This window comes from Streptomyces sp. NPDC002566 (assembly GCF_042889585.1).
GTDB lineage: Bacteria > Actinomycetota > Actinomycetes > Streptomycetales > Streptomycetaceae > Streptomyces.
On the sequence record NZ_JBIARD010000002.1, the window covers coordinates 453,535 to 568,877 of the forward strand.

The following is a 115,343-nucleotide window of genomic DNA, read 5'->3' on the forward strand; positions in this document are numbered from 1 at the left end:
GACCACACTCCAGGACCACATGCTGCGGCCGGAGCTCGTTCACCCGGCCTTCTTCACCACCCACGGCCCTGCGGCCATCATGCGGGCCCACGGACTGGCGAGCCCGGCCGAACGGCCGGCCCGCCGCCGACGCGGCGAACCGGCGCGGGCGCACGCCGTCGGGGACAGCGACGACCGGCTCCTGGCGGCGGGCATGCTGCTCGGGCTCATCGCGGCCCTGGTGTTCCTCTTCGTGGTGCTGTTCAACACCTGAGGCGGCAGCCGCCCGTCACACCTGCCCGAGGCCGAACATCTCCTCCTCGGGCAGGTGCGAGAACAGCCGGACGGGCGGCGCGGCCGGGTCCCTGGCGGCCAACTCCCGGACTGCCGCGTCGAGTTCCTCCGACGCCTCGGCCGCCGTGCGGCCGAAACGCAGCACGGCCCGGCGCCATGTCTGCTCCCATGTGCCGTCGTCGACGTACTCGGCCGCCACGAGCCCGGCCGCCAGCACGACGGCCGCTCCGCCGATCGGATCGGTGTCGTCGCCCCGCCCCAGCAGGAACACCTCGTGGGCGAACAGGTCCCGCAGCTCGGTCTGCCGCCGCCGGGTCAGGCCCTGAGCGACCGCGTCGAGCAGCACCAGCGGGGGCGGCTGGTCGCCGCGCAGGCAGATCCGGCGGATCTCCTGGTGCACGTCGGCGGGCCGGACCGGGCGGGCGGTGCCGAGGAGGCGCAGGGCGGCGCCCCGGCCGAACGGGCGCATGACGCCCCGCAGGACGAGGACGTCGACGGGTGCGTCCTGGTCCTGCACGGTGGGTGCGCCGCCGGGATCGAGGAGTTCGCAGCGCAGGGGACGCTCGGGGACCCGGGCGGTGAGCGCCGCCCGCAGCCCGGCGGCGGAGTCGGCCCGGCTCTCGGCGGGGGCTCCGCCGTGCCGTCGCAGGGCGCGTCGGGCGAGGTCGAGGTTGCGGGTGCGCGGGAGGCCGTCGCCCGGGTGCTGCAGCCGCCGGCGCAGCCGGGCGGTGGCGGGGTCGGACGGGATCGTCAGCTCGGCCGCCGTGAGATGCCACAGGGTGGGCGCCGACCGGTCGTCGCCCAGCAGGTCGGCCGCGTCCACGGCCATCTGCCGCCGGGGGCGGCGGCGCCGGCTCTCACGGGCCAGCAGGTCCGCCCCGCGCAGGGCGGGCAGTTGCTCCTCGTGGGCCTCGCGCTCCGGCAGCGGCGCGGGGTCGACGCCCGAGGGCAGGACGCGGTGCAGCAGCAGCCAGGTGCGGTGCACGCCGTGGTTGGGCGCTCCGAAGCGCTGCCGGGCGGCCTTGAGGTCCGCGGCGGCGCGTCGCCGGTCGCCGAGGAGGTGCCCGTGGAACACGGCCGCGGCCAGGGACAGGGGTGCGGTGGTCCGTTCCCCGGGGAGGCGGCCGATGAGGCGGGCCACCGGTTCGCGCAGCGGTTCGGGCAGCAGCGGCGCCCCGGCGACGGGACCGTACAGGGCGGCCTCCCCGGCGACGAGCACGAGCCGGCGTCCGGGGTCGGGGATCCGGGTGAGTGCCGCACTCAGGGCGTCCAGGTGGGGTCGCGCCTCCCCCGGCTCGCAGTGGATCAGGGAGTGCAGCGCCTGGGCGAACCACTCGTCGGGCGCCGCCGGCGGCGGGCCGCCGCACGGCCGTTCGCCGGTGCGGGCCCGCAGCGCGTCCCTCCAGTCGGCCAGCGCCCGCCGTGCGGCCTCGGTCCTGCCGAGCCGGTGCAGCAGGGCGCACTCGGCGCGAGCGATCTCACTGCCGGCACGGCCGCGCCGGGCCGACCTGAGGGGGGCGGCCAGGCCGATCCAGCGATCGGCCCGCACGAGGTCGCCCGCGGCGGACAGGGCGAGTTCGGCGCGCAGCGCCAGCACGCGCAGCCGCTCCTCGTCGTCCCGGGCGAGGAGCATGGCCTGCCGGGCGTGGTCCTCGGCGCGGGCCGGCTCCAGGACGCCCGCCCAGGCCCGTGCGCGGATCAGGTGGGCGTCGTAGCCGAGGGCGCGGCGGCGTTCGTCGTCGGGGTCGACGAAGCGCTGCACGGTGGCGTCCAGGAGGTGGACGGCGCGCAGCGGTTCGCCGCGCAGCATCCGGACGCGGGCCTCCAGCACGTCGAAGCCCATGGCGTCGGCGCCGGGGTCGGTGCGCAGGATGCCCTCGACGGGCACGCCCGACCGCACGGCGGCCTCGGCGTCGGCCAGCGCCGCCCTGGTCCGCTCGGCGGCCGCCTCCTCGGGCCGGCGCAGGGCGGCCCGGTCGAACCGGGTCTTCCACGCGCGCACCAGGTCGGGGCGTGCGGCCAGGCGCCATTCACGCATCGCGTAGCGGGCGATGAGCAGGGCCCTGGAGTCGGCTCCGCCCGTCATCCAGTCGAAGGTGGTGGTGAACACGCCGTCCGCGGCGCGCTCCCCGTCCGCCGAGCCGTCGGGGCCGGGTCCGGTGCGGGCCAGGCACGTCGCGTACAGCAGGCCCGCGTCGGCGAGCCAGAGGTCGTCGAGGCGCTCCCTGGACCAGGGGCGCTCCCGGCCCGGGGGTCCGCTCTCTCGTTCGCGGAAGATCGCCGCGAGGGTCTCCCGAACCTCGTCGAGGGTGCCGGCGCCGGCGCGAGCGGGGTCGCCGAGCAGCAGGGCGCAGCGCAGGAGTTCCATGCGGCGTTCGTCGGGGCGGGGCGGCGGCTCGCCGTCCTGGCTCATCGTGGCCCGGCGGCACGCCAGTTCGTAGTAGCGGGCGACGTCCGGCCAGCCGGGGCGGCCGTCGTAGAGGACGGCGTGCAGTTCGCCGTAGGCGCGTTCGAGGGCGATGTCGTACCAGAGCTGGAGGGTCATGGTCCGCGGGTCGGGGAGCTGCGCCTCGCCCAGTTGGGTCTCCTGCCTGCCGAAGTCGGCACTGAGCAGGCGTTCGGCGAGGTTGAGGACCGTGCGCACGGCGCCGCGCCGCCAGGCGTCCTCGACCGCATCGCGCCAGACCCGGGCGGCCTCGTCGATGGATCCGGCGCGGCCGCGGTCGGGGTCGGCGGCGCTGTGCAGCTCGTGGTAGATCTGCTCGATCGTCCACTCGGCGGCCGTCTCGGAGCGGTCCTCGCGCGCTTGGGCGGCGAGTCCCGCGCAGCGGATCCTGCCGTCGTGGTGCAGCCGCCACCAGGCTTCCGCGTCCTGCCGGCGCATGCTGTGGCGCACCGCGCGCCGGACGTTGACGTGGACGACCAGTTGGTCCTTCTCCTCGATCCTCATCCAGGCGGAGCTGTGGGCCGCGTCGAGCAGTTCCTGCCAGAGGCCGTCCGCCGCGTCGTCGGTGCGCAGGTCCGGTTCCCCGGGCAGTGTCTGGCTCAGCAGGGGGACGAGGACCTGCCGGAAGTAGTCGTAGGTGGGGTGACGGGCCACGGCGCAGTAGCGCAGGGCGAGTTCGACGCGTGGGTTCCTGCGGCTGAGTTCCCGGTCGAGGACGAACAGTTCCAGGGACTCCATGCGGGCCCGGGGCAGTTCGTCGGGCTTGTCCAGGGCGAGGTCGGCGAGGAGGGCGAGCACGAACGGCGTGAACCCGGGGGCGCCCTCGAAGTCCTCGCGGCAGGCGGTCACGATCTGGTTCGCCAGGGGCTCGTCTATGCCGCGGGTCCGCAGGTATTCACCGGCGTTCTCCAGGGTGAAGGGGGGCACTTCGAGGGACCGCCACCGCCCCGATACATGACCGAAGGCCTGGGGGAACTGCGGGTGTTCGGCGATGTCGGCGCGCCCCGAGAGCACCAGCCGGACCCCTTCGACGCGGGTGAGGACGCCGAGCACGTCGAAGAGGGGGCCCATGTCGAATCCGGCGGTGCCGAGCAGTTCGTCCAGGGTGTCGAGGCAGAGCACGACCATGCGCGCTCCCTCGCCCGCGACCGCGTCCTCTCCCCCGCCCGCGACCACGTCCTCCAGCGCCGCGACGAACTCGTCCATGAGGCGTTCGGGCGGCGCGACGGCTTCCGGGTGCAGCGCGGTGCCGTCCACGTGCTCGCGGGCGAGCGCGTCCAGCAGTTGCTCGTGCTGGTCGACGAGGGCCTGGAGGCGGGCCGTCGTGGACCGCGTCGCCACGGGTTTCAGCTGGCTGAGCAGCTGGCGGGCGAAGTCGACCAGGAGCAGGAGGGGATGGCGCAGCAGGCGGGCCGAGTCGAGGGTGTCGACATCGCGCAGGGCGCAGGGCACGGGCGGGTCCTGCTCGGCGCAGTGACGGGCGATCAGCCAGGAGAGCTGGGTGCTCTTGCCGTTGCCGCCCGGACCGTGCAGGTGGACGACCTTGGGGGCGTTCGCCTCGTCGGCGTGGAGCGCTGTCTCGAGCGCGCCCTCCACCTGGGGGCGGGCGACGTAGTGCCGGGTCCGGTCGAAGCAGGTGCGCCAGACGCCCAGCATGGCCAGCTGCGCCTCAGCCCTTCTCTGACGCCTGATCAACTTTGCGTCGATCAGGTCCTCTTGGACGAAGTCCCGGAGTTCGGCGGGCGCGATGGCTTCCTTGAAGCGCCGGCCCGCGACCACATGACCGAGGCGCAGCGCGCCGGAGTACCAGTGGTCGAAGAGTTCGATCGCCTCGTCGGTGCGCCCGGCCACCACCAGAAGCCTGACCCTCTCGACCGCGGCGGCGCCACCGCCCTCCTCCTCGAGATGCCGCGCCAACTCCAGTGCGTGTTCGACGAGTTCCGTGGGACGGCCGGCGTACTTCGGTCCCCTGGTGCGTTCGGCGTGATTCCCGGCGTCATGCCACCAGGCGGTCCAGGCGCCAAGCCTGATGTCCTGCGGGACGTGGTAGCGGCGTTTGTCGTCCTCGCAGAGCTTGACGTAGTCGCGGTCCACCAGGTCGTCCAGGGAGTGGCCGAGTCCTCCCGCCAGCGCGTCGAAGGCGCCCCGGGTGAAGCGGGTGCACACGCTGCACCGTTTCAGCACCTCATAGAGCGTCCTGTCGGTGTCGAAGGTGCACCGGAAGGCGCGGAAGTGCGTCCGGTAGGGTTCCGCGACCTCCGTCGCCGAGCGTACGATCACGACCTGCCTCCGCTCTGCGTCCTCCGGGCGACGCGTCCGGCCGTCGCCAGCAGGTCCACTCCGACCTCACGGCCGTCCCCGTCGGCCAACTCCTTGACCGTGCTGCGCCATTCGGGCGTCCCGTGCCAGTCGATCCCGTTCCTGGCCCCGATCTCCCGGAACAGCGGGCCCGCGAAGTCCGCGGGCCAGTTCTCGCAGTGGATGTCGAACGGCTTGGTGCAGAACATTGTGAGCCAGCGCACATCAGCCCCGTTCCTGGTCGCCGCGACGATGCTCAGGGACGCGCTCGCGAGGATCTTGTCGAAGAGGTTCCTGACCAGCTGACCTGCGACGGCGTCGTCCGCCTCCTCGAAGTGGTCGATCGCCAGAACGACGTGTGATCCGGGCGGCGCGATCTTGACCATGAGCTCGCGGCCGGCGGAGAAGACGTCCTCCGCGTGCCCCCTCAGCACGGTGCGGCCGTCGCCTCGCTCGTGCCGCCGGCGCCATTCGTCGATCCGTTCGCGCAGACCGGCGAGTTGGCTCTCGACCTCCTCGTCATGGGCCCAGTGGTCGCGGGCCACGCTCTCGGCCAGTTGCGCGACCGTCTCGACGTAGGGGTCGGGTGGCGGGCGCAGCTCTCCGTCGGACAGGCCGTCCTCGTGCCGGTGGAGGTCGACATAGAGCGCGATGCCGCCGCGCGCCTCCCAGGCGCGCAGCACCGACTTCAGCACATGGGTGGTGCCCGAGTGGGCGCCCCTTCGGGGCCCGCCGTGGGTTCTGGGGCCGTGCACGGCCACCAGCCGCTTGACGGAGGCCCCGTCCTGGAGGGCGTCGAGGGCCCGCCTGCGCTGTGCGACGCGGTCGGCCCCGTGGTGCAGGTCGTCGTACAGGGACCGGCGGACCCTGGCCTCCGCCTCGGACGAGGGCGTCGGGCGGGGCAGGACGAGACCGGGGTGGCAGTTCACGGTGGTGACGGCGCGCAGTTCGGGCGCGGTCCGCACGGCGCTCCCGGTGGCCTCGTCGAGCGCGCCGCCCTCGGCGAGGGTTCGGTAGAACGCGCTGACCGGCGCGCACAGCCGGCAGTCGTCGGGGGCCTTCGCACCCCGCAGCGCGAGGCTGACGGTGCCGAGGACGGGGTCCTGCGCGTCGCTCCGCAGGAAGGCGTCGAGCCTGCTGCGGGCCTCCGGTGTCCGCACGGGGCCCGTGGAGACGACGAGGCGGGTGTGCGACAGGTTCAGTTCGCCGAGGTCCAGCGTTTCGTCGGCGAGGAGTTCCTCCGCGGCGGTTCCGGCGAGATGGAGGATGTGCGGTTGAACGTGACGCAGGCGGGGAAGGAGCGTTTCACGGTTCAGACGACCTGGCAGTACGTCCACCTCCCACCAGGGCACCTTGTCGCGCAGCGCGTAGTGCGCGGCGATGTCCTCGTGCCCGGACACGCCTCCGCCGGGGCGCACGGAGGGATCCACCCCCAGCACCATTACCCGGACGGGGAGATCGGGGAACACCGCCGGCGCGTCCGGCTGGAAGTTCCCGGGGCCCAGGCGGCTGCGCACCAGCCGCCAGACCCGTCCGTGGACGCGCCCCGCCTGCTGGAACAGCTCCTCCCACGGGACCTCTTCGAGTTCGGGCGAGTTGATCTGCAGCACCACGAGACCGGACGGCGTGACGCCGGACGGCTTCGGGGGCGCGGCCTCGCCCTCCTGCGCGGCGGTCGGGCCGTCCTGCTCCAGGGCGAGCGCCCTCTCGCCCTGTGCGACGGCCGCGAGCAGCTCCGCACACATCCCCTCCCCTCCCCCGTCGTCCCGGATCTCCGCCTCGCGGAACCCCGTCCGCTCTCCGCGCGGCCACGTCAGCACCGCGTGGTGGACTCCCGGCGTCGCGGAGACCTTCAGTCGTATGTGCACTACCGGTGGACCGACGGCTGACATCTCCACCACCCCCCTGTGACTCACTTGCTCCCCAAGTCCCTTTCTTCTCAACGGCCTTCCATATCGGACCGGAACGCTTCGAGGACGCGCTCCCAGGTGGACCGCAGTCGTTCCCCGCCGGTCCTTCCAGGCCCGGCCAGCCCGGACAGCAGGGTCACGGGGGCGATCAGCGAACGCGCTCCGCCTTCCTTCCCGCCGGTCGGGTCGTCGCGCAGGTCCACGCAGAGCGCCTCCGGCGATTCGGGACAGGCCGAGGTGAACTCCCGCATGCCGGCCCGCTGTTCGTCATTCAGCGCCGCGCCCTCTCTGAGGGCGTGGGCGTGGGTGAGTTCGCCGACCAGCAGCACGAACAGGTGGTGGAACAGCGCGAGCGCGCGGATCTCCGGACGGGGGCAGCCCGACTGGTCGTCCCGGATGCGCAGATGGCAGGCGCCCACGTCCATCGGGGTGCCCGACTTGTAGAGCCCGCGCAGGGCTTCGTGTTCGAGACTGAGGGCTTGTTTGCGGATCCTGCACCAGCCGTCGTCGGCTTCGGGAAGGGCTCCGGCGCGCAGGCGGAGCACGCGCGCCAGGGCGCTCTTCGTCATGGCCCGCAGCGCCTCGTCGCCGTGCCCCCCGGCGGTCCCCAGCCAGGTGCCCAACTGCGCTTCCAGCAGCTTCAGTTCAGGACGGTCGGCGTGGTCGTCGAGGCCCAGCAGAACGCCTTCCACCCGGTGACGGTGTGCGGCCAGGCCGGCCGGGTCCTCGCGCCGTGCGTAGCGTTCGAGGGTGAGGTGGTCGGCGCGGGCCCGCGCCCGGCGGGGCCCGGGCCGGTCGTCCTCCAGTTTGTCCTCGGCGGCGTGCTCGGCCTGCTCGGCGAGGAGCAACTCGCAGTCGCGGCGCAGGGCGAAGAGGTCCTTGCGCAGGGTCTCACCGTCGCCGTGGCGGCTGTACTGGTCGACGCCGGCGGTCCAGCGGGCCGGGACGAGCGTGTCGAAGACCAGGCCGACCCGTTCGAGGACCTCCCGCCATGCCCCGAGGTCACGCAGCACGCGCAGCAACTCCACGTTCAGCAGGGCGGTCTGCTCACTGTCCTGCGCGCCGGCACCGAGATCCCGCAGGAACTCCTCGCCCGCTTTCCGGGCCTCGCTCAGGCGTCCGCACTCCCGCAGGCCGCGCACGTACAGCGCCTGGGTGACGGCGGCGAGCCTCAGGTCGGCCCGCGGGGTTCCGGGCGCGTCGGCGGCGAGGGAGGCGACGGCCGGGACGGGCGGGCCGGTGCCGTCGGCGGTCTTCTCCGCGGTCTCCAGCAGCCTCGCGGCCAGGGCGAGTCGGGCGGGCTCCAGTCCCGCCCGGCCGCTGATTCTTCGCAGCAGGCGCTTGACCTCGTCCTGAACGTGTCCAGTCGGCGCCCGGCTGAGCAGGCCGCCGACGAACTCCAGGCACAGGTCCCAGCGTTCGACGCTCTCCAGGTAGGGCAGGGCTTCGGGGATCAGGAACTGGAGGTCCGCCGAGCGGCCGTAGGAGCGGTTGCGGAACGCCTCCCGGACGAGCCCCTCGGTGTGGTCGGCGGCGACCCGGGCGACGTCGCGCAGGCGGGCCGCGCCGTCCTGGCCGGCCGTGCCGGCGTGCTGTGCGGTCCCGGCGGCCCGCACCACCGCCGGATGGATCCGCACCGCCAGTCTGTGCCCGTCGGGCGACTCGGTGAGGTGGATGAGGTTCTCCTCCCGGAGGCCGGTCAGCAGCCGGCGGATGTCGGCGACGACGTCGTCGCGCTCCAGCGGGCGGCTGCGCACGCCGGCCCAGACGACGGCCAGCAGGGACGTGGCGCACGGGTCGTCCGCGCGGGTGACGAGGACGCGGTGCACGGCGCTGAGCCGGCACAGCACGAAAAGGAGGTCGCGGGAGCCGTCGTCCGGGGCGAGCCGGTCGATGGCGTCGCGGGCCCAGGCGCCGAGCCGGTCCTGGATGCGCTGGTCGTCGGCCGTCGCCGTGCTGCCGTCCTCGACGAGTCGGCGCAGCGCATCGGCGCCTCGGCCGGCGGCGGAGTCGGCGAGGCCGAGCAGGGCGGGGTGGCCTTCGGTCGCGTGCAGTATCCGCTCGACGAGCCCGCGCTCGTCCGGGTCCCGCGCGGCGCGGTCGATGAACTCGCCCAGGTGCGGCAGGCTTCTGGCGTACCGGAAGGCCTCGCGCGGGGACAGCAACCGCACGGGTACGGACTCCATGTTCTTCAGCGGGATGGGGCGCGGGCTGGTCATGATGAGCCGGAAGCCGACGGCCTCGCGGTCGGTCAGGGCGCTGATCACCTTGTGCCAGCCGGGATGCCGCCAGGGGTCGGGCGCGGGCCGTCCGGGCTGCGCGGGGGTGTCGTCGACGAGGTCGTTGAGCAGGGGGCCGACACCCTGCAGGTACACGAGGTGGTTGTGACTTCGGTTGCCTGTCAGAAACGCGGTGAGCAGGTCGCAGAACCGGGTGAGCTCGCGTGGGTCGGTGACCAGGTCCGCCGCGGAGGGGACGCGCCCCCTCTCGCTGCGATAGTGGTCCTCGATCTCGCTGAAGCACCTGATCAGCGCGTCGAGGAAGCCCTCCAGCGCCTCGCCCGGGTCCTCGGGCCAGGGCTCGGCGGGGTGGTGGAGGATCCGCCGGTAGAGATCGGCGTGCTGGTTGATCAGTTCAGCGGCGCAGGCGCTCTTCCCGACGCCCTCCATGCCGTGGAGGACGATGCCGTTCTTCTTGCACCGGGGTCCGGGCCCGATGATCGCGTCCCCCAGTTCCATGGCGTCGTGGTGTCCCAGCAGCCGGTCGGGCGGGGAGGGGAGCAGTTTGGGTGACGTCCTGCGGTATGCCGTCAGGGGGCGCCTGTGCACGGTCAGGTCCGTGGCTGCCGCGCCGTAGAGGACCGGCGAGATCGCGTCGAGGCCGGTGATCGCTTCGCGGTGGTCCGCGATCGCCAGGGCGAGGGCGCGGGGCAGCGGGAGTTCCCGATGCAGGAGCTTGCGGTAGAGGGACGTGAGGATCCGCACGGCCGCCGAGTCGTCGATGGGGTGCCGGAAGGCGAGGACGGCACAGCCGTGCAGACGGGCGAGGTCGGCGGCCAGCCGGTCGGCTGCCGGTCCACCGTCGGCCTGGGCGGCCCCGGCCTGCGTGGCGCGGGCGGCCGGGGTGAGCGGGGCGGCGGCTTGGGGGGACGCGGCTTCGACGCCGAAGGCCGCCATGAGGTCGGCCTGGGAGGGGTCGGCCGGGCGGCCGCTGATCACGGCCAGCCGCAGTATTCGGTAGGGGTCGGCCGACCGCAGCATGTCGATGAGGGTTTCGGCGGTGAGCGCCGGCTGCCGGCCTTTGCCGTCGTCGGCCACCCACCCCCCGAGTGGTCCCGGCGCGGCGAGGTGCAGGATGAGCTGCCAGAGACCGGTCGTGGGGTGCGGACGACTGGCGTGTTCCAGCTGGCCGCGCAGCTCGGTGTGGGTCAGCCGGTGGGAGAGGGTCTGCGTGGTGATGTCGGCCTGTTCGTCGCGGCCGATGTCCCGGACGGTGGTGAGGACACCACGCTGTTCGGCCCGCAGGTCGACGGTGTCCTCGCCGCCGGGGTGGTGGAACGCCCCTATCAGGTGGACCGGGAGGGCCGCCTCGTCCCGGATCTGCGCCGGGGAGAGCCGCGCGGCCGCGTCGGCGTCGGCCGTCGTCGGCTCGATGACGAAGGTCAGCCCCCGGTCGACGAGGGGCCCGTCGCGGTCCGCCGCCAGTCCCAGCGGGTAGCGGGCGATCTCCCACTCGGGCCGGTCCGCGCGCAGCACCAGCCGGACCACTCCGGTGCCGTGCGAAGCCGAGTTCGCGAGGACCGTCCACAGCCTCTCGCCGAGGACCTTGTCGCGCAGCCACTCACCCTGCCGGCTGACGATCTTGTCGGCGGTCGGGGGGTCGGCGTGCTCGTCGCGGACGAAGCCGTGCGGGTCGTACAGGAAGCGGTGGTCCTTCACGCTTCCCCCGAGGGCGACCGTGTGCGTGAACGCCCGTTCGTGGCCGGGAGGGCTGCACCGCCAGGTCCAGCGAGGCACTCCGCGTTCGTCCACGGCGAAGTCGCTCACGGACATCAGGACGCAATCGTCCCCCGTCACGGCTCGGTTCCCCCCTGCCGCCTGCCATCGGAATCGGGCGTGAGCCCGTGGCAGCAGAGTAGGGCCGTCGGAAGAACCCACCACCGTTTTGAACAGAACGCGCGGGACCGTCCGGCAAACGGTCAATTACCGCCGTGAATTCGCACCCAATTTCTCAAGTCCTGTCGCCGGATTGCCGCTCGGTCCGCCTCGACGAGCAACCCCGGATTGCCGGCCGCGATGTCGTAGGCGCACCAGGCGAGTTCGTCGTTGTCGTCGAGCAACGCCAGGAGCCGGGGGGCGGCGGCGGTCAGCAGCGGCAGCAGCCGCGCCGACGGCAGCGGTCCGAGCGGCACGCGAAGCAAGGACGGCGCGGTGCCGGGCAGTCCGGTACGGGAGGTGAGGAGGATCCGCGGCGTGTCCGCCGTCCCGGCGAGGGCGTCGAGGAGCGGGCGCCAGCGGGGATCCTGGCACAGCAGACGGTCGGCTCCGTCCAGCACGAGGAGCAGGTCCGGCCGTCCGGCGAGACAGCCGACGGCCGCCTCGACCGGTGCGGGCCAGTCCTCCTCCCGCGCGGCGTCCAGAGTGTCCTCGCAGGCCGGCAGCCGATGGGCCAGGTGTGCCAGGAAGCCGTCGACGGAGTGGGGGTGGGCGGGCGGACGGCCCGAAGCCGCGCCGCCGTCGTGGACCGGCGGCGCCCATTCGGGTCGCGGGTGCCACAGGACCGGGGAGATCTCCTGCTGGTGCCGGTGTGCCAGGACGGCGGCGCAGGAGGTCGAACCAAGTCCCGCGGCCCCGTGCAGTACGGCGCCGCGGCTCGCCCCGGACGGGGAGGTCGCCGCTCGTGCGGCGCTCATCTCCTGCTCGCGGGCGACGAACGGCTCGGGCGGATCCGGCAGCGGTCCGGCCATGCTCAGGCCGACAGCATCGAACGGGCCGATCACCGAGTTGTCCTGAGTGAGCGTCAGGTAAGGCGCGTCGGTCCCGAACAGCACCGGGGTGCACGCCGACAGCAGCGGCAGGGCACGTTCGGGCAGGTCGGGATCGTCGGCCGCCGTGCGCAGCGCGTATCGCAGCGCCGCGGGCAGCGGCCATCCCTTCCCCAGCAGCCCCTGGTACAGAGCGGCGTCGAAACGGACGGCGAAGTCGTTGCCCACCGGGAAGCGCATCGCCACCACCGCACAGTCGAGTTCGTCGGCCAGCGTCGCGGCGAGGGACGTCAGCGGGCGGCCGGCACTCCGCGCGGGGTCCTCCCCGCCCGACCAACAGGCCGTCAGGCAGAGCAGCTTGAGCCTCCCCCGCGCGGCGGCCAGCAGCCGCCCGATCTCCCCCGCGCCGAGTGACGACGCGCTGCCCCCGTCGAACCGCGTGCCCTCGCCCTCCCCTAGGGCGTGTTTCGAAAGCCCCGTCTGGTCTCGTTCGAGCAGTAGCCCGCCCGGCAGGCCGTGGCACACGATGTGGACCACGTCCCAGTCTCCGTCCTCACCGACCGTCTCGCCGAGCGCCGTCGGCCCGACGCCGAACTGGAGGGTCCTGACGTGGGCCGCGACCTCCCAGCCGGCGGTGCCGGCCAGGACGGCCGCGCGCAGGGCGTCACGGTGGGCGGTCAGGTCCAGGGGAAGCGTCCCCTCGGCGAGACTGAACAGCGCCAGGACGCGCAGCTTCCCGCCGACGACCGCCCTGGTACGGCCGCGCGGAGACGCCCGGACGCCCCTCACCAGGGTCGTGCCGTGCAGGGCGAGCGGCACGCCGGAAGATTCCGGGGTCCCCGACTCCCGCCGCACCGGGGCGAGTTCCCAAGGTAGTGCCTCGAACTCGGCCAGCTCGGGCGGCAGTCGCATCGCGACCTCTCCCACGTCGGCCAGCTCTTTCGTGAGCCCGCCCAGGCCCTCGCAGGCCAGCCACTCCCCCGCCCGTCGCAGCTCGTCCTCGATGCCGTCCAGGTCACCGGGGTTCCGGGCCCGCAGCTCCCTGATCCGCTGCGGCAGCCGGCGGAGGTCAGCGAGGGCCTGCCGGCCGCCGGGGATCCGGTCCAGCCGTACTGGGTGCGTCAGTACCGGCGCCCCGCCGGGCCGCTCCAGCGTCCAGGTCCACGCCACAGGCAGGCCGCGCTCACCGTCGTACAAGAACTGTCCCTGGCGTATCGACAAAACCGTCAACCGGTCCATGATGAGCGTCCTTTGATATAGCGTCGGCGCGTCGGCACGTTCCACTCCATTCGACTCCACACTCACCGGGATTCCAAAGGGTCCCGTGCGATCGGGGGATGTGATGCACAAACACAAGGGATATGTGCGCGAATTGCGCAGGGCTTTCGGTTTTCAGGCCGCCTGGTTTCCCGACAGCGAGGTGCGGCTCGGTGACATCGGCGTGTTCCGCGGTGGGCAGTTCGAGCGGAAGGCGTCCCTGGAGGAGTGGGGCATCGGGTGGCAGCCGCGTGTGCGTCCCGGCGCCAGCCCGCTCTACGAGCACCGGTCCGAGGGAGCCGTCGACGTGTCGTCGGCCGGCACGGCGGCGGGCGGCGCTCCGGGCGTCACCGCGGGCGGCGGCATCGACGTGCGGTTCACCAGGGCCGGCGCGGTGCTCTTCAGGGCCGTCGACTGCTGGTCCGAGGAGGTCGAGAACATCGGCGAGATCGAGGAGGCGATGAAGGCGCGGCGCCGGGAGAAGAAGTGGCCGGCTCGCCACGCCGTGGTCACCGAGGTGGTGCACGCGGGGTGGGCCACGGTGCTGATCTCCGACTCCCGCACCGACAGCGCCCGGCTGCGGACCACCGCGGACGCGACGGCGCTCGGCTGGGACGCCCTGACGGCCAGGGCCCGCCTCGAGTGGGCCGGCGGGTCCGGCGTCAGCACCCGCATCCTCTCGCAGGGCGACCTGACGCCCCTGTACCGGGCGAGGGGCGTGCTGCGGCGCCCGTTCGGCGGGCCCTCCGTGCGGTTCATGGACGAGCCGGGCCCCGGGACGGAAGAGGCCGTACAGCCGGGCGACGCGTACGTGGGCGACGTGTACAGCGACATGTTCGACCTCGACGACGAACACGACGAACGCGATGAGCTGTAAGGGCCTGACGGGCGGGCCTGACGAGCCCGGCGGGCTTGACGGGTCCGGTGCGAGCCACGCCTGAACAGCGTCCCGGACCGGGCGGGTTCAGCGTTCCGCCCGGTCCAGCTCCTCGTCGAGGGCGAGGGCGGCCCCGATCAGCGCCAGGTGGGTGAACGCCTGCGGGAAGTTGCCGAGTTGCTCACCCGTCACGCCGATCTCCTCGGCGAACAGCCCGACATGGTTGGCGTAGGTGAGCATCTTGTCGAAGGCGTACCGTGCCGTGTCCACGCGTCCGGAGCGGGCGAGCGCGTCCACGTAGAGGAAGCTGCACAGTGAGAAGGTGCCCTCGCCGCCGCGCAGGCCGTCGGGCGAGGCGGCCGGGTCGTAGCGGTAGACGAGGCTGTCGGAGACCAGGTCGGCCTCCATGGCGTCCAGGGTGGACAGCCAGCGCGGGTCACGCGGGGCGACGAAACCGACCGCCGGCATGAGCAGCAGCGAGGCGTCCAGTACCTCGGTGCCGTAGTGCTGGACGAACGCCCCGCGGCTTGCGCTCCACCCGCGGTCCATGACCTGGTGGAGGACGGCGTCGCGGGCGGCGGTCCAGCCGGCGAGGTCGGCGGGGCGGGCGAAGTCCCGGGCGAGGCGGATGCCGCGGTTGAACGCCGTCCAGCACATCAGACGGCTGTAGGTGAAGTCCTGCCGGCCGCCCCGCGTCTCCCAGATGCCCTCGTCGGGCCGGTCCCAGTTCCGCGTCAGCCAGTCCAGCAGGCCGGACAGGGCCAGCCAGCCGTCGTAGCCCGCGATGTGCGCGATGTCGTCGGCGCCGGACAGGGCGTGGACGGCCTCGCCGTAGATGTCCAGTTGGAGCTGCCCGGCTGCGTTGTTGCCGATGCGGACGGGGGACGAGCCGCGGTAGCCCTCCAGATGATCGAGGGTCTCCTCGGCGAGACGGGGGTCGCCGTCGACCCGGTACATGATCTGGAGAGGTTCGCCGGTGACCGTGCGGCCCTCCTGGAGCCGTGCGCCGAGCCAGCGGCGGAAGGCCTGCGCCTCGTCGGTGAAGCCCAGGCCGAGCAGGGCCCGCATCGACAGGGAGGCGTCCCGCACCCAGGTGTAGCGGTAGTCCCAGTTGCGTTCGCCGCCCGGCTGTTCGGGCAGGCCCGCCGTCGCCGCCGCGACGGGTGCGCCGGTGGGGGCGTACGTGAGGAGCTTGAGGGTGATGGCGGAGCGGTGGACCATGTCCTGCCAGCGGCCCCGGTAGCGGCTGCGGCGGACCCAGCGGTACCAGTATCCGCGGGTCGCGTCGAACTCCTCCCGCAGGCTGTCGGCGGTGGGCGCGGCGGGCGGCGGCGTCCCGGCCGCGCCGACGGTGAGGACGACGGCGGCCCGCTCGCCGTGTCCGAGCTCGACGGCGGCCCGTACGTCGTCGCCGTCCGCTTCGAGGGTGATCGGCCCGGCGGTCCGGAGGTACGCGTCGGCGCCGGGGCCGGAGAAGAGTGCGGTGTCCGGGCGCAGGTCGAGGCGGTGGCCTGCGCGGGCGTAGTCGAAGCGGGGGCGGCAGCTCAGCGTGCAGCGGATCCGGCCGCGGGTGACCCGCATGATCCGGACGAGCGTGCGCCGGTCGGTGGCGGTCTCCGGCCGGTCGACCGGCATGAAGTCGATGACCTCGCCCACCCCGCCCGGGGTGAGGAAACGGGTGACGAGTACGGCGGTGTCGGCCAGGTAGAGCTGGCGGGTGGTGACGTCGTCGCCGTCGACGGTGACGGCGAAGTGGCCGCCGCGGTCGTGGTCCAGCAGTGCGGCGAAGAGGCTCGGCGAGTCGAAGCGCGGGGCGCAGAACCAGTCGACCACGCCCTCGGAGGAGACCAGGGCCGCCGTCTGGAGATCGCCGACCAGCCCGTGGTCCCCGATGGGTGGATAGCGTCGTCGCATCGTGCTCCCTCCGGCCCTCAGGGTTGTGCACCTGCCGCTCCCGGGACTCCGGCGGGGTCCTTTGCACCGGCCTGCTCCCGACCCTCCGGCCGCCGCGGACCGGCCACCACAGGGGTTACGCCGACCGCGTGACGACGACACCGGCGCCGCCGTCTAGGCTCGGCGCATGAAGATCGACGTGGACCCCTCGGGCCGCCGCATCACACGCTGATCACAATGGGACCGGGATCTTCTTGAGAGAGCTGTGCCGGGAAAGGGAACTTGCATGAGCAACTTCGGGTCGATCTACGAACACGGCTTCGCGCGTGTCGCCGCGTGCACCGGCCACGCGGCCATCGCCGAGCCGAACGCCAACGCCGAGGCGGTCCTGCGGCAGGCACGCCGGTGCTCGGAGGAGGGGGTCGCGGTCGCCCTCTTCCCGGAGCTGGGCCTGTGCGGCTACTCGATCGAGGACCTGCTCCTCCAGGACGCCCTGCTCGACGAGGTCGAGGAAGCGCTCCTGGCGGTGGTGGCCGGCTCGGCGGACCTGCTGCCGGTGCTCGTGGTCGGCGCGCCGCTGCGCCACCGCCACCGGATCTACAACTGCGCGGTGATCGTGCACCGGGGCCGGATCCTCGGCGTCGCGCCCAAGTCGTACCTGCCGAACTACCGGGAGTTCTACGAGAAGCGCCAGATCGCCGCCGGCGACGACGAGCGCGGCGGGACGATCGTTCTCGGCGGCGCGAGCGTGCCGTTCGGCCCGGACCTGCTGTTCGCGGCCGAGGACGTACCCGGTCTGGTGCTGCACGCCGAGATCTGCGAGGACATGTGGGTGCCGGTGCCGCCGAGCGCGGAGGCGGCGCTGGCCGGGGCGACCGTCCTGCTCAACCTGTCCGGCAGCCCGATCACCGTCGGGCGGGCCGAGGACCGCAAGCTGCTGTGCCGCTCGGCGTCCTCCCGCTGCCTCGCCGCGTACGTCTACGCGGCGGCCGGTCTCGGCGAGTCGACCACGGACCTGTCCTGGGACGGCCAGACCATGATCTACGAGAACGGCGTGCTGCTCGCCGAGACGGACCGTTTCCCGCAGGACGACCAGTACGCGGTGGCCGACGTGGACCTCGACCTGCTGCGGCAGGAACGCCACCGGATGGGCACGTTCGACGACAACCGCCGGGTGCACGCCGCGCGCACCGGCGGCTTCCGGCAGGTGCCGTTCCGCCTCGACGCCCCCAGGACCGACCTCGGGCTGCGCCGGCGGGTGGAGCGGTTCCCGTTCGTGCCGGCCGACCCCGAGCGGCTCGCGCAGGACTGCTACGAGGCGTACAACATCCAGGTCGCGGGGTTGCAGCAGCGGCTTGCGGCGATCGGCGGGCCGAAGGTCGTCATCGGTGTGTCGGGCGGTCTCGACTCCACGCACGCGCTGATCGTCGCCGCCCGGGCCATGGACCGCGCCGGACGCCCCCGCAGCGACATCCTGGCCTTCACGCTGCCCGGTTTCGCCACCGGCGAGCACACCAAGGGCAACGCCCACAAGCTGATGCGCGCGCTGGGCGTGACCGCGGCGGAGCTGGACATCACGCCGACGGCCCGGCTCATGCTCCAGGAGATGGGCCACCCCTTCTCCTCGGGCGAGCCGGTGTATGACGTGACGTTCGAGAACGTGCAGGCGGGACTGCGCACCGACTACCTCTTCCGGCTGGCCAACCAGCGCGGCGGGATCGTGCTCGGCACCGGCGACCTGTCCGAGCTGGCGCTCGGCTGGTGCACGTACGGCGTCGGCGACCAGATGAGCCACTACAACGTCAACTCCGGTGTGCCGAAGACGCTGATCCAGCATCTGATCCGCTGGGTCGTGAGCAGCGGGCAGTTCGACGAGGAGACCAACGACACGCTGACCGCGATCCTCGACACCGAGATCAGCCCGGAGCTGGTGCCGGGCGAGGAGCTGCAGTCCACCGAGTCGAAGATCGGCCCGTACGCGCTGCACGACTTCACCCTCTTCCACGTGCTGCGCTACGGCTTCCGCCCGTCGAAGATCGGCTTCCTGGCCTGGCACGCGTGGCGTGAGAAGGACGCGGGCGCGTGGCCGCCCGGGTTCCCGGAGAACGAGCGGACGGCGTACGAGCTGCCGGAGATCTGGCGCTGGCTGGAGTACTTCTGCCACCGCTTCTTCGGCTTCGCCCAGTTCAAGCGCTCCGCCATGCCGAACGGCCCGAAGGTGGCGGCCGGCGGCTCCCTCTCCCCCCGCGGCGACTGGCGAGCCCCGTCCGACACGACGGCCCGAACCTGGCTGAGGGACCTGGCGCGCTGGGATGTACCGAAGACGAGCGGCGAGTAGCCGACGGGGGTCCGGAGGCCGGGCCGGGGATCGGGGCCCGAGGTTCGGACCTGGGGATCGGGGCCGAGGATCGGACCCGGGGCCGGGGCCGGGGTGGCGCCCGAGGCCGGGAGCGGGAGGCCGGGGGCACACCCCCTGGGCTCCACTCCCCGGCCCACCCGGTCACCCGCGCTGTGACCGGGTGGGCCGGGAATCGGGGCCCGGAATCGGAGCCGGGGTCGCGCCCTGGGCCGGGATCGGGGCCGAGGGTTGGGGCCGAGGGTCGGACCTGGCGACCGGGGGCCGGGGTGATGCCCGAGGCCGGGAGCGGGAGGCCGGGGGCACTCCCCCTGGGCTTCGCTCCCCCGCTCACCGTCACCCCCGCTGTGCGCTCGGCTCCCCCTGGCGGCTTACCGAGACCCGGCCGCCCGACCGTGTCTCGGGTTTCAGGTCGACCTGGACCTGATGGGTCGTCTGACGGTCAATCGTTCCGCCGAGTTCGGCCGTCACGACGCCGATGTGGACGCCGCCGCGACCGGTGCCTGACTGGTGGACCTGGACGGTGAACGTCAGGCTCACGTTCTCCACGGTGAAGCCGAGATCGCGGCCCTGCGCCTCGTCGCGGGCCCGCTCCAGTTCGCCCCTGATCTGGCTGATCACCTCGGTCAGCCCCACGAAGCCCGGCCCGTTCGTCAACATGCCTCCCCAGTAGACCTGTTGATCTCGTGTCGCCCCAGTATGCGCCAGGACCACCCGCTCGTATAGTCGTGCTATGACGGTCGACGGGGGAGTCGATGATGGTTCGTCAATCCGCACGCCCCTCTGGGCGGTTCGCATTCGGCGTGCGGACGGGGAGATCACCGGCACCGGAATCCTGCTGAGCCCCGACCGGGTGCTGACCTGCGCCCATGTGGCGAAGGACAGACACGCGCGATACACCGCGGAGTTCGTCGGCGCGGCGTCCGGTGGCGAGGTGCCCTCGGTGGCCGCCGGAGTCGACGAGGACGCCTATGTGCCCGGCCGGTGGGACGCCGACGGCGACCCCAGCGGCGATGTGGCGCTGCTGAGGCTCGACCAGCCCAGGCCGGACCACGAGACGACGCGCCTTCACCGGGTCGCCGCGTCCCACCGCGAGGTGCAGACGTACGGCTTCCCGGTCGGGCACAACGGTGGCATCTGGTTCGGGGCGACCGTCCTCGGCGCCTGCGGGCGCGACGGACAGGTCCAGTTGCGCCCGCTCACGGGCGGCGAGGTCGCCAGCCCGGGGTGCAGCGGCTCCGGCGTGATGGACGTCCGGACCGGCAAGGTCATCGGGATGCTCCTCAGCAGCGTGCGGGACGAGCACGGAAACGGGTTCTCCTTCATGAGCCCGGCCGAGACCATCGTCCGCCACCTTCCTCAGCTCGCCGACCGGGTCGAGGGCAGGGAAGCGGTCGACGACCGTCTCAGGTCGACGCTCGAGGACGCGGCGCAGAGCTTCGACCGGAAGTTCGCCCAGCGCCTCGCCCGGTGGCTCCGGGACGACGGCAGCCGCGTGAAGATCAGCGTCGTCCACGAGGACGACAAGGTGCGCGACGCCACCCTGCGCCGTGCCATCACCCTGGCCGACCGGGAGCTGCGCACCGCGGCCTCGGTCGACAGGGTCTCCGGCGACCCGCCCGACACGATCCCCTCGGCCGGCGACCACGATCTGGCCGTGGACGCGACAGGGCGCACCTCCGCCGAGGTCGGGGAGCGGATCCTCAAGCGCATGGGCGTGTGGCAGCACCCGGCCGAGTCGGTGGTCGAGCGGATCAGGGAGGCGGGCGACGTCCTCACCCTGGTCGTCGTCGGCGTCGACGAAGCCGAGGACCCGCCCGACCTGCTGGAACTGCTGAAGACGCTGTACGCCGCCGGCAACCGGCTGCTGCTGGTGTTCCGCCACAACGGCGTCCTCTGCCGGCGGGCCCGGCGGGAACTGGTCGACGAACCGGAACCGCGGCCGGACGGCGACGCCGTGGCGCAGCTGAGGCATGCGACCGAATCGCTGGCCCAGGCCCTGAGCCGCCGCAGGGCGAGAGTGCTGGCGGAGGAGTCCGACGCCGTCAGCGGGTACCTGGTGCGGGCCTATCTGACACTGGCCGCCATCAGGGCGGGGAACGCGGCCGCCCCGTGGGACCGCCCTCGGCTGGAACGCGCCCGGTACGAGCACCGCGCCACGGAGCTGGCCGGGCGGCTGACCGGCATCCTCGGCACGCTCGACCGTCTCAGCGACCTGCTGGACGAGCTGAACGGACGGATGCGCGCCTATCAGGTCCTGCACGCGACCGCCGCACGAGGCACGGAGGACGATGCGGACCTGGACGCCGTCCGGCTCCACGCGCAGACGCTGCTCCGGTCCAGGCCCTGTGACGTCCGGGCCGCAGAGGCCGCCGTGGCGGAGTACATCGGCGCTGTCGAGCGCGCGATCGCACGCGGACGGCAGGGGGGTGCGCCGGCGTCATGACGGTCCCGACGACCTCCCGCACGCCGTGCCCGAGACCCGGGTGCGCCGGCGGCCGCATCATGGTGACCGGCTTCTGCGACAGCTGCCACCGGCGGCCCCCCGTCCCCGACCCGCCCGCGCGGCCCGTCGTGGAACCCGCCGCTCCCGCGCACCGGGCCGCGGGAGCGGCCGCCGTCGAACTCGACAACGACGGTCTCCTCGTCCTGCCGGACATCCCCATACCCGACGCCACGGATGCCGTCACCACCACCGCGACCCCGCCCTCCGACGGCCGGCGCTGCGGCGTCGACAACTGCTCCGGCACCATCGGGCTCGCGTATCCGGGAGGTCCCGCCCTCGCCCACGGTTACTGCCCCCGGTGCGGCCGGGAGTACTCCTTCGAGCCGAGGCTGAAACCCGGCGACCACGTCGGCGGCCACTACCGGGTGCTCGGCTACCTCGCGGCGGGCGGCCTCGGCTGGGTCTACCTGGCGGAGGACACCCGGGTGCCCGGCCTCCACGTCGTCCTCAAGGGACTGATCAACACCGGTGACGCGATCGCCCGCCGGTCGGCCGTGGAGGAGCGCCGCTCGCTCACCACGCTCCACCACCGGGACATCGTGCGCATCGTCACGTATGTGCAGCACCGGTCGCCCGGCGAGCCGGAGCCCACCGGCTACATCGTGATGGAGTACGTCGGCGGACGGTCGCTCGACTGGATCCGTCGCGCCGGCGAGGGGGAGCTGACGCGTCTGTTCGGCGGGGCCTTCGGCATCGGCCATGTGATCACCTACGGCTGCAAGATCCTCGGCGCGCTCCAGTACCTGCACCAACAGGGGCTGCTGTACTGCGACATGAAGCCCGACAACGTCATCCACTACGGGCGCGACATCAAGGTCATCGACCTCGGTGCCATCCGCCGTGCAGACGACCGCTCCTCGGCCCTGGTCTGCACGGCCAACTACGCGCCGCCGAAGCGGGAACGCGACCGGCGAGGCTTCCACGTCGACAGCGACCTGTTCACCGTCGGCCGCACCCTGGCCACCCTCGCCACCCGCGTCGAGCCGGCCACCGGGCAGGCGGCCCGCTCCTTCGCGGCGCTGATCGCACGGGCCACCCACACAGACCCGGAGGCCCGGTTCACCTCCGCGGCGGAGATGTCCCGCCAGCTGTGGGAGGTGCTGCGCGAGCACCTGGCGCTCAGCGGACACGAGCCGTACCCGGAGCGCTCCACCCGGTTCGAGCCGACGGCGGCGGTGTTCGGCGCGGCGCTCGGCACGGTGGCCTCGCTCGACCACTGGACCGGGCGCGCCGACGGCGCGCCGCCGGAGCTGCCCATCGACGCGCCCGCTCCCGCGGACACCGCGAAGGCCCTGCCCCGGCCGGTCCCCGACCCGCACGACGCCGCCGCCCTGCTGCTCGGCCTGGTGTCCGGCGATCCGCAGCGGATCGCGGAACGGGCCGTCCGGGACTCGTCGTTGGCCACGGTGGAGACCTCGTTGTGGCTGTGCCGCGCCTACCTCGACGCCGGGGACGCCGAACAGGCCGCACAGTGGCTCGACCGGGCCCGCGAGCGCAGCGGCGCGTACGACTGGCGGATCTCCTGGCACCGGGGCCTGACCTTGCTGACGGCACATCATGTCGAGCGGGCTGAGAGGGAGTTCGAAGCCGCTTACGCCGCACTACCCGGGGAGTCCGCGCCGAAACTGGCCCTGGGCTACTGCGCCGAGTCCCGGGGTGCGGCGGAGGATCAGACCGAGGCCTACTACGAGGCGGTCTGGCGGCGGGACCGGACGCAGGGCAGCGCGGCGTTCGGGCTGGCCCGGCTGCATCTGCGCCGGGGCCAGCGGGCGCGTGCCGTCGCGGTGCTCGACGAGGTGCCGACGACGTCACGGCACTACGACACCGCGCGCATCGCGGCGATCAGGGTGCTCACCGGCCGGCTGGGGGGCGCAGGCCCCACCGTGGAGCAACTGGCCGATGCTGACAGCAGGTTGGCGCTGCTCGGGAGGTCCGGGCATCATCTCGTCGGCAGCGGGGCGTGGGACCGGCTGGTCACCGAGGTGCGCGAGCACGCGTGGGCCGGCCGCCCGCCCGAGGGCTGGGGGCCCGGTTTCCCGGCCGGCGAACGGTTCGGACGGACGGACACTCCGAGCGCGCTGAGCACTCTGCTGTCCCGCTCGCTGAAACGGCTCGCGGACCAGGCCGGCAGCGCCTCCGAGCGCGGCGACCTGCTCGACCGGGCGTACGCGGTCCTCCCCCCGGCGGCGGGCTGGCGGGAGCTGCTGCGGGGGTGGCGACACGCGTTGCGCGAACGCGCCTGACCCGCCCGGCCGCCGCCGGGCGGAGGGAACGCTCGAGGCCGGCGGACGAGAACGCGCACGAGGACGAGCACCGCCGACGAGCACCGAGGACGAGCACCGAGGACACAGGGACGCACACGGGACACGGGGGTCGCAGCCGTGAACGAAGACGCACAGGTGAACCAGGACACCGACGCCGGCACGCCGTCGGATGCCTACGAGGACGCGGACGGCGTACGTGCGAAGGGCGGCGGTCCGGCCGGGAACGCGACGGTCGTCCTCGACGTCAGTCAGTGGAAGTACCTGTCCGCCGAGTCTCCCGACCCGCAGATGCACGCCATCCTGAGCGTCGAGGCGCACGGCACGCGGAGCGGCGGCGGTGCACGCCCCGCGCTCGCGCAGGTCCTGGTCCTGGACTGCTCCGGTTCGATGGGCTACCCGCAGGAGAAGCTGCGGGCGGCCCACCAGGCGGCCGTGGCGGCGCTGCGGATGCTGCCGGACGGCACCCCTTTCGCGGTGGTCCAGGGCACCCGGTCCGCGGACATGATCTATCCGGCAGCCCCGGCGATGGTCCGGGCGGACCCACGGCAGCGCGCGGCGGCGGAGGCGGCCGTGCACCGGCTCGTCGCGGGAGGCGGCACCTGTTTCGGCAGCTGGCTCGACCTGGCCCGGCGGCTGCTGGCGCGGGCCGACGCCCCGATCGGACATGTCCTGCTGGTCACGGACGGCAAGAACCAGCACGACGGGGCGATGCCCCTGACGGACGTGCTGGACGCCTGCGCCGGACGGTTCGTGTGCGATGCCTGGGGGATCGGCGACGGCTGGGACGCCCGTGAACTCCTGCGGATCACCGGCCGGTTGCACGGGCAGGCATCGGCGGTGCGGGAGGCGGCGGAACTGCCCCACGAGTACGAGCGGCTGATGCGCCGTCTGCTCGTGAAGAGCATCCCCGAGGTGGTCGTCTCGGTGCGGCCCGTGCCGGGTGCGAAGGTGCGCTATCTCAAGCAGGTCTTCCCGACCCGGAGGGATCTCGCCCCCGTCGGGTCCGGCCCGGACGGGACGCTGCGGTTCGTGACCCGGGCGTGGGGCGACGAGGCCCGCCGCTACCACCTGTGTCTGGCCGCCGACCCGGCGGGGCGGCCCCGCGGGGAGGATCTGCAGCTCGCGGTGGTGTCCGTCGACGTGCCCGGGGGCGACGGCGTGGACGTGACGCCGCCTCTGCCGTGCGTGGTGCACTGGACCGACGACGCGGCGCTGTCCGGGCACAGCGACGTCCACGTCGAGCACTTCGAACTGCACCGCATGGTCGCCGATGCCGTCCGGGCCGCCACCGACGCCCACCGCGGCGGCCTGCGCGAGGCGGCGGAACGGCACTTGGGCACGGCCGTGCGTCTCGCCCGCGGCATCGGCCCCGGCGAGCCGCTGGACTGGCTGGAACCTCTCGTGGACCTCGACGGCGTCGAGGAGGGGCGGGTCAGGCTCCGTCCCGGAGTGGCGGCCGTCGACTTCGAGCACGCGCTCATCGGAAGCGCGCGCAGTACGTACACCCCCGGGCCGGCCGACGGGTCGGCGCCCGCCGGCAGCGCGATCTCCACCGACGACGTGCGGGACGCCGTGCCCGCCACGGCCCCGGCGAACTGCCCGAACTGCCGTAACCCCACGGACGCCACGGGGAACTTCTGCACATCGTGCAGCGCGGCTCTGCGGGGGCGGCCGTGAGCACCACACGGCGGGATCTGGTGCGGCGGCTGTGGCTGCTGCTGTCCCTCGGGGCCGTGACCACCCTCGTCCTGTTCGGCTCCTACCGGGGCGTCCACGACGACACGGTGCCGCTGGCGTCGTCCAGCACGCCGGGGATCCTGGCCGTGGACACCGCGAAGAACGCGCTGCGACGAGCGCACGCGGCCGTCGACGGAAGCGGGCCTGCGGGTGACACGACGGGTGAGTTCCACACCCAGATCTCGGTCGCCCACCAGAGCATCGCCGTCGCGGCGTCGGAGGACGTCACCGGGCTGGCGGACCGTCACACGCTGCAGACCGTCACCGGGCTGATCACCGTGTACTCGTCCTGGGTGGAGCGGGCCGGCCGCGAGGCGGACCCGTCGCTGCGCGGAGCCTATCTGGACTACGCGCGGCAGGGCCGGGACGACATCGTCGAGCGCCTCGACGAGCTGCGGGCCCAGCAGTTGGCGGTCGCCGGGAAGCAGGCGTCGTTCCCCTGGCCGCTGTGGCTGGGCTGGGGCGCCGTGGCGGTGCTGAGCCTGGCGTGGTGCGCGGCGCTGGTGGAGGCGCAGTGGTACGCGCGGCGGCGGTTCCGCGACGCCGTGCACCCTCCGCTGCTGGCGGCGACCGTGCTGTGCGCGGGCGGGGTGGCGACGCTCGGCTGGTTCACCGTGCGGGCGCACTCGGCGATGGCCGATTCCGTGGCCGAGCTGCGCACGCCCCGGCCGGCGCCGGAGATCCCGCAGGCCGGTGCGGACGTGCGGCGCAATCTCGCCGACGCGGGCCTGTGGGCGTCGCTGTCCGAATGGGTGCTGGTCGCAGGGGTGGCGCTGATGGCGTTGACGGTGGCCGGGCTGTGGCCGCGTATCGCCGAGTACCGGTTCAGGGGGCCGCGATGAGCCACCCGCGACGCCGGCCGCTCGTCGTCCTCGTCCTCTGCCTGACGCTGCTCGCGGCGGGCGTGGTGGCGGGGGTGCGCTGGGCCCGGGAGTGGACGGGGTCGGTCACCGTGCTGGCCAACTGGAGCGGCGACGAGCGGGCGCAGTTCGAGTCGGCCGTGAAGCGGTTCGAGGAGCAGTACCACATTGACGTCGTCTACCAGGGCAGCTCCGCTCTGAGCCAGGTGCTGGCCGCCGATCTCGCGGCCGGCACGCAGCCCGACGTGGCGGTGCTGCCCGGACCGGGCGAGCTGGTGGCGTACGCGGCCGAGGGCCGGCTCGTCCCGCTGGACGGCCTGTTCGAGGCCGGGGCCTACGACCGGGTCTGGATGCCGAAGGTGGCCGGCGCGGACGGCCGGGAGCGCACGTACTGGCTGCCCGTGAAGACCGGGCTGAAGAGCATGGTGTGGCACGCGGGGGACGTGCAGCGGGGCGGACTCACCGCTCTGGCCGGCGACCCGGACGGCTGGTGCCTGGCCATGGCGTCCGGCGCGACCTCCGGCTGGCCGGGCACCGACTGGGTGGAGGACATCCTCCTCCAGCAGGCCGGCCCGCAGGTCTACGCGCAGTGGGCGAGCGGTGGCCTGGCGTGGACGGACCCCCGGGTGCGGAGGGCGTGGCGGACTTGGGGCGACATGGTGGGCGCGGGCTCCAGGGGCCGCGTCGAGCGAGTGCTGGAGGGCGAGTACGGCGGGGACTGCCCCCGGCAGAACCTGGAGCACCAGGGCTCGTTCCGCGACGCCCACTGGAAGCGCGTCGCCGGCGACTTCGTCCACTCCGCCGAGGTGATCCCCGGCGCCCGCCCGGACTCCGCCCAATGGGAGGTCTCGGGTGACCTGGCGACGATGCTGAACGCGACCGACGAGGCGCGCAAGCTGATCCGGTTCCTGGCCGACCCCGGCACCGAACTGCCCGACTACACGGCCAACCGGAAGGCCGCCGCGCCGGACGGCCACGGGGACCCGGTGAAGCGGAAGATCGGCGCGATCCTGCGCGGCTCGCAGCGACGGCTGTGCTGGGACGCCTCGGACACCATGCCCCCGGTGCTGCGCAACGCCTTCCACCAGGCGGTGCTGCGCTTCCTCGTCGCCCCGGAGGGGCTTGAGGCCCAACTGCGGTCTCTGCAGGCGCTGAACGACGGCCGCCGCCCGACGCTTCCGGTGTGCGGGGGCTGAGCGGCGTCGAACAGGGCCCCGCGCTCAGCCACGACGACGTCCGAGGCGTGAGGCCCGGTCCGGGCTTTCGCGCGGGCAGGCACCGAAAACTTGCGGCGTTCACATCGAATGCTGCGAGAGATATTGACGCCGCGTCAGGCTTTCCTATCATCCAAGACGTTCAGAGGAACAATCGGCGTTCGAAATACTGAACGTCGGAACTGTGCACGAGGCTCCGACCAGGCCCCGCAGCATCCGCAGTCCCTCCCTCACAACACGTCGCCCTCGCCTGGCCGCGGCCCGCCCGCCCCCTCGGCAGTCCAGTTTCCGGAAGGTCGGCGATCGTTATGACATGGACAGATCACGCAATCGGTCGCCGTGCGGCCCTCGCCGGCACCGCCGGCCTGGCCGTCGGCGCCCTGTTGCCTCCCGGCATCGCGAGCGGCGCCCCCGGCGGCGCCCTGCCCGCGGCCCCGCCGGGACCCACGGCGGGCGCGGCAGCGGCGTCCTTCGCCAACCCGGTGATCTGGCAGGACTTCGCGGACGTCGACGTCATCCGCGTCGGCGACACCTACTACCTCTCCGCCTCCACGATGCACTACTCCCCCGGCGCGCCGGTCCTGCGCTCGTACGACCTGGTGAACTGGGAGATCGCCGGCCACTCGGTGCCCGTCCTCGACTTCGGCTCCAAGTACGACCTGAACGGCGGGCGCGGCTACGTCCGGGGCATCTGGGCGTCGTCGCTGGCGTACCGCCCGAGCAACAGGACGTTCTACTGGCTGGGCCAGATCGACTTCGCCCGGACCTACATCTACACCGCGACCGCCGCCGAGGGCCCGTGGACCCGGCACGCGATGCTCGGCACCGCCTACTACGACGCGGGTCTGCTGGTGGACGACGACGACACGATGTACGTCTCCTACGGCAACAGCACCATCAGCGTGGCCCAGCTCTCCGCCGACGGCCGCAGCCAGGTGCGGTCGCAGCAGGTGTTCACCACGCCGTCCAGCGTCGGCACCCTGGAGGGCTCCCGCTTCTACAAGATCAATGGCAGCTACTACATCTTCCTGACCCGCCCCGCCAACGGCCAGTACATCCTGAGGTCGACCAGCGGCCCCTTCGGCCCGTACACGATGCGGCAGGTCCTGCTGAACCTGCCCGGGCCGATCCCCGGCGGGGGCGTCCCGCACCAGGGCGGGCTGGTGCGGACGCAGGGCGGGGCCTGGTACTACATGGCCTTCGTCGACGCCTATCCGGGCGGCCGGATGCCCGCGCTGGCCCCGGTCACCTGGACCTCGGACGGCTGGCCCGCCCTCCAGCTCGTGAACGGCGCCTGGGGCGCGTCCTACCCCGCCCCGGCCGTGCCGGCGCCGCCCCGCCAAGTCACCCCCCTGACCGGCGTCGACACCTTCGACGGGACGGCCCTCAAGCCGAGGTGGGAGTGGAACCACAACCCGGACAACGGCAAGTGGTCCGTGAACAACGGCCTGACCCTGCGCACCGCCACCGTCACCGACGACCTGTACTGGGCCCGCAACACCCTCACCCACCGCATCCAGGGACCCACGTCCACCGCGACGGTCCAGCTCGACCACTCGGCGATGCGGGACGGCGACCGGGCCGGCCTCGCCCTGCTCCGGGACTCCTCGGCGTGGATCGGGCTCAAGCGCGCCGGGGGCACGACCCGGCTGGTCATGGTGGACGGGCTGACCATGGACGGCAGTTGGAACACCACCGGCAAGGGAACCGAGCGGGCGGGCGTCAACGCGCCGGGCGGCGGCCGCATATGGCTGCGGGCGACCGCCGACATCCGCCCCGGCTCCTCCCGGCCCGGGACCTTCTCCTACAGCACCGACGGCGTCAACTTCACCCGGCTGGGCCCCGCTTTCACGATGGGCAACGACTGGCGCTTCTTCATGGGCTACCGGTTCGCCCTCTTCAACCACGCGACGCAGGCGCTCGGCGGCTCGGTCCGCGTGACGCGGTTCGAGCTGTCCACGCCCTGAGCGCCGCGCTCGGCACCGTCTTCCACCCGCACGCGCACATCCACCCGCACTCGACCGTACGAGGAGAGACATGGATCCCTTCGAGCCCGCACGGCGACCGGCCCGGCGCCGCACACCCGCGTCAGTCGTACTCGTCGCCTCGGCACTGCTGGCCACCGGGACGGCGGCCCTCGCGCCGGCGGCGGCGCAGGCGGCCCCGGCGCGGTCCGCCGCGCCCGCCGCGCCCGCCGCGCCCGCCGTAAAGGCGAGCACCCTGGGGGCCCAGGCGGCCCAGACGGGGCGCTACTTCGGGACGGCGGTGGCCGCCGGGAAGCTCGGCAACGGGCAGTACACCGGCATCCTCGACCGCGAGTTCAACTCCGTCACCCCGGAGAACGAGCTGAAGTGGGACGCCACGGAACGCTCCCGCGGCTCGTTCAGCTTCGGCCCCGCCGACCAGATCGTCAACCGGGCCCTCGGGCGCGGTCAGCGCGTACGCGGCCACACGCTCGTCTGGCACTCCCAACTGCCCGGCTGGGTCGGCGGCATCAACGACGCGGGCACGCTGCGGAGCGTGATGAACAACCACATCAACACGGTGATGTCCCGCTACCGGGGCAAGCTGTACGCCTGGGACGTGGTCAACGAGGCGTTCGCCGACGGCGGCAGCGGCCAGCTGCGCGACTCGGTCTTCCGCAGGGTGCTGGGCACCGGGTTCGTCGAGGAGGCGTTCCGCGCCGCCCGCTCGGCCGACCCGTCGGTCAAGCTCTGCTACAACGACTACAACATCGAGAACTGGAGCGACGCCAAGACCCAGGGCGTCTACCGCATGGTGCGCGACTTCAAGGCGCGCGGCGTCCCCATCGACTGCGTCGGCTTCCAGGCCCACTTCGGCACGGGCGGGCCGCCGGCGAGCTTCCAGACGACGCTGTCCAGCTTCGCCGCGCTCGGCGTCGACGTGCAGATCACCGAACTCGACATCGCCCAGGCGCCGGCGGGCGCCTACGCGAACAGCGTGCGGGCGTGTCTGAACGTGTCCCGCTGCACCGGCGTCACCGTGTGGGGCATCCGGGACAGCGACTCCTGGCGGACGGGCCAGAACCCGCTGCTGTTCGACAACAACGGCAACAAGAAGGCCGCCTACCAGGCCGTCCTGACGGCGATGGGCGGCTCCGCCGTCCGCCGCTAGAGCCCGTCCTCGCGGGTCGATGGGCGGGGCCCGCGAGGAGTTCTCCCGCCGCCTCCGCCGTCCTGGGCGCACTGCAGTTCCTCTGCGGTGCGCTCGCCTCACCGCTGGTCGGCCTGTACGGGGAGGGCAGCTCCCTGCCCATGGCCGTCATCATGCTGATCGCCATGGTCGCGGCCGTCGTCGCCCTGACCGCGCCGGCGCGGCCCCGGCGGCGCGAGGGCGAGCCCTCGGACGGCTGAAGCGCGCCCCCGCCGCGCCCCGGGGGCCGGGCCGGTTGAGCGGTGTGCGGTGCGGCGGGATGCTGGAAGCAATGGCCCGTGCGGTGCCGTGCGGCGGGACGCCGACCGTGGTGCCCGTGACGCGCGGTGCGGGGCGCGCGGGTCACTGCGGCGACGGGTGGATCGTATGGACCCTGTGGATCCCGAGATCCCTGCGGACGACCCCGTGGAAGCTCCGGGGCCGGTGGACGGCGCGTCCGGTGTGACCGCGACCGCCGGGGACCCGGTCGTGCCCGGGGACTTCGCGGTCGTCGTCGACGCGGCGGCACGGGTCATGGTGTGGAGCGCCGGGGCCGAGTCCCTGCTGGGCTTCGCGGCCCGCGAGGCCGTGGGCAGGCCCGTCGCCGAACTGCTCGCCGCCGACCTGCCCCTCTCCACCCGCAGCCACATCGCGGGCGGTGAGCCGTGGACGAGCGAGGTCTCGTTGCGCTGCCGGGACGGCGACCGCATCACCGTGCAGCTGAGCGGCACACCGCTGACGGACGCCGGCCCGAGGCCCCTGTGGCTCGTCACCGATGCGCCCGTGACCTACCCGGCCGGGCCGGCCGACGAGGGCGCGGCACTGCTGTGGGAGCGGGCGCTCGCGCAGCTGCCGCTGCCCGTGGCCGTCTACGACGACGAGGCGCGGTTCGTCGCCTGCAACCAGACGATGAGCCGGGCCATGGGCCTGACGCAGGAGGAGATGCGGGACCGCACCCTGCGCGAGATCCAGCCGTCCCACAGCGAGACCGACCGTCTCCAGCGGCAGGTCCTGCGCACCGGTGAGGCCGTCTACCGTGAGGAGCAGCCCGGCCGGGCCCTCGGCGAGGTCCACGACCACGCCTGGTCGCTGTTCCTCACCCCCGTGAAGGACGAGAGCGGCACGGTACGGGGTCTGTCGGCGCTGGTCGTCGACACCACCGAGCACTACTGGTCCCGGCGTCGCCTGGAGGTGCTGAACGACGCCAGTCTGAGCATCGGCAGGACCCTCGACGTCACCCGGACCGCCGAGGAACTGGCCGAGGTGGCCGTCACCGGGTTCGCCGACTTCGTCACCGTCGACCTGCTGGAGTCCGTCGTCCGCGGGGACGAGCCGGAGCCGCTGTCGCCCGGCGCGCCCGTCACCTTCCGCCGCTCCGCGCAGAAGTCGGTGCTTCCCGGCTGCCCGGAGGCCGTGCTCCCGGTGGCGGGAACGGGCATCTATCCACCGGACTCCCCGCCGGCCCGGGCGCTGCTCAGCGGACAGGGCACCCGGCACCGGGTCGGCGACCCGGCACTGCGCTCGTGGCTGGCGAGCTCCCCGGACCGTGCCGCCACGGCGCGGCGGCACGCGATGCACTCGATCCTGCTGGTGCCGCTGCGCGCCCGCGGGGTCACCCTGGGCCTGGTCCACCTGGTGCGGCACCGCACACCGGAGGCCTTCGGCGACGACGATCTGCTGCTGGCCGAGGAGATCGCGGCGCGGGCGGCCGTGAGCGTCGACAACGCCCGCCGCTACACCCACCAGCGCCGGACCGCGCTGGCGCTCCAGCGCAGCCTGCTGCCCGAGCGGCTGCCGTCCCTGGCGGCGGTGGACGTCGCCTACCGCTATCTGCCGGCCGGTTCCGCGAGCGGCGTCGGCGGCGACTGGTTCGACGCGATCTCCCTGTCCGGGGGGCGGGTCGCGCTGGTGGTGGGCGACGTGGTGGGCCACGGCATCCACGCCTCGGCCACGATGGGCCGGCTGCGCACCGCCGTCCACACGCTCGCCGACGTCGACCTCGCCCCGGACGAGCTGCTCACCCACCTCGACGACCTCGTCATCCGCCTGGACAGGGAGGAGGGGCCGGACGCGCGGGAGCGGACCGAGGAGGGCTCCGGCGAGGTCGGCGCCACCTGTCTGTACGCCGTCTACGACCCGGTGTTCCGCCGGTGCCAGCTGGCCCGGGCCGGACATCCGCCGCCCGCGCTGGTGACCCCCGAGGGAGCCGTACGGTTCCTGGACGTGCCCGCGGGGCCGCCGCTGGGCCTCGGCGGCCTGCCGTTCGAGGCCGCCGAGGTCGACCTGGAGGAGGGCAGCCTGCTCGCCCTGTACACCGACGGTCTGATCGAGGCCGCCGAGCGGGACATCGACGTCGGACTCGGGCTGCTGCGGGACGCGTTGAGCTGCACGGGACCCGACCTGGAGGAGACCTGCGACCGGGTGGTGCGCAAGGTGATGCCCGCCGCTCCCGCCGACGACGTCGTGCTGATCCTGGCCCGCACGCGGGCGCTCGGCGCCGACCAGGTGCACACATGGCGGCTGCCCTCGGAGCCGGCGGCCGTCGCCGGGGCCCGCCGGATGGCGAACGACCAGCTGGCCGCCTGGGGGCTGGACGAGCCGGCCTTCGCCACCGAACTGATCGTCAGCGAGCTGGTCACCAACGCCATCCGCTACGGCCACGACCCCATCCAGTTGCGCCTCATCCGGGGCGACGCGCTGATCTGCGAGGTCTCGGACGGCAGCAGCACCGCCCCGCACCTGCGCCGCGCCCGCACCTTCGACGAGGGCGGACGCGGACTGCTCCTCGTGGCCCAACTGGCCGAACGCTGGGGCAGCCGCCAGACCCCGACGGGCAAGACGATCTGGGCGGAACTTCCCTTGCCGGGATGAGACTTCGAGCGTCACCTGCGGTCCCGCAGGAAGGCGGCGATCCCCTCGCGCGTGGGGTAGTCAGGCAGGGGCGCCCGCTCGTCCCGGAGGAACGCGGTGACGACGGCGGCGGCACGGTCGTCGTTGCCGGCCAGGCCGTTCCACATGTGGTGCCCCACTCCGGGCATGTACTGCGTGCGCCGGACGGCCGGATCGCCGGCCAGGACGGCGGTCGCCCACTGGCGGAGCTGAGAGGAACACTCGGCGATCATCAGCATGGCGGGCGTCTTCGAACGCCTCAACTGCGGTGCGAGGGACGGCGAGTCCCTCACCGTCTGCTGGACGCGGAGGCTGGCGGCGGCACTGAAGGTGAAGTTGCGCGCCGAGTCCTCGGAGGGGATGCGGTGCGCGTCGCGCGCGCAGTAGGCGGACGCCGTGTCGCTGCCGAGGTCGGCGGCCTTGAACGCGTTGACGCCCTCGGCCTGTCCGATCAGCCCGGTGCCCGGGGTGAGGAGGCCGAGCCGCATGAGCCCGAACGCGACCGCGTACCGGGGGGTGTGCGTCGATCGTGGTCCGGCCGCGGCCGGCGTGAGGCCGCGTGCCGAGGGGCGCCCCCGGTGTCCGCTGATCCTGGCCGTCGGGCCGTCCATCGGGCCGGGCTCGGCGATGACCGCCCGGTGCAGTCGTGGGGCGACGGCGGGGTCGGCCAGGGCCCGGGTGAGCACCACCCCGCCGGCCGAGAAGCCGAGCACGTCGGCCTGGCCCTCGCCCCGGCCCAGCCGTTGGAGGAAGGCACCGAGATCGCGTACCGACCTGGAGATCGTGTACTGCTCCATCGGGAGCAGGTCGCTGCGCCCGCCGCCGGCCTGTTCGTAGGCGTAGACGTCGTGGCCCCGACGCGCCAGCAGTCGCAGGAAGCCGTGGTCGAGCACCGATATGCCGCGGACCGGCCCCCCGTGGAGGTACACGAGCGGGATCGGGTGCCGGACGGCGGACGGTGCGGGCGGGTAGTGGTACACCGCGACCGTGCTGCCCGTGCTCAGGCTCCAGTGCTGGGTGGCCACGAAGGGCAGGGCGGGCGGGTACTGCCGGGTCGTGGGAACGGTCGGGACGCAGACCGTGGCCGTCAGCGCCGCCGCGAGGGCCACCGGCACGAACGGCACCATTCGGGCCGCGCGGGTGCGGCGCCTGCTCCGCCAGAGGGCGGCGGCGCAACCGGTTCCCAGGGTCGTCAGCCAGGCGGCCAGCCCCCGCGCCTCCCCGTCCGTGAGGACGAGCACCAAGAGGAAGACGACGGTCAGCGCCGCTGTGGCGGTGAGCGTCAGCAGTAAGCGGCCGGTGAAGCGGGCAAGGCGGACGGCGAAAGCGGCCATGAAGGAACCCCCGGTTTCAGAACAGTGTTCTGAAACGACGTTATCAGAAGCGGTAGGCTCCTCGACATGGCCAGACCGAGAACGAACGACGAGGCGGTCGGAGAGCGGCTCGTGGCGTGTGCGACCCGATTGCTGGCCACGGGTCCACGTGAATCGGTCACGGTCCGCGCCGTGGCGGCGGCCGCCGAGGCGTCGACGACGGCGGTGTACTCCTTGTTCGGCGGCAAGGACGGACTGTTCCGAGCGGTCCGCGACCGGGCTGTCGACGGTCTGCACCAGGAGGTGTCGGCGGTGCCGGCCTCCGACGATCCCCTCGCCGACCTCCGCGCCCTGGCCGTCGCGTACCGGCGATGGGGCCGCGGGAACCGACACCTGTACACGGTGCTGTTCGGAGGGGCGCAGACCTTCGACCCGTCGGGCGAGGTCGGCGCCCGGGACCCCGTCGGGCCGCTCGTCGCGGCGATCGAGCGTGCCGTGACGAGTGGCGCCCTCGCGGGGGAAGCGACGTCGATCGCGCTGTCCCTGTGGGTCACCCTGCACGGCGCGGTGACGCTGGAACTGGCCGGAGCGTTCGACGGCCCCACGGCGGAGGGCGCCTTCCGGGCGGCTGTTCACGCCACCCTGCGCGGGTGGGCGAGCCCCGAGGCGTTCCCTCGCCTGCGCCGGGCCGAACTCGCTCCCTGAGCAAGAACGTTCGTCGAAGCGCTTCGACGCCGTCATTCACGCCGTGAGCCATCGGCAACGCCACGCCAGGAAAGTTTCGTTGCCGCTCTGCTCTCCCCTCCCTCTTGTTCTGCGCGGCACTTGTCATTAGCGTTCGCGGCCGAGTGATGTGAAGCGCTTCGACTCGTTGCCGTGTGAGGGAAAGGAACTGACCGAGTGTCAAGTGACCAGCGGCGGGACGACGTCGTGGTGAACCCCGTGATCCCCGGCTTCCACCCGGACCCCAGCGTCTGCCGTGTGGGGGACGACTACTACGTCGTCTGCTCCAGCTTCGAGTACTTCCCCGGCGTCCCCGTCTTCCACAGCCGGGACCTGGTGCACTGGACGCAGATCGGCAACGCCCTCGACCGGCCGGGCCAGCTCCGGCTGACCGCCGGCACACCGTCCTCCGGCGGCGTCTACGCGCCCACGCTGCGCCATCACGACGGACGCTTCTGGCTGATCGTCACCAACGTCGCCGAGGGCGGCGGCAACATGCTGTTCACCGCGACGGACCCCGCCGGGCCGTGGTCCGATCCCGTCCGGCTGCCGGGCGTGCCCGGCATCGACCCGGACCTCGCCTGGGACGAGGACGGCACCTGCTGGTGCACGGTCGCCGGGGTGTCGCAGGTCCGCATCGACCCGTACACCGGTGAGACGTTCGGGCCGCCGCGCGCCCTGTGGTCCGCGAACCCCGGCGCCAAGGCCCCGGAGGCGCCGCACCTGTACCGGGTCGGCGACTACTGGTACCTGCTCATCGCCGAGGGCGGCACCGAGCGCTGCCACGGCGTGTCCGTCGCCCGCGGGCGCACCCCGAACGGGCCGTTCGAGCCGTGCCCGGACAACCCGGTGCTCACCCACCGCGGCACCGACCACCCCGTCCAGAACACCGGCCACGCCGACCTGGTCCAGGGTCCCGACGGCTCGTGGTGGATGCTGCTGCTCGGTGTGCGGGCGGGCGGCGGCACCCCGGGCTGGCATGTGCTGGGCCGTGAGACGTTCCTCGCGCCGGTGCGCTGGGTGGACGACTGGCCCGTCGTCGACGAGGTGCCGCTCGGCCTGCCCGCTCCCGCCTGGCCCCTCGTCCCCGGCCCCGTCGAGGCGGTGCGGGACGACTTCGACCTCGGTGAGCTGCGGCCGCAGTGGATCTCGGTGCGCGACCGCCCGCCGGCGCACTGCACGCTCAAGGAGCGCTCCGGCTGGCTGACGATGAGCGCCCGCGGTGAGGGTCTGGACGAGCCGGACGTCGTGTTCGCCGGCCGACGCCAGCAGCACCCCGCGTGCGCCGCGCGCACCCTGATCGACCCGGCGGAGGGGCGCGGCGGGCTCGCCGTACGGCTGGACGAGGAGCACCACTACGAGATCGAGGCGGGCGAAGGGGAGGTGCGGGTGCTCAGCCGCATCGGCCCGCTGAGCGTCGTCGTCGCGTCCCGGACCGTCCCCGCGGGCCCGGTGGTCCTCGGCGTCCGCGTCGAGGAGAGCGCCCCGCGCGGCCCCCGCACCGGACCGGACACCGTCATGTTCGGCGTCGAGGAACCGGACGGCTCGTTCACCGCGCTCGCCTCCCTCGACGGCCGCTATCTGTCGACGGAGGTGGCCGGCGGGTTCACCGGCCGGGTCATCGGCCTGTACGCGGCGGCCGGCACGGTCCACTTCGACTGGTTCGACTACGAGCCGCTCGCCCCCTGAACCGACATCGCGCGCCCCTCCGCAAGACCGCTGGAAGACCCCGGGCGCCGTGTGACGCCCGGGGCACCGCCCGGCCCGACCGGTCCGGCAGCCGGCCGGCCCGGCGTGTTCACTCCCGGGCGGCAGCCCGTGCGACCGCTTCCGCGAGAAAGCCGGCGACGTCGTCGGCGTGGGAGAGGTGCGGGGAGTGCCCGGAGGGGACGCGCAGTACGTGGGCGGCGCGGGCGGCCCACCCTTCCTGGACGGCGGGCGGCAGCGCCCGGTCCTCGGTGGCGACGACGTACGACACGGGAACGCCGGTCGGCGCGGCGCCCAGCTTCTCGGTGAAGGCGCGCACGCCCTGCCAGTTGAGGCGTTCGACGGCCTGCGCGGTCAGGGCCGGGTCCACGCCGCTGAAGATGGACTCCTCGGCGTCTCCCGCCTTGACGGCGAGCCCGTCGGGCGAGCGGATCCAGGTCGGCGGGAAGTCGCCGCCCATCCACTCCGTCATCGAGGTGCCCGCCTCCAGCGCGAAGGCGGCCAGGTAGACCAGTTCGGCCACCTGGGCCTCGGCCTCGGCCGCGGCCCAGGTGGCGGGGACGCCGCCGTAGGAGTGGGCGGCGAGCACGACGGGTCCGCCGACGGCCGCGATCTCCGTGCGGACCACGTCGACGTCTTCGGTGAGACCCTGCGCGGCGGCGCTGTCGGGGTCGCTGCTGGGCAGCCGGACGGCACGGGAGGGGATGCCGCGGGCGGTGAGCCGCTCACGCAGCGGGTCGAAGATCCAGGGGGTGTGCATGGCACCGTGCACGAGCACGACGGTGGGATTCATCAGGGGTGTCCTCGGGGGTGGTGCGGTCGGTTCAGCCGGTCGTCGCGTCGCGGACGAGCGCGGTGTCGACGAACTGCTCGAAGCGGACGATGAGTCCGCCGCGGACGACGAAGTGATGGGCGACGCGGACGTCGACAGGCTTGCCCGTGGCCTTGTTGACGGCGGTGTAGCGGGCGAGGACGACGACGTTCTCGCCGTCGACGACGTAGGTGTCGTCGTGGGCGGTCCAGCCGTCCCAGTCCTGGCCGAGCTTCTCCATCATGTTGGACGTGACGCCTTCGGGCGTGCGGTAGGTGCCGGCGAGCGGGAAGCCGGCCATCTCCGTCCACTCGACGTCGGGGGCGAGCGTGGCCCGCAGGGCCGCCAGGTCACCGGCCGCCGAGGCCAGGTACTGGCGGCGGACGACGTCGGCGGGGGCGGTGGAGGCGGCGAAGTCGGTGCTGTCGTGCGTCATGCCGGTCAGCCCCACTTCATCTCGCCCTTGGCGACCTTCGCGCCGAGCTGGGCGGCGATCAGCATGCCGTTGTCCGGGTAGCGGGCGACGAGGGCCTCGGTGAGCGCGGCGCCGTCGGCGGCCTTGTCCAGTTCCTCCTCGAAGGCGACCAGGTAGTCGCGGGTCGCGGTGATGGCGGAGGCGTCGGCGGGGGCGCCGGGGAGGCGGTGGCCGGGGACGACCAGTTCGGGCCGGAGGGCGGCCATCTCGTCGAGCAGGCCGATCCAGACGGCGCGGTCCTCGGAGGTGGGGGTGTCGGCGACCCACACGTGCTCCCTCTGGAACAGCAGGACGCCGCCGAGGAGGGCGCGGTGCTCGGCCTGCCACAGGTAGTGGCGGTCGGACAGTCCGGCGGGGCCGCCCTTGAGCTCGAAGCGGTGGCCTTCGAGGGTGAGGTCGCCGGTGAGGGGCTCCAGGTCGACCAGGCGGGTGGGCAGGTTGGGGCCGAGTGCCTCCCAGGCCTTGAGCTTGCCCTCGTAGGAGTGCTTGATGTGCTCGATGACGATCGGGGTGGCGACGAACCGCGCCTCGGGGAAGGCGTCGGCGATGACCTCGGCGCCGAAGTAGAAGTCGGGATCGCCGTGGCTGACGAACACCGTGGTGAGCTTCTTGCCGGAGTCGAGGATCTCGGCGGCCAGGCGGTGGCCATCGGCGCGGGTGAAGGCGGCGTCGACCAGCAGCGCCTCGTGTTCACCGGTGACCAGGGTGGCGGTCTTGTTCTTGCTGCCGGCGGGGAAGTCGAGGTCGAGGACCTTGAAGGAGAGAGTGCTCATGACGTTCCTTTCGGGTCGGCCCGGCGGGGACCGGACCGGGGGGACGGGCAGGGCGGTCAGGGGGCTGAGCGAAGGTCGGGGACGGGAAAGGGGACGACGGTCAGGGGACGGGGGCGGTGGTCACGGGATGGCGGCGGTGGTCAGGAGGTGCGGGAGGCCGCGGTGAAGGCCGCGAGCCGCCGCTCCACCTCGTCGGGGGTGGCGCTGCCTCGGGCCAGGGCGGCCGCACGGTCGCCGTCGACGGCGAGGAGGGTGGGGTATCCCTCGACGCCCAGCCCGGCGGCCCGCGCGAAGTCGGCCTCGGCCGCGGTCCGGGCCTCGGGGGACTCGAAGGCGGCGGTGACGGCGTCCGCGTCCAGCCCGGCGCTCTCGGCGACCTTCCGGTAGGTGGCGGTGTCGGACAGGCTCAGTCCGTCGACGTAGAAGGCCCGCTGCACGGCGACGGCCAGTTCCGCCGCCCGCTCGGGGGCGGCCCCGCGCAGGGCGGCGACGCCGCGGGCGGCCGCCTCGGAGTCCATGACGAACGAGCCGTCGGCGATCAGCCGCTCGTACGCCTCGCCGAACTCGGCGCCGGTCAGCTCGGCGATCTTGGCGTTGGCGCCCTGGACATAGCCGAACCGGCTGATCGGAACCCGGCGTTCGCCGGTGAACAGGCCGCCGGAGACGACGTCCACGGGGAGTTCGGGGTGGCGGGACGCCAGGTCGCTCAGCGTCGCGGAGAACCCGTGCGACCAGCCGCAGTAGGCGTCGAAGACGTAGACGAGCTTCATGGGGACCTCGGCAGATTCGGTGTCGTGGCCCGCGCTGCCGCGGGCGGTTCACCTGACACAACAGTACCTGACACGTCAGATATTTCCATGATCGGGTGTCGGTCGTCACACCGGTGCACGCCGCCAGCGCCGGGGCGCCGCACACCCGGGGGCCGCGGTGCACACCTGGTACGGACCGGCCGGTCAAGATTCGGTCTCGCTCGCCGGAAGCGCGGGCACCGTCCCGTTACCCGCGGTAAGTTCCGCCCGCCCACTCCCCGTTCTCAGGAGTTCCGCTTCATGCGCCGACTTCTCACCAGCGTCGTGGCGGCCTCAGCCGTACTCGGCGGCTTCGTCGCCGACGCCTCCCCCGCGGCCGCCGCGGACCCGGCCTCCGGTTCGTTCAGCGTCCTCGTCTACAACGTGGCGGGGCTGCCGGAGGCCATCTCCAGCGCGCCCACGCCCCGCGAGCCCGCCACCACGGCCATCGGCCAGCGGATCGCGCCGTACGACATCGTCCATGTCCAGGAGGACTTCAACTACCACGCGCGGCTGTACGCCGGCGACACCGCGCACGCGTACCGCACCCCCACCAGCGGCGGCGCGGGCATCGGCAGCGGGCTCAACACCCTGTCGAAACTGCCGTACGACGCCGACGACTTCGAGCGTGCGCGCTGGAACTCCTGCCAGTTCGACTCCGGCGACTGCCTCACGCCGAAGGGGTTCACGTTCATCCGCCACCGCCTCGCCGAGGGCGTGTACGTGGACTTCTACAACCTGCACACCAACGCCGGCACCAACCCCGGCGACCTGGCCTCCCGCGCCGACAACCTCAACCAGCTCACCGCCTTCATCAAGTCCCACTCCGCGGGCAACGCCGTCGTCGTCATGGGCGACACCAACACCCGCTACACCCGCTCCGGCGACACCATCGCCGAGTTCGCGGCGGCGAACGGCCTGACCGACCCCTGGGTGCAGCTCGTCCGCGGCGGCACACCGCCCGCCAAGGGCAGCGACGCCCTGGTCTGCGACCAGAGCGGTCCCACGGTGCCCAACACCTGCGAGATCGTGGACAAGGTCCTGTACCGGGGCAGCAAGCTCGTCTCGCTCAACGCGACCTCCTACAACAACGAGCACGCCAAGTTCCTCAACGAGGCGGGCCTGATGCTGTCCGACCACGACCCGGTCAAGGTCGACCTCGCCTGGTCCCGCAACGCGGCCTTCCAGTTCAGCGACCAGTTCGGCGGCCCGCACGGCGACTACTACAACGACGTCGACGCCGTTCCGGCGGGCGCGCGCCCGGCCGGGATCACGCTGCGCAGCGGCGCGCGCGTCGACGGCGTATCCCTGACCCTCGGCGACGGGAAGGTCCTCACCCACGGCGGGACCGGCGGCACGGCGTCGTCCCTCGCCCTGGGCAGCGGGGAGTACCTCACCTCCGCCCAGCTGTGCCAGGGGCAGAAGGACGGGCGCACCCGGATCTTCTCCGCCAAGTTCACCACCAACCTCGGCAGGAACCTGTCCGGCGGGACCACCACCTCCGACTGCGTGACCCGCACCGCGCCGTCGGGCTGGCAGATCGCCGGGTTCCACGGGCGCGGCGGCGACGAGGTCGACAAGCTGGGCTTCATCTACACCAAGCGCTGAGGCGCCGGTGCGCCGTCGCCGCCACGCGAGTCCGCGTCGGCGGTGACGGCGCACCGAAGGGCCCTCAGGGCAGCCGGGGCAGCATGTCCCGGGCCGCGTGGCTGAGCACGCGCAGGTTGTCGGCGAACCTGTCCCGGTCCTCGGCGGGCAGCGGCGCGAGGAAGTAGCGCCGGATGTTCTCCATGTGCACCCTTGAGGCGACGACCGTGGTCTCCTGCCCCAGCGGCGTCAGGCGCACCAGCCGCCCGCGCCGGTCGCCGGGGTCCTCGACCCGCTCGACCAGCCCCGCCGCCTCCATCCGGTCCACCAGCCGGGTCGCCCCTCCCGTGGTGAGGACCTGCTCCTGGGCGATCGCCCGCATCGACAGTCCGGGCTCGCCCGCCCGGCCGAGGATGAGCAGCACCTCGTACACCAGGTGACTGATCCCGCACTCCGTCTCCAGAGCCCGGCCGAGGATGTACTCCAGCCGGTTGGCGGCCCCCTGCAACCGGCCGAAGGCCAGGATCAGCGCGTTGTTGGCCGCCTCCTCGGGCGTCGCGATCTCCGCGTGCTCGTCCACGACGGCGACACTTCCTTCCTCTCGGCTCCCACCCCGTCCACCGATCATCCCGTACGGCGGACGTCTGCCTGCCGTTCACCGGCGATCGGCGGGCAGCGGGGGGGGCGGGAGCCAGGCCTCACAGGAGCGTGAAGGTCCACATGAGGTTGGTGCTGCCGTCGTACGTCCACTGCTTGGTGACGGAGCCGGAGGGCACCTTGCCCCCTCCGTCGAGGACGAGGCCGCTCGTGCGGTTGGCGATCGAGTAGCGGCCGTCGCCCCGGTGGGTGATGGTCCACTGCTGGTCGGGCCCGCCGTTCCAGACGGCCTGGCGGGCGGTGGCGCCGTCGGACACGGCTCCCCAGCCGTCGGCGACCATGCCGTTGGCGCGGTTGACGAGCTTGTAGTAGCCGCCGCCGACGGCGCCCGCCTGCCACTGGAGGTTGGGGCTGCCGTCCCAGGTCCACTGCTTGAGGTCGGAGCCGGCGGCGACGTCACCGCCGCCGTCCAGGGCCAGCTGGTCCGTGACGTTGGTGATCCGGAAGTGGGCGGACGGCTGGAACTGCACCCTGAGCGAGGTGATCTTGTCGTCGCCCGTGAGCCGCAGGTCCGGGCTGTCGGCGGTGAAGGTCCAGGAGGCGCCGGTGAAGTCGTCGCCGGAGTAGCCGACGACCTGGTAGCCGGGGGCGGGACGCAGCGAGGACAGGCCGCGGCGGCGCAGACCGGCGCGTTCGAGGTCTTCGGCGGTGTGGTCGCCGACGGTGAGGACCACGCCGGGTCCGCCGTAGTGGGGAGCCTCGAAGACCACGGCGCCGCGCTCGGGCCGCAGTGCCGGGATCCCGCCGGAGAAGCGGAACTTCAGGACGTACGCCTGGGCGTCGAACGGCGCCGCCGACGGCAGCGTCACCCTCAGCCCGGCGGCGTCCTGCACGGGCGTGGCCAGATCGATGTAGCGGCCCGCGGTGTGGTCGAGCAACTGCACCGACCTCAGGGTCGACAGGTCGATCCGGTCCGAGCCGAGCGTGGTGACGTTCAGCGAACTGCCGGGCCAGCCCAGCACGGTGGCGTACAGGACCGTACTGGCCTTGTTCCGGGTGAAGCGGATGTCCTGCGCGGTGCCGGCCGTCGGTTTGGTGAACGAGCCCCCGCCCATCTTGGTCGGGCCTTCGCCGTACGTCGTCCACGCGCGGGTGCCGTACACCGACTCGCCGAAGCGCTTCAGGTAGTCGCCGATGCCCAGCAGGATGTCCTTCTGCGCCTGCGGGACGGTGCCGTCGGCCATGGGCGCGATGTTGAGGAGGACGTTGCCGTTCTTGCTCACCCGGTCGAGAAGCGAGTGGATCATCTGCTGGACGCTGTAGTAGCCGATGCCCTGCGTGTAGCACCAGCTGGAGTCGGAGATGCTGTCGTCGGTGAGCCAGTACGGGGCGGTGAGGTCGGCCGGGCCGCCGCGCTCGTAGTCGAAGACGGCGCCGCGGTCGTTCAGGCCGTCCTTGTAGGTGGCGACGACCTCCTTGCCCCAGTCGTCGGCGCGGTTGTAGTAGTACGCGAGGAAGTTCAGCCGCTGCTGTTCGTCGACGGCGTCGAGCTTGAAGTCCTGCCAGAGGATGTCCGGTTCGGCCCGGTCCACGACCTCCTTCAGCTTGTCGAACCAGAGCTGGTTCTCCTCGGTCGCGTCCAGCTGCCCGTACAGCTTCTTGAGGCTGGGGTCGGTCTGCGCCGGCACATGGTCGAAGAAGCCGTTGTAGTGGTACGCGTGGTGCATGGCCACCAGCACCTTGAGGCCCTCGGCGCGGATGGCGCGGGTGAACAGCCGCAGCAGGTCGAGCCGGGGGCCCCTGGCCACCGAGTTCCATTCGCTGACCTCGCTGTCCCACATCGAGAAGCCGTCGTGGTGCTCGGCGACGGGGCCGGCGAACCGGGCGCCGGCGTCCACGAACAGCCGCACCCACTCCTCCGGGTCGAACGCGCCGCCCGCCGACCTCGGTCGGGGTGCGAACCCCACGGTGTTGCCCTCGAGGTCCTCGCCCCCGTCGATGAAGTTGCGGTACGGCCACGCCTCGGGCGGGCCGTAGGTGGCGATGTGGTGCCGGTTGGCCACATGGCCGTCGATGTACATCTGGCGCGGGTACCACTCGTTGTCGTAGGCGGGGACGCTGAAGGCTCCCCAGTGGAAGTAGATGCCGAACTTGGCGTCCTGGAACCACTCCGGGGCCGGCCGGTGCCGGTCGACCGAGTCCCAGTCGGGCGTGTAGGAGCGGGGCGCCGCCTGGGCGCCTCCCGCGCCGACCGCGCCTCCTGCGACCGAGGCCGCGGCCACGCAGGTGGCGCCGGCGAGGAAGTGACGTCTGCTGGTTCCATTGGACATGCCACGAAGGTCGGCCATGCGTGTCGCTCATGTCAACCATCCGGCCCGATATTGATGGGATGGATTCGCGATCGCGCGCTCCCCCTTCGCGGAAGCATCCACCACCCTTGGCCCATCAAGGCACCCCAGCCCACAGAAGTGAACCACGAATCCCAAGGCGGCTCGGTCCATACATCCCATCATTCAGGGAGGCCCGACACAGTGCCCCTTCCCCTGTCAGCGGGTCAGCTGGAACACCGTCGCGGCCACGACGGCGCCCAGGATCGTGCCGGCGACGACCTGGTTGCGCGTGTGGTCCCCCAGCTCGACCCGGGACCAGCCGACGAGGACGACCAGCAGGAAGCCGACGGCCGTCCACACGCCGTAGGTCTGCACGAGGATGGCGCAGGCTCCCGCGGAGACGGCCTGGTGGACGGAGATCTTCCAGGCGAAGGTGATGGCGACGAGGACGGTCAGCGACACCAGCATGGTCACGATGAGGGCGGTCATCGTCCGGGGTGCGCCGGCGGCGACCATCAGCAGGATGCCTGCGGCGACGGAGAGCAGGGCGAGGGACATGACGACCAGCCGTGCGGGCCGGGCGCCGACGTGCCGGTCCCCGACGAACCCCTTCCGCATACCGTACTTGATGAACGCGAGCGGCACGACGGCGGCGAAGAACGCCCCGACGGCTCCCCAGGCCACGCCGGTCCACCGCGCGGTGTGCCAGCCGACCAGCAGCGTGACGGCGATGATCCAGTTCTTCGGCTCGAGCCAGTCGGTGACGCGGCGCGCCAGTGCGGACTCGGTGGGGAGAACGTCGGTCGTCATGGAAGCAGGGGTCCGTTCATCCGGGGTGGACTGGAGCCGGGGTGTGCCGGACGCGTCGTCTTCTGCTGTGCTGACACAGTGCTGGTCGAGCACACCCCCGCAGGGATCGTGCCACAGCCAACAGACAACGAACTCACTGGAGTTGCTGTCCGAGACCTACATCCGGGCGGACCACCGACTCGACGCCGGCGCCGACGGGTGAGCGGCGCCCTCTCACAGCCCGAACAGCCGCGCCCCGTTGTCGTGGCACACCGCCCGCAGCCAGTCCTCGGAGAGGTCCAGGCGTTCCAGTGCGCGGAGTTGATGCACGTAGGGGTAGGGGATGTTGGGGAAGTCGGAGCCGAGCAGGACGCGGTCGCCGAGCGCGGCCAGCCGGGGCAGGGCCCGGCGGGGGAACGGCATGAGCGCCTCGCCGAAGTCGGTGAACGCCATCGTCGTGTCCAGCCGCACCTCCCGGTGGCGCTCGGCGAGGCCGAGGAAGTCCTCGTACTCGGGCATGCCCATGTGCGCGACGATCAGGGCCAGTCGGGGATGCCGCGCGAGCACCTGTCCGACGGGTCCGGGTCCTGTGTGCTTGCCGGGCGCGGGCCCGGAGCCGCAGTGGATCACCACAGGGACCCCGGCGTCGGCCAGCAACCCCCAGGCGCGGTCGAGGAGTTCGTCGGCCGGGTCGTACGCGCCCACCTGCACGTGTGCCTTGAAGACGCGCGCGCCGGCCTCGACGGCTTCCCTGACGTACGCCTCGACCCCCGGCTCGGGGTAGAGGGTGGCGGTGTGCAGGCAGTCGGGGGTGCGGCGGGCGAAGTCGACCGCCCATGAGTTCAGCCACCGGGCCATGCCGGGCTTGTGCGGGTAGAGCATCGCGGTGAAGGCCCGCACGCCGAACTCCCGCAGCAGCTCGGTCCGCCGGTCCTCCTCGTGCCGGTAGGTGATCGGCCAGTCCAGTCCGCCGGTCAGTGGTCCGAGCGCGTCGAAGTAGTCCCAGACCTTGCGCATGACCCGCTCGGGCATGAAGTGCGTGTGGACGTCGACCAGCCCCGGCAGACCGAGCCCGCCCCAGAAGCGGCGAGCTTCCCCGGCCTCCGCCCCCACCGGTCCCTCACTGTGATCGTTCATGCCGCCCACCATGGTCCAGACGGGCGCGAGGGGTCCACCGCTCCTGGGAACCGAGTGGAGTGAGTCCTGTCGCCGCACCCCCGTGAGTCAGTCGCGTCCGTGCGCCGTGGGTTCGGCCGTCCAACTGGCGAGGAGCCGGAGGCGTTCCTCGTCGGGGCTGCCCGGTTCCGCGGTGTAGATGGTCAGGGCGTGCGCCTCGCGGGCGGAGAGGGGCAGGTCCAGGGGCTGGTAGGTGAGTTCCAGTGGGCCGGCGTCGGGGTGGCGGAAGCGTTTGACGCCTCCGTGGTGGATCCGTACGTCGTGAGCGGCCCACAGGGTGCGGAACTCGCCGCTCAGTGTGGACAGTTCCCCGACGAGTTCGCGCAGCCCCTTGTCGTTCGGGCAGCGCCCGGCCTCGGCGCGGAGCAGGGCGGCGGTGAGGGCGGCCGCGCGTTCCCAGTCGTCGACGAAGTCGCGCGAGCCAGGGTCGAGGAAGTAGTAGCGGGCGAAGTTGGGACGGCCCCGGTCGTCCACGGTCGCGCTGTTGAACACGGGCGCGAAGAGGGCGCGGGCGAGCGCGTTGGTGGCCATGATGTCCAGGCGTCCGTTGGTGACGAAGGCGGCGGACAGGGTCACGGAGTCGAGCAGCCACTGCACACGGGCCGGGATGTCGACGGCCTTGCGACGCCGGGGCGTGCGGCTGGGCGGCTGCGCGGCCCTGGCCAGGTCGAACAGATAGGTGCGTTCGTCGTCGTCCAGTTGCAGCGCGCGGGCGACCGCCTCCAGGACGTCCTCGGACACACCGTTGATGTGGCCCTTCTCCAGCCGCGTGTACCAGTCGGTGCTGACGCCCGCGAGCACCGCGACCTCCTCGCGGCGCAGCCCCGGGACCCGGCGCCGTCCGCTGCTGGGCAGCCCGGCCTGCTCGGGCGTGATCCGGGCGCGCCGGCTGGCGAGGAAGTCCCGGATGTCGGCGCGGTTGTCGGAGCGGTTGTCCATGTCCTCAACGGTAGGCACGAGCCGCGCACAAGGGAGGTCGAGCTTGTACCCCCCATAAACCCACCCTTCCTCCCCCTGGGCGCGCCCGCTTACCTGGGATGCGCAGCCGCAGTCACGACCGTGAGGGAGTTGAAGCACCACCATGCGAGGAGCGATCCTCCAGAAGCCCGACGACACCGGCGTCGGGCGGCGCGAACCGTCCGACCGGAGCAGTCCCGCCCCGACCCGGCTTCCCGTGGTCGTCTACGTGCTGGCGCTCGGCACGTTCCTGATGGGCACCACCGAGTTCGTGGTGGCGGGCCTGCTGCCGGAGATCGCGGGCGACCTCCAGGTGAGCGTGGGCCGGGCCGGTCTGATGATCACGGTCTTCGCGGTCGGGATGATCGTCGGCGCGCCGCTGACGGCGATGCTGACGCTCCGCCTGCCCGCGCGCTGGACGCTGGTCCTCGCCCTGGGCGTCTTCGCCGCCGGACACGTCGTCGTCGCGCTGGGCACCGGCTTCATGACGCTGCTCGCGGCCCGGTTCCTGACGGCGCTGGCCACGGGGGCGTTCTGGGCGGTGGCGAACGTGGTGGCCACGCGTGTCGCCGGCCCGGCCGCGAGTTCGCGCGCCGTGGGCGTGGTGGGCTCCGGCGCCATGCTGGCCAACGTCGTCGGGGTGCCGCTCGGCGCCTTCGCCGGGCAGGTCATGGGCTGGCGGGGACCGTTCTGGGCGCTGGCGGCCCTCGGAGCGGCCGCTACGGCGCTGATCGTGCGCCATGTCCCGCACGAGGGCGGGCAGCGCGCGGTGTCGGTCCGGTCTGAGCTGTCCGCGCTGGGTTCCGGCCGGCTGTGGCTGGCGCTGGCGGCCTGCGCGACCACGACCGGCGGTGTGCTGTCGACGTACACGTACATCGCGCCGCTGCTCACCGACCGGACCGGGCTCGCCGCCGGGCTGGTGCCGCTGGTGCTCGTCGGCTTCGGCGCGGGCGCGCTGGCCGGCTTCCTCCTCGGGGGCCGGCTCGGGGACGTCCGGCCCTACGCGACGACCATCACGGCCGCCGCGGCCACCACGGTGATCCTGCTGGGGGTCTGCCTGCTGGGCGGCTCGGCCGTGCCCACGGTCGCGCTGATCGCCCTGCTGGGACTCTTCGGGCTGGGCGCCAACCCGGTGCTGATCTCCCTGGCCGTCCGGTACGCGGGGCGGGCGCCCACCCTGGGCTCGGCGCTCACGGTGTCGGCGTTCAACCTGGGCACCGCGGCCGGCTCCTGGGCCGCCGGCCTCACGCTCGACTCGGCCCTGGGGGTCACCGGGCCGGCCGCGGTCGGCACCGCCGTCGCCGCGCTGACCCTGGTCCCCACCACGGCCATCGCCCTCGCCGGCCGCCGCCGCGCGGTGACCGCACGTCTGTAGGGCCGCCGTTCGCGGTGCCCTCGCACGAGCGGCGGACACCGGACAAGAAGCAAGCAGCACAAAGCGAGAGAGCAAGACAGCAAGAGAGCAAGGAGAGGCAGTCATGCGTGGAGTAGTGATGCACAAGGCCGGAGACGTCCGGGTCGAGGAGCGCGAGGATCCGGAGATCGTCGAGCCCACCGACGCGATCGTGAAACTGACCGCGACCTGCATCTGCGGCTCGGACCTGTGGCCCTACCGCGGCGTCGAGCCCGCCGACCACACCCTCATGGGCCACGAGTACGTCGGCGTCGTGGAGGAGGTCGGCTCCGAGGTGAGGAACGTCAAGCCCGGGGACTTCGTGGTCGGGTCGTTCGTCATCTCCGACAACACCTGCGAGATCTGCCGGGCCGGGTTCCAGTCCAAGTGCGTGCACGCCGAGTTCGTCCACGCGGGGATCGGCACCCAGGCCGAGAAGGCCCGCATCCCGCACGCCGACGGCACGCTCGTCGCCACGCCGGGGCAGCCCGACCCCGAGCTGGTCCCGGCGCTGCTGGCCGCCTCCGACGTCCTGGGCACCGGGTGGTTCGCCGCCGTCGCCGCCGAGGCCGGGCCGGGCAACACCGTCGCGGTCGTCGGCGACGGCGCGGTCGGTCTGATGGCGATCCTGGCCGCGAGGCAGCTGGGCGCGGAGCGGATCATCGCCATGTCCCGCCACCCCGAGCGGCAGAAGCTGGCCCGCCACTACGGTGCGACCGACATCGTCGAGGAGCGCGGGGACGAGGGCGTCGCGAAGATCAAGGAGCTCACAGGCGGGCTCGGCGCGCACTCGGTGATCGAGGCGGTCGGCACCCAGGAGTCGTTCATGCAGGCCGTCGGCGCCACCCGCGGCGGCGGGCACCTGGGCTACGTGGGCGTGAACTACGACGTGAGCATCCCGGGGATCGAGCTGTTCTTCGCCGGCATCCACACGCTCGGCGGGCCCGCCCCGGTGCGCCGCTTCCTGCCCGAGCTGATCCGGCTCATCTGGGACCGTGAGATCGACCCCGGGAAGGTCTTCGACCTCACCCTGCCGCTGGAGCAGGCGGCGGAGGGTTACAAGGCCATGGACGAGCGCCGCGCCACCAAGGTCCTGCTCACCCTCTGACCCGGCCCGCGCACATCCCGGCGTCCACGCGACCGGCCCGTCTCGCACCTCTCGGGGTACGGGGCGGGCCGGTCGTCCTGCGGTCGGCAGGGCGGACAGGGCGGACAGGGCGGACAGGGCGGACAGGGGACAAACGCTTGACAGTGATGAAGTGCCGTACTCTGCTCCCGTGACACGACACGAGGAAGAGCCGGTCGGGAAGGGCGCGCTGGACCGGGTGAGCTGGGCGCTGCGTCGCGCCGAGCTGGCGACGCAGGCCCGCAAGGAACAGCGGCTGCGCCCGCTGGGCCTGGCCGCCTCGCACTACACGCTCCTGATCTCCGTGCACGTCGAGCCCGGCCTGACCGGCGCGGAGCTGGCCCGCCGCCTCAACGTGACCCCGCAGGCCGTCGCCTCGCTGGTGGCCCGTCTGGAGAGCCGCGGCCAGCTGGAACGGCGCGAGCACCCGCGCCACCGCCATGTGCAGGAGCTCCACCTCACCGACGACGGACGCGAGGTGCTGCGCGCGGCCGACGAAGTGATCGCGGACATCGAGCACCGCATCACCGACGCCCTCGGCCCGGACGACGCCGCACGGCTCCGGGCGCTGCTGAACCGCGTGGAAGAAGCGGCGCGCGACGCCTGAGCCCGCTCTCCTCACCGCCGCCAGGACTCGCGGGCCCGGTCCGCGTCGAGCGTGCGCTGTGCGAGCCAGCCTGCCATCGCCCGCACGCCGAGGCCGATGGCCCGCTCGTCCGGGGCGAAGTCGGGGTAGTGCGGGTAGCCCGCGGTGACGGGGGTTCCGGGAGACCGGACGCCGAGGAACGTGTACGTGCCGGGGACGCGGGCCAGATAGAGGGCGAAGTCCTCGCCGCTGAAGGGCGGGAACGCGGCATGGAGTCGGGTGACCGCTTCCGGGCCGAGTGTGTGCCCCAGATGGCCGGCGAGCATGCGGCCCTCGGGCTCCGGGCAGATCATGGCGGGGAACGGCTCTGCGGGGAACCTCACCTCGGCGCCCGGGTACGACGCGGCCAGGTCCCGGACGGCGTCACGCACTTCCCGGTACCGTTCCTCGGGCCAGCAGCGGTAGGACACGCTCACCTTGGGCCCTTGGGCCACGGCACGGGCGGCCACGAACCGGGTCAGCGGCCCGTCGGGCGTCCGGACCTCGTCGATGATCCGTTCCAGGTCGGCGGGAGTCTGCGGCAGTGCCACCGTGGCGAGCCCGCCGACAGCCGCGGCCAGTCGTACGGCGGCGTCGGACGCGTCCGGTCCGGACAGGATCACCTCACCCTTGTCCTGGCCCGGCATCCCGAAGCCGCCGGTCACCGCGAACCGGCCCACGGGGAACGGCCCGCAGTGCAGCGCGTGGATCTCCTGCACGCCGGTGCGTTCCAGGACGCCCGCGTCGATCAGCGCGCGAGCCCCGGACAGCGACTCCTCGGCGGGCTGGAAGAGGAAGACCACCGTCCCTGCCAGCCGTCTCCGCAGCCGTGCGAGGACCTGGGCGACGCCGACGGCGACCGTGGTGTGGATGTCGTGCCCGCACAGGTGGGCCGGCGCCGGGCCGCCCCCGACGATGTCCTTGGGCGGGACGGCGTCCATGTCGGCCCGGTACGCCACCGTCCGGCCCGGACGCGAGCCCCGCAGGACGCCGACGACACCGTGCCCGCCGACCCCGGTGGTCACGGTCAGTCCGGCCGCCCGCAGTCGCCGGGCCACGAGCGCGGCGGTGCGCTGCTCCTGTCCCGGGGCCTCGGGGTGCCGGTGGATGTCGCGTCGCAGCGCGATCAGCCCGCGACTCAGTCGCGCCGCCTGGGTGTCCACCGACGCCTGGTCCACCGGCCGGGGCCACTCGCCGGCGGCGGCCCCGTGCGCGGTCCCCCATACGGCTCCCGCGCCCAGTGCCGCCGCACCGGCCAGCAGCGTACGGCGTGCGAGGCCGTGTTCCCTCGGACGATCCATGATTCCCCCAGGAGACGGTTCGGGTGAGCCCCGTGCCGAACCGGGAGTCGGTCGGCGGGGCGTCACCGCGAGGTGATGCCACATGATCGCCGTCCGCGATCGCCGCCGCCCATCCGGCCGGCCACCATATGAGGGTGGGGGCAGCACCCCCAGGACGAGTCATCCCCCGTTCTGCGGACAGGACTTGACTACCCGTCACTCACTGTCGGTGTCATGGCGGTTCCCCGTTCGCGGCCCCAGGCGGCGAGCGGCTGGAGCGCCTCGTTGAGGCGGGTGCCGTCAGCCGTCAGCGAGTACTCCACCCGGGGCGGCACCTCGTCGTAGGAGATCCGCCGCACGACCCCGTCCGCTTCCATCTCGCGCAGATGCGAGGCCAGCACCTTCTCGGTGATCCCCGGCACGAGTCGGCGCAACTCGCCGAAACGGCGGTGAGGACGCTCATGGAGCGCCCAGAGGATCAGCACCTTCCACTTGCCGCCGATCACCTCCATCGCCGTGTCGATCCCGCAGACATGACCGTCCGGCGCGCCCGGCCGGTTCAGCGTCGCCATGTGTCCCACCCCTCTGACGTGCTCGCTCACCCCGGGGTAACCACCCACTCCCAAGTGCGTACTTGATCACCGCCGGGCCCGAGACCAGCCTAATCGGCATGACACGCAACCCTGTTGAGAAGACCTCCCTCACCCTGCTCGGCCTCGGTGCGATGGGCGCCGCGTTCGCCCGCGCCTGGATGGCCGCGGGCCACCGGCTCACCGTCTGGAACCGCACCCCCGCCCGAGCGGCTGCGCTCGCCGCCGAGGGGGCGCGGGTCGCGGACAGTGCCGCCGAGGCGGTCGCGGCGAACACCCTGGTCGTCGTCTGCCTGCTGGACGACGCCTCGGTCGGGGAGGCGCTGGCCGGCGTCGACCTGACCGGCACGGATATGGTCAACCTGACCACCAGCACCCCCGCCCAGGCCCGCGCCCGCGCCGAGTGGGCCCGTGCGCGCGGGGCCCGCTGTCTGGACGGCGGGATCATGGCCGTCCCTCCGATGGTCGGCGTACCGGAAGCCGGCGGCTACGTCTTCTACAGCGGCTCGCGGGAACTGTTCGAGCGGCACCACGACACGTTGAGCGTCCCGGTCGGCACCGTCTACGTGGGCGAGGACGCGGGCTTCGCGGCCCTGCACGACGTGGCCCTGCTCAGCGCCATGTACGGGATGTTCGCCGGGGCCGCGCACGCCTTCGCCCTGATCCGCAAGGAGGACATCGACCCGGCCTCGTTCGCCCCGCTGCTCGCGGACTGGCTCGTCGCGATGGCGCCGGCGGTCCACCAGACCGCCGACCATCTGCGCGGCGGCGACTACACCAAGGGCGTCGTCTCCGGTCTCGGCATGCAGGTGGCCGGCACGCCGACCTTCCTGAGCACCGCCGAGGAGCAAGGCGTAAGTCCCGAACTGCTCACGCCCTACTTCGAGTTGATGCGCCGCCGGCTGGCCGAGGGCAGCGGTGAGGAGGGCCTGACGGGCGTGGTCGACCTGCTGGCGCGCTGACCGACCCCGACGCCTCACCGTGATCAACGGCCCTCTTCACCGCGGGAGGACTACCCGAGGCCCCCGTCGCTGTGCAGGAGCCGGCCGTTGATCCATCCCCCTTCCGCGGAGCAGAGGAAGGTGACGAGGTGCGCGCAGTCCTGGGGCACACCGAGGCGCCCCAGGGGCGTGTGGCGGACCAGGTCCGCCTTCTGCTCCTCGGTCATCCAACCGGTGTCGGTCGGACCGGGGTTGATCGCGTTGCACGTCACTCCGAGGTGGGCGAGCTCGCGGGCCGCCGCCAGCGTGATCCGGTCCATCGCGCCCTTGCTCGCCCCGTAGGGCAGGTTGCCGGCGGTGTGGTCGCTGGTCAGGCTGACGATCCGCCCGCTGCCGCGCCGCCCGCGGAACCGCAGCCCGTACTCCCGGATCAGCAGCCACGTCGCCCGCGCGTTGACCGCGTAGTGACGGTCGAAGCTCTCCACCGTGGTGTCCAGCAGGCCCGAGTCGACCGACTCGCAGTGGCAGAGCACCAGCGCGGTGACGTTCCCCAGTTCGCGCTCGACGCCGTCGAAGAGCCGAGCCGGTACGGCAGGGTCGCTCAGATCGGCCTCGACGGCGTGCGTTCTCGCCCCGAGGGCCGCCGCCCGCTCCCACAACTCCTCGGGCGCGCCCGGCTCCACACCCCACCGCATCCGCGCGTCGTACGGGGTCCAGTAGGTGAACGCCACGTCCCAGCCGGCCCGGGCCAGGTCGACGACCACGCAAGCCCCGATCCCCGCCGCCCGCCCCGCCCCCGTCACCAGAACGAGCGGCCGCCCCGTCTCCCCCACATCCCCCAGCTCGCCCCGCCCCGCCTCATCGACCACGCGCTCACCGTCCACTGCTCGGTCCTCACCCGCCCACCACGTCGACGCCCCGCTCTTCCAAGATGTTCAGGAGCAGGTCGAACAGCGCGATGTCGCGGTCGTCGACGCGTCGGCGTTCCGCCAGCCGCGCTCGGGACGCCGCCATGGATTCCCAGCGCAGAGTGAACGGAGCAGTGGCGCCCCAGCCGCCGCGAAGGCAGTCGTCCAGAGCGTCGAGGTTCCAACCGAAGTATCCGCCGGGCCCGTTGACGGCTTCACCGATGGCGCAGTAGAAGCTGCCGATGTCGACGACGTGCCGGCCGTCCAAGACGTACTCATGGCCCGCAGGCGCGTCCGGCCGGCCGGCGCGGCGGTAGTCCGAGGAGAACAGCGCCACGGACAACCACGCTCCTCTGTCCGCGAGGGCGAGGTCGTGCCACATGCCGGTGCGGGTCGGACCGCCCGCACGGATCAGGTCCCACACCCGTTCCGCTCCCGGCAGGGCGTCCTCGCACCACAGTGTCACCGTGATGTCGAGCAGGCCGGCTCCGCGGGTGGAGGGCCGTACGTCCACGACGGTGAGCCCGCCGGCGAAGTAGGACCCCATGGTGGCGCCCTCGGCGTCGAGGACCGCGATCCAGGCGCTCCCCGCCGACGCGCCCCGGCGGCCGACCTTGCCGACGCTCTTCAGCAGTCCCCCCTGCGGGCGGCAGCCCGTCAGGCGTACCCGGCGCGTGCCTTCCTCGTCCGGCAGAACTGTGAACAGCCCGTCGGCCTCGTGCGCGAAGCCCCAGAAGTCGGCCTCGTCCTCGTCCGAGGTCAGCGCGTACTTCTGCCCCTCACCATCCAGCCTCGATGTCCCCGACCGCACGTCCCCTGAAAGCGCAGACACTTCCGCGACCCCCGTCTCAGTGATCCGAACCCGGCTTCCAGTCCCGGGCGAGGAGGCCGAGCAGGACCTCGTCGAGGAACTCGCCGAGCACCCAGGCCGAGGAGCGCAGCACGCCCTCGCGGACGAAGCCGTTGCGCTCGGCGGAGCGCAGCATCGCCGCGTTGTCCGACAGCGTCTCGATCTGCAGTCGTTGCAGACCGCGCACGACGAACGCGTAGTGGCACAGCACGGCGACCACGTCGGTGCCGTAGCCCTTGCCGCGTGAGGCCGGCAGCAGTCCCAGACCGATGTGCGCGGAGCGGTGGTGGGTGTCGACGCCCCACAGCGTCGCGGTGCCGACCAGGGCGCCGCCCTCCAGCTCCACCACCGAGAACGGCACGACTGAGTGGTCCGTGTCGTCCACCACGAACCGCGGGTCGTTCGGACCGGGCGTGACCGGCCGCCACGGGGCGGCCGCCGCCCGCGAGGAGTTGACCACGTCGTCGTAGAGTTCGGCCCGCAGTACCGGGATGTCGTCCTCGTGCCGGGCCCTGAGCCCGACCTTGCCGCCCTTCAGCATGCGAGCTTCCTATCCGGCCGGGCCGACCTGCGGCAACCGGATATAGGACCCCTCAGTGCAGACAGAGGCAGAACGGGTGCCCTGCCGGGTCCGCGTAGACGCGCCAGTTGGCTCCCGGGCGGAGCTGATCCGTCCGCTCCAGCACGGTCGCGCCCAGAGCGAGCGCCCGCTTCTCCTCGCCGTCGAGGTCGTCCACGTCGAAGTCCAGGTGGAGTTGCTGCGGGCGGTCCTGGCCGGGCCATTCGGGCGGCCGGTAGCCGTCCACCCGCTGGCAGGCGATCGGCGTTCCCTCGAATCCGTGCACCTCGACCCAGCCCTCCTCCTCCGGGTCGGGGACCACCCGGCCGCCGAGCAGAGCCGCGTAGAACTCCGCGAGCTGAAGCGGATCGGCACAGTCCAGCGCGATCGCCTGAAGTTTTCGGATCACCTGCGTCACTCCTCGCTCTTCCGCCGCTCATGCGACGCCTCCCGTACGCGAGGGAGGTACCCGCCGCGCCGACGGGCATGCGCGGTGCGTTCCGCCGTCCGGGAAAGCGGGCGCACCACCGGTTCCCGGCCAAGGCGGAGGCCGGCAGCCGGGGCGGGGCCGGACGTGCGCGACCGCCTTGCGCAGCGGCGTCCGCCCGGCGGGCCGGCGTCGCCACCGTTCACATCAAGCCGATCAGCGCGAGCGGTCCGCGGGGGCGTCGCCGCGGAGATGCCGGTGTCGCGGGCGCGGGCCGCGCCGGCCTGCCGTCCGTACGATCTGACCATGGCCTGAACCCGCGGGCGCGCCGCGACGCACCGGTCGGCGTGGGGGTGGACGCCGGGCCCGGGACAGGGCGGGCGGCTGTGGCGGGCGGTGGCCGCAGGGCGATCGCAAGCGCTCACTGATCGGTTCATCCTGTCTCAAACCATGAGCATCAATTGCACACGCCCCCTCTCCAACCCGGCCCCGATGGTCTAGATTGACCGTGCTTCGGGGGTTCGAACACGAGGCGACCAGTAATGATCTATTGGTCCGGCACCACGGGAAGCCGTCAGTCGCCTCCTCGGAGCCGGACGTGGGGATGATCGATCCGGAGCCCGGACGGGGCCTCGAGTGCGGGGAGCACTCGCGGTCGCTACGGGTTCCGCGCACGTCGAGAGCCTGGCAGGACACGCGAGTCCGCTGCCGCCAGGGGGCGTTGTTCAAGCACCGTGAAACAGCCGGCACGTCATGCGCGGCGAGGCGGGGGCCTCGCGCGGAGAAGAACAGCGCAGCACGGGAGGCGGGGGCCTCCCGAGGGGAGGACAGCGCGGGAGGCGGGGGTCTCCCGGCGAAGGAACAGTGTGAGGCGAACACGTCGAACCACTGGGAACCTTGGGGGGTTCTGTGCGGCAAGGGGGATTGGTCAGCCCGTATCCGCCGGCGGGCGGAGATCTGGCGGACGAGGCGGTCAGCCGGCCCGCGAGCGACTGGGAGCAGCGCTACCGCCGTACCGTGATGACGGCCGACACCGTGGCCACCGCCGTCGTGGTGGCGGGGATCGGCAACTTCTTCGGAGTGCGGGACGCGGCCAACTGGCATGAGAAATGGGGGATTCTCGCGTTCGGCACCGAACTGCTGGTGCTGGGGGCGCTGGCGGTGGGCCGGGCGTGGGCTCCGGCCGTGCTCGGTCAGGGCGCCGAGGAGTTCCGCAGGCTCGGACGCTCCCTGTTCGCGGCGACCGTCGTGCTGGCGCTCGGCGGGATCGCCCTGACCTCGCGCAACATCAAGCTCTGGATCTTCGTGGCGATCCCCGCGATCGCCCTCGTCACCATGACCGCGCGGTACATGCTGCGGCTGTGGCTGCACAGACAGCGCAAGGAGGGCCGGTGTCTGAGACCGGTCCTGGCCGCGGGGAGTGCGGCCACCGTGCGCGACCTGATCACCCGGACCCGTAAGTTCCCGCACCTGGGCTGGCGGGTTGACGCGGTGTGCACGCCGGACGGCCTCGGGCTCGACGGCGGTCAACTGGACGGGGTGCCGGTCGTCGGCCGGCTGGCCGACGTCGCGGGCCATGTCCGCCGCGACGGCTACCGGGTCGTCGCGGTCACACCGGACCCGCACTGGTCGCCTGACCGGCTGCAACGGCTGGCCTGGAACCTCGAGGGCAGCGACGCCGAGATGGTCGTGGCCCCGGTCCTGATGGAGGTGGCCGGCCCGCGGCTGCACATCGACGCGGTGCTGGGGATCCCGCTGCTGCGGGTCAGCATGCCGACGTTCACCGGGGGCCGCCGGGCGGTCAAGGGGGTCGTGGACCGGGCGGGCGCGGCGGCTCTGCTGGTGCTGTTCGCGCCGCTGATGGCGCTCGTCGGACTGCTCGTGGTGGTGGACAGCCGGGGCGGGGCGTTCTACCGCCAGCGCAGGGTCGGCAAGGACGGCCGCGAGTTCACGATCCTGAAGTTCCGCACCATGGTCGTCGGGGCCGACAGGGCGCGTGCCGAGCTGGCCGGCCTCAACGAGGGCGCAGGCCCGCTGTTCAAACTCCGCCGGGACCCGCGGGTGACCCGGGTGGGGGCGGTGCTGCGCCGCTACTCGCTCGACGAGCTGCCGCAGCTGTTCAACGTGCTCACCGGGTCGATGTCGCTCGTCGGCCCGCGCCCTCCGCTGCCGGAGGAGTCCGCCGCGTACGGCCCGGACATCCGGCGGCGGTTGCTGGTCAAGCCCGGGCTCACCGGACTGTGGCAGATCAGCGGGCGCAGCGACCTGTCATGGGAGGAGGCGGTCCGGCTGGACCTGCGGTACGTGGAGGACTGGTCGCTCGCCCTGGACACGGTGATCTTGTGGAAGACCATGCGGGCGGTGCTCCACGGGCAGGGGGCCTACTGATGCGCGGGGGGCTGCGATCCGACGGCCCCGCCGATGCGCGGACCGCAGGCCGCGAGGGCCTGCCTGGGGGGAGGAACGGGTCATGAGAGTCAGCGTTTTCGGTCTCGGCTACGTGGGCTGTGTGTCGGCCGCGTGCCTGGCCGACATGGGCCACGAGGTCATCGGCGTGGACGTCAGCCAGGTGAAGGTCGACCTGGTCAACGCCGGCAAGGCCCCGGTGGTCGAGGAGCGCATCGGCGAGCTCGTCGCCGACGTCGTGCGCAGCGGGGCGTTACGGGCCACCGGTGACGTGCGTGAGGCGATCGCGGGCAGCGACATCTCGCTGGTGTGCGTGGGCACCCCGTCGGAGCTCAACGGCAGTCTGTGCACCGCCTACTTGGAGCGGGTCACCGAGCAGATCGGCGCGGCGCTGGCCGAGGAGGGCGAGACGGGCGGCCGCGACAAGGGGCGCCGGCACACCGTGGTGTTCCGCAGCACCATGCTCCCGGGCACCTGTCTGAACCTGCTGGTGCCGATCCTGGAGAAGTACGTCGGCGGCACGGCCGGGGTGGACGTCGGCGTCGCGGTCAACCCGGAGTTCCTGCGGGAGGGCACGAGCGTCAAGGACTTCTTCGACCCGCCCAAGACCGTCATCGGAGAGCTCGACCCGGAGAGCGGCGACGCGGTGGCGGCGCTGTACGAGGGTCTGCCCGGCGAGGTGTTCCGGGTGCCGGTCCCCACGGCCGAGGCGATCAAGTACGCGGACAACGCCTTCCACGGCCTCAAGATCGGCTTCGCGAACGAGCTGGGCGCGGTGTGCCAGGCGCTCGGGGTGGACTCGCACCAGGTGATGGACGTGTTCCTGGCCGACCGCAAGCTGAACATCAGCCCCGCCTACCTGCGGCCGGGCTTCGCCTTCGGCGGTTCCTGCCTGCCCAAGGACCTGCGCAGCCTGGTCCACGCGGCGCGGCGGGCCGACGTCTCGGTGCCGATCCTGTCCCATGTGCTGCCCTCCAACTCCGACCATCTGCAGCGGGCGGTGGAGCTGGTCGAGCGCACCGGCAAGCGCCGGGCGGGGATCTTCGGGCTGTCCTTCAAGCCCGGCACCGACGACCTGCGTGAGAGTCCGCTCGTGGAGCTGGCGGAGCGGCTGTACGGCAAGGGGTACGACCTGAAGATCTACGACGCCAACGTGAGCCTGTCCCGGCTGCTCGGCGCGAACCGCGAGTACATCGAGAACCGGCTGCCGCACCTCGCGCAGCTGCTCGCGAACTCCGTCGACGAGGTGCTCGAACACTCCGAGGTGTGCCTGGTCGGGACCAGGGACCCGGCCGTGCTGTCGGCGCTGCCCCACGGGGACGGCCCGGTGATCGTCGACCTCATCCGCCTTCCCGACGCCGAGGCGCGTCAGTCCGAACCGGGGTACATGGGCCTTGCTTGGTGACAGATCGTTCGGTGGCAGAACGTCCGATGACCGGTCCTCCGGTGACGGACCGCGCGGTGGCACATCGCCTGATGACACATCAGCTGACAACACGACGTCCGCCGGCGGCGACCGGCCGGGCCGGCGTGCGCTGATCCTCGTGGAGAACCTGTCGGTGCCGTTCGACCGGCGGGTGTGGCAGGAGTGCACCACGTTGCGCGACGCGGGCTGGGAGGTGCACGTCGTCTGCCCGCGGGGGAGCAAGCGGGACACGGAGCCGGAGGCGGTGATCGACGGGGTGCGGATCCACCGCTACCCGTTGCGCGCGGCGACCGGCGGGCCGGCCGGCTATCTGCGGGAGTACGGGACGGCGCTGTGGCACACGGTCCGGCTGGCCCGCCGGGTCGGCCCGGTCGACGTGGTCCACGCCTGCAACCCGCCCGACCTGCTGTTCCTGCCGGCGCTGTGGCTGAAGCGGCGCGGGGCGCGGTTCGTCTTCGACCAGCACGACCTGGTGCCCGAGCTGTACCTGTCCCGGTTCGGGCGCGGCGAGGACCTGTTGCACCGCGCCGTGTGCGCGCTGGAACGGCTGACCTACCGGGCCGCGGACATCGTGCTCGCCACGAACGAGAGCTACCGGGACGTCGCCGTGCGCCGTGGCGGCCGGCGGACCTCGGACGTCTTCGTGGTGCGCAGCGCGCCCGACATCGACCGGTTCCACCCGGTGCCGCCGGAGCCGGAGTTGAAGCGCGGCAAGCCTCATCTGCTGTGCTATCTCGGGGTGATGGGCCCGCAGGACGGTGTCGACTACGCGCTGCGGGCCCTGGCGAGGCTGCGCGACGAGTTCGGGCGGACCGACTGGCACGCGGTGTTCGTGGGCGGCGGCGACACCTTCGACGCGATGGTGGAACTGGCCGACCGGCTCGGGCTTGCGGAGCAGGTGGAGTTCACCGGGCGCGTCCCGGACGCCGACCTGGTGCGCTACCTGTCCACCGCCGACGTGTGCCTCTCCCCCGACCCGCGCAATCCGCTCAACGACGTGTCGACCATGAACAAGGTCCTGGAGTACATGGTGATGGGCCGGCCGGTCGTCTCGTTCGACCTCAAGGAGGCGCGGGTCTCCGCCGGCGACGCGGCCGTCTACGCGCCCGCGAACGACGAGAGCGCGTTCGCCGGGCACATCGCGGGACTGCTGGACGATCCGGAGAAGCGGGCCCTGATGGGCAAGATCGGCCAGGAGCGGATCAGCGGGCCGCTGTCCTGGCGGAACTCGCAGGCGTCGCTGCTCGCCGCCTACGCCGCCGCCTGCCGTGGCCTCGCCGCGGCGCCGGCGGGCGGCCCGTACCGGCCGGGGAGAAGGCCGCGCCGTTGAGCGATGACACCATACGCCTGGTCACCGTCGGGCGGATCATCCGTCGGCGTGGGCGGCTGCTCGTCGTCCTCGCGGTGCTGGGCGCGCTCGTCGGCTACGGCGCCTCGCTGCTGTTCCCGCCGCGCTACACGACGTCGGCGTCTGTGCTGCTGCCGGGGGCGTGGGAGGAGCGTGAGCTGCTTACCCAGCAGGAGATCGCGACCAGTTCGGTGGTGGTCGACCGTGCGGCGGCCGAGCTGCGCTGGGCCGGGGTCGGCGGCGGCGAGCTGCGGGACCGGGTGAGCGCCGGCGCGGCCGACGGGAACATCATCAAGATCTCGGGCACCGCCGAGACCCCGGAGCGGGCGCAGCAGCTCGCCGACCAGGTGGCCCGGCAGTTCGTGGCGTACGCCGCGCGGGTCCTGGGCGACGGCGCGGGCTCCGCGGCGGCGGCGCGGCCCGAGGCGCTGCGGCAGCTGGTGGTGAAGACCAGCCGCCGCATCAACGAGCTGGCCGACGGGGCCGGTTCGGGGCAGAGTGTGGAGAGCGTGCAGACCCGCACCGAGCTCGCGAAGCTGCGCACCGCGCTGCAGGAGGCCGTCGACGAACTGGACAAGGCCGACCCCGCCACCCACAAGGCCGACATGGTCGTCATGGGGCCGGCGGCCCGGCCGACCGGTGAGGCGCCGCCGACGAGGACGCAGCTCGTCGGCGCCGGGGCGCTGCTGTTCTTCCTGCTCGCGGTGATCGCCCACCTCGCCGCCGCGCGGATGAGCCGTCGGCTGCGCACCGGGCCGGAGATCGCCTCGGCGCTGGGCGCGACGCTGCTGGGCGCGGTCGACGTGCCCGCCGAACGGCGTGCGCGCCGGCCGCGGGGCCGGGGCCGGGGGGCTTGGGTCCGCCGGCTGCTCGGCGTCGACGTCCGGTGGGACACGCCCGCCCCGAGGGCGGCCGGCGACGAGGCCGGCCGGCGGATCCGCTACCGGCGGGTGTGCGCCCGTCTCCGGGACCGCCTGCCCTCGTCCCGTGAGCTGCTGGTCGTGGTCCCCGACGGTGACGAGGTCGCCGGCCGGGCCGCCGGGCAGCTCGTCGCCGAGGCCGAGGGTGATCCGCGCTTGCGGGTCGTCGAGGTGTCGGTGGCCCGGCCGATGGTGCCGGACCGCGACGGCGAGGCGGGCGCCCTGTTCGTGCTCGGCGCGGGCGACTGGACCGCGGCGGAGCTCACGGGCGTCGCCGAGGCGTGCGCGGACGCCGGGCACGACGTCGTCGGCGTGGTCGTCGCCGGCACGGTACGGGCCGTCGCGGCGCGGTCCGCGGGCCGGTCCCGGTCCCGCGCCGCCGCCGCTTCGGCGGTCCCGGTCGGCAACGAGGCGACGGGGGGTGCGCGATGACGGCGGGTACGGCCGGGGGGCCGTCGGCCACCGCACCGCTGCTCGACCTGCAGACGCTGGTGGCGGCGGTGCGCAGGCGGCGGCGTCTGTGGAGTTCGGCGGCACTGCTGGGACTGCTCGTGGGCGCGGCGGTGGCGGTCCTGCTGCCACCGCCGCCGACCGCCGTCGTGAAGGTGCTGGTCGCGCATCAGCAGGACCAGCCGAACGACACAGGGACGCTGATCCGCACCGACGTCGCGCTGCTGCACACCACGCGCATCGCCGGCAAGGCCCTCCAGGCGATCGGGTCCACCGAGAAACCCGAGGACTTCATGGAGGACTACAAGGGCGCAGGTCTCACCAACAACCTGCTCCAGATCACCGTGACCGGGGACAGCGACGCACAGGCGGTGGCCCGTGCCCGCGCGCTGGCCGACGCGTTCGTCGCGGACCATGTCAGACGCATTCAGGAAGCCGCGAACGCCGAGGCCAAGACCCTCCTCGACCAGCGTGACCGCATACGCGAGGACCTCGCCGAGGTCGACAAGGCGATCGGCGAGGCATCGTCGCAGAGCGGGCCCAAGGCGTCGGCGAACATGGAGTCGCTCTTCGCCCGCCGCGCCGAACTCACCTCGCGCATAGCCGACTTCGGCCAGCGCGCCGCGGAGGCGCGCATCGGCACGCCGCAGCTCATCGCCGGCACGCAGATCGTCGACGCACCGCGCGCGGTGCGGCAGTCCCTGCTCAGGGCCGCCGCCACCGACGCCGTGATCGGGTTCGTTCTCGGTCTCGCCCTCGGGCTCGCGGTGTCGTCGGTCGGCGCGGTGGTGGCCGACCGACCCGTGCTGCGCCGCGACATCGCGGCGAACCTCGGCGTGTCGGTGATCACCGAGCTGCCCCGCCGGCCGGTCGGGCCGTGGCGTCGCCGGCGGGTACGGGCGGCACGTGAACGGCTCACCGCGTCCCTGACCCGCACCGTGCGGGACTCCACGGAAACGGTGTCGCTGCTGGAACTGGGGTGCGCGCACAGCGCGAGCGTGATCGCCCTGGACCTCGCCCGGGCGCTGGCGGCGGACGGCCCGGTGGCCGTCGTCGACGGACTGCCCGGCCCGCAGCTCTCCGGACGCCGCCCGAAACCCGGAGACCCGGCCGTGATCGGCGGCGAGCACGCCACGGCGGCGTCGCCGCAGGAGCTGAGGCTCGGCGTCGGCTCGGTGGCGCCCGGCACGGCGTGGACCGACCTGCGGTACCTCGGCACGCGGACGGTGCTCGTCGTGCGGGCCGGGCACGGCAGCGCCGCATGGCTGCACACGGTGGCGCGGCAGCTCGCGGAACAGCACATCGAGGTGATCGGCGTGGTGCTGATCGACCCCGATCCGCGGGACCGGACCGACGGGACCCTGTGGGACGGGCCGTACACCGCGCTGCGCGGCCACCACGAGCGGACGGCTCAGAGGAACGGAACGGGCCGGCACCGGACGGAGCGGCCGCCGACCTGGGCGGCACGGATCCCGGACAGCGACCAGAAGGCGCGGTAGGACATGTGTGGCATCGCAGGCACATACCGGTGGCCGGAGGGAAAGGCCGTGACCGACCGGCTCACCGAGGTCCTCGCCCACCGGGGTCCGGACGGGGCGGGCCGATACAGCCATCCCGCCGGTGACGGCGAAGTGCATCTGGGGCACCGCCGGCTGTCGATCATCGACCTGTCCCCGACGGGCGCCCAGCCGATGGTCTCGGACGGCCTGGTCCTGACGTACAACGGCGAGCTGTACAACGCGCCCGAGCTGCGTGCCGAGCTGACGGCCGCGGGGGCGCGCTTCCGGGGCACCTCCGACACCGAGGTGCTGCTGGAGGCCTGGCGGCGCTGGGGCACGGACTGTCTGCCCCGGCTGCGCGGCATGTTCGCGTTCGGGGTCTTCGACGAGCGCACCGGTGAACTGGTGCTCGCCCGCGACCAGTTGGGCATCAAGCCGCTGTTCCTGATCCGGCGCGGCGAGGGTCTGGTGTTCGCCTCGGAGCTCAAGGCGCTGGCCGCCGTGACGGGCGGGTCGCTCGAGGTGGACCACGCGGCGCTGGTGGCCTCGCTGCTGTACTACTGGGTGCCCGACACGCGGTGCGCCTTCCGCGAGGCGGAGAAGCTGCCGCCGGGGAGCTGGCTGAGGTGCCGGCCCGACGGCCGGGTGGAGCGCGGCCGGTACTGGAACCTGAAGGACGTGGCCGCCGAGGGCCGGGAGCGGGCCCGGGCCGGTGAGCGGCCCGACCTGGCCGCCGTGGTCGAGGAGTCGACCCGGCGGCATCTGCTCTCCGACGTGCCCGTGGCGACGTTCCTGTCCGGCGGCCTCGACTCCAGCTATCTGACCGCGCTGGCGGCCCGGCACCGGCCCGGGATCTCCGCCTACACCATCGGGTTCCGCGCCGAGGACGCCAGGTTCGAGGCGATGCCGGACGACCTGCGCTACGCACGGCGGGTCGCCGAGCGGTTCGGCGTCGACCTGCACGAGATCGAGATCGCCCCGGACGTGCTCGACCTGCTGCCGCGCATGACGTACCACCTGGACGAGCCGATCGGCGACCCCGCCGCGATCAACACGTTCCTGATCTGCTCGGCGGCCCGGGAAGCCGGGGTCAAGGTGATGCTCTCCGGGATGGGCGCCGACGAGTTGTTCGCCGGCTACCGCAAGCACCTGGCCAACCTGATCGCGCTGCGCTACCAGCGCGTCCCGCGGCCGCTGCGGCGCGGGGTGTCCGCGGCCGTGGACCGGCTGCCGGTCGCCTCGGCCCGCCGCGGGTACCGGTCGGTGCGCTTCGCGAAGCGGTTCCTGTCCTTCGCGGGGCTGCCGGAGGAGACCGCGTTCCGTCGCAGCTACACCTTGTACGACCAGGACGAGCTGCTCGCCCTGGTCGATCCCGACCTGGCGGGGACCGTCGACGACGTGCTGACAGAGCACGCGGACGTCTACCGGGACAACGGCCTCGACGACTTCGTCAACCGCATGTGCCTCGCCGACGCCCGCATGTTCCTGCCGGGCCTGAACCTCGCCTACACCGACCGCTCCAGCATGGCCGCGTCGACCGAGGTGCGGGTGCCGTACGTGGACGTCGAGGTGGTCGAGGCGGCGTTCGCCGTGCCGGGCGACCGGAAGATCGTCGGACGGCAGGGCAAGGCCGTCCTGAAGGAGGCGGCCACGTCGATCCTGCCCAGGGAGATCGTCTACCGGCCGAAGGGCCTGTTCAGCGCCCCGCTGCGGGCCTGGATGAGCCGTGACCTGGCGCCGCTGGTGCGCGAGGTGGTCGACGACGGGGTGCTCGTCCGTTCCGGGTTCCTGCGCCGCGACGCGCTGGCGCGCATGGTCGCCGAGGACGCCGCCGGGCAGCGGGACTTCTCCAAGCACCTGTGGCATGTGCTGACCCTCGAGTACTGGTATCGCGACGCGACCTCCGGGTCCGGCCAGAGCACTCGCTTGACGGCGTAGGAATCAGAGGAGTTCGGGTGAAACAGGTCGTGCAGAACTACAAGAGCGGCGAGCTGGCGGTGCTCGACGTGCCGGCGCCGGGGTGCAAGCCGGGCGGGGTGCTGGTGCGTACCGCCTACTCGCTGATCTCCACGGGGACCGAGCTGATGAAGGTCTCCGAGGCGGGCATGTCGATGCTGGGCAAGGCCCGCTCCCGTCCCGACCAGGTCGCCAAGGTCGTGCAGAGCGTGGCGACCAACGGGGTGCCCGCGACCTACCGCAAGGTGATGGGCAAGCTGGACTCCTACACGCCGCTGGGCTACTCGCTGTGCGGGGTGGTCGAGGAGGTCGGCGCGGGCATCGACGACGTGAAGGCCGGCGACCTCGTCGCCTGCGCCGGCAACGAGCACGCGTTGCACGCCGAGTTGAACTGGGTGCCGAGGAACCTCTACACGCCGGTGCCGGACGGGCTCGCGCCGCGGCACGCGGCCTTCGGCACCGTCGGGTCGATCGCGTTGCAGGGCGTCCGCCAGGGCGAGCCGCGGCTCGGCGAGGTGGCGCTGGTCGTCGGACTCGGTCTGATCGGGCAGTTGGTGGTGCAGCTGCTGGCCGCCTCGGGGGTCCGCGTCGTCGGGGCCGACCCCGATCCGGCGCGCTGCGAGCTCGCCGAGCGGCTGGGCGCGGCGGCCTGCGGCGATCCCGGCTCGGCGGCCGTGGAGGGCGCCGTCGCCGAACTCACCGGCGGCCACGGGGTGGACCAGGTGTATCTGGCCGCCGGCGGCGGGAGCAACCAGCCCGTCGAGCTGGCCGCGCGGCTGAGCCGCGACCGCGGCCGGGTCGTCGACATCGGCAAGTGCAGCCTGGACCTGCCGTGGAACGCGTACTACGAGAAGGAGCTCGACGTCCGTTTCTCCCGCAGCTACGGCCCCGGGCGCTACGACCCGGAGTACGAGCTGGAGGGCCGGGACTACCCGATCGGCTACGTCCGCTGGACCGAGCGGCGCAACCTGGCGTGCTTCCTCGACCTCGTCGCCCGCGGCCATGTCGACGTGGAGCCCCTGGTGTCACACGTCGCCGACTTCGACGACGCCGTCGAGACGTATCAGGGCCTGAAGGACGGCGAGTTGAAGGCCGTGGCCGTGCTGTTCCGGTACCCGGGGCAGGTCGTGGAGGCGGCGGCCCCGGCGGTGGCCGTGCCCACGGTGAGCGTGAAGCCGCGTCCGGTCCGGGCGGCCACGACGCCGGTGCGCCTCGCGTTCGTCGGCGCGGGGAACTACGCGACGTCGATGCTGCTGCCGCACCTGGCCCGCCGCGACGGCGTGGAGCTGTCGGCCGTCGTCACCACGACGGCGCTGTCCGCGGCCAACGCGCGGCGCAAGTTCGGCTTCGCCGCGGCGACCACCGACCTCGACGCAGTGCTCGGCGACGAGTCCGTCGACGCGGTGTTCGTGGTCACCCGCCACAGCTCGCACGCCGAACTGACGCGCAGGGCGCTCCTGGCCGGCAAGGCGGTGTTCGTGGAGAAGCCGCTGGCGCTCACCGAGGACGAGCTGGCCGGTGTTCTCGCGGCTGTCGGGGAGTCGGGCAACGACCGGCTGCAGGTGGGCTTCAACCGCCGGTTCGCGCCGCTGCTGCGGGAGGCCAAGGAGCGCTTCGGCGCCCGCAGCGGTCCGGCGAACCTGCGTTACCTGGTCAACGCGGGCCGGCTCGCGCACGGCAGCTGGTACCTCCGGCAGGGCACCGAGGGTTCGCGGTTCGCCGGCGAGGGCGGGCACTTCATCGACACGGCGAGCTGGCTGCTGGAGGCCGACCCGGTCTCGGTGTACGCGGTCGCCCCGTCCGGCAACGAGGACCTGAACGTCGTACTGCGCTACCCGGACGGGTCCACCGCCACGCTCAGCTATGTCACCACCGGCCCGTCCGGCTTCCCCAAGGAGACACTGGACCTGGTCGCGGACGGCAAGGCGCTGCGGCTGGACGACTTCGCCCGCGCCTCGGTGTACGACGGCCGCCGCAGGCAGTGGGTCGGTTCGCGGCTGCACAGGGCCCGGGACAAGGGCCAGAACGCCGAGCTGGCCGCGTTCGTCAAGGCCGTGCGGACCGGCGGGCCGATGCCGGTGCCGCTCCAGTCGCTGGTCGCCACCACGGCGGCGACCCTCGCCGTGCACACCGGTCTGGCGAGCGGTGCGCCGGTGACGTTGGAGCGGACGCGATGACCCTGAGCCCGGGGAGTCCGGGATGGTACCTGCGGCGGCTGTCCCGGATGGGACCGGCGGAGGTCGCGGGCCGGGTGAGCGACACGGTGCGCAGACGGCGGTGGCGCTCGGCGCCGCCCGACTGCCCACGCGTGACCGGCGCCCGGTTCACGGCGGTGCTGCCCGCGGGGACGGTCGCCGAGGTGCCGCCGGACGCGGTGAAGCGGCTCGTCGCCGAGGCGGACCGGCTGATGGACGGGCACGCCGAGTACTTCGGGGTGGTCCGCGACGACATGGCCGACCCGGACTGGTCGTGGGACCCGAAGACGGGGCGCCGGGCGCCTCAGGGCCACGCCTTCGACGTGCCGTACCGGGACGAGGACGCGGTCGGGGACATCAAGCAGATCTGGGAGCCGTCCCGGCACCAGTACCTCACGGTGCTCGCCGCGGCCTACGCGGTCACCGGCGACGAGCGGTACGCCGAGCGGGTGGCGGCGCACCTGCGGTCGTGGTGGGCGGCCAACGCGCCGCTGCGCTCGGTGCACTGGACCAGCGGCATCGAGCTGGGGATCAGGCTGCTGTCCTGGGTGTGGATCCGCCGGCTGCTCGACGGCTGGCCGGGCGCGCCCGGACTGTTCGAGGACAACCGGGTGGCGGTGAACCAGATCTGGCACCACCAGCGCTGGCTGGCCGCCTTCCCCAGCCGGGGGTCCTCGGCGAACAACCACGTGATCGCCGAGGCCGCCGGGCAGTTCGCCGCGGCCTGCGCGTTCGGCTGGTTCCCCTCCTCGGCGCGGTGGCGGGCCGACGCGCTGACGTCGCTGGAACGGCATCTGCGCGGCAACACCTTCCCCTCGGGCCTCAACCGCGAGCTGGCGAGCGAGTACCACGGACTGGTGCTGGAACTCGGCCTGGCCGCACTCGCCGAGGCGGACGCGGCGGGCGTGCCGGTTCCGGCGACCGTACGGCTGGTGCTGCTGCGGATGACGGACGCGCTCGCGGCCGTCGTGGACAACCGGCTGCGGCCGCCGCGCCAGGGGGACGGGGACGACGGGCACGGTCTGGTCGTGGACGGCGCGGGCACCGACCGCTGGGCCTCGCTGCTGGCCACCGGGGACGCCGTGTTCGGCAGGCTCGCCTGGTGGCCGGCGGTGACCGGCGCCGATGTGCGCACCCCGCTGCTGGCCGCGCTGATCCGGCCGTACGCGACGAAGGGGACCGCGCGCCCGGCGAGCCGGCCGGGCCACTTCGCCGACGCCGGCCTGACCGTCCTGCGCGGTCCCGGGGAGATCTGGTGCCGCTGCGACGGCGGCCCGCACGGGTTCCTGTCCATCGCCGCGCACGCTCACGCGGACGCGCTGTCCTTGGAGGTCCGGCACGACGGGGTCGACCTGCTCGCCGATCCGGGGACGTACTGCTACCACGGGCAGGCGCAGTGGCGGCGGTACTTCCGGTCGACCCTCGGCCACAACACCCTGCAACTGGACGGCGAGGACCAGTCCGTCTCCGGCGGCCCGTTCCTGTGGACCCGGCACGCCCGCAGCCGCGTCCTGGTCGCGGACCCGTGCGACGCCTCCGGCGGGGGGACGGCCCGCTGGTGCGCCGAGCACGACGGCTACCGGCCCTCCACGCACCGCCGCCGGGTGGAACTGACGGCAGCGAGCCGGGAGTTGAGGGTGGTCGACGAGGTCCGCGGCGGACACGGCCGACGCCGGACCGTGCGGCTCGCCTTCCACCTCGGCCCGGCGATCGCCGCGGACCTGGTCGACGACCGGGCGGAACTCACCTGGACCCGGGACGGCGAGGAGCGCTCCGCGACGCTCCACCTGCCCGGGCGGCTGCGCTGGCGGGCGCACCGCGGTGAGAGCGACCCGCCGCTGGGCTGGTACTCCCCCGGCTTCGGGCGCAAGGAGCCCGCCACGACGCTCGTCGGCACCGGTCTCGCCGACGGCGCGGCGGAGTTCACCACCGTACTCAGGTTCCACGGTTAGGCAGGGGTGAGGGGGAACGTGCGGATCGAGGGGCGGCACCGGGCGTTCGCCGTGGCACCGCTGGCGCTGGCCCTGCTGGCGGCGACCGGCTGCGAGAGCGCGCCGGACGCGACGCCGAATCCGAGCGCGCGGCGGAGTGCGTCCGTCGCGCCCGCCTCGGTGGCACGGGTGTGCGCCGCGCCCGCGGCCGGGCCCGCGAAGGCGCCGGCGGGAGCGGTGACGGTCGACCCCGCGGTGCTCGGCGACCTGGCGGCGAAGACCGAGAGCAGCCCGCCGCACACCACGTTCTGGCTTCGGCCCGGCCGACACCTGCTGGAGCCGGACCGCTACGCCCAGGTGATGCCGAAGGAGGGGAACACCTACCTCGGCGCGCCGGGCGCGGTGCTCGACGGCCGGAAGACCAACCAGTACGCGTTCGGCGGCACCGCCCGGGGCGTCACCATCGGCCATCTGACCGTGCAGGGCTTCGTCGCGCCGCACGACGAGGGCGTGGTCAACCATGACATGGCCGACGGGTGGGTGATCGAGCACGCGAAGATCCAGTACAACTCCGGCGCCGGGCTGATGGCCGGGGCCCGCCAGCGGGTCCGCGCCAACTGCCTGCGCGGCAACGGCCAGTACGGCATGAACGCGTACAAGACCGGTGACTCGATACGCGGTCTGCTGGTCGAGGGCAACGAGATCGTGGGCAACAACACCGACGACTGGGAGCGCCGGCGGCCGGGCTGCGGCTGCACCGGAGGCGTCAAGTTCTGGGCGGTCGACGGCGCCGACGTGCGCGGCAACTGGGTGCACGACAACCGCGGGGCCGGGTTGTGGGCGGACAACAACAACAACGACTTCCTGGTCGAGAACAACGTGCTGGAGGCCAACGACGGCGCCGCGCTGATGTACGAGACCAGCTACAACGCGATCATCCGGAACAACATGATCCGGCGGAACAACTGGGTCGAGGGCCGCAGCGGCGCCGAGCGCGGGGACAGCTTCCCGTTCGCGGCCGTCTACGTGTCGGAGTCCGGCGGCGAGCCCCGGATACCGGCCCGCACGGACAAGATCGAGATCTACCGGAACGTGCTGAAGGACAACTGGTCCGGGATCACCCTGTGGGAGAACGCCGACCGGTACTGCAACAGCCCGGCCAACACCTCGACGGGCTACTGCACGTTGCTGGTGAAGGACACCGGCAGATGCACCCGGCCGGCGATCGCCGTCGCGCCGCTCTACGCGGACTGCCGGTGGAAGACCCAGCGGGTGGACATCCGCGGCAACCGCTTCGCCCTGGACACCTCCGTCGTCGAGTGCGCGGCGCAGTGCGGCCGCATGGCGGTGCTCTCCAACTACGGCACGTACCCGGACTGGTCGCCGTACAAGGGCAAGCGGGTGGCCGAGGCGATCACCCTCAAGCAGGGCAACCGCTGGCACGACAACGTCTACCGCGGGCCGTGGAGCTTCGTCACCGACGACCAGAGCCGGACGCTGGACTTCGCCCAGTGGCAGGGCACGCCGTACCGGCAGGACGCGGGCAGCACCCTCGACCCGAGGGACGGTGGCTGACATGGCCGGCGACCGCCCACTCATGGGAGAGGACCGCGCCCCGAGCCGTGGGGGCCACGGAGCGACGGGTGGCGACGGCGCACCCACGGGCGGGGACCGCACGCCGAAGGCCGTCGGGATCGCCTGGGCCATGCTGGGGCTCAACACGCTCGGCTCCGCCGGGGCGAAGACCGTCGTCCCGCTGCCCCGCTCCCTCATCCAGATGGCCACCATGGGCGCGCTGGTCGCCGCGTTCACGCTGGCGCTCCTGCTCAATGTCCGGCTGCTCGTCCGGCCCAGCGCCTTCGTGTTCCTGCTCACCCTGCTGCTGGTGCCGAGCGTGATCTCCAGCGCCGATCCGCAGTCCGGGCTCGGCGCGCTGTTCCGCTGCGCCCGGCTGGTCGTCTTCGTCGCCACGCTGTGGCTGCTCAGCCGCTGGTGGGACGGCGGCCTGACGTTCGTCCGCTACCACATCCGGATGTACTTCGCGGTGCTCGTGCTGGTGGCCGCCGGGCTGGCCGTCTCGCCCGGCACGGCCATGCCCGAGTACTACGGCGGACGGCTGGTCGGCGCGCTGTGGCCGCTGACACCGCCGCAGATCGGACAGTACTCGGCGGTGATCATCGGGCTGACCGTGCTGCTCCTCATGGGCCGCCGGACCACCGGGGCGGGCGCGGCGGCGGTCATCGTGCCGGCGCTCGTCCTGCTCGCGTTGACCCATACCCGGACGGCCACGCTCGGCCTGCTCATCGGGCTGACGCTGGCGATCGGCTCGCTCGTCCTGACCAGCGCCGCCGCCCGCCGGTTCTTCACCTGGGCGGTGGTGTGCGCCCTGGTGGCGGCGGTGGCGTTCAGTTCCGCGCTGCGGGCGTGGTTCCTGCGCGGGCAGAGCAAGGAGAACTTCTCCAACCTCACCGGCCGGGCCAAGGTGTGGGACGCCCTGCTGGCGGCGCCCCGGACCACGGAGGAGAGGTTGTTCGGCGTGGGCCTGGGCGACAAGTCGTTCGACGGGCTGCCCATCGACAACAGCTGGCTCGCCGTCTACCTCGAACAGGGGCTGACCGGCGTCGCCATCGTGGCGGCCGCCCTCCTCGTGCTGGGCGGCGTGGCCCTGCTGCGGCCGCCGTCGCTGCCGAGGGCCTGCGCGATCTTCCTGATCAGCTACGTCGCGCTCTCGTCGTACACCGAGGCCGGGCTGGGCGACGCGTCGCCGTACCTGCTGCACCTGGCGCTGGCCGCCACCCTGCTGGCGGCGCCCGCCCCGACCGCGCCCCTTCCGGCGCCCGAAGTCCCCCGCCGACGCATCCCGAAATGGGTCCGCAGAACGGAGGTGACCTGACCGTGCGAGGCCTGCACGTGCTGGTACTGCACAACCACTACTCCTCGGCGCAGCCGAGCGGGGAGAACAGGGTCGTCGAGCAGGAGGTGGGGCTGCTGCGTGCGGCCGGGCACCGGGTGGAGGTGTTCGAGCGGCGCAGCGACGACATCGCCTCCCGGTCCCTGCTGGGCAAGGCGGCGGTGCCGCTGCTGGTGCCCTGGAACCCGGCGGTCCGCTCCGAGCTCACCGCCCGGCTCCGCGCCGAGCGGCCGGACGTGGTCCACGTCCACAACGTCTTCCCGCTGCTGTCGCCCGCGGTGCTGGCCGCCTGCGCCGACGCGGGCGTGCCCGCCGTCGCGACGCTGCACAACTACACCCAGATCTGTCCGCCCGGCACGCTGCGGCGGGACGGCCGGCTGTGCACCGAGTGCGTCGGTCCTGCGGTGCCGCTGCCCGCGGTCCGGCACGGCTGCTACCGGAGTTCCCGGCTGGCGACGGTGCCGCTCGCGGTGAGTCTGTCGGTCAACCGGCGGCGGTGGCAATCGGGGGTGGAGCGGTTCTTCTGCATCTCCGAGGCGCAGCGCGACATCCTGGTGCGGGCCGGCATGCCGGCCGAGCGTCTGGCGGTGAAGCACAACTTCGTGCCCGAGCCGGGCGTCCGCCGGGCGGGCGCCGGCGAGCAGTTGCTCTTCCTGGGCCGGATGGCGGAGGCCAAGGGGGTGCGGCTGCTCATGGCCGCGTGGGACGAGGTCGCCGCCTCCGGCGGGGTGGGCGTGCCGCTCGTGCTCGCCGGGGCGGGGCCGCTGGAGCGGGAGGTGACCGCCTGGGCGGAGGGCCGGGGCGATGTGCGCTTCGCCGGTCTGCTCGACCCGGACCGGTGCCGCTACGAGATCGCGCGTTCGGTCGCCGTGGTGGCTCCCTCGATGGCTCTGGAGACGTTCGGCCTGGTGGTCGCGGAGGCGATGGCGGCGGGGGTGCCGGCCGTCGCCGCCGGTCACGGCGCGTTCGTGGAACTCGTCGAGGACGGGGTGAGCGGGCTGCTGCACCGGCCGGGCGAGGCCGCCTCGCTGGCGGCATGTCTGCGCCGGATCACGGCCGCCCCGGACCGCAACCGGGAGATGGGCCGGGCGGCCCGGCGGCGTTACGAGCAGGAGTTCAGCCCGGTGGTCGGGCTGGAGCGCCTGGTGGAGGGGTACCGCTCCGCGATCGCGGGCCGGACGGAATCAATGGGGGGCAGTAGATGACACGATGCCGACTCTGCGGCTCGGAAGCGATGGCGAGCGTCGTCGACCTGGGGGCGACGCCGCCGTGCGAGAGCTTCCTCGCCGCGGACCGACTGGACCGGCCGGAACCGGCGTACCCGCTGCATCTGCGGGTCTGCACCGACTGCTGGCTCGCGCAGATCCCGCCGCTGATCACCCCGGAGGAGACGTTCGAGGAGTACGCGTACTTCTCCTCGTACTCGACGTCCTGGGTGGAGCACGCGCGCACGTTCGTCGCCGACGCCGTGCGGCGGCTGGGGCTCGGGGCCGACGCCTTCGTGGTGGAGGTCGCGAGCAACGACGGGTATCTGCTGCGGCACGTGGTGGACCGCGGGATCCGCTGCCTGGGCGTCGAGCCGTCGGTGAACGTCGGGGCGGCGGCGCGGGACGCGGGAGTGCCCACGCTCACGGAGTTCCTGAGCCCGGAGACCGGCACGGCCGTGCGCGCCGAGCACGGCCCGGCGGACCTGGTCGTCGCGAACAACGTGTACGCGCACATCCCCGACGTCGTCGGGTTCACGCGGGGGCTGCGCGCCCTGGTCGCCGACGACGGCTGGGTCTCCGTCGAGGTGCAGCACCTGCTGACCCTGATCGAGGAGAACCAGTACGACACGATCTATCACGAGCACTTCCAGTACTACACGGTCGCGTCCGCGATCCGGGCGCTGGCGAGCGGCGGACTCGCCCTCGTGGACGTGGAGTTGCTGCCCACGCACGGCGGCTCCATCCGGCTGTGGGCCCGCCCGGCCGAGGTGGCCGGCGAGCCGACACAGCGGGTGACGGACGTGCTGGCCCGGGAGAAGGCCGCCGGGCTGCAGGAGCTGTCCGGGTACACCGAGTTCTCCGCCCGGGTGGCCAAGGTGCGCCGGGACCTGCTGAAGTTCCTCATCGAGGCGGCCGAGCGCGGCGAGACGGTCGTCGGCTACGGCGCCCCGGGCAAGGGCAACACCCTGCTCAACCACTGCGGCATCCGGCCCGACCTGCTCCCCTACACGGTCGACCGCAACCCCTACAAGCACGGCAGGTTCACCCCGGGCACCCGCATCCCGGTCCTGCCGCCCGAGCGGATCGCCGCGGACAAGCCGGACTACGTCCTGGTCCTGCCGTGGAACCTGCGGGCCGAGCTGACCGAGCAGTTGTCCTACGTGCACGACTGGGGCGGCCGGCTCGTCTTTCCCATACCGGAACTGAGCATTGTCGAGGTCGAGCGGTGAAGGTCGTACTGTTCTGCGGCGGTTACGGGATGCGGATGCGCAACGGGTCCTCCGACGACGTGCCCAAGCCGATGGCGATGGTCGGCCCCCGGCCGCTGATCTGGCACGTCATGCGCTACTACGCGCACTTCGGGCACACGGAGTTCATCCTGTGCCTGGGGTACGGGGCGCACCACATCAAGGACTTCTTCCTCAACTACGAGGAGACGACGTCCAACGACTTCGTACTGCGGGGCGGGCGGACGGAGTTGCTGTCCACCGACATCGCGGACTGGACGATCACGTTCGCGCAGACCGGCATCGAGTCGCCGATCGGGGAGCGGCTGCGCCGCGTACGCCACCACCTGGACGGCGACGAGATGTTCCTCGCCAACTACGCCGACGTGCTCACCGACGCCCCGCTGCCGGAGATGATCGACCGGTTCGCCCGGCGTGACGCAGGCGCGTCGATGATGGTGGTGCCGCCGCAGTCGTCGTTCCACTGCGTGGACCTCGGCGAGGACGGCCTGGTGGGGGGCATCACCGCGGTGAGCGACATGCCGCTGTGGGAGAACGGCGGTTACTTCGTGCTCCGCCAGGAGGTCTTCGACCACATCCCGGAGGGCGGGGACCTGGTCGCGGACGGCTGCGCACAACTCGCCAAACAGGGGCGGCTGTTGGCACACCAGCACCGCGGCTTCTGGAAGCCCACCGACACCGTGAAGGAACGGGCCGCGCTCGACGAGGCCTACGCGCGGGGCGACCGCCCGTGGGCCGTGTGGGAGCGGGACGGCGCGGGGGTGAGCGCGTGATCCGTCTCGGGGCCGGGCCGCTGGAGCGGATCGTCGCGGTGGGCGCGCACTGCGACGACATCGCCATCGGCGCCGGCGGCACGCTGCTGACGCTGTGCCTGGCGCGGCCGGGCGTCCGCGTCGACGCGCTGGTGCTGTCCGGAGGCGGCGGCGAGCGGGAGCAGGAGGAGCGGGCCGCGCTCGCCGCCTTCTGCCCGGGCGCCGACCTTCGGCTGACCGTGCACAAGCTGCCCGACGGCCGGCTGCCCGCGCACTGGGAGGAGGCCAAGGCCGCGGTCGAGGAGCTGCGCCTGCGGACCGACCCGGATCTGGTCCTGGCTCCGCGCGCCGACGACGCGCACCAGGACCACCGCGGCCTGGCGCGGCTCGTGCCCACGGCGTTCCGCGACCATCTGGTCCTCGGCTACGAGATCGTCAAGTGGGACGGCGATCTCGGCCGTCCGTCGGTGTACCAGCCGCTGTCGCAGGAGACGGCCGAGGAGAAGGTGCGGCTGCTGCAGGAGCACTACCCCTCGCAGCGGCATCGGCCCTGGTACGACCGCGAGGCCTTCCTCGGTCTCGCGCGGATCCGCGGCATCGAATGCCACGAGCGTTACGCCGAGGCGTTCGCCGTCACCAAACTCACGCTCAACCTGGGGGGTTGAACCTTGCGCGTACTGCTGACCGGACACCAGGGCTACCTGGGCACCGTCATGGCCCCGGCGCTCGCCGCCGCCGGGCACGAGGTCGTCGGCCTGGACGCCGGGCTGTTCGCCGACTGCGTCCTCGGCGAGACGCCCGCGGACCCGCCGGGACACCGGGTGGACCTGCGCGACGTCACGGCCGAACACCTGGCCGGGGTGGACGCCGTGGTCCATCTGGCCGCGCTCTCCAACGACCCGCTGGGATCGCTGGCGCCGGAACTCACCTACGACATCAACCACCACGCGTCCGTACGGCTGGCCCGGCTGGCCCGCGACGCCGGGGTGCGGCGCTTCCTGTACGCGTCGACCTGCTCCGTCTACGGCGCGGCCGGCGGTGACGACCTGGTGGCCGAGGACGCCCCGCTGCGCCCGGTGACGCCGTACGCGGAGTCGAAGGTGCGGGTGGAGGACGATCTGCACGCCCTCGCCGACGGCGACTTCAGCCCGGTGTACATGCGCAACGCCACCGCGTTCGGCTTCTCGCCCCGGCTGCGCGCCGACATCGTGCTGAACAACCTCGTGGGGCATGCCCTGTTGTCCGGCGAGGTGCTCGTGCTCTCCGACGGCACGCCCTGGCGTCCGCTGGTGCACGCCGCCGACATCGCCCGGGCCTTCACGGCCGCGCTGGCCGCGCCGCGCGAGGCGGTGCACGACCGGGCGTTCAACATCGGCAGCGAGGCCAACAACGTCACCGTCGCCGAGATCGCCGAGCAGGTCGCCGAGGCGGTGGACGGGGCCAAGGTGGTGATCACCGGTGAGAACGGCGCCGATCCGCGGTCGTACCGGGTGGACTTCTCCCGGTTCCGCGCGGCGATCCCCGGCTTCGAGTGCGCGTGGACGGTGAAGCAGGGGGCGCTCGAACTCGCCGACGCCTACAGGAAGTTCGGGCTGACGCAGGAGGGTTTCGACCGGCGCTTCACCCGTCTGGCCGTGCTGCGCGCCGCGTCCGACGCCGGCGCGGTCGACGACACTCTGCGGTGGCGCCGGTGACCGCGGCCGGCGAACAGCCCGCGACCGGGGCCGGCGAACGGCCGTCGGTGTCGGCCGGCGAGGAGATGCACGCGCTGGTGAAGCGGCTGTACCCGCTGTGCCGGAGCATCACCGGCGACGGGGTGCGCGCCACCCTGGACATCGTCGGCGAGTACGTCCCGCTCCAGGTGCACGAGGTGCCGACCGGGACGCAGGTCCTCGACTGGACGGTGCCGCAGGAGTGGAACATCCGGGACGCGTACATCGCCGACGCCGCAGGGAACCGGGTCGTCGACTTCGCCGCGTCCAGTCTCCACGTGCTCGGCTACAGCGTGCCGGTGTCGGCGACCATGCCGCTGGCCGAGCTGCGCAGCCACCTGCACACCCTGCCCGGCCACCCGAACTGGGTTCCCTACCGCACCAGTTACTACAAGCGGGAGTGGGGGTTCTGCCTGGCCCAGGAAACCTTGGACGCGCTGCCGGACGGCGACTACGAGGTGCGGATCGACTCCACGCTCGCCGACGGCCACCTCACCTACGCCGAGCACGTGGTCCCCGGGCAGGTCGCCGACGAGGTGATCGTCTCCTGCCATGTCTGCCACCCTTCGCTGGCCAACGACAACCTGGCCGGCGTCGCGGTGGCGACGTTCCTGGCGCGGGAGCTGGCGGGGCGGACGCCCCACTACACCTACCGGTTCATCTTCGCGCCCGGCACGATCGGGGCGATCACCTGGCTGGCCCGCAACGCGGAACGCGTGGACCGGGTCAGGCACGGGCTGGTGCTGGCCTGCGCCGGGGACCGGGGTCGACTGACGTACAAGCAGAGCAGGCGGGGCGACGCGGAGATCGACCGGGTGCTGCGGCATGTACTGTCCGCCTCCGAACGCCCGCACCGCGTCACCGAGTTCACCCCGTACGGCTACGACGAGCGGCAGTACTGCTCGCCCGGGTTCGACCTCGGCGTGGGCTCGCTCAGCCGGACCCCGTACGCCGGCTACCCCGAATACCACACCTCGGCGGACGATCCGGACTTCGTCTCCCCGGAGGCGATGGCGGACACGCTCGCCGTGTGCCGCGAGGCGTTCGGCGTCCTGGACCGCAACCGGCGGTACGTCAACCTCAGCCCTTACGGCGAACCGCAGTTGGGCCGGCGCGGGCTGTACGACGCGCTCGGCGGCCGCAGCGACACCAGGCAGGCCCAGATGGCCATGCTCTGGGTGCTCAGCCTCTCCGACGGCGAGCACAGTCTGCTGGACGTCGCCGAGCGGTCCGGGCTGCCGTTCGACGCCGTCGCCGAAGCGGCCGAAGCCCTGCGCGACGCCGAGCTGATCAAGGCGTGAGACCGGTGAGCACCGAGGGGGACAAGACGCGGACGGCCGCACGGGCGACGGCGCGGACGGCCGGGTCCGGCAGGCGGGGCCTCGTCGGCCGGCTGTCCTGGGGGCTGGCCGACCAGGCGGCCTCCAGCATCTCCAACTTCGCGGTGGGCATCTATGTGGCCCGCTCGCTGGGGGTGACCGCGTTCGGCGTGTTCAGCCTCGCCTGGGTGACCTACGGCGTGGTGCTCAACGTCTCCAGGGGCCTGGCCACCGACCCTCTCGTGGTGCGCTTCAGCGGCGTGCCGGAGGCGTCCTGGCGCGGGGCGGTGGCCCGGTCCTCGGGTACCGCGCTCTGCGTCGGCGCCGCCCTCGGCACGACGTGTGTGCTGGCCGGCCTGGCCCTCGGCGGCTCTGTGGGGCCCGCGTTCGCCTGCCTCGGTGTCATGCTGCCGGGACTGCTGCTTCAGGACGCCTGGCGGTTCTCGTTCTTCGCCGCCGGCGCGGGGCGCAAGGCGTTCGTCAACGACGTCGTGTGGGGCGTGGCCCTCGTCCCGGCCATGGTCGTCGCGGCCCGCGTGGGCAGCGTCGCCGCCTTCGTGCTCGCCTGGGGCGCGTCCGCCGCGGTCGCCGCCGCCTACGGGTGCCTCCAGTCCGGCATCCGGCCCCGGCCGTCCGGGGCGCGCGACTGGCTTCGTGAGCAGCGCGACCTCGGCTACCGGTACCTGGTGGAGAACGTCAGCCTCAGCGGCGCGAGCCAGCTGCGCGCGTACGGGCTCGGCGTGATCGCCGGAATCGGCGCGGTGGGCGCGGTGCGGGGCGCGGAGCTGCTGCTCGGCCCGTTCCTCGCCGTGCTGATGGGCCTGTCGCTGGTCACCGTCCCCGAGGCGGCACGGGTGCTGCGGCAGGCCCCGCGGCGGCTGGTGACGTTCTGCCTGCTCCTCGGCGGCGGGCAGGCCGCCGCCGCACTGCTCTGGGGCGGGGCGCTGCTCCTGACGCCGGACCGGCTCGGCGCTCTCGCGCTCGGCGACGTCTGGCCTTCCGCCTCCCGGCTCATCGTGCCGGTCACCCTCGGCGTCGCGGGCGCGAGCCTCGGCACCGGCGCGGCGGCCGGGCTGCGCGCGCTCGCCGCGGCCCGGCGCAGCCTGCGCTGCCAGCTGTTCGCCTCCGTCTGCTACGTCGGCGGCGGTCTCGGCGGGGCGGTCGCTGCCGGCGCGGTCGGCTCGGCCTGGGGCGTCGCCGCCGCGACCGTCTGCGGCTCGGCCGTGTGGTGGCTGCATCTGCGCTCCGCCCTGCGCGAGCACCGTCAAGAACCCATCCGCGAAGTGAGGACGTCATGACCGCCCACCCCCGGCTGAGCGTCGGCCTGCCCGTCTACAACGGCGAGGAGTACCTGGCCGAGTCGTTCGACGCCCTGCTCGGCCAGACCTACGAGGACTTCGAACTGGTCGTCACCGACAACGCCTCGACCGACGGGACCCAGGAGATCTGCCGCGAGTACGCCGCGCGGGACCCGCGCATCCGGTACCTGCGGCTGCGCCGGAACATCGGCGCCGCGCCGAACCACAACTACGTGTTCACCCAGTGCCGGGGCGAGCTGTTCAAGTGGGCCTCGCACGACGACCTGTACGCCCGGGACCTGCTGCGGGCCTGCGTGGAGGCGCTGGACGAGCGGCCCGAGGTGGTCCTCGCGCACGCCGACCAGGCCGTCGTCGACGAGGACGGCAAGGTGAAGGTGCCCTACGCGTACACGCTCGACACCGCCTCGCCGAGCGCGCCCACGCGCTTTCGCAGCATGCTGTTCGAGCCCGGCGGCGACGACTTCTACGGGGTGATCCGGGCCGATGTGCTGCGCCGGGTGAAGCCGCACGACAGCTACCACCACGCGGACCGCACGTTCGTCGCCGAGATCGGCCTGCACGGCCCGTTCCACCAAGTGCCGGAGCTGCTGTACTTCCGCCGCGACCACCCCACCCGGGCCGAGCGGGCGAACCCGTCCAAGCGTGCCCGGTGCGTCAACCTGGACCCGCGCCGGTCGGGCCCGCTGCACCCGACGCCCCGGCTCCTCGCCGAGTACGTCGGCGGCTTCGTCGGCGCGATCCGGCGGGCGCCGCTGTCCTCGTCCGACCGGCGCGCGTGCTACGGGCACCTGGCCGCGTGGATGGCCAGCCGGGCCCGGCCGGGGGCCGGCGAGCGCGTCGAGGACCGTGCCCCGGTGGACCCGGCCCTGCTCACCGTCTCCGTGGACGACCTCGTCGCCGGCCGCGAGCGGAGGCGGACATGAAGGCGGCGACACGGGTGGGGGTGTTCGGCCTGCTCGGCTCCGGCAACCTCGGCAACGACGGGTCCCTGGAGGCCGTGCTCGGCTATCTCCGCACCGAGCACCCGGACGCGGTCGTGGACGCGCTGTGCGGCGGGCCCGAGGTCGTCGCGGCCCGGTACGGCATCCCCGCGACACGGCTGCACTGGTACCGCGGGGAGTACCGGACCGCCTCCCGTGCGGGCGCGGTCGCGGCGAAGGGACTGGGCAAGCTCGTCGACGTCTTCCGTACGGCCGCCTGGGTGCGCCGGCACGACGTGGTGATCGTGCCGGGCATGGGGGTGCTGGAGGCCACGCTGCCGCTGCGGCCCTGGGGCTTCCCGTACTCGCTGTTCCTGCTCTGCGCGACCGGCCGGCTGTTGGGCACGCGGGTCGCGCTCGTGGGCGTCGGCGCCGGCCCGATCGGCGACCGGCCGACCCGGGCGCTGGTGCGCTGGTCGGCGCGGCTGGCCGCCTACCGGTCGTACCGGGACGCCCAGTCCCGCGACGCGATACGGGCGATGGGCGTGGACACCGCGCGCGACGAGGTGTGTCCGGACCTCGCCTTCGCCCTGCCGACACCGCAGGCGAAGGCGCCCTCTGGCCGGCCGGGGGCGGTCTGCGTGGGCGTCATGGACTTCCACGGCGGCAACGACGACCGCGCCCGGGCCGGGGAGATCCACCGCCGCTACCTCGACGGGACGACCCGCTTCGTCCGCGCGCTGGTCGCGCAGGGGCGGCCGGTACGGCTGCTCACCGGCGACGCGTGCGACGCGCCGGTGGTCGCCGCGATCCTCGACGCGGTGGACTCGCCGCTGGTCACCGCCGCCGAGGCGGCCTCACTGGACGGCCTGACGAAGGAGGCGGCGGCCGCCGACGCCGTCGTCGCCACCCGCTACCACAACCTGGTGTGCGCGCTGAAGGCCGGCACCCCGACCCTCGCGCTCAGCTACGCGGCCAAGAGCGACGCGCTCATGGACCGGATGGGGCTGGGCGCGTACTGCCATCCGGCCCGCGAGGTCGACGCCGACCGGCTGCTCGAACAGTTCCGCGCGTTGGAGAAGCACTCGGCGGAGCTGCGGCGGACCCTCGCCGAGCGGAACCTCGCCGTCGCCCGCCGCGTCGAGCACCAGTTCACCGCCCTGACGGCGGCCCTGTTCCCCGAGTCCGCCCCTGTCCACGCCCTGAGGGAGGCTCCTTGAGAGCGACCGAAGTCCCGGCGATCGCCGGCGCGTACCTGTTCGAGCCGACGCCGCACGCCGACGAGCGCGGCTTCTTCTGCCGCACCTTCGACGCCGACGTGGTCCGCTCGGCGGGCCTCGACCCGGACGCCTTCGTCCAGGACAGCCTGTCCCGCTCGGTACGGGGCGTGCTGCGCGGCCTGCACCTGCGCTCCGGCGCCGGCGAGGCGAAGCTGGTGCGCTGCTCGTACGGGAGGATCTTCGACGTCGTCGTGGACCTGCGTCCGGACTCGCCGACGTATCTGGGTCAGGCCTTCCTCGAGCTGTCCGGCGAGACGCAGGTGAGCCTGTACATCCCGGCGGGGTGCGCGCACGGCTTCCAGGCGCTGACCGACATCGCCGACACCTCGTACCGGATCGACCGTGAGCACGATCCGGCCGAGGACGTGACCATCGCCTTCGACGACCCGGAGCTCGCCGTTCCCTGGCCGCTGCCGGTCACGTCGATGTCCGGGCGGGACCGGCGGGCGCCGAGCCTCGCCGAGGTGCTGAAGCAGAAGGAGAGCTGAAGTCAGCGTGGACACCGATGAGTTCAGCCTGTCCCGGTCGCGGCTGGCGAACGAGCGGCTGCACGCCCTGATCCCCGGGGGCGCGCACACCTACGCCAAGGGCGACGACCAGTACCCCGAGGGCCTGGCCCCGGTCATCAGCCACGGCCGCGGCGCCCACGTGTGGGACGTCGACGGCAACCGCTACGTCGAGTACGGCTCCGGCCTGCGGTCGGTCAGCCTGGGCCACGCCCATCCGCGGGTGACCGAGGCGGTGCGGCGGGAACTCGACCGCGGCGGCAACTTCGTCCGCCCCTCCGTCCTCGAGGTGGAGGCCGCGGAACGCTTCCTGGCGACGGTGCCGACCGCCGAGATGGTCAAGTTCGCGAAGAACGGCTCCGACGCCACCACGGCCGCGGTGCGCCTGGCCCGCGCGGTCACCGGGCGGCCACGGGTGGCCCTCTGCGCCGACCATCCGTTCTTCTCCGTCGACGACTGGTTCATCGGCACCACTCCGATGTCGGCCGGCGTCCCGGCGGCGACCACCGAGCTCACCGTGTCCTTCCCGTACGGCGACCTGGCCGCCGTACGGGAGCTGCTCGCCCGGTACCCGGACGAGGTGGCCTGCCTGATCCTGGAGCCCGCCACCCACACCGAGCCGCCGCCCGGGTATCTGGAGGGCCTGCGCGAACTGGCCGACCGGCACGGCTGTGTGCTCGTCTTCGACGAGATGATCACCGGCTTCCGCTGGTCGGAGGCGGGCGCGCAGGGCCTGTACGGCGTCGTCCCCGACCTCTCCACGTTCGGCAAGGCGCTGGGCAACGGGTTCGCCGTCTCCGCTCTGGCCGGGCGGCGCGAGCTGATGGAGCGGGGCGGACTGCGTCACTGCGGTGAGCGGGTGTTCCTGCTGTCCACCACCCACGGCGCGGAGACGCACTCGCTGGCCGCCGCGACTGCCGTGCAGGCGACGTACGTCGAGGAGGGCGTCACCGCGCGGCTGCACGCCCTCGGCGAGCGGCTTGCCGCCGGTGTCCGCGAGGCCGCGGCCGCCATGGGCGTCGGCGACCACCTCGTCCTGCGGGGGCGGGCCAGCAACCTGGTCTTCGCCACCCTGGACGAGAACCTCCGGCCGTCGCAGCGGTACCGCACTCTGTTCCTGCGCCGGCTTCTCGCGGGCGGGGTGCTGGCCCCGTCGTTCGTGGTGAGCGCCGCGCTCGACGACGCCGACATCGCTCACACCGTCGACGTGGTGGCCGAGGCGTGCGCGGTGTACCGCAAGGCCCTGGACGCCGGCGACCCGACCCCCTGGCTGGGGGGACGGCCGGTGAAGCCGGTGTTCCGGCGGTCGGCGTGAGGTGATGCGACGTCAGCGAGATGTGGGTTGAGGTGATTTGGACGTGCGGCCGGCCGTGCGGTCGACCAGCCACGCGGTCGCCGGTGTCACCGCCAGCGCGGTGCACCAGCCGCCGAGGGCGTCGGTCGGGTAGTGCGCTCCCAGGGTGACCTGCGCCCAGCCCATGGTGGCCCCGGCGGCCAGCGCCGGGGCGAGCACGAGTGACATGCCGGCCGCGCCGCCGAGGCCGAGCCGGCCGGTCGCGAGCAGCGCCACCGCGAGGGCGAGGGCGGTGAGGAAGGCGGTGTGGCCACTCGGGTAGGACAGGTTCGCCTCGCCGTGGATGGTGCGCCCCACGAGGTGCTTGAGCAGCGTCGCCGCGCCGACGGCCGCACCGGCGCCGGCGACGACGGACACCGCCGCGCGAGGCCGCCGCAGCAGCAGGCAGCCGATGACGGCGGCCCCGACCAGTGTCGCCGCGCCCAGGGGCTCGCCCAGGAAGTCCACGGCGAGGGCGATGTCCCGCCACGGCGGCCCCGCCCCGTCCACCGCCGCTTGTATGCGCGTGTCCAGGGCGCCGGGTGTGCTGTCGTCGGCGTACAGGCCCCCCAGCCCGAGGACGACGAGTGCGGCGAGGACCGCGGTGAGCCCGAGCCAGGCTCGCAGCGACGAAGGCAGCACGCTGGTGTCACCTTCCGGCCGACACCAACTCCTCGCCATCGCGCCTCACTTGTCCATCACTTCGGCCAAGGGCACCGAAACCGGGTTCCGTTCGCCACCCTAACCGAGACAGCGATCGAGGTGCGAGGGCGAGTGGTCACTCGGCGGGTTGCCGTGCCGCCAGGATGGAGCGCTTGTAGGAGTAGGAGAAGTAGATGACGCACCCGATCGCGAACCAGATCGCGAACCGCACCCAGGTCTGCCACTGCAGGAACGTGATCAGCCAGATCGAGAAGAGGACCCCGAGCGCCGGCACCACCGGCATCCACGGGGTGCGGAAGCTGCGCGGCAGCTCCGGCTGCCGGTAGCGCAGCACGATCACCGCCGCACACACCACCACGAACGCCAGCAGGATGCCGATGTTGGTCAGCTCGGCCGCCTCGCCGATCGGTACGAACCCCGCGATGAGGGCCGACACCACACCGACGATCCAGGTGACCCGGGTCGGCACGTGCCGTGTCGGGTGCGTCTTGGCGAACCACCGGGGAAGCAGCCCGTCACGGGACATCGAGAACCAGACGCGGGTCACGCCCAGCATGAAGGTGAACATGACGGTGAGGATGCCGATGATCGCGCCGACCGCGATCACGTCCGCGAGCGCGTCGAGTCCCACCGCTTTGAACGCCGTGGAGAAGCCGCTCCGCGGGTCGATGTCCGTGTACTTCTGCATGCCCGTGAGCACCAGGCACGCCGCCACGTACAGCACCATCGAGATCGCCAGCGAGTAGATGATCGCCTTGGGCATGTGCCGTACCGCGTCCTTGGACTCCTCGGCCGCCGTCGACATGGCGTCGTAGCCGAACACCGCGAAGAACACCGTCGCCGCACCGGTGAACGCGCCGCCGATGCCGAACGGGAAGAAGGGGTGGTAGTTGGCGGTCGTGATGTGGAAGACGCCCACCCCGATCACCAGCAGCACCACCAGCACCTTCAGCGCCACGACGAACGTCTCGAAGCGGGCCGCGCTCTTGATGCCCAGGTTGAGCAGCCAGGCGATCAGAAGACACAGCACGGCCGCGAACAGGTCGACGCGGCGCCCCGTACCGGTGCCGGGCGCACCCAGCATCCAGGCGGGCAGGCTCGCGCCGAACTCCTCCACCAGGAAGCCGAAGTAGCCGGAGATGCCGATCGCCACGACGGCCACGATCGCCGTGTACTCCAGCAGCAGGTCCCAGCCGATGAACCAGCCCGCGAACTCGCCCAGCACCGCGTACCCGTAGGTGTAGGCCGACCCGGCCTTCGGGATCAGCCCCGCGAACTCCGCGTACGACAACGCGGCGCACGCGCTCGCCACACCCGCGACCAGGAAGGACACCAGCACCGCGGGCCCGGCCACGCCGTTGGCCACGGTGCCGGCCAGCGTGAAGATGCCCGCGCCGATGATGCCGCCCACGCCGATCGCGGTGAGCTGCCACAGCCCGAGCGACCGGTCGAGCCGGGCGCCCTCGGTGACCTCCGTCTCCTCGATGTGCTCGATGGGTTTGCGACGGAGAATCCCCTCACCCGGACGGATCCTGCCCATGGCTATCACCTCTTCGCCGACGAAAACGGCTGACGGCGGATCATGATGTCCCAGCCCCGCCCCTCGGAAAAGCCGCCACGCGCGGACTCGGCCCCGGGGCTGACCACGATCCCCGGCACCCGGGTGTTTCCCTCACCTGAAACCGGGCGGGACACGAAAAGCGCCCGCAGCCGATTGAAGTGGCTGCGGGCGCTGTCGCGAACGTTGAGGACAGGCCGTCGACGCGTCCGATGAACCCGCGCGGCTCAAGGCCGTGCGGACGACTCAGGTCGGAGCTTCCAGCGGATCAGGCTCGCTTCAGGTGGACCGCCACCGTCTCGCTGACGGTCACCGGCTGTGCGTAGTCCGGGTCAGTTGCCACCGCTCGTGCTTCGACCTCGACGTCCCCGCGCTGGAAGGGGACGTCGCCGGTGGGCACGGCCGTCGCGGTCCAGGCCGTCGGAACGCCCGGCGTGCAGGACACCGACCTGGTGAAGGAGCCGCGGATGAGCTTCTGCTTCTTCACCTGAGTGACGTCGCCCGACACGTTCACCGTCACCGGCTTGGTGCAGCTCACCGTCCCGTGCAGGGTGGCCTTGCCGTTCAGGGTGCTCGCGGTGCCCTCCAGGGCTACGGCGAGGCCGAGGTCGAGCTCGGCCGGCGGGGCCGGGTTGTCGATGTGGACCTCACCGCGCGCTGCGGCGGTGCCTCCCTCGCAGTGCTGCTCGAAGGTTGCGTCGAGCTTCTTCACGTAGCCCTGCGGGCCGAACTCCACGTCGAAGATGGTGAACTCGCCAGTGAGCGTGTTGCAGCCGCGCCCGTTTCCGCTGAGGTCCAGCCCCGGCTCGGTCGGCCCGTTGAACGGGTGGCGGGTGGCACCGGTGTAGGTGCCCGGCGCGAGGGCATTGCCGGCGGGCGCCGCGAGATCCAGGGACCACCAGTCACCGTTCGCCCCGTCGAGCGAGAGGTGGACCGAGCTGTTCGCGTTGTTGGCGGAGATTTGCAGGCGGTCCTGCGACGCCGTCGAGTAGGCGTAGGACTGACCTCCGCTGATCCAGTCGCCCTCGTCGCCGCTGAAGCTGAAGGATCCTTCGGCGCCTGGCAGGGCGTGCGCGTGGGTGCCGGACAGCAGACCGGTCGTACTGGTGGCCATGCCCAGGGCCAGTACGAGGACGGCCGTGGCGCGGGCAAGGGAGCGCCCGGGCGCGCTGAGTCTCATTGATGTCCCCCTGAGAGATGGAATAACCCCGTTGCCGACGTGATCGTGCTCCTCGCCTCGGCGGAGCGAGTCTGCCAACCGATCAGGAACTACGACAACTAGGTTTCACGCGAAGGGAGTTGTGGTTTCGGCCGACGCGCTGGGGAGGTCGCGGCGGTATGGCGCGGCCCCGATCGGGGTTCACATGAACGACCGGACGAGTCCTGAGCGATCGTCCTTTCCTCGGGATGCAACCAACGCGCGAGGCGCTGCGTCGGTCACTGATGTAACCGGCGACGCATGTGATGAAGGAGTGGACGATGTTACGCACGAGTGGCCCTCTTGCCTCTGCGTTGAGCCGGCGCACGCTGCTTGCGGCCGGCGCTGCCACTGCCACGGGCCTGGTCACGGGCGCGCCCGCCCGCGCGTCGGACGGTGTCACCGGCGGCCTTCGGGCGCTGGAGGAGCAGTACGGGGCCCGGCTGGGGGTCTACGCTCACAATGTGGGTACCGGGGAAACGGTCCGGCACCGGGCCGACACGCTGTTCCCGGTCTGTTCGCTGTTCAAGACGCTCGCCGCCGCGGCGGTGCTGCGCGACCTGGACCGCGGCGGCGAGGTGCTGTCCCGCCGGATCCACTACACGGCGGCCGACCTGGTCGAACACTCGGACGTGACGAGAGAGCACCTGGCCACGGGGATGACGATCGCCGAGCTGTGCGAGGCCGCGATCTGCTGGAGTGACAACACCGCGGGCAATCTGCTCCTGCGCGAGCTGGGCGGCCCCACGGCGATCACCCGTTTCGCCCGTTCCCTCGGTGACCGGGTTACCCGGCTGGACCGGTGGGAGACGGAGCTGAACTCGGGCGAGCCGTGGCGGATCACGGACACCACCAGCCCGCGCGCGATCGGCCGCGCCTACGCCCGGCTCGTCCTGGGCGACGCGCTCAGCCGGCCCGACCGCGCGCTGCTCACGGACTGGCTGCTGCACAACAAGACCAGCGACACCCGGCTGCGCGCGGGTCTGCCGTCCTCGTGGGCGGTCGCGGACAAGACGGGCGGTGGTTCCTACGGCACCAACAACAACGTGGGCATCGCCTGGACCGAGGACGGCACCCCGCTGGTCCTCTCCCTCATGTCCCGCAAGTTCGACCAGGACGCCGCGTCGGAGAACAAGCTGATCGCGGACACCGCCCGCCTCCTGGCCGACGCCCTGCGCTGACCCACTCGACCGCTTCGATGCGATGAACGCCGATTCCCTTCCCTCCTTCCTGCCCGCACGCCGCAGTCCATGGTTCCTGGGGACGATTCTCGCGGCCGTGGCCGTCACGATGCTCGGACTGCTCGCGCTGAACGGATGCGACCGCGCGGACGAGCCGCCGTCCTTTCCGCCCGCCGACGCTTACGAGCACGGCGCGGCGGCCGAGTACTCACAGGCCGAGCCGATCCCGCCCGGCGGCACGGCAGCGGCACTCACCCGACCATTGCGGGAGGCCGGCTGGTTCTGTGCGCAGGTCCGGGCCAACGCGGACGGCCGCGCCCTGTGGTGCCGGATCGCGCACCGCGACGAGGCAGACGCGGTCCGTCCGCAGGTGGCGCAGTTCCTGCTGGACCGCGACGACCGTCTCGCCTGGGCGTGGTTCCCGGACACCGAAGCGGACCACGCGGCCCACGCGGACCGTCCGGACGACGAGGTCGCCGCGACCGCGGCATCGGTGCTGACCGCGATCTGGCCGGGCACGGGTGATCGCCTGCGGGAGGAGATCGACGCCTTCCACGCCGACCGTCGCGCTGACCCGACGGTGGACGGTGTCCCCCGGACAGAGTGGCGGGACGCGCACGCGGAGTACAGGTTCGCCCCTCAGAACGGACTGGTCGTCACAGCCCGGAACGCCTCCGTACGGCGCTGGCCGTTCGGCTCGGAGCACTACGCGACCTCGATGAGCTCCGCCGTCGATGATCTGCGCGCCGGTGGTTACGACTGCTTCTATCCACCCCAGGAAGTCTGCAACCGCCCCCCGAACGGCTTTTTCCAGGTGACCCTGCGTGGTGACCGGATCGTCACGGCCCGGTTCGGCATCGGCAGCCGGATCGAATCCGGGCGGCAGCGGATCCCGCTCACCGGGCAGTTCCCCCACGGCCTCACCTTCCTCACCGAGGCGGTCCGCCGTCCCGTCACGGAGCGCATCGAACAGTCCCGGCGAACCGGCACCGACTACGCCGGCATCGTGGCCGGAACGGTCGTCATCATCGACGCGAACGCGCCCCGTCCCGGCGCTAGCGACGTCGCGGCCTACTTCGACATCCAGATCGGCGCACCGCTGGCTGCGACCCTGCCCCTTTGATCGTGCGAGGACGATCTGGATCTGCACTCCCAGGTTCGAGAGACACCGGCCTCGGCGGCGACGTGCGCGATCGGACGGGTGCGGCGGCGCTCCACGAGCCTTCGGCGTCCTTCGATGGTCAAGGGGGCGTTCGCGTGTGTCACCGGAGCACCTCGGTGCTCCGGCCGGCTGTGATGGCGGTGCGGAGGGGGAACGCGATGAGCAGCGCGACCGCGACGAGGAGTCCGCTTGCCCAGAGCGGTCCGAGGTTCCCGGCTTCGGTGGTGAGGGTGGCCGCAGCGATGACGGGGCCGACGGCGGCGCCCACGTTGAGCGCCGCCGTCGCATACGAGCCGGCCATCGTGGGGGCTCCCGCGGCCTCGTAGAGGACCCGTGTGATCAGCGTGCTGCCCAGCGCGAACGACAGGCCGCCCTGCACGAACACGAGGATGAACAGGGCGGCCGGCTCGTTGGCCAGCACCGCCAGGGCCGGCCAGCCGATGAGCAGCAGCGGGCCGCCGACTGCGATGACCAGGCCGGGACTTCGGTCGGACAGCCGTCCGGCGACGGTGACGCCCACGAAGGAACCGGCACCGAAGAGCACCAGAGCGACAGAGATCCACAACTCGCCCAGCCCGGCGCTGTCGGTCACCACGGGGGCAAGAAAGGTGAGGCTCCCGAACGTTGCCGCGTTCACCAGCGCACCGAGCAGCATCACCAGGATCAACCGCGGCCTGGTGAGCTGGGCGAGTTCCGCTCGCAAGGCCGGCCTGCCCGTCGCCTCGTCCTCATCACGTCCTGCCGGGATTCCCTTCAGGATGCCGAGAGCTGCAGGCAGGCAGAGAGCGGCGACAGCCCAGAATGTGGCCCGCCAGCCGAGCAACGTGCCGAGCACCGACCCACCGGGGACACCGGCGATCGTGGCCACCGTCGTGCCCGACAGCAGCACGGCCAGCGCGCGTCCCTTCCTGTCGGGCGGGACCAGCGTGGCGGCAGCCGTCAGAGCGACGGCAAGGAACCCTGCGTTCGCGAGGGCGGCGACAACCCGGGTGGCGAACAGGAGGGGGAAGCTCGTGGTGATGGCGCCCACGGCGTGAGCTGCCGCGAAAACGAGCACGGACCCGAGAAGGCCGGCGCGCCTGGGCCAGTTGCGGGCAAGCGCGGCCACAAGGGGGGCGCCGACCATCATGCCGATGGCGAAAGCCGAGGTGAGGATGCCTGCTGTCCCGACGGTCACGTCAAGATCTGAGGCGATGTCCGGCAAGAGGCCGGCGAGCATGAACTCCGAAGTGCCCATGGCGAAGACCGCCATGGCAAGCAGACAGAGCGGGAGAGGCATCGAGTGGCTCCGAGGTGAGGAGAAGCACGAGAAGGTCATCTCGTCACCGCGGCCAGCCCCAAGCGCACACTCGTCCCACCGCGAAAGCGGCGCGACGACAGGGCTACGAGCTCAGTGGTTCAGGGGGCTGACGGCGTGACCGAAAGCCCCCACCTTGTCTGACTCAGGACTCGACATGGCCCGCACGCTACCCGACCGATGCCCGTCGAAGCATCTTGGTTTCACGGGCATCGGACATGCGTCCGGTGCCGGTGCAGCGCATGGCCTCCTCGGCGTTGGGCAGGAACGCCTCGCAGGGCTTGAGGTCGGTGAGGCCGGCCCCGTCCCGGGTCAGCCGCGCTCGCGCTCCTCCCTTGCCGCGCGCAGACCGAGCACGAGGATGCGCAGCCCGCTTTCGAAGCCGACGTCGCCGTCCATGCCGAGCAGGTCGCTCGACGCCTGAGCGGTGAGCGGGAAGCGTTCCGCGTCGATCATCCCGGCGAGCCGCTCGGGTGCGTAGGGGTTGTCGTCGCCGTACGCCGCGTCGGTGTGGGCCTGTTCCTCGATGGTGTGGCCGATGGTGTAGTGCAGAACCGCCGGGAAACCGCGTGCCGCCTCGCTGAGGGTGAAGCCGGCATCCCGCAGGGTTCGCAGGTTCAGCTCCACCGCCCGGTGCACGGCCGGGTGGTTCACGTAGGTGCCGGCGAGGACACGTGCTCCGTCCCGGTGGCTCAGCATCGCCTGGCGCAGGTGGCGGGCCCAGTCGGCGAGCCAGTCCTCCCAGGAGGAGCCGTCGCGGGGTTCCTCCAGCCTCTCGGCCGCCTCGACGTAGACGAGGGTGGCCATGGCGTCGAGCAGCTCCTGCTTGTTCTTGATGTGCCAGTAGAGGGTGGGGGCTCGTACGCCGAGGTCCTGGGCGACAAGACGCATGGTGAGCCCGTCGAGGCCGACGTCGTCGAGCAGTCGCAACGCCGTCCGGGCGATCACCTCGGAGTTGAGCTTCATTCTCTTCCCGCCTTCCTGGACGCTTGACACTCTAACACCGTTAGGGGCACTCTCTAACGACGTTAGGTCCCTAGCGCCGTTAGAGGCGCGGGGCTGGAATCCGAACCGGAACAAGGGGAAATCCAGATGACCGACACAAAGACGGACACGGATGTGGTGATCGCGGGCGCCGGGCCGACGGGTCTGATGCTCGCCTGCGAGCTGCGGCTGGCGGGGGTCGACGTGGTGGTGGCCGACCGGCTCGCCGCGCGGACCGGTGAGTCGCGGGCCGGCGGGATGCACGCCCGGACCATGGAAGTGCTGGACCAGCGGGGCGTACTGGACCGCTTCCTGGCGGCCGGCACACCGCGCCCGATAGGTCACTTCTCGGGGCTTTGGCTGGACTTCGACCGGTTCGAGACCAGGCACCCCCGGTCGCTGATGCTCCTGCAGTCCCATATCGAACGGCTGCTGGAGGAATGGGCCACCGAGCTCGGTGTACGGATGCGCTGGTCGTCCGAGGTGACCGGGATCCGCCAGCACGACACCGGTGTCGAGGTCGAAGCAGGCGGACCGGAGGGCTCACGTTCGACACTGCGCGCCCGCTACCTCGTGGGCTGCGACGGCGGGCGCAGCGCGGTGCGCAAGCTCGCCGGCATCGGCTTCCCCGGCACCCCGGCGACAGTGACCGCGCTGCTCGGCGACGTCGAACTCACCGATCCGCCCGCTGAGTCGCTCTTCATGCAGCGGCAACCGGGCGGGGACTTCACGGTGTCAGCCTTCGAGCCGGGCTGGTACCGGGTGATCACCACGGAGCACGGGCGTGTCGCCGACCAGAGGAAGCCGGTGACGTTCGAGGAACTGCGGGAGTCACTGCTGAGGATCGCGGGCACCGACTTCGGGATGCACAGCCCCCGTTGGGTCTCCCGGTTCGGCGACGCGGCCCGGCAGGCCGAGCGGTACCGCGAAGGCCGGGTGCTGCTGGCGGGCGACGCGGCGCACATCCACTTCCCGGCAGGTGGCCAGGGGCTGAACCTGGGGGTCCAGGACGCGGTCAACCTCGGCTGGAAACTCGCCTCCATGGTGCACGGCCGGGCGCCCGAGACCCTGCTGGACAGCTACCACGCCGAGCGGTATCCCGTCGCGGAACGGGTGCTGCACAACACCCGGGCACAGGCGGCGCTGACGCGTCCGGGTCCGCAGACCGACGCGCTGCGCGACGTACTCCGTTCGCTCATCGAATACGACGACGTGAACCGGCACCTGGGCGGCATGATCACCGCGCTGGACCTCCGCTACCCCATGGGCGACGACCACCCGCTGACCGGCCGCCGGGTCCCCGACGTCGATCTGAAGACCCGTGACGGCCGCCGTCGCGTCTTCGAACTGTTGCACACAGCGCGCCCCGTGCTGCTCGACCTCCGCGGTGACACCGCACTGGCGGCCACGGCCGCCGGCTGGGCCGATCGCGTCGACCTCGTCGAGGCCCGGTCCACGGCCGACCACTGGCCCGTCTGGCCGACCGACGAGACCCCCGCCCCCGCCGCGCTCCTCATCCGCCCCGACGGCCATGTCGCCTGGGCCGCACCCGCCGGGACCACCCCCGACCCCGCCGCCCTCCGGACCACCCTCACCACCTGGTTCGGCCCGGCCACGGCCGACTGAACGGGGGCAGCAAGCTCGCCAGGGGACACCGCGGCGATGCGACACCGGTCTGCTGCGGCACGGTGAACGCCGGCGTAGGCCGTGGTGTCCGGAGGCCGGACCGGGCAGGTGGCGACATGCGGCAGCGGGTCAGCAATCGTCCCGGGCAAATCCGATGGCGCCGACAGCTTCCGACGACAAAACTGCGCCGGTGAACACACCGCCACCGCCGACCGACCCGCTCCTTCAGCCGGTACGGGATCCGCGCGCCCGCGACCTCGTTCTCGACTATGCGGACATGCGTGCCCTGGTTGCCGACCTGGTTCTGCCCGGCGACGCGTCGATGTACGTCATGAGCGCGATGGAGACCTCCCGCGAGCTCATCCGGCACTCCTACTACCGGTACGAGTTCGCCACCGTCGCCGTCACGCATTCCCTGTTCGCCCTGGAGCACGTCCTTGCCGAGCGTCTGACAACGACCGAACCACTCCCCGACCTGATCGAGCGGGCCACCGACGCAGGGCTCATCACGGCTGGACTCGCCGCCGAACTGGACCGCAGCCGACTGCTGCGCGACAAGCTCGCGCAGGGCGCCGAGTCAAGTGCCGCCCTCCACCCGCTCCGGGCCGTCGCAATGGTGCGTGCCGTCTTCGATGCCGTCTCCCTGCTCCTTCGCCCACCCTCTACGGCAGAGGCGACAGCCGCCGACGTGGGCGGAGCACAGCCCGAAGACGGACTCGCCCGGCTGTGGGATGACCACCTGAGGGCCCCGTTCCCGGACGGTTTCCGCGGCGTGGACTTCGACGGCGTGGATCTGGTTCTCCTGGACGCCGACGTCGCCGGCCACGTACAGAGGGAGCTGAACGGCGGACTCGACGACAGTGGCATCGCATGCCTCTGGGGCTGCATCACCGACCTCGACAAGATCGTGCCCCTGATCAACGAGGAGTACTGCGCCTCCTACTTCACGAAACTTCGGACGATGGCCCAGGTCGCAGCAGCGCCCTACATCCCCACCGCGACCTGACCACCGGGTGAGACTTGAAGCCGCAGCTTGCCGTAGACCTCGTCGGTGACCGGCTCGAGCCATTCGTTGCCCACGTTCTCGCCCGGCGTGATGTAGGCGAGATGGGAGAACCATGAGTCGGCCTTCGCGCCGTGCCAGTGCTTCGTGCCCGCCGGGACGCGGATCACCGTTCCCGGCTCCATGCTGACGGGATCCTCACCCTCGGCCTGGTACCAGCCGCTGCCCGCCGTGCAGAGCAGGATCTGGTCACCGCCGCCGTCCGTGCCGTGGTGGATGTGCCAGTTGTTGCGGCAGCTCGGCTCGAAGGAGACGTTCATGACGGGAACGCTGCCCGAGGCGAGCGGCGCGAGGTAGCTCTGGCCGATGAAGTACTGCGCGAAGGCGTCGTTCTTCTCGCCGAGCGGGAAGATCTGGTCGAATCCGTTGCCAGCCATCTTGTTCCTTTGCTCTGTTTCATCAAGCCCCGCTGATGGTGCGGGGCCGGTTCGCTGCTCGCGCCGGGGATCAGCCCGGGCCCGGCGGGCATCCCAGGGGGGTGCCCGCCCTCCGGGACCGCATCCGCTGACGACATCGAGGAAACCGCAGCTCACAGGCGCGCGGAAGGCCCTGCCGTTCCAGGTACTGGCAGAACCTCCCAGCCGTGCTCCACTCTTCCTAGCCTGGAGAGCATGGACACCGCCCACGAGATCCGAGAGTTCCTCGTCACCCGCCGCGCCAAGATCACTCCGCAGCAGGCCGGCCTGCCCGCCTTCGGCAGCGGCAAGCGCAGGGTCCCCGGACTGCGCCGCGAGGAAGTCGCCATGCTCGCCGGTGTCAGCATCGACTACTACGTCCGCCTGGAGCGCGGCCGGCTCGCCGGCGCCTCCGAAGAAGTCCTCGACGCCCTCAGCCAGGCACTCCGGCTCGACGAAGCCGAACGCGCCCACCTCCACGACCTGGCCGCCGCCCAGCGCCGACGTCCGCCCCGCCGCACCCCCCGCAAGTCCAGGACCGCCGTCCCGGCCACCCTCACCCGCGTCCTGGAGTCGATGACCGACGCCCCGGCCTTCATCCGCAACGGCCGGCTCGACGTCCTTGCCGTCAACCCCCTTGGACGCGCCCTCTACGCACCCCTGTTCACCGGCTCAGCCCGCCCGGTGAACATCGCCCGCTTCCAGTTCCTCAACCCCACCAGCCGCGACTTCTTCCCCGACTGGAACGCCTCCGTCAACACCACCGTCTCCCTGCTGCGCACCGAAGCCGGCCGAGCCCCCGGCGACACCGACCTGACCGGGCTGATCGGTGAACTCGTCACCCGCAGCGACGAGTTCCGCACTGCTTGGGCCAAGCACAACGTGCGCCTGCACCACACCGGTCGCAAAGCCTTCCGCCACCCGGCCATCGGCGAGATCACCCTCGACTTCGACGCCCTGGAACTACCCGCTCACCCCGGCCTCACCCTGACCGCCTACAGCGCCGAACCCGGCACACCCGAGCACGACGCCCTGCGCCTGCTCGCTTCCTGGGCCGCCCCCGACCACGGGCAGACCCACACCGAAGACCCGGCCCGCACCTGACCGGGCCGGTCAGGACGACCTCGACCGAAGTGCCGGTGTCATGGCGAGCCCGTATCCGCCCCCACGGTCACACGTGCCCGGTGCTCGTACCCGCTCGGGACGCCGTCGTCCTGGGGGCCTCCTCCGGTGCGGGGTCGGACGGTCCGGGCAGGCCGGCGGGGCGTGCTTCCTCGGCCGGCTCGGCGCTCTCGCCGAGGAAGCCGCCCGACTGGTGCCGCCACAGCTTGGCGTACGCGCCGTCCGCCGCGAGGAGTTCCTCGTGGCTGCCCTGCTCGACGACGCTGCCGCGGTCGAGGACGACGAGACGGTCCATGCCGGCGACGGTGCTCAGCCGGTGGGCGACCACGAGGGCCGTCCGTCCGTCCATCAGCCGCCACAGGGCGTCCTGGACGAGGAGTTCGCTCTCCGAGTCCAGCGCGCTGGTCGCCTCGTCGAGCAGCAGGATCGGCGCGTCGCGCAGGATGGCCCTGGCGAGGGCGACGCGCTGGCGCTGACCGCCCGAGAGTTTCACGCCCCGCTCCCCCACCAACGTGTCGAAACCGTCGGGGAGTTGGCCGGCGAACTCCGTGACGTGCGCGGCCTCGGCCGCGGCGAGGATCTCCTCGTCGGTGGCGCCGGGCCGGGCGAAGGCGATGTTGTCCCGCAGGCTGCGGTGGAACATGGCGGGTTCCTGCGGAACGTAGGCGATCAGTGAGCGCAGGTCGCTCTGGCGCATGCGGCTGATGTCCTGGCCGCCGATCAGGATGCGCCCCTCGTCGATGTCGGACATCCGCAGCAGGAGCCGGGTGAGTGTGGTCTTCCCGCCGCCCGACCTGCCGACCAGGCCGATGCGCGCGCCGGCCGGCACGTCCAGGTCGAGCTTGCGGAAGATCGGCTTCGCGCCCGCGTGGGCGAAGGTCACCGCCTCGAAGTGGACGCCCTCGTCGCGCGGCGCGAGCGGTTCGGGTTCCGCCGGGTCCAGCACGGTGGGCGGATCCAGCAGCAGTTCCGTGAACTGCGCGGCCTCGGTCATCGAGCTTTCCAGACGCCGGTAGATCTGGTTGAACTCGAACATGATCTGGGTGGCGTTGGAGTAGTAGGTGAAGGCGACGACGACCTCCTCCACTCCCTGGCCCGGGCCGCCGAAGGCGATGGCGACCAGCAGGCCCAGCACGTTGGTCAGCACGGACATCGGGGCGATCAGCACGTCCACCCGCAGATTGCCGTAGTCCCACGACCTCAGCGTCAGACGCCGTGAGTCGGCGACGCGGCTGCGGTGCTCCTCGGCCTCCCGCCGTTCGGCGGCGAACGCCCGGATGGTCTCCATGTTCATCAGGCTGTCGGCGACATGCCCGGAGACCCGGGCGAGCGCGGCCTCACGCTGGTTGACGAGCCGCTGCCGGCGCCTGATCAGCGGAGTCGCGGCCACCACCGTCAGCGCGATCATCACGAACAGGCCGACGACGAGCATCGGTTCGTAGCTCCAGAGCACCACGGCGCCGAACGCCAGGGGGACGAGGCTGCCGACGACCCGGTACGTCACCGTGTCGACGAAGTCCTCGAAGCGCTTGCCGAAGCTCAGCACCCGTTTGGTCAGGGAGCCGGCGAAGTTGTCGTGGAAGAACGCGGCGTCCTGGGCGAGGAGTTCGTCCATGCCGCTCACATACAGGTGTTCCATGCCGAGCGCGTCCACTCGGTTCAGGCAGTGCTGCCCGACCCGCCACACCGCCTCGGCGAGCAGCAGCGTCGCACCGAAGGCCAGCACGTAGGGCATCGCCGAGGCGAGGGTGAGTCCACCCTCGTCGGCCGCCTGTCCCGCCAGTTTGGCGATCAGCAGGGGGGCGATGTACCGGATGCCGATGTTGCCGACGGAGGGCAGCAGCAGCGCGGGCAGGGCCAGCCGTCGCAGCCGCAGCAGTTCCCGGCAGTAGCGGCGCAGGGCCAGTACGACCGCGCTCCTGGCCGGTGTCGTCCCTCGTGTGTCCGTGGTCGCCATCACACTCCCGTCCGTCCGTTCGGAAGTCGGAAGTGTCCCGTCAGGGGCGGCCGGCGGTCCAGGCATTTAACGCGGATGGGCTACAACCGGACACCGCCGCGCACAGGTACGCGGCGGAGTGACCGGAGCGCCTTTCGTACCGACGGTCAGGACATGTCATCCCGTGGGCCCGGACGGGGAGTTGGCTTGGTAGGCGTAGGGGCCGAAGAGGCGGCCGATTCGTCGCCGCCGGCGAACGGCGTCACTGCCGTGCCGTTCGGCAGCCCCCCAACGCCTCCTGCTTTACCGCGAGTTGCGCCGGGTGCGATACTTGCGCGCTGCTGGATCAGCGGAGCTTACGGGGGCGTGATGAGCCAGGCGGTGACGGCGGCCATGCTGCAGGTGGCGGACGTGCACAAGTCGTACGGGCGGGGCGCGGGCGCCGTCCATGCCCTGCGTGGCGTCTCCTTCGAGGTCCCCCGGGGTGAACTCGTCGCCCTCAAGGGCCGTTCGGGCTCGGGCAAGACGACCTTGCTCAACATCGTCGGCGGTCTGGACGAGCCGGACAGCGGACGCGTCACCGTCGACGGGCTGCACCTCCGGGACCAGGGTGAGGACGCCCTCCTCGCGCTGCGCCGGGAGCGCATCGGCTTCGTCTTCCAGTCGTTCGGGCTCATCCCCATCCTCACGGCCGCCGAGAACGTGGGCGTGCCACTGCGGTTGCGGAGGGCGGACCCGCGCGAGCGGCGGGAGCGCGTCGAGCTGCTGCTCTCCCTCGTGGGGCTCGCGGACCACGCCGCGCAGCGCCCGGGCGAGTTGTCGGGCGGGCAGCGCCAGCGCGTGGCCATCGCCCGCGCGCTGGCCAACAATCCGTCGATCCTCATCGCCGACGAGCCGACCGGCCAGTTGGACGCGGAATCGGGCCACTCCGTGATGGAACTGCTCCGCGCGGTCGTCCGCAGCGAACAGATCACGGCCCTCGTGGCCACCCACGACACGACGCTCCTCGACCTCGCCGACCGGGTGCTGGAGCTGAAGGACGGCGAGATCACCGAGTCCTGAGGCCCGCCGCCGGGGTCACTCCCCCGGCGCGTCCTCGCGCGGGTCGTCCGGGCGGACGGCGATGTGGTCGGGCTCCAGTTCCAGGGCGACACGGTCGCGCATGCCCAGGGCGCGGGTGTACTCGGCGGGGAGTTGGAGACGGCCGGCCCGGTCCAGCATGGCGTACTCACGGGCGACCAGGTTCTCCTGGCCCGTGGCGGAGTCGACCTCGCTGTGCCGCAGGACCTCCGTGGCCGTGCGGCCGTCCCGGATGGCGACCGTGCGGCGGACCTCCCCGGCGACGGACTGGTCATGGGTGACGATGACGATGGTGGTCCCCAACTCCTCGTTGGCGGTGCGGAACGCGGCGAAGACCTGCTCGGCGGTGTGGGAGTCGAGTTCGCCGGTGGGCTCGTCGGCGAGCAGGACCGCGGGATCGTTGGCGAGGGCGACGGCGAGGGCGACCCGCTGCTGCTGGCCGCCGGACATCTCGTGCGGCCGGCGGTCATGGCATGCGGCGACGTCCAGCAGGCCGAGCAGTTCCATGGCGCGGTCGGCCCGGGTGCGACGCCGGCCGCCGGCGCGAGCCAGCTGAAGGGGCAGGGCGACGTTCTGCGCGGCCGTGAGATAGGGCAGCAGGTTGTGGGAGGTCTGCTGCCGGACGAAGCCGACGGTCCTGCGACGGTAGGCGAGTCGTTCCTTGGAGGACATGCTGACCAGATCGTGGTCGGCGACACGGGCCGCGCCCGCGGTGGGCTTGTCCAGTCCGGCCAGAATGTTCATGAGGGTGGACTTGCCGCTGCCGGACGCTCCGACCAGGGCCATGAGCTCCCCCTTGCGAACGAGCAGGTCGAGGCCTTGCAGTGCCTGGACCTCCACACCGTCGGCGGTGAAGATGCGCACCAGCCGGTCGCAGGTGATCAGGGCGTCATGCCCGTACGCGGCGGCGCCCCGCGCGGCGAGAGCACGGTCGGCGAGCTCGTGGAAGGTCGGGCTGCTGGTCATCGGCTGCTCCTGGGCGGTCGGAGGGGCACGGGCCGGTGCCCTCGAGGGCTCGGTCTCAAGGGCGCGCTCACTGTCTACTGGTCACCGAGCCTCAGTTCGCGCACCGAGCCGCGTCGACCGGACCACCAGGCCTGGGCGGCGGGCGCGCCGACGGCCAGGAGCAGCACGGCGAGCGACGGAACCGCCAGGGAGAGCGGATCGGTGCGCAGCACGGCCCCTTCGACGGCGGACGGGGAGGCCAGGGCGATGGTCGCGAGGTCGACGCCGGGCGACAGCAGCCGGATGGCGGCCCAGCCGGTCAGCAGGCCGCCGGCCGCGGCCAGGAAGGCCTGCGGGAGGGACGTGAGGATCAGCAGCCTGCGGCCCTGGGACCGGGTCATTCCCATCGTGCGCAACCGGGCGAGCAGGGCGCCCCGTTCGGGCGCGGTGCGCAGCACGGTCAGCACGAGCGCGAGGAGCGCGTATCCGGCGCCCGCGGCGACCGCGACGCCGTAGAGGCGTTCCGCGCCGGACTGCAGCGGTGAGTCGACGTGCCGCGAGCGTTCCTCGCTGCGCAGGAAGACTCCCGCCGCCGTGCCTTTCGCCGCCGAGCGCAGCGCCCGGCCGTCCACGGTGTCGCCGGTCAGCAGCAGGGTCGTCGTACGCGCCGCCTCGCGGGGAAGGCCGGCGCGGTCCACGACCAGGAAGTCGTCGCCGAACACGGCCGGGGTGCGGTCCCGGACCGCGACGATCCGGACGGTGACGGAGGCGCCGTCCGGGAGCTGGACGGAGTAGGGGCCGGTGCCGTACTCGTCGGCCACGCGCGGTGAGGCCAGCGCGGGCAGGGGCCGGTCTGCGCCGCCCGTCGTGCCGGCGTCACGCTGTCGAAGGCTCGCCGCGTCGAACGGCCCCAGTCCCATGTGGCGCGCCAGCCGCGCGTAGGCGTCGGGGTCGACACCGGCCAGCGGTACCGACCGGCTGCTCTGCTGCGGCGTCGCGTCGTCGATGACGCCGGCTTCCGTCATGTCCCGCACCCCGGGCAGCCTGCGTACGCGGTCGGGCAGGGCTCCGGGGAGTCCACCGGTGGTGCTCTCGACGCGGCCGTCGGCGCCGACGTAGCGCAGCGCGGCCTGGTCGCGGGCCTGCGTGACCCCTGCCAGGACCGAGCCGCCGAACGCGGCCGTGGTCAGGGCGCTCAGCAGGGCGAGCAGGGGCAGCACGGCGAAGCCGGGGGCGCGGGCCGCCTGGGCCAGCGCCAGCGGAACCACCAGGCCCCGCATACGCGTGGTCGCCCTGCTCAGCGCGCGCAGCGGCAGGGGGTGCAGGCGTGCCAGCAGCAGGGCCGCGACGACGCCGGTCAGCAGCGGTGCGGCGGCCACCAGAGCGGTGCCCCCGGATCCCTGGCGGCGCAGTACGGCGACGGCCGCCGACGCGATGACCAGGACGGTCAGTTCAGCCACCGTCCGACGGCGAGACGGCCGGGCGGCGACGAGGTCGTCACGGTCGTCGTGCAGCCGTACCGTGCGGTGGGCGACCACGGCGCGCAGGGGAAACGCGCCGCAGGCGAGCAGGGTGACGGCGAGAGCGGCGGCGACGGCGGGCGCGGTGCGGGCGCCGGGCAGGACGAGCAGTGCGGCCGTCAGCCCGAGCGCGCCGGCCGGCACGGCGACCACCGCCGTCTCCGCCAGCAGCCGGACGGCCAGGCCGGGCAGTGAGGCGCCGCGGGCCCGCAGCAGGGCCAGCTCCGCGCGACGGCGGTCGGCCGCCACGTCGCCGGCCATGACCAGGACGATCACGGCGAGGCTGCCGGTCCCGACGGCGGCGAGGAGCAGCAGCGGATCGATGCCCGAGCGCAGCCGGGCATGGTCCACGAGGACCTCGTCGAGATCCGTCTGGGCCTCCAGGCTTTCGTCCACGACGCCCCGCAGCCGCTGCACTCCCGGCCCCGACTCCAGAGCGGCCACGGCGGAGGCCAGGCGGTCGACGTCGTGGCCGCGCAGGGCGGCGACGTCGGGGGCGACGTTCCAGTACCGGTGCGGGCGGCCGAGGGTGCCCAGGAGGGCCGGGCCGGCGTCGGGGGCGAGGAGCAGGCCGCCGAGCCAGTAGACGTCCGTCGGCAGGAAGCCGGGCATACGGCTCAGCGCGGGGCTGCGCAGCACCGGCTGCGCCGACCAGTAGGCGCCCTCGGGGGCGCGCGGGACGACGATCCCGGTGACCTGCACGGTGAGCGGGCCGCGTTCCGTGCCCGCCACGTGGATCACCGAGCCCACCCGGATGCCGAGTCTGCGGGCGGTGTCCTCGGTGACGGCGGCCTCGACCCGCGTGGTCAGCGCGGTCACCGGTGCGCCCGTGGTGCGCGGCAGCCGGCCCGCGCCGATCCGGGCGTGGGAGGCGAGGTCCTGCTGGGCGGCGAGCACCAGGTGGGCGGGCAGTCCGGAGGGCCGGGGAAGCCAGGTGTCGGACGCCGTGAGGGGGACGGTGGTGCGGACGCCGTACGCCGACTGCGCGAGGTCGGCGACCAGCGGCTTCTCCGCGGTGGCGAGGACCTGGGCGCGCGCCGCGGTCAGCGGGCCGGGGCGCAGGGCGGCCTCCGTCTCCTCGAGGGTGTCCATCCAGCCGAGCGGGACCTGCACCTGCACGGTCGTCCGGTCGGGCAGGGCCTGTTCGACGGCCCGGCGCAGCCCCGCGTCCCCGTACCGGTCGACGGCACGCGGGTACGCGGCTGCCAGCGCCGCGGTCACGGCCACCAGGAGCGCGAGGGCGGCGGACGTACCGGCGAAGGCTCTCAGCCGGGTCCGCAACCCGGCCCGTGTGTGCTGCCGTACCGTCTTCGTCTCCCTGTCCTGACGGGGTTTCGCCTTCGTCCCCGCGTCCTGTGGGGGTACCGGTCGTGTGGTCACTGCGTCACCTCGTCCCTGAGGGTCGTCGCGGGTTTCGCCCGTCGAAGGGCGTGGGCCGCCGTCACGAGGGCGGGGCCCGCCGCGAGGGCCGCGAGCAGGGCGGTCAGACGCGGGAGCGGGAGTTCGACCAGCACCGGTGGGAGCGGCCGGGTGGCCTGCCCGGTGAGGACGACGAGGGGGACCAGCGCGTGGGCGAGCACCGTGCCGAGGGCCGCGCCGACCAGCAGCGCCAGGGCCACCAGCACGCCGTGCTCCACGGCGACCAGCCGGGCCAGCCGGCGGCGTGAGGTCCCCAGGGCGCGCAGCACGGCGAACTCGCCGTCCCGGGTGCGCATCGCCCCCGCCGCGCTCACCGCGAAGCCGAGCGCGGCGAAGAGCACCGTCACCGCTGCCGCGGCGATCAGCGCCGCTTCGGGGGCCGCGCCGAACGGGTCGTCGCGCAGCTCCGCCGCGATCTCGTCGCGCACCATCACCTGTTCCGGCTCGACGTCGGGCAGGGCGCGCGCGGCCGCCGCGGTGGCAGCGGGCGCGGCCGTGCCCAGCCACCACTCCGTGGGCGCGAGGCCGGCGCCATAGCGGGCCTGCAGGACCCGGTCGACGGCCCGCAGATCGACGAGCAGGGCCCCGCCGTGCTGCGCGGTGGCCTCCGTCGTCGGCAGGGCGCTCGCGGTGCGGACGATGCGTACGGGCACGGAACGGCCGTCGAACGCCACCTCGACGCGCTGCCCTTCGCGCGCGCCGGAGGCGGTGAGGTACCGGTCGGTGGCGACGGCGAGGATCTCGGGCGCCGCGGGCTGGGCGACCTTGAGCCGGACCTCCATCGGCAGGGCGAGCGCCGCGAAGTCGGACAGCACGTAGCCGGTGCTGTACGTCAGGGTGAGGGGTGCCGTCGACGCGAGGCGGGGGCGGGTGGGCCTGGCGGTGTCTTCGGGTGCGGCGGCGGCCGGGTCGGCCTCGATCTCGGTCGTCCACTTCGCCGGCAAGGCCAACCGCCGAACGGCGCCGTCGGCCGCGGTCGCCGTGAGCGCGCCGAGGACCAGGCGGTGCCGCTGGGGCCGGCTGGTCGGCTGCGCCATGCTCAGTTCGAGGCCGGTCAGCGCCAACGGGCCCCGGGCGCCGTTGAGATCGGGGGTCAGCGGGTGCGGGCGGCCGTCGGCGGGGAGGCGGCCGGACGGCACCTCATAGGACGTTCCGTGGCGGTCCCGCACGGTGAGCGTGGCGTCCGCCTCCGGGCCCGGCCCGCTGCTGTGCAGGGCGGCGGTCAGGGTGAGCCGGGTGGTGCCCTCCGGTATCCCGACGCCTGCCGGCGCTGCGCGCGGCGCGAGGCCTGCGAACAGCAGACTGTCCGTCAGGTCGCGCCGCAACAAGCTGAGTTGGGCGGCTTCCGTCGTGTTGAGGGCCACGACGGTCGCGGTGCGGCTGCCGGACAGCGCCACCGTGCCGCGGACCGCGGGGGCGACCGCGTCCACGTGCGGGAGGCCCGCGTAGACGTCCGTACGGCCCACCTCGCCGCCCCCGGCGGTCAGCACGCGCACCTCGGCGCCCGCGCGGAAGTCGGCCTGGTCGGCCTGGGAGCGGCGCCAGGACGCGTCCTGGCCGACCGCCACCACGCCGAGCGCCACGGAGATGACCAGGAGGAGCACCGGGCCCGCTCCCCGCATCGGCCGGCGGCTGAACTGCCAGCCGACCATGGCCGCGGTCAGTCCGCGGTCGCGGGTCACGAGGCGCTCGCCGGCCCGCGCCAGCAGGGGCAGCAGCCGCAGCACCAGGACCGTCCCGGCGAGCAGCACCAGAGCGGGCGCCACCACCAGCAGCGGGTCGACGCCGAGGACCCCCTCGCGGTCGGCGGTGACCGCACCCGAGCGCCGGCTGCCGAGCAGCCAGAGAGCGACACCGGCCACGGCGAGCAGCCCGACGTCCGCCCCGGCGCGCAGCGACGCGGGCAGTGCCCCCGCCCGTACCGCGGCGGTGTCCGCGGAGGACGCCCGCCACGCCGGGACGGCCACCGCCAGCGCGCACAGCGCGGCCACGCCCGCGGCGACCGCCCACACCTCGGGCCGGCCGCCGGCCGGCACGTCGACGCGCACCCCGGCCCTGCCCAGCGCCCCCTGGCCGGCCAGCAGCCGCGTCAACGGCCCCGACAGCAGCGGCGCCACCAGCACCGCCGGCGCGGAGATCAGCAGGGCCTCCAGGGCGGCCAGGCCCGCCAGGCGTGCCCGGGTGGCGCCGCGCGCACGCAGCAGCCGGGTCTCGGCGGTGCGCTCGGAGTTGAGCAGCCGTGCGACGAGCAACAGGGCGCAGGCGGCGAGCAGGGCGAGCTGAGCGGCGACGATCAGCATGCCGGCCCGCGTGACGAGCAGGGAGCGTTCGACCCGGTCGAGGACCGCGGGCAAGGCGGTGTCCGCTTTGGTGGCGCTGCCGAGCGCCGGGCGCTTGCGCAGCTCGGCGCTCCCCGAGCGGGCGGCCTCGCGCAGCGCGCCGATCCGCTGCGCCGTCAGCGAGGAGTAGTCGGCCGAGGCCAGCCAGCCGGACGCGCCGACGCTCACCCGGCCCGACGTCGGCACGCTCGCGGCGGTGAGCAGGGGGCCGTACGTCGTGAAGCTCGACGCCTGCACGCCACGGCCGCCCAGGTCGTCCAACTGCCAGTAGGGCGCCCGGAGATCCACCGGCCGGTACACGCCGGTGATCAGGACGCGCACCGCCGGGCCGCCCAGCTGGTCGGTGACGGTCAGCCGGGCGCCGGGCGCCACCCCGAGCCGCTGGGCGGCGCTCTGCGGCAGTGCGGCCTCGACGGGCCCGCCGGTCGCCGCCTCGGCGGGCAGCCTTCCGGCGACGGTCCGCACCTGCGTGCGGTCCAGGGCCGCGAAGAAGGTGAGGTCCGGGTTCTCGCTCCGCTCGGCGGCCGGCCGCAGCGCGAGCGGCAGGGCGTAGGGCCCTGACCGCAGCAGGGTGAGCACCCGCACGGGCAGTCCGGCGAAGACGGTACGGGCCCCCGCCCGCACGGCGTCGTCGGCGGCTCGCCGCTCACCGGCCGAAACGTCGGCCTTGACCACCAACGCGGCCTCGGCGGCGGTACGTTGCTCAGCGAGCGACCGCCGCAGCGCCGCGTCGCCTATCGCACCCGAGTAGGCGGTGAGCGCGGCGAGCACGACCGTGGTCAGCAGCACGGTCAGTAACACGGCGCCGAGAAGCGCGCGGTAAGCCCACGCCCGCAGCACGACGAACCGTAAAACGCCCACAGGCGCCACTCGTTCCCCCACCAGACCCCCCGGTTTCCAACCACACGAACCAAAACGCGACGGGCGCCGGCGGCGTGCGACTGCAAGTGGGCATTCTAGGACCGACTTTGGTCACTTCGGGGCAGTGATCGGTAGACATTGCTGATCGTGCGGTCGGTGCTCGGCTCCCCGCTGCCGTGAAGGGCGAGCGAGTGTCACGGGCTGTGGTCGCGCCCGTCCCGCGGGGCGAAGGCGGCGAGGGCGTCGGCGTCGGTCGCGCGAGCGTGCAGGAAGTAGTCGGCCCATTCGGTGATGTCGGGGTAGGACGAGTCCTGGCCGAGCTGGGTGGCTGCGGCTCGGAGGTCGAACTGCGTGGTGCGCAGTTCGACGCCCGGGCCCAGGAGGGCCCAGTGCGCTCCGGTTCGCCCGTAGGGCATGCCGACGCTGCCGGGGTTGATGACGAGTCGGCCGTGGGCGAGGCGGACGAACGGCATGTGGGTGTGGCCGCAGACGACGGTGCGAACGTCGGCATCGAGTCCGTCGAAGACTTCCTCCCAGCGGTCGAGGCGGGAGTCGACCAGGACGACCTCCTCGTCGTCGCGAGGGGTGGCATGGCAGAACAGCACCTTTCCCAGGCCGTTCACGGACAGGGAGAGTGATCGTGGAAGCGAGGCGAGAAGGTCCAGATGGTCCTCACGGAGCTGTGCGGCCGCCCAGGGGGCGATCGGATCGGGGATCGTGTCGCGTTGCCCCCGGCGGTATTCCAGGAGTTCCCGGTCGGCGTTGCCACTGATCCAGACGACGCGCTCGCCGAGGCTGGTCAGCAGGTCGAGGACCCGGGCCGGTTGCGGGCCGGCGGCGATGTCGCCGGTGAGCACGATGTGGTCGGCGGCGCTGACGTCCGGTTCGGCGAGCACCGCCTCCAAGGCCGGCAGGACTCCGTGGATGTCGGACAGAACGGCTACTCGGTTCAGCATGGTCACCACTGTGGGGCGAAGGCAGCCGAGTGGTGCGAACTTTCGTCGGACGCGTGGTTCGAGGGGGCCGTTCAGCGTGTGTGGTCGCCGGGAGGACCCTCTCGGCCGCGACGCCGAGTTCCCGCAGCGCGCAGCGCGTAGCGCAGAGTGCCGGGGCTCATCGGCCGGCTCGGGCAGAGGCGGGGAAAGGCGGGCGGGTCTCCATGCACCAGCGCAATGATTGCCTGCGCGCGGCCCGCTCGGCTCGTGCCCTGCGGCCGCGCCGGAGCCGTCCGCGCTACGACGTCTTCCGGATCCACAAGAGGGACGGCCGCAGCGTGATCATCGGGGGCCGCCGGGCCGGACCCTCAGCGTGGTGGCGAGGTCGGGCTCGCGTGTCAGGCCGTGAAGCCGCCGTCGACGTGGATCGAGGCTCCGGTGATGTACGCGCCGTCCGCACTTGCCAGGTGGGCGACGGTGGCCGCGATCTCGGCCGCTTCCGCGTAGCGGCCCACAGCCGTGAAGCCGGCGATCGCCTCGGCGTTCGGCCCGTCAGCGGGGTTGGCATCGGTGTCGGTGGGGCCGGGATGCACCAGGTTGACGGTGATTCCACGCGGACCGAGTTCGCGGGCCAGGCCCTTCGTCATCCCGACCAGAGCCGTCTTGCTCATCGAGTACAGCGCCAGTCCGGGGAAGACCGCACGCTCGGCGACATTGCTGCCGATGCTGATGATGCGGCCGCTCCGGCCCATGTGACGCGCTGCCGCCTGGGACGCCGCGAACGGCGCCCGGACGTTGACTGCCAGGGTCCGCTCGATCTCCGCCGGGCCCAGATCGTCGAGTGGGCCGACGAGGAACACGCCGGCGTTGTTGACCAGGATGTCGAGTCTGCCGAACGTGGCGACGGCCTCGTCCACCGCGGCGGTGAGTGCCTCAGGGATGGCGCTGTCGGCCTGGACGGCCAGTGCCCTGCGCCCCCTGGCCTTGATCTGCTCCACCACCTGGGTGGCGCGTTCCACGCTGTTCTCATAGGTCAGGACGACGTCGGCGCCTTCTTCGGCCAGCCGTAACGCCACAGCGGCACCGATGCCACGGCTGCCGCCCGTGACGAAGGCAAGGTTTCCTTCAAGTCGATTCATGACGTCGAGCATGGTCGGAACCGCGACCGGGGGCTGGCGGTAATCAGACCTGGCGTTCTGCCTCCAGGAGGCCGCACGAAGGTGACTGGAGTCGAACCGGGACCGGAGTCACGCGACGAGGCAGGACGGGAACGGGTCGCCGTGGCCATTCGACCCGCGCCCCCAAGTCCACACCGCCGCGTGGTAGGCGGAGTTGCGAAGGGCCGCAGAAACGGCCGAGACCGGCGCCGGTGCTCAACTCCGGCTTGGGGAGCGGTCTCCGGTCTGTCAGTCGAGGAGCCGTGCCGAGGGGCCGGGGCGGGTGTGGGCCTCCGGAGGGGTCAGCGGTCCGTGGTCCTGCCCGCAGACGACCACCGCTCGCAGAGTTTCGCCGCAGTCAGCGTGGTGAACCTCCAACGGCGGGCCCTCCGAGTCCGCCGTGTACTGGTCGCCCCACTGCTTGAGGGCGATCATCGCGGGCCACAGGTCCCAGCCCTTGCGCGTGAGCCGATACTCGTTGCGGGTACGGCTGCCCGGCTCGCGGTAGGCGACGGTCTCCAGGATCCCGGCGGCCACCAGCTTGCGCAGCCGGTCCGCCAGCACGGCCTCGGACAGCCCCACGTGCCGCCGGAAGTCGTCGAAACGCCGGACGCCGTTCATGGCGTCCCGGAGCAGCAGCAACGACCACTTCTCGCCGACCAGGTCCAGTGTCCGATGCACGGTGCAGTTCTCCGTGCTCGTCTCCAGCCACCTCATGCGCCCATCCTAGGCTGACTTCACGATTGACAGCCAGATGACGGCCCGGCTAACTTCGCCGAAAGAAGCCAGATGCGCCAGGGAGTGGGAATGGGCAGGTCACGCACGTTCGATTGGGAAGACCCGGCCATCTCCGCCGGCGCGGTGGGTCATCACAGCGGTCTCGAATTCCTGCACGAGATGCTCGCCGGGCGCCTCCCCGCGCCGCCCGTCGCCGCGACCCTGGGCTTCAGCCTGGAGGAGGCCGAGCACGGCCGGGCGGTCTTCGCGCTGGTGCCGGGCGAGGAGCACTACAACCCGATCGGCAGCGTCCACGGCGGCGTATACGCCACCCTCCTCGACTCGGCCGCGGGCTGCGCGGTGCAGTCCGTGCTGCCCCGGGGCATGGGCTACACCTCCATCGATCTGACCCTGAAGTTCCTGCGTCCGATCACAGTCGACACCGGCAAGGTCCGCGCCATCGGCACCGTCCTCAACAGCGGTCGCCGCACCGCCCTCGCCCAGGCCGAACTGCGCGACTCCGAGGACCGCCTGCTCGCCCACGCCACCAGCAGCTGCATGCTCTTCCCCGTACCGGCCCGCTGACCGCCCGCGCGAGCCGAGGCATGCCGCGGCCGTCCCACCCGGACCCGCGGGCCCCGCGCGGGTGTCCCGCCCAGCTCGGCAGCGGGCCACCAGGTCCTGGGATCTTGGCTGCCGAGGAGGGCCGCGGGCAGCACGTGCGCTCCGATGCCACCCGCGGTTGGCATGATGAGAGGGTGCCGGCGGCACCTTTTCCGGAGGGAGCGGGGATGACGGAGAGTCCTGCACGCGGGCGCAACGAGGGCCCGGCAGCGCCCCAGCTGCGGCTGGACGAGTTGCTGGAGGGGCTTCAGGCGCAGATCGCCCAGGTCCGTGCGACGCGGGACCGGGTGCACACGCTGCTGGACGCGGTCCTCGCCATCGGCTCCGATCTCGACCTCGACGTGGTCCTGCGCCGGATCACCGAATCCGCCGTGACCCTCGTGGACGCCCGCTACGGGGCCCTGGCCGTGCTCGGCGAGGAGGGGAGGATCCGGCAGTTCATCACGGTCGGGATGGACGAGGACACCGTCCGCGGCATCGGCCACTACCCCGAAGGCCAGGGCATCCTCGGCCTGCTGATCCGCAAGCCGGAGCCGCTGCGCCTGGCCGATCTGGGCGGCCACCCCGACTCGGTGGGCTTCCCGGCGGGACACCCGCCGATGACCACGTTCCTCGGGGCGCCGGTCCGCGTCCGCGAACAGGTCTTCGGCAACCTGTACCTGACCGACAAGCGCGGCGGGGCGGAGTTCGACGACGAGGACGAGGCGGTCCTGCGCACGCTCGCGGCCGCGGCCGGCGTCGCGATCGACAACGCCCGTCTGTACGAGGACACCCGGCGCAGGGAACAGTGGCTCGCGGCCAGCAGCGACCTGAGCCGCAGCCTGCTCTCGGGCGCCGACCCGGACCAGGTGCTGCACCAGATCGCCGCGACCGTCAGGACGCTGTCCGGCGCCGATCTGGTGACGCTCGCCGTACCGCTCGAGGGCGGCGAGGAGCTGGTGATCGAGGCCGCCGACGGCAAGGGCGCCGGGCAGGTGCACGGGCTGGTCCTGCCCGCCGCCACACTGGCCGCGAAGGTGTACCGCTCCAACGTACGGATCGTCAGCGGCGCGCTGTCCGACGAGCCGCAGGCCGGGGGCGGCTCGGCGGCGCAGGTCCCGCTGGGGCCGGGCTTCCTGCTCCCGCTGGGCGGCGGCGAGCACGTGCGCGGTGTCCTTCAGGTCGCCGACCTGCCCGGCGGTACGGAGTTCACCGAAGCCACCATGGCGATGGTCAGCGGCTTCGCCGACCAGGCCGCGCTCGCGCTGGAGATCGCCGAGCACCGGCGTGAGGCCGAGCACCTGATGGTCCTCACGGACCGCGACCGCATCGCGCGTGACCTGCACGACCTGGCCATCCAGCGGCTGTTCGCGTCGGGGCTGACCCTGAACTCCGTCCTCGGCCGGGTCTCCGACCGGCCCCAGGTGGCCGAGCGGGTCCAGCGGGTCGTGGAAGACCTCGACGACACGATCAAGACCATCCGCGGCACGATCTACGCCCTGCGCGAGCGTGATCGCGCCGACGGGCGCGGGGGCCTGCGCGCGAAGCTGCTCGCCGAGACCGACCGGGCCGCCGCCGTGCTCGGATTCACCCCCGCCCTGCGTATGACGGGGCTGCTGGACACCGTCGTGCCCGCCGGTCACTCCGAGCATGTGCTCGCCGTGGTGCGCGAGACGCTCTCCAACGCCGCCCGGCACGCGCACGCCACCGCCGTCGAGGTCACCGTCGAGACCGACAGCCGCCGGCTTCGACTGCGCGTCGCCGACAACGGCACGGGCATCGACCCCTCCGTCACCCGCCGCAGCGGCCTGGACAACCTCCGCCGACGCGCCGCCGACCTGGACGGCAGCCTCACCGTCACACCGAACGACCCCGCCGGCACCGTCGTCGAATGGACCGTGCCCCTCCCCGCGCCGACCGAGGGCTGAGCCGCTCGTCGGCGGGCTTGCGCTCGCCGCCTCCGGCTGCGGCGCGGACTCCGTGTCCCCGGCCGCGTGATGCCTGTCCGGCAGCGGCGGTCGTATCGCTGCCTTATTGGGGCCGGTCGGCCCTACCCCGGGCGGCGCCCGCGGGGGACGCTGGAGCGATGTTCCAGACAGACGGCTTTCGCCCGCTCGACCGGCAGGAGTGCCTGCGCATGCTCGCTCAGGCGCCGGTCGGCCGCGTGGTGTACACCCGGCAGGCGCTGCCCGCGGTCCTCCCCGTCAACTTCTCCCTGGACTCGGACGCGTCGGTCGTGCTGCGCACCTCGTCGGCCTCGGACCTCCTGCACGCCATCGACGGCGTCGTGGTCGCCTTCGAGGCGGACGAGTTCCATGCGGCGACCCGGTCCGGGTGGAGCGTGGTCGTCACCGGACGGGCCACGGTCGTGACCGATCCCGCCGAACACGAGCGGCTGTCGCAGACGGGCCCCGGGTCCTGGATGCCGCTGCAGGACGGGGTGTTCGTACGGATCGAGTCGGAGCTGGTCACCGGACGCGAACTCAACGGGGCGCTCGCCACGCAGTGAGGCTCAGTCGGCGGACGCAGCCGGCCGGCGCACCGCCCACTCCGCTCACGCTCACCGCCGGCACGGGCAGTTCAGCTCTCCGTGTGGGCCAGCCACAGGTCCGGGCCGAAGATAGGTTTATCAGGCCGCTGCGGGCGCCTTATTCGCCGACGGCGTCCTGTTCGTACCAGAACTGCGCCCGCGCGTGCAGGAGTTCATCGACGAGTCGGCGGGTGTCCGCACGCAGGGCGTGGTCGGCCGGGGAGCGGTCCGCGTGCAGCACCGTCACCGGGCGCGTGGCGCCGCCGGCGGCGAGGTGCTCGCGTCAGTGGCCTTGCTGCTTGAGCCGGTCCTTGGCCTGGGTGGCGATGACGGCGGCCTGGATGCGCCGCTCGACGCCGAGCTTGGCCAGCAGCCGGGAGATGTGGTTCTTCACCGTCTTCTCCGCGAGGTAGAGCCGCTGGCCGATCTGACGGTTGGTCAACCCCTCGCCGATCAGCGCGAGGATCTCACGCTCCCGGTCGGTCAGGCCCGGCAAGGCGTCGGCCTCGGGTTCCGGTTCCGGGCCCTGACGCAGCCGGGCCATCAGCTTGGCGGTTGCGCTGGGGTCGAGCAGGGACTGGCCCGCGGCCACCGTGCGCACGGCCGACACCAGGTCCGTCCCCTGGATCTGCTTCAGCACATAGCCGGACGCACCCGCCATGATCGAGTCCAGCAGGGCCTCCTCGTCGTCGAACGAGGTCAGCATCAGGCAGGCCAGCTCCGGCATCTGTGAGCGCAGCTCGCGGCACACGGTCACGCCGTCGCCGTCGGGCAGCCGCACGTCGAGCACCGCCACCTGCGGGCGCAGTGCGGGCACGCGTGCCAGGGCCTGCTCGACGTTGGCGGCCTCGCCGACGACGGTGATGTCCGGTTCGTCGTTCAGCAGGTCGTGCACCCCGCGCCGTACCACCTCGTGGTCGTCCAGCAGGAAGACCCGGATCGGATTGTCGGGGCCGGGCCGCTCGCCGTCCGCCATCGGATGCTCCTTGTTCTGTGTTCCCGCGCTGTCTGAAGTCCCGCACCGGCCGTGGCTCACTGAGCGTAACCCGGTCCTTGCCTGTAACAGATCTTCCGTGATCCCGGGCCGCGGGGCCAGGGCCGTTCGGCCCTACTGCCTCGTGGAGTGGGGCCGATGGCCCTCGATCGATGGGGCCGTTCGGCCCCTCTTCGGCCAGGGCCGCGAAACAGCGCCGAAACACGGTCGGCCGCCTGCTAAACAGGTGATGCCGCCCGACACGACGCGGCTTCGTTCCCCCCACCCCCTGTCCGGGAGGCTCCATGCTGTCCGCAGAATCCGCCGCAGTGGTCCGTGCCACCCTGCCGGCTGTCGCCGGTGCGCTCGACGAGATCACCGCGCGTTTCTACGGCGCGATGTTCCGCGACCGGCCGGAGTTGCTCGACGGCATGTTCAACCGGGGCAACCAGGCCAGCGGTGCGCAGCGACGCGCGCTGGCAGGCTCGATCGCCGGGTTCGCCACCGCGCTGCTGGCTGATCCGGACGCCCGTCCCGATGCGCTGCTGGACCGGATCGCGCACAAGCACGCCGCCGTCGGGGTCACCGAGGACCAGTACACGATCGTCCACAAGTACCTGTTCGGGGCGATAGTGGAGGTCCTCAGCGACGCGGTGACCCCGGAGGTGGCGGCCGCCTGGGACGAGGTGTACTGGCTGATGGCCGGCGCTCTGATCGGCCGGGAGGCCCGTCTCTACCAGGACGCGGGCGTCGAACCGGGCCGGGTCTGGCGGCAGTGGACGGTCGTCGAGCGCCGCCGCGAGACCCCGGACGTGGTGTCGTTCGTCGTGCGCCCGGCCGACGGGCGGCCGGCCCCCAAGGCACGCGCGGGACAGTACGTGAGCGTACGGGTGCCGATGGCCGACGGCGTCCACCAGCTGCGCCAGTACAGCCTGTCCTCCGACCCCGGCGAGGACCTGCGGCGCATCACCGTCAAGCGGGTCGCCGGCACGGACGGCGCCCCGGACGGCGAGGTCTCCGGCACGCTGCACGAGCAGGTCAGGGAGGGAGACGAACTGACGCTCTCCGCGCCCTTCGGTGACGTCTTCCTCGACGACCCCGCCGACGCCGCCACCCCGGTCGTCCTGGTCTCCGCGGGCATCGGCGGCACCCCCATGACCAGCATCCTGGCCCACCTCGCCGCCCTCGGCTCGACCCGCCCTGTGCTGGTCCTGCACGCCGACCGCTCCCCCGCCGACCACGCGCTGCGGACCGAGACGCAGGCACTGGTGGACCGGCTTCCGGGTGCGCGTGCCGTCTTCTGGTACGAGCGGCCCGGACAGGAGCAACGAGATGCCCGCGAAGGCCTCATGAACCTCGACGACGTCGAACTCCCCGACGGCGCGACGGTGTTCCTCTGCGGCCCGCTGCCGTTCATGCGCGACATCCGCGCCCGACTGCTGCACCTCGGGGTGCCGTCCCGCCGCATCCGCTACGAGGTCTTCGGCCCCGACCTCTGGCTGCCGGACACCGCGGCCTGAACGACGTCTTGAAGGGGGGCGTTGTGAGGCCACCGGCCCATGGCCCCCCTCGGCCGACCGAAGGCGCACTAATCACCTGATCGGACATCGGCGTGTCCGGGGTTGCCGAATGCCGCATCGCTTAGTTTGACGCCCATGGGGAACAGCCAGACTTCCGTGAGCGTTCGACAGCAGATCAAACGCGCCGCCAAGCGCCAGGCGGTCGTCATGAACAGAGCCTTCTCCCGGCTGGGAATTCTTGTCGCGCCACGCCATTACTATTCCTCCGCACCGGACCTG

86 protein-coding genes and 1 pseudogene (2 of these 87 only partly in view) are annotated in these 115,343 nt (G+C 72.7%); 50 read left to right on the forward strand and 37 right to left on the reverse strand.

What is annotated here, in order from left to right; translation table 11 throughout:
- Positions 1-253: the 3' portion of a hypothetical protein gene (locus tag ACFYXA_RS09265; protein WP_389030073.1), read on the forward strand. It extends 2,000 nt beyond the left edge of the window; 253 of the gene's 2,253 nt are visible here — the last part of the coding sequence; its start codon lies off the left edge, out of view; the stop codon is at positions 251-253.
- 15 nt (positions 254-268) lie between these two features.
- On the opposite strand, the gene ACFYXA_RS09270 is transcribed toward ACFYXA_RS09265, so the two are convergent.
- The 4 genes from ACFYXA_RS09270 to ACFYXA_RS09285 all read right to left on the reverse strand — a co-directional run bounded on the left by ACFYXA_RS09270 (position 269) and on the right by ACFYXA_RS09285 (position 13,150).
- A complete protein-coding gene (locus ACFYXA_RS09270; protein ID WP_389030076.1) occupies positions 269-4,999 on the reverse strand; it encodes a hypothetical protein in 4,731 nt (1,576 codons plus the stop codon).
- Positions 4,996-6,885: an ATP-binding protein gene (locus tag ACFYXA_RS09275; RefSeq protein WP_389030078.1), complete on the reverse strand. Its 1,890-nt coding sequence runs from the start codon at positions 6,883-6,885 to the stop codon at positions 4,996-4,998. Before ACFYXA_RS09275 ends, ACFYXA_RS09270 begins: the two co-directional genes overlap by 4 nt.
- A gap of 71 nt (positions 6,886-6,956) precedes the next feature.
- The gene (locus tag ACFYXA_RS09280; RefSeq protein WP_389030081.1) at positions 6,957-11,003 is read right to left on the reverse strand and encodes a hypothetical protein; all 4,047 of its coding nucleotides are present in this window, start codon (positions 11,001-11,003) and stop codon (positions 6,957-6,959) included.
- Positions 11,004-11,125: 122 nt separating this feature from the next.
- Positions 11,126-13,150 carry a CHAT domain-containing protein gene (locus ACFYXA_RS09285; protein WP_389030084.1) on the reverse strand — a complete coding sequence of 675 codons (2,025 nt, stop codon included), beginning with the start codon at positions 13,148-13,150 and terminating at the stop codon, positions 11,126-11,128.
- A 133-nt stretch (positions 13,151-13,283) separates the two neighbouring features.
- Between ACFYXA_RS09285 and ACFYXA_RS09290 the strand changes: the two genes are divergently transcribed.
- Positions 13,284-14,045 carry a hypothetical protein gene (locus ACFYXA_RS09290; protein WP_352248684.1) on the forward strand — a complete coding sequence of 254 codons (762 nt, stop codon included), beginning with the start codon at positions 13,284-13,286 and terminating at the stop codon, positions 14,043-14,045.
- Between the two features lie 87 nt (positions 14,046-14,132).
- Here ACFYXA_RS09290 and ACFYXA_RS09295 read toward each other — a convergent pair whose 3' ends face one another.
- On the reverse strand, positions 14,133-15,959 hold the full coding sequence (locus tag ACFYXA_RS09295) for a glycoside hydrolase family 15 protein (RefSeq protein WP_389030088.1): 1,827 nt from the start codon (positions 15,957-15,959) through the stop codon (positions 14,133-14,135).
- 265 nt (positions 15,960-16,224) lie between these two features.
- Between ACFYXA_RS09295 and ACFYXA_RS09300 the strand changes: the two genes are divergently transcribed.
- Positions 16,225-18,276, forward strand: a complete 2,052-nt coding sequence (locus ACFYXA_RS09300; protein ID WP_389030091.1) for an NAD(+) synthase — start codon at positions 16,225-16,227, stop codon at positions 18,274-18,276.
- A 354-nt stretch (positions 18,277-18,630) separates the two neighbouring features.
- Here ACFYXA_RS09300 and ACFYXA_RS09305 read toward each other — a convergent pair whose 3' ends face one another.
- Entirely contained in the window at positions 18,631-18,930 is a 300-nt protein-coding gene (locus tag ACFYXA_RS09305; protein WP_389030094.1) for a trypco2 family protein, read from the reverse strand.
- 97 nt (positions 18,931-19,027) lie between these two features.
- Here ACFYXA_RS09305 and ACFYXA_RS09310 point away from each other — a divergent pair, with 97 nt between their 5' ends.
- From ACFYXA_RS09310 to ACFYXA_RS09345, 8 genes are all read left to right on the forward strand, one after another.
- Positions 19,028-20,740, forward strand: coding sequence for a trypsin-like serine peptidase (locus ACFYXA_RS09310; RefSeq protein WP_389030097.1), 1,713 nt, complete (start codon positions 19,028-19,030; stop codon positions 20,738-20,740).
- The gene (locus tag ACFYXA_RS09315; RefSeq protein ID WP_389030100.1) at positions 20,737-23,043 is read left to right on the forward strand and encodes a tetratricopeptide repeat protein; all 2,307 of its coding nucleotides are present in this window, start codon (positions 20,737-20,739) and stop codon (positions 23,041-23,043) included. The genes ACFYXA_RS09310 and ACFYXA_RS09315 overlap by 4 nt, the downstream gene beginning before the upstream one ends.
- A 138-nt stretch (positions 23,044-23,181) precedes the next feature.
- Complete coding sequence (locus ACFYXA_RS09320) at positions 23,182-24,741, forward strand: VWA domain-containing protein (RefSeq protein WP_389030103.1); 1,560 nt, start codon at positions 23,182-23,184, stop codon at positions 24,739-24,741.
- Positions 24,738-25,643 carry a hypothetical protein gene (locus ACFYXA_RS09325; RefSeq protein WP_389030106.1) on the forward strand — a complete coding sequence of 302 codons (906 nt, stop codon included), beginning with the start codon at positions 24,738-24,740 and terminating at the stop codon, positions 25,641-25,643. Before ACFYXA_RS09320 ends, ACFYXA_RS09325 begins: the two co-directional genes overlap by 4 nt.
- Complete coding sequence (locus ACFYXA_RS09330; protein ID WP_389030109.1) at positions 25,640-26,857, forward strand: ABC transporter substrate-binding protein; 1,218 nt, start codon at positions 25,640-25,642, stop codon at positions 26,855-26,857. Before ACFYXA_RS09325 ends, ACFYXA_RS09330 begins: the two co-directional genes overlap by 4 nt.
- Before the next feature lie 326 nt (positions 26,858-27,183).
- Positions 27,184-28,842 carry a glycoside hydrolase 43 family protein gene (locus ACFYXA_RS09335; protein WP_389030112.1) on the forward strand — a complete coding sequence of 553 codons (1,659 nt, stop codon included), beginning with the start codon at positions 27,184-27,186 and terminating at the stop codon, positions 28,840-28,842.
- Between the two features lie 70 nt (positions 28,843-28,912).
- Positions 28,913-30,010, forward strand: coding sequence for an endo-1,4-beta-xylanase (locus ACFYXA_RS09340; protein ID WP_389030115.1), 1,098 nt, complete (start codon positions 28,913-28,915; stop codon positions 30,008-30,010).
- A 405-nt stretch (positions 30,011-30,415) separates the two neighbouring features.
- Positions 30,416-32,899, forward strand: a complete 2,484-nt coding sequence (locus tag ACFYXA_RS09345; RefSeq protein ID WP_352248704.1) for a SpoIIE family protein phosphatase — start codon at positions 30,416-30,418, stop codon at positions 32,897-32,899.
- A gap of 11 nt (positions 32,900-32,910) precedes the next feature.
- On the opposite strand, the gene ACFYXA_RS09350 is transcribed toward ACFYXA_RS09345, so the two are convergent.
- Positions 32,911-34,251: an alpha/beta hydrolase gene (locus tag ACFYXA_RS09350; RefSeq protein WP_389030119.1), complete on the reverse strand. Its 1,341-nt coding sequence runs from the start codon at positions 34,249-34,251 to the stop codon at positions 32,911-32,913.
- A 66-nt stretch (positions 34,252-34,317) separates the two neighbouring features.
- Here ACFYXA_RS09350 and ACFYXA_RS09355 point away from each other — a divergent pair, with 66 nt between their 5' ends.
- Complete coding sequence (locus ACFYXA_RS09355) at positions 34,318-34,935, forward strand: TetR-like C-terminal domain-containing protein (RefSeq protein WP_389030122.1); 618 nt, start codon at positions 34,318-34,320, stop codon at positions 34,933-34,935.
- A 195-nt stretch (positions 34,936-35,130) separates the two neighbouring features.
- Positions 35,131-36,642, forward strand: a complete 1,512-nt coding sequence (locus ACFYXA_RS09360; protein ID WP_352248710.1) for a glycoside hydrolase family 43 protein — start codon at positions 35,131-35,133, stop codon at positions 36,640-36,642.
- A gap of 109 nt (positions 36,643-36,751) precedes the next feature.
- Here ACFYXA_RS09360 and ACFYXA_RS09365 read toward each other — a convergent pair whose 3' ends face one another.
- The 4 genes from ACFYXA_RS09365 to ACFYXA_RS09380 form a co-directional block, all read right to left on the reverse strand.
- Positions 36,752-37,453 (reverse strand): alpha/beta hydrolase, encoded by a 702-nt coding sequence (locus ACFYXA_RS09365; protein WP_352248713.1) that lies wholly within the window; start codon positions 37,451-37,453, stop codon positions 36,752-36,754.
- Positions 37,454-37,484: 31 nt separating this feature from the next.
- Positions 37,485-37,907 (reverse strand): nuclear transport factor 2 family protein, encoded by a 423-nt coding sequence (locus ACFYXA_RS09370; protein ID WP_389030127.1) that lies wholly within the window; start codon positions 37,905-37,907, stop codon positions 37,485-37,487.
- 5 nt (positions 37,908-37,912) lie between these two features.
- Positions 37,913-38,719 (reverse strand): MBL fold metallo-hydrolase, encoded by an 807-nt coding sequence (locus tag ACFYXA_RS09375; protein WP_352248717.1) that lies wholly within the window; start codon positions 38,717-38,719, stop codon positions 37,913-37,915.
- A 140-nt stretch (positions 38,720-38,859) separates the two neighbouring features.
- Positions 38,860-39,489 (reverse strand): DsbA family protein, encoded by a 630-nt coding sequence (locus ACFYXA_RS09380; RefSeq protein WP_352248719.1) that lies wholly within the window; start codon positions 39,487-39,489, stop codon positions 38,860-38,862.
- 279 nt (positions 39,490-39,768) lie between these two features.
- Between ACFYXA_RS09380 and ACFYXA_RS09385 the strand changes: the two genes are divergently transcribed.
- Positions 39,769-41,115: a jacalin-like lectin gene (locus tag ACFYXA_RS09385; protein ID WP_352248721.1), complete on the forward strand. Its 1,347-nt coding sequence runs from the start codon at positions 39,769-39,771 to the stop codon at positions 41,113-41,115.
- Between the two features lie 64 nt (positions 41,116-41,179).
- Here the strand turns inward: ACFYXA_RS09385 and ACFYXA_RS09390 are convergent, their stop codons facing one another.
- The 5 genes from ACFYXA_RS09390 to ACFYXA_RS09410 form a co-directional block, all read right to left on the reverse strand.
- Positions 41,180-41,674, reverse strand: a complete 495-nt coding sequence (locus ACFYXA_RS09390) for a MarR family winged helix-turn-helix transcriptional regulator (protein ID WP_389030132.1) — start codon at positions 41,672-41,674, stop codon at positions 41,180-41,182.
- A 118-nt stretch (positions 41,675-41,792) separates the two neighbouring features.
- A complete protein-coding gene (locus tag ACFYXA_RS09395; protein ID WP_389030134.1) occupies positions 41,793-44,021 on the reverse strand; it encodes an alpha-L-fucosidase in 2,229 nt (742 codons plus the stop codon).
- A 216-nt stretch (positions 44,022-44,237) separates the two neighbouring features.
- On the reverse strand, positions 44,238-44,831 hold the full coding sequence (locus ACFYXA_RS09400) for a hypothetical protein (RefSeq protein WP_389030137.1): 594 nt from the start codon (positions 44,829-44,831) through the stop codon (positions 44,238-44,240).
- Positions 44,832-45,044: 213 nt separating this feature from the next.
- Positions 45,045-45,947: an amidohydrolase family protein gene (locus ACFYXA_RS09405; protein WP_389030140.1), complete on the reverse strand. Its 903-nt coding sequence runs from the start codon at positions 45,945-45,947 to the stop codon at positions 45,045-45,047.
- An 87-nt stretch (positions 45,948-46,034) separates the two neighbouring features.
- On the reverse strand, positions 46,035-46,925 hold the full coding sequence (locus ACFYXA_RS09410) for a helix-turn-helix transcriptional regulator (RefSeq protein WP_389030143.1): 891 nt from the start codon (positions 46,923-46,925) through the stop codon (positions 46,035-46,037).
- Between the two features lie 142 nt (positions 46,926-47,067).
- Between ACFYXA_RS09410 and ACFYXA_RS09415 the strand changes: the two genes are divergently transcribed.
- The 3 genes from ACFYXA_RS09415 to ACFYXA_RS09425 all read left to right on the forward strand — a co-directional run bounded on the left by ACFYXA_RS09415 (position 47,068) and on the right by ACFYXA_RS09425 (position 50,069).
- Positions 47,068-48,318, forward strand: coding sequence for an MFS transporter (locus tag ACFYXA_RS09415; RefSeq protein ID WP_389030146.1), 1,251 nt, complete (start codon positions 47,068-47,070; stop codon positions 48,316-48,318).
- Positions 48,319-48,421: 103 nt separating this feature from the next.
- The gene (locus ACFYXA_RS09420; RefSeq protein WP_352248735.1) at positions 48,422-49,444 is read left to right on the forward strand and encodes a zinc-dependent alcohol dehydrogenase family protein; all 1,023 of its coding nucleotides are present in this window, start codon (positions 48,422-48,424) and stop codon (positions 49,442-49,444) included.
- Between the two features lie 169 nt (positions 49,445-49,613).
- Positions 49,614-50,069, forward strand: coding sequence for a MarR family transcriptional regulator (locus tag ACFYXA_RS09425; RefSeq protein ID WP_352248737.1), 456 nt, complete (start codon positions 49,614-49,616; stop codon positions 50,067-50,069).
- Between the two features lie 11 nt (positions 50,070-50,080).
- Here ACFYXA_RS09425 and ACFYXA_RS09430 read toward each other — a convergent pair whose 3' ends face one another.
- Both ACFYXA_RS09430 and ACFYXA_RS09435 read right to left on the reverse strand, forming a co-directional pair.
- Positions 50,081-51,388, reverse strand: coding sequence for an amidohydrolase (locus ACFYXA_RS09430; RefSeq protein ID WP_352248739.1), 1,308 nt, complete (start codon positions 51,386-51,388; stop codon positions 50,081-50,083).
- 188 nt (positions 51,389-51,576) lie between these two features.
- Positions 51,577-51,939: a helix-turn-helix domain-containing protein gene (locus ACFYXA_RS09435; protein ID WP_352248741.1), complete on the reverse strand. Its 363-nt coding sequence runs from the start codon at positions 51,937-51,939 to the stop codon at positions 51,577-51,579.
- 98 nt (positions 51,940-52,037) lie between these two features.
- On the opposite strand from ACFYXA_RS09435, the gene ACFYXA_RS09440 reads away from it, so the two are divergent.
- Positions 52,038-52,919 carry an NAD(P)-binding domain-containing protein gene (locus tag ACFYXA_RS09440; RefSeq protein ID WP_352248743.1) on the forward strand — a complete coding sequence of 294 codons (882 nt, stop codon included), beginning with the start codon at positions 52,038-52,040 and terminating at the stop codon, positions 52,917-52,919.
- A 50-nt stretch (positions 52,920-52,969) separates the two neighbouring features.
- Here the strand turns inward: ACFYXA_RS09440 and ACFYXA_RS09445 are convergent, their stop codons facing one another.
- From ACFYXA_RS09445 to ACFYXA_RS09460, 4 genes are read right to left on the reverse strand one after another with little or no spacing between them, the layout of a single operon-like run.
- Positions 52,970-53,740: an SDR family oxidoreductase gene (locus tag ACFYXA_RS09445; RefSeq protein ID WP_389031648.1), complete on the reverse strand. Its 771-nt coding sequence runs from the start codon at positions 53,738-53,740 to the stop codon at positions 52,970-52,972.
- 52 nt (positions 53,741-53,792) lie between these two features.
- Positions 53,793-54,638 (reverse strand): barstar family protein, encoded by an 846-nt coding sequence (locus ACFYXA_RS09450; protein WP_389030153.1) that lies wholly within the window; start codon positions 54,636-54,638, stop codon positions 53,793-53,795.
- 16 nt (positions 54,639-54,654) lie between these two features.
- Complete coding sequence (locus ACFYXA_RS09455) at positions 54,655-55,197, reverse strand: GNAT family protein (RefSeq protein WP_352248746.1); 543 nt, start codon at positions 55,195-55,197, stop codon at positions 54,655-54,657.
- Between the two features lie 52 nt (positions 55,198-55,249).
- Positions 55,250-55,624, reverse strand: coding sequence for a VOC family protein (locus ACFYXA_RS09460; protein ID WP_352248748.1), 375 nt, complete (start codon positions 55,622-55,624; stop codon positions 55,250-55,252).
- A gap of 927 nt (positions 55,625-56,551) precedes the next feature.
- Between ACFYXA_RS09460 and ACFYXA_RS09465 the strand changes: the two genes are divergently transcribed.
- The 21 genes from ACFYXA_RS09465 (at position 56,552) to ACFYXA_RS09565 (ending at position 84,262) form a co-directional block, all read left to right on the forward strand.
- A complete protein-coding gene (locus ACFYXA_RS09465) occupies positions 56,552-58,030 on the forward strand; it encodes a sugar transferase (protein WP_352248750.1) in 1,479 nt (492 codons plus the stop codon).
- A gap of 82 nt (positions 58,031-58,112) precedes the next feature.
- On the forward strand, positions 58,113-59,453 hold the full coding sequence (locus tag ACFYXA_RS09470; RefSeq protein ID WP_389030158.1) for a nucleotide sugar dehydrogenase: 1,341 nt from the start codon (positions 58,113-58,115) through the stop codon (positions 59,451-59,453).
- Between the two features lie 133 nt (positions 59,454-59,586).
- A complete protein-coding gene (locus tag ACFYXA_RS09475) occupies positions 59,587-60,804 on the forward strand; it encodes a glycosyltransferase family 4 protein (RefSeq protein ID WP_389031650.1) in 1,218 nt (405 codons plus the stop codon).
- Positions 60,801-62,174 (forward strand): polysaccharide biosynthesis protein, encoded by a 1,374-nt coding sequence (locus ACFYXA_RS09480; protein ID WP_389030161.1) that lies wholly within the window; start codon positions 60,801-60,803, stop codon positions 62,172-62,174. Before ACFYXA_RS09475 ends, ACFYXA_RS09480 begins: the two co-directional genes overlap by 4 nt.
- Positions 62,171-63,691 carry a Wzz/FepE/Etk N-terminal domain-containing protein gene (locus tag ACFYXA_RS09485; protein ID WP_389030164.1) on the forward strand — a complete coding sequence of 507 codons (1,521 nt, stop codon included), beginning with the start codon at positions 62,171-62,173 and terminating at the stop codon, positions 63,689-63,691. The genes ACFYXA_RS09480 and ACFYXA_RS09485 overlap by 4 nt, the downstream gene beginning before the upstream one ends.
- 3 nt (positions 63,692-63,694) lie before the next feature.
- Positions 63,695-65,629: an asparagine synthase (glutamine-hydrolyzing) gene (gene asnB / locus ACFYXA_RS09490; RefSeq protein ID WP_351332389.1), complete on the forward strand. Its 1,935-nt coding sequence runs from the start codon at positions 63,695-63,697 to the stop codon at positions 65,627-65,629.
- Between the two features lie 17 nt (positions 65,630-65,646).
- Entirely contained in the window at positions 65,647-67,824 is a 2,178-nt protein-coding gene (locus tag ACFYXA_RS09495; protein ID WP_352248758.1) for a bi-domain-containing oxidoreductase, read from the forward strand.
- Positions 67,821-69,794 (forward strand): alginate lyase family protein, encoded by a 1,974-nt coding sequence (locus ACFYXA_RS09500; RefSeq protein ID WP_389030169.1) that lies wholly within the window; start codon positions 67,821-67,823, stop codon positions 69,792-69,794. The genes ACFYXA_RS09495 and ACFYXA_RS09500 overlap by 4 nt, the downstream gene beginning before the upstream one ends.
- 18 nt (positions 69,795-69,812) lie before the next feature.
- Entirely contained in the window at positions 69,813-71,348 is a 1,536-nt protein-coding gene (locus ACFYXA_RS09505) for a right-handed parallel beta-helix repeat-containing protein (protein ID WP_389031653.1), read from the forward strand.
- Between the two features lie 130 nt (positions 71,349-71,478).
- Positions 71,479-72,666, forward strand: coding sequence for an O-antigen ligase domain-containing protein (locus ACFYXA_RS09510; protein ID WP_389031656.1), 1,188 nt, complete (start codon positions 71,479-71,481; stop codon positions 72,664-72,666).
- Between the two features lie 11 nt (positions 72,667-72,677).
- A complete protein-coding gene (locus tag ACFYXA_RS09515) occupies positions 72,678-73,889 on the forward strand; it encodes a glycosyltransferase (RefSeq protein WP_352248822.1) in 1,212 nt (403 codons plus the stop codon).
- The gene (locus tag ACFYXA_RS09520; RefSeq protein WP_389030172.1) at positions 73,886-75,121 is read left to right on the forward strand and encodes a class I SAM-dependent methyltransferase; all 1,236 of its coding nucleotides are present in this window, start codon (positions 73,886-73,888) and stop codon (positions 75,119-75,121) included. The genes ACFYXA_RS09515 and ACFYXA_RS09520 overlap by 4 nt, the downstream gene beginning before the upstream one ends.
- Complete coding sequence (locus tag ACFYXA_RS09525; protein ID WP_352248766.1) at positions 75,118-75,912, forward strand: glucose-1-phosphate cytidylyltransferase; 795 nt, start codon at positions 75,118-75,120, stop codon at positions 75,910-75,912. The genes ACFYXA_RS09520 and ACFYXA_RS09525 overlap by 4 nt, the downstream gene beginning before the upstream one ends.
- Positions 75,909-76,556, forward strand: coding sequence for a PIG-L deacetylase family protein (locus tag ACFYXA_RS09530; RefSeq protein ID WP_389030176.1), 648 nt, complete (start codon positions 75,909-75,911; stop codon positions 76,554-76,556). The genes ACFYXA_RS09525 and ACFYXA_RS09530 overlap by 4 nt, the downstream gene beginning before the upstream one ends.
- A 3-nt stretch (positions 76,557-76,559) precedes the next feature.
- Entirely contained in the window at positions 76,560-77,585 is a 1,026-nt protein-coding gene (locus tag ACFYXA_RS09535; RefSeq protein WP_389030179.1) for an NAD-dependent epimerase/dehydratase family protein, read from the forward strand.
- Between the two features lie 65 nt (positions 77,586-77,650).
- Positions 77,651-78,904: a DUF4910 domain-containing protein gene (locus ACFYXA_RS09540; protein WP_389031659.1), complete on the forward strand. Its 1,254-nt coding sequence runs from the start codon at positions 77,651-77,653 to the stop codon at positions 78,902-78,904.
- A gap of 5 nt (positions 78,905-78,909) precedes the next feature.
- On the forward strand, positions 78,910-80,220 hold the full coding sequence (locus ACFYXA_RS09545; RefSeq protein ID WP_389030182.1) for a hypothetical protein: 1,311 nt from the start codon (positions 78,910-78,912) through the stop codon (positions 80,218-80,220).
- The gene (locus ACFYXA_RS09550; RefSeq protein WP_389030185.1) at positions 80,217-81,164 is read left to right on the forward strand and encodes a glycosyltransferase family 2 protein; all 948 of its coding nucleotides are present in this window, start codon (positions 80,217-80,219) and stop codon (positions 81,162-81,164) included. Before ACFYXA_RS09545 ends, ACFYXA_RS09550 begins: the two co-directional genes overlap by 4 nt.
- Positions 81,161-82,381, forward strand: coding sequence for a polysaccharide pyruvyl transferase family protein (locus tag ACFYXA_RS09555; protein WP_389030188.1), 1,221 nt, complete (start codon positions 81,161-81,163; stop codon positions 82,379-82,381). Before ACFYXA_RS09550 ends, ACFYXA_RS09555 begins: the two co-directional genes overlap by 4 nt.
- Positions 82,378-82,929 (forward strand): dTDP-4-dehydrorhamnose 3,5-epimerase family protein, encoded by a 552-nt coding sequence (locus ACFYXA_RS09560; RefSeq protein ID WP_389030191.1) that lies wholly within the window; start codon positions 82,378-82,380, stop codon positions 82,927-82,929. Before ACFYXA_RS09555 ends, ACFYXA_RS09560 begins: the two co-directional genes overlap by 4 nt.
- A 7-nt stretch (positions 82,930-82,936) precedes the next feature.
- Complete coding sequence (locus tag ACFYXA_RS09565; protein ID WP_389030193.1) at positions 82,937-84,262, forward strand: glutamate-1-semialdehyde 2,1-aminomutase; 1,326 nt, start codon at positions 82,937-82,939, stop codon at positions 84,260-84,262.
- Between the two features lie 12 nt (positions 84,263-84,274).
- On the opposite strand, the gene ACFYXA_RS09570 is transcribed toward ACFYXA_RS09565, so the two are convergent.
- The 3 genes from ACFYXA_RS09570 to ACFYXA_RS09580 all read right to left on the reverse strand — a co-directional run bounded on the left by ACFYXA_RS09570 (position 84,275) and on the right by ACFYXA_RS09580 (position 87,681).
- Complete coding sequence (locus ACFYXA_RS09570) at positions 84,275-84,961, reverse strand: phosphatase PAP2 family protein (protein WP_389030196.1); 687 nt, start codon at positions 84,959-84,961, stop codon at positions 84,275-84,277.
- Between the two features lie 97 nt (positions 84,962-85,058).
- On the reverse strand, positions 85,059-86,483 hold the full coding sequence (locus tag ACFYXA_RS09575) for an amino acid permease (RefSeq protein WP_352248784.1): 1,425 nt from the start codon (positions 86,481-86,483) through the stop codon (positions 85,059-85,061).
- 286 nt (positions 86,484-86,769) lie between these two features.
- The gene (locus ACFYXA_RS09580) at positions 86,770-87,681 is read right to left on the reverse strand and encodes a hypothetical protein (protein WP_389030200.1); all 912 of its coding nucleotides are present in this window, start codon (positions 87,679-87,681) and stop codon (positions 86,770-86,772) included.
- A gap of 299 nt (positions 87,682-87,980) precedes the next feature.
- Here ACFYXA_RS09580 and bla point away from each other — a divergent pair, with 299 nt between their 5' ends.
- On the forward strand, positions 87,981-88,880 hold the full coding sequence (gene bla, locus ACFYXA_RS09585) for a class A beta-lactamase (protein WP_389030203.1): 900 nt from the start codon (positions 87,981-87,983) through the stop codon (positions 88,878-88,880).
- A gap of 22 nt (positions 88,881-88,902) precedes the next feature.
- Positions 88,903-90,003: a hypothetical protein gene (locus tag ACFYXA_RS09590; protein WP_389030206.1), complete on the forward strand. Its 1,101-nt coding sequence runs from the start codon at positions 88,903-88,905 to the stop codon at positions 90,001-90,003.
- 139 nt (positions 90,004-90,142) lie between these two features.
- Here ACFYXA_RS09590 and ACFYXA_RS09595 read toward each other — a convergent pair whose 3' ends face one another.
- Together ACFYXA_RS09595 and ACFYXA_RS09600 are read right to left on the reverse strand one after the other, a co-directional pair.
- A complete protein-coding gene (locus ACFYXA_RS09595; RefSeq protein ID WP_389030208.1) occupies positions 90,143-91,321 on the reverse strand; it encodes a Cmx/CmrA family chloramphenicol efflux MFS transporter in 1,179 nt (392 codons plus the stop codon).
- A 330-nt stretch (positions 91,322-91,651) separates the two neighbouring features.
- Positions 91,652-92,305, reverse strand: a complete 654-nt coding sequence (locus ACFYXA_RS09600; protein WP_389030211.1) for a TetR/AcrR family transcriptional regulator C-terminal domain-containing protein — start codon at positions 92,303-92,305, stop codon at positions 91,652-91,654.
- 126 nt (positions 92,306-92,431) lie between these two features.
- Between ACFYXA_RS09600 and ACFYXA_RS09605 the strand changes: the two genes are divergently transcribed.
- On the forward strand, positions 92,432-93,949 hold the full coding sequence (locus ACFYXA_RS09605; RefSeq protein WP_389030214.1) for an FAD-dependent monooxygenase: 1,518 nt from the start codon (positions 92,432-92,434) through the stop codon (positions 93,947-93,949).
- A gap of 277 nt (positions 93,950-94,226) precedes the next feature.
- Entirely contained in the window at positions 94,227-94,955 is a 729-nt protein-coding gene (locus ACFYXA_RS09610) for a hypothetical protein (RefSeq protein ID WP_389030217.1), read from the forward strand.
- On the opposite strand, the gene ACFYXA_RS09615 is transcribed toward ACFYXA_RS09610, so the two are convergent.
- A complete protein-coding gene (locus ACFYXA_RS09615) occupies positions 94,934-95,389 on the reverse strand; it encodes a cupin domain-containing protein (protein ID WP_352248802.1) in 456 nt (151 codons plus the stop codon). The two genes, ACFYXA_RS09610 and ACFYXA_RS09615, sit on opposite strands and share 22 nt — an antisense overlap.
- A gap of 234 nt (positions 95,390-95,623) precedes the next feature.
- Here ACFYXA_RS09615 and ACFYXA_RS09620 point away from each other — a divergent pair, with 234 nt between their 5' ends.
- A complete protein-coding gene (locus tag ACFYXA_RS09620) occupies positions 95,624-96,511 on the forward strand; it encodes a helix-turn-helix transcriptional regulator (RefSeq protein ID WP_352248804.1) in 888 nt (295 codons plus the stop codon).
- Between the two features lie 67 nt (positions 96,512-96,578).
- Here the strand turns inward: ACFYXA_RS09620 and ACFYXA_RS09625 are convergent, their stop codons facing one another.
- On the reverse strand, positions 96,579-98,486 hold the full coding sequence (locus ACFYXA_RS09625; RefSeq protein ID WP_389030222.1) for an ABC transporter ATP-binding protein: 1,908 nt from the start codon (positions 98,484-98,486) through the stop codon (positions 96,579-96,581).
- Positions 98,487-98,834: 348 nt separating this feature from the next.
- On the opposite strand from ACFYXA_RS09625, the gene ACFYXA_RS09630 reads away from it, so the two are divergent.
- Positions 98,835-99,527 (forward strand): ABC transporter ATP-binding protein, encoded by a 693-nt coding sequence (locus tag ACFYXA_RS09630; RefSeq protein WP_352248808.1) that lies wholly within the window; start codon positions 98,835-98,837, stop codon positions 99,525-99,527.
- 15 nt (positions 99,528-99,542) lie between these two features.
- Here ACFYXA_RS09630 and ACFYXA_RS09635 read toward each other — a convergent pair whose 3' ends face one another.
- From ACFYXA_RS09635 to ACFYXA_RS09660, 6 genes are all read right to left on the reverse strand, one after another.
- On the reverse strand, positions 99,543-100,511 hold the full coding sequence (locus tag ACFYXA_RS09635; protein ID WP_389030226.1) for an ATP-binding cassette domain-containing protein: 969 nt from the start codon (positions 100,509-100,511) through the stop codon (positions 99,543-99,545).
- Positions 100,512-100,585: 74 nt separating this feature from the next.
- Positions 100,586-103,390, reverse strand: a complete 2,805-nt coding sequence (locus tag ACFYXA_RS09640) for an FtsX-like permease family protein (RefSeq protein WP_389030229.1) — start codon at positions 103,388-103,390, stop codon at positions 100,586-100,588.
- Positions 103,387-106,629, reverse strand: a complete 3,243-nt coding sequence (locus ACFYXA_RS09645) for an FtsX-like permease family protein (protein WP_389030232.1) — start codon at positions 106,627-106,629, stop codon at positions 103,387-103,389. The genes ACFYXA_RS09640 and ACFYXA_RS09645 overlap by 4 nt, the downstream gene beginning before the upstream one ends.
- Before the next feature lie 194 nt (positions 106,630-106,823).
- Complete coding sequence (locus ACFYXA_RS09650) at positions 106,824-107,585, reverse strand: metallophosphoesterase family protein (protein ID WP_389030235.1); 762 nt, start codon at positions 107,583-107,585, stop codon at positions 106,824-106,826.
- Between the two features lie 377 nt (positions 107,586-107,962).
- Positions 107,963-108,715, reverse strand: coding sequence for a 3-oxoacyl-ACP reductase family protein (locus ACFYXA_RS09655; protein ID WP_389030238.1), 753 nt, complete (start codon positions 108,713-108,715; stop codon positions 107,963-107,965).
- Between the two features lie 255 nt (positions 108,716-108,970).
- Positions 108,971-109,438: a helix-turn-helix domain-containing protein gene (locus ACFYXA_RS09660; protein WP_352247430.1), complete on the reverse strand. Its 468-nt coding sequence runs from the start codon at positions 109,436-109,438 to the stop codon at positions 108,971-108,973.
- A gap of 90 nt (positions 109,439-109,528) precedes the next feature.
- Here ACFYXA_RS09660 and ACFYXA_RS09665 point away from each other — a divergent pair, with 90 nt between their 5' ends.
- From ACFYXA_RS09665 to ACFYXA_RS09675, 3 genes are all read left to right on the forward strand, one after another.
- A complete protein-coding gene (locus ACFYXA_RS09665) occupies positions 109,529-110,023 on the forward strand; it encodes a PaaI family thioesterase (protein ID WP_352247429.1) in 495 nt (164 codons plus the stop codon).
- A 206-nt stretch (positions 110,024-110,229) separates the two neighbouring features.
- The gene (locus tag ACFYXA_RS09670) at positions 110,230-111,969 is read left to right on the forward strand and encodes a GAF domain-containing protein (protein WP_389030242.1); all 1,740 of its coding nucleotides are present in this window, start codon (positions 110,230-110,232) and stop codon (positions 111,967-111,969) included.
- Positions 111,970-112,127: 158 nt separating this feature from the next.
- Positions 112,128-112,550, forward strand: coding sequence for a pyridoxamine 5'-phosphate oxidase family protein (locus ACFYXA_RS09675; RefSeq protein WP_352247427.1), 423 nt, complete (start codon positions 112,128-112,130; stop codon positions 112,548-112,550).
- A 142-nt stretch (positions 112,551-112,692) separates the two neighbouring features.
- On the opposite strand, the pseudogene ACFYXA_RS09680 reads toward ACFYXA_RS09675, so the two are convergent.
- Both ACFYXA_RS09680 and ACFYXA_RS09685 read right to left on the reverse strand, forming a co-directional pair.
- Positions 112,693-112,851 (reverse strand): annotated as a pseudogene (locus tag ACFYXA_RS09680) (hemin transporter); the annotation flags it as partial.
- A gap of 3 nt (positions 112,852-112,854) precedes the next feature.
- A complete protein-coding gene (locus tag ACFYXA_RS09685; protein WP_389030246.1) occupies positions 112,855-113,547 on the reverse strand; it encodes a response regulator in 693 nt (230 codons plus the stop codon).
- Positions 113,548-113,849: 302 nt separating this feature from the next.
- On the opposite strand from ACFYXA_RS09685, the gene ACFYXA_RS09690 reads away from it, so the two are divergent.
- A complete protein-coding gene (locus ACFYXA_RS09690; RefSeq protein WP_389030249.1) occupies positions 113,850-115,064 on the forward strand; it encodes a globin domain-containing protein in 1,215 nt (404 codons plus the stop codon).
- Between the two features lie 135 nt (positions 115,065-115,199).
- Positions 115,200-115,343, forward strand: partial view of a class I SAM-dependent methyltransferase gene (locus ACFYXA_RS09695; RefSeq protein ID WP_389030252.1) — the 5' portion only. The gene runs 795 nt beyond the window's last position; 144 of the gene's 939 nt are visible here — the first part of the coding sequence; the start codon lies at positions 115,200-115,202; its stop codon lies beyond the right edge, outside the window.

Excerpts from the sequence above, each read along its gene's own strand:
- ACFYXA_RS09295 (WP_389030088.1), bottom strand. The coding sequence starts at position 15,959 with ATGCGACGACGCTATCCACCCATCGGGGACCACGGGCTGGTCGGCGAT.
- ACFYXA_RS09600 (WP_389030211.1), bottom strand. The coding sequence starts at position 92,305 with ATGAAGCTCAACTCCGAGGTGATCGCCCGGACGGCGTTGCGACTGCTC.
- ACFYXA_RS09520 (WP_389030172.1), top strand. The coding sequence starts at position 73,886 with ATGACACGATGCCGACTCTGCGGCTCGGAAGCGATGGCGAGCGTCGTC.
- ACFYXA_RS09655 (WP_389030238.1), bottom strand. The coding sequence starts at position 108,715 with ATGCTCGACGTCATGAATCGACTTGAAGGAAACCTTGCCTTCGTCACG.
- ACFYXA_RS09385 (WP_352248721.1), top strand. The coding sequence starts at position 39,769 with ATGCGCCGACTTCTCACCAGCGTCGTGGCGGCCTCAGCCGTACTCGGC.
- ACFYXA_RS09395 (WP_389030134.1), bottom strand. The coding sequence starts at position 44,021 with ATGTCCAATGGAACCAGCAGACGTCACTTCCTCGCCGGCGCCACCTGC.
- ACFYXA_RS09285 (WP_389030084.1), bottom strand. The coding sequence starts at position 13,150 with ATGGACCGGTTGACGGTTTTGTCGATACGCCAGGGACAGTTCTTGTAC.
- ACFYXA_RS09365 (WP_352248713.1), bottom strand. The coding sequence starts at position 37,453 with ATGAATCCCACCGTCGTGCTCGTGCACGGTGCCATGCACACCCCCTGG.
- ACFYXA_RS09590 (WP_389030206.1), top strand. The coding sequence starts at position 88,903 with ATGAACGCCGATTCCCTTCCCTCCTTCCTGCCCGCACGCCGCAGTCCA.
- ACFYXA_RS09650 (WP_389030235.1), bottom strand. The coding sequence starts at position 107,585 with ATGCTGAACCGAGTAGCCGTTCTGTCCGACATCCACGGAGTCCTGCCG.
- ACFYXA_RS09575 (WP_352248784.1), bottom strand. The coding sequence starts at position 86,483 with ATGGGCAGGATCCGTCCGGGTGAGGGGATTCTCCGTCGCAAACCCATC.
- ACFYXA_RS09570 (WP_389030196.1), bottom strand. The coding sequence starts at position 84,961 with ATGGCGAGGAGTTGGTGTCGGCCGGAAGGTGACACCAGCGTGCTGCCT.
- ACFYXA_RS09350 (WP_389030119.1), bottom strand. The coding sequence starts at position 34,251 with ATGGCCGCTTTCGCCGTCCGCCTTGCCCGCTTCACCGGCCGCTTACTG.
- ACFYXA_RS09335 (WP_389030112.1), top strand. The coding sequence starts at position 27,184 with ATGACATGGACAGATCACGCAATCGGTCGCCGTGCGGCCCTCGCCGGC.
- ACFYXA_RS09610 (WP_389030217.1), top strand. The coding sequence starts at position 94,227 with ATGCGTGCCCTGGTTGCCGACCTGGTTCTGCCCGGCGACGCGTCGATG.
- ACFYXA_RS09470 (WP_389030158.1), top strand. The coding sequence starts at position 58,113 with ATGAGAGTCAGCGTTTTCGGTCTCGGCTACGTGGGCTGTGTGTCGGCC.
- ACFYXA_RS09485 (WP_389030164.1), top strand. The coding sequence starts at position 62,171 with ATGACGGCGGGTACGGCCGGGGGGCCGTCGGCCACCGCACCGCTGCTC.
- ACFYXA_RS09355 (WP_389030122.1), top strand. The coding sequence starts at position 34,318 with ATGGCCAGACCGAGAACGAACGACGAGGCGGTCGGAGAGCGGCTCGTG.
- ACFYXA_RS09380 (WP_352248719.1), bottom strand. The coding sequence starts at position 39,489 with ATGAAGCTCGTCTACGTCTTCGACGCCTACTGCGGCTGGTCGCACGGG.
- ACFYXA_RS09400 (WP_389030137.1), bottom strand. The coding sequence starts at position 44,831 with ATGACGACCGACGTTCTCCCCACCGAGTCCGCACTGGCGCGCCGCGTC.
- ACFYXA_RS09555 (WP_389030188.1), top strand. The coding sequence starts at position 81,161 with ATGAAGGCGGCGACACGGGTGGGGGTGTTCGGCCTGCTCGGCTCCGGC.
- ACFYXA_RS09375 (WP_352248717.1), bottom strand. The coding sequence starts at position 38,719 with ATGAGCACTCTCTCCTTCAAGGTCCTCGACCTCGACTTCCCCGCCGGC.
- ACFYXA_RS09685 (WP_389030246.1), bottom strand. The coding sequence starts at position 113,547 with ATGGCGGACGGCGAGCGGCCCGGCCCCGACAATCCGATCCGGGTCTTC.
- ACFYXA_RS09420 (WP_352248735.1), top strand. The coding sequence starts at position 48,422 with ATGCGTGGAGTAGTGATGCACAAGGCCGGAGACGTCCGGGTCGAGGAG.
- ACFYXA_RS09415 (WP_389030146.1), top strand. The coding sequence starts at position 47,068 with ATGCGAGGAGCGATCCTCCAGAAGCCCGACGACACCGGCGTCGGGCGG.
- ACFYXA_RS09635 (WP_389030226.1), bottom strand. The coding sequence starts at position 100,511 with ATGACCAGCAGCCCGACCTTCCACGAGCTCGCCGACCGTGCTCTCGCC.
- ACFYXA_RS09455 (WP_352248746.1), bottom strand. The coding sequence starts at position 55,197 with ATGCTGAAGGGCGGCAAGGTCGGGCTCAGGGCCCGGCACGAGGACGAC.
- ACFYXA_RS09690 (WP_389030249.1), top strand. The coding sequence starts at position 113,850 with ATGCTGTCCGCAGAATCCGCCGCAGTGGTCCGTGCCACCCTGCCGGCT.
- ACFYXA_RS09340 (WP_389030115.1), top strand. The coding sequence starts at position 28,913 with ATGGATCCCTTCGAGCCCGCACGGCGACCGGCCCGGCGCCGCACACCC.
- ACFYXA_RS09435 (WP_352248741.1), bottom strand. The coding sequence starts at position 51,939 with ATGGCGACGCTGAACCGGCCGGGCGCGCCGGACGGTCATGTCTGCGGG.
- ACFYXA_RS09510 (WP_389031656.1), top strand. The coding sequence starts at position 71,479 with ATGCTGGGGCTCAACACGCTCGGCTCCGCCGGGGCGAAGACCGTCGTC.
- ACFYXA_RS09625 (WP_389030222.1), bottom strand. The coding sequence starts at position 98,486 with ATGGCGACCACGGACACACGAGGGACGACACCGGCCAGGAGCGCGGTC.
- ACFYXA_RS09605 (WP_389030214.1), top strand. The coding sequence starts at position 92,432 with ATGACCGACACAAAGACGGACACGGATGTGGTGATCGCGGGCGCCGGG.
- ACFYXA_RS09550 (WP_389030185.1), top strand. The coding sequence starts at position 80,217 with ATGACCGCCCACCCCCGGCTGAGCGTCGGCCTGCCCGTCTACAACGGC.
- ACFYXA_RS09370 (WP_389030127.1), bottom strand. The coding sequence starts at position 37,907 with ATGACGCACGACAGCACCGACTTCGCCGCCTCCACCGCCCCCGCCGAC.
- ACFYXA_RS09410 (WP_389030143.1), bottom strand. The coding sequence starts at position 46,925 with ATGGACAACCGCTCCGACAACCGCGCCGACATCCGGGACTTCCTCGCC.
- ACFYXA_RS09405 (WP_389030140.1), bottom strand. The coding sequence starts at position 45,947 with ATGAACGATCACAGTGAGGGACCGGTGGGGGCGGAGGCCGGGGAAGCT.
- ACFYXA_RS09345 (WP_352248704.1), top strand. The coding sequence starts at position 30,416 with ATGGACCCTGTGGATCCCGAGATCCCTGCGGACGACCCCGTGGAAGCT.
- ACFYXA_RS09500 (WP_389030169.1), top strand. The coding sequence starts at position 67,821 with ATGACCCTGAGCCCGGGGAGTCCGGGATGGTACCTGCGGCGGCTGTCC.
- ACFYXA_RS09300 (WP_389030091.1), top strand. The coding sequence starts at position 16,225 with ATGAGCAACTTCGGGTCGATCTACGAACACGGCTTCGCGCGTGTCGCC.
- ACFYXA_RS09440 (WP_352248743.1), top strand. The coding sequence starts at position 52,038 with ATGACACGCAACCCTGTTGAGAAGACCTCCCTCACCCTGCTCGGCCTC.
- ACFYXA_RS09310 (WP_389030097.1), top strand. The coding sequence starts at position 19,028 with ATGACGGTCGACGGGGGAGTCGATGATGGTTCGTCAATCCGCACGCCC.
- ACFYXA_RS09660 (WP_352247430.1), bottom strand. The coding sequence starts at position 109,438 with ATGAGGTGGCTGGAGACGAGCACGGAGAACTGCACCGTGCATCGGACA.
- ACFYXA_RS09430 (WP_352248739.1), bottom strand. The coding sequence starts at position 51,388 with ATGGATCGTCCGAGGGAACACGGCCTCGCACGCCGTACGCTGCTGGCC.
- ACFYXA_RS09615 (WP_352248802.1), bottom strand. The coding sequence starts at position 95,389 with ATGGCTGGCAACGGATTCGACCAGATCTTCCCGCTCGGCGAGAAGAAC.
- ACFYXA_RS09330 (WP_389030109.1), top strand. The coding sequence starts at position 25,640 with ATGAGCCACCCGCGACGCCGGCCGCTCGTCGTCCTCGTCCTCTGCCTG.
- bla (WP_389030203.1), top strand. The coding sequence starts at position 87,981 with ATGTTACGCACGAGTGGCCCTCTTGCCTCTGCGTTGAGCCGGCGCACG.
- ACFYXA_RS09675 (WP_352247427.1), top strand. The coding sequence starts at position 112,128 with ATGTTCCAGACAGACGGCTTTCGCCCGCTCGACCGGCAGGAGTGCCTG.
- ACFYXA_RS09665 (WP_352247429.1), top strand. The coding sequence starts at position 109,529 with ATGGGCAGGTCACGCACGTTCGATTGGGAAGACCCGGCCATCTCCGCC.
- ACFYXA_RS09630 (WP_352248808.1), top strand. The coding sequence starts at position 98,835 with ATGAGCCAGGCGGTGACGGCGGCCATGCTGCAGGTGGCGGACGTGCAC.
- ACFYXA_RS09595 (WP_389030208.1), bottom strand. The coding sequence starts at position 91,321 with ATGCCTCTCCCGCTCTGTCTGCTTGCCATGGCGGTCTTCGCCATGGGC.
- ACFYXA_RS09620 (WP_352248804.1), top strand. The coding sequence starts at position 95,624 with ATGGACACCGCCCACGAGATCCGAGAGTTCCTCGTCACCCGCCGCGCC.
- ACFYXA_RS09540 (WP_389031659.1), top strand. The coding sequence starts at position 77,651 with ATGCACGCGCTGGTGAAGCGGCTGTACCCGCTGTGCCGGAGCATCACC.
- ACFYXA_RS09315 (WP_389030100.1), top strand. The coding sequence starts at position 20,737 with ATGACGGTCCCGACGACCTCCCGCACGCCGTGCCCGAGACCCGGGTGC.
- ACFYXA_RS09670 (WP_389030242.1), top strand. The coding sequence starts at position 110,230 with ATGACGGAGAGTCCTGCACGCGGGCGCAACGAGGGCCCGGCAGCGCCC.
- ACFYXA_RS09580 (WP_389030200.1), bottom strand. The coding sequence starts at position 87,681 with ATGAGACTCAGCGCGCCCGGGCGCTCCCTTGCCCGCGCCACGGCCGTC.
- asnB (WP_351332389.1), top strand. The coding sequence starts at position 63,695 with ATGTGTGGCATCGCAGGCACATACCGGTGGCCGGAGGGAAAGGCCGTG.